At 66.1% G+C, this 98871-nt stretch carries 82 protein-coding genes and 1 riboswitch; of the genes, 41 read left to right on the top strand and 41 right to left on the bottom strand.

The features are described from left to right. Window positions 1-308: 308 nt before the first annotated feature. Window positions 309-3080: a DNA polymerase I gene (gene polA, locus DVT68_RS19250; RefSeq protein WP_114826834.1), complete on the bottom strand. Its 2772-nt coding sequence runs from the start codon at window positions 3078-3080 to the stop codon at window positions 309-311. 162 nt (window positions 3081-3242) lie between these two features. Here polA and DVT68_RS19245 point away from each other — a divergent pair, with 162 nt between their 5' ends. Then, complete coding sequence (locus DVT68_RS19245; RefSeq protein WP_233523567.1) at window positions 3243-3734, top strand: DUF2782 domain-containing protein; 492 nt, start codon at window positions 3243-3245, stop codon at window positions 3732-3734. 36 nt (window positions 3735-3770) lie between these two features. Then, window positions 3771-4202 (top strand): EamA family transporter, encoded by a 432-nt coding sequence (locus DVT68_RS19240; protein WP_114826832.1) that lies wholly within the window; start codon window positions 3771-3773, stop codon window positions 4200-4202. 6 nt (window positions 4203-4208) lie between these two features. On the opposite strand, the gene DVT68_RS19235 is transcribed toward DVT68_RS19240, so the two are convergent. Together DVT68_RS19235 and DVT68_RS19230 are read right to left on the bottom strand one after the other, a co-directional pair. Continuing rightward, window positions 4209-4919: a glutathione S-transferase gene (locus tag DVT68_RS19235; protein WP_114826831.1), complete on the bottom strand. Its 711-nt coding sequence runs from the start codon at window positions 4917-4919 to the stop codon at window positions 4209-4211. Between the two features lie 77 nt (window positions 4920-4996). Further along, complete coding sequence (locus DVT68_RS19230) at window positions 4997-5881, bottom strand: LysR family transcriptional regulator (RefSeq protein WP_114826830.1); 885 nt, start codon at window positions 5879-5881, stop codon at window positions 4997-4999. 222 nt (window positions 5882-6103) lie between these two features. On the opposite strand from DVT68_RS19230, the gene DVT68_RS19225 reads away from it, so the two are divergent. Beyond that, window positions 6104-7105: a bile acid:sodium symporter family protein gene (locus DVT68_RS19225; protein ID WP_114826839.1), complete on the top strand. Its 1002-nt coding sequence runs from the start codon at window positions 6104-6106 to the stop codon at window positions 7103-7105. A 1064-nt stretch (window positions 7106-8169) separates the two neighbouring features. Here the strand turns inward: DVT68_RS19225 and purH are convergent. From purH to DVT68_RS19165, 12 genes are all read right to left on the bottom strand, one after another. Beyond that, on the bottom strand, window positions 8170-9780 hold the full coding sequence (purH, locus tag DVT68_RS19220; RefSeq protein WP_114826829.1) for a bifunctional phosphoribosylaminoimidazolecarboxamide formyltransferase/IMP cyclohydrolase: 1611 nt from the start codon (window positions 9778-9780) through the stop codon (window positions 8170-8172). Window positions 9781-9945: 165 nt separating this feature from the next. Further along, entirely contained in the window at window positions 9946-10233 is a 288-nt protein-coding gene (locus tag DVT68_RS19215; RefSeq protein WP_114826828.1) for a helix-turn-helix domain-containing protein, read from the bottom strand. A gap of 287 nt (window positions 10234-10520) precedes the next feature. After that, complete coding sequence (locus tag DVT68_RS19210) at window positions 10521-11318, bottom strand: zinc-ribbon and DUF3426 domain-containing protein (protein WP_114826827.1); 798 nt, start codon at window positions 11316-11318, stop codon at window positions 10521-10523. An 86-nt stretch (window positions 11319-11404) separates the two neighbouring features. Further along, entirely contained in the window at window positions 11405-12304 is a 900-nt protein-coding gene (gene prmA, locus DVT68_RS19205) for a 50S ribosomal protein L11 methyltransferase (RefSeq protein WP_114826826.1), read from the bottom strand. Between the two features lie 215 nt (window positions 12305-12519). Continuing rightward, window positions 12520-12888: a DUF7716 domain-containing protein gene (locus DVT68_RS19200; RefSeq protein WP_114826825.1), complete on the bottom strand. Its 369-nt coding sequence runs from the start codon at window positions 12886-12888 to the stop codon at window positions 12520-12522. A 46-nt stretch (window positions 12889-12934) separates the two neighbouring features. After that, entirely contained in the window at window positions 12935-14302 is a 1368-nt protein-coding gene (accC, locus tag DVT68_RS19195) for an acetyl-CoA carboxylase biotin carboxylase subunit (protein ID WP_114826824.1), read from the bottom strand. A gap of 21 nt (window positions 14303-14323) precedes the next feature. Beyond that, a complete protein-coding gene (gene accB / locus DVT68_RS19190; protein ID WP_114826823.1) occupies window positions 14324-14782 on the bottom strand; it encodes an acetyl-CoA carboxylase biotin carboxyl carrier protein in 459 nt (152 codons plus the stop codon). Window positions 14783-14851: 69 nt separating this feature from the next. Beyond that, window positions 14852-15307 (bottom strand): type II 3-dehydroquinate dehydratase, encoded by a 456-nt coding sequence (gene aroQ / locus DVT68_RS19185; protein ID WP_114826822.1) that lies wholly within the window; start codon window positions 15305-15307, stop codon window positions 14852-14854. Window positions 15308-15458: 151 nt separating this feature from the next. Next, window positions 15459-16004 carry a TlpA family protein disulfide reductase gene (locus DVT68_RS19180; protein WP_114826821.1) on the bottom strand — a complete coding sequence of 182 codons (546 nt, stop codon included), beginning with the start codon at window positions 16002-16004 and terminating at the stop codon, window positions 15459-15461. After that, a complete protein-coding gene (locus tag DVT68_RS19175; protein ID WP_114826820.1) occupies window positions 16001-18208 on the bottom strand; it encodes a protein-disulfide reductase DsbD family protein in 2208 nt (735 codons plus the stop codon). Before DVT68_RS19175 ends, DVT68_RS19180 begins: the two co-directional genes overlap by 4 nt. Window positions 18209-18309: 101 nt before the next feature. Next, entirely contained in the window at window positions 18310-19221 is a 912-nt protein-coding gene (locus DVT68_RS19170) for a DMT family transporter (RefSeq protein ID WP_114826838.1), read from the bottom strand. Between the two features lie 202 nt (window positions 19222-19423). Further along, a complete protein-coding gene (locus DVT68_RS19165; protein WP_114826819.1) occupies window positions 19424-20113 on the bottom strand; it encodes a glutathione S-transferase N-terminal domain-containing protein in 690 nt (229 codons plus the stop codon). Window positions 20114-20223: 110 nt separating this feature from the next. Between DVT68_RS19165 and pdxR the strand changes: the two genes are divergently transcribed. After that, entirely contained in the window at window positions 20224-21669 is a 1446-nt protein-coding gene (gene pdxR, locus DVT68_RS19160; protein WP_114826818.1) for a MocR-like pyridoxine biosynthesis transcription factor PdxR, read from the top strand. A 40-nt stretch (window positions 21670-21709) separates the two neighbouring features. Here the strand turns inward: pdxR and cutA are convergent, their stop codons facing one another. Together cutA and DVT68_RS19150 are read right to left on the bottom strand one after the other, a co-directional pair. Further along, window positions 21710-22027 carry a divalent-cation tolerance protein CutA gene (gene cutA / locus DVT68_RS19155; protein ID WP_114826817.1) on the bottom strand — a complete coding sequence of 106 codons (318 nt, stop codon included), beginning with the start codon at window positions 22025-22027 and terminating at the stop codon, window positions 21710-21712. Then, on the bottom strand, window positions 22020-22676 hold the full coding sequence (locus DVT68_RS19150; RefSeq protein WP_114826816.1) for a class II aldolase/adducin family protein: 657 nt from the start codon (window positions 22674-22676) through the stop codon (window positions 22020-22022). The genes cutA and DVT68_RS19150 overlap by 8 nt, the downstream gene beginning before the upstream one ends. Before the next feature lie 271 nt (window positions 22677-22947). Between DVT68_RS19150 and groES the strand changes: the two genes are divergently transcribed. The 3 genes from groES to DVT68_RS19135 all read left to right on the top strand — a co-directional run bounded on the left by groES (window position 22948) and on the right by DVT68_RS19135 (window position 25775). Next, window positions 22948-23241, top strand: coding sequence for a co-chaperone GroES (groES, locus tag DVT68_RS19145; RefSeq protein ID WP_019464457.1), 294 nt, complete (start codon window positions 22948-22950; stop codon window positions 23239-23241). A 50-nt stretch (window positions 23242-23291) separates the two neighbouring features. Continuing rightward, window positions 23292-24935, top strand: coding sequence for a chaperonin GroEL (groL, locus tag DVT68_RS19140; protein ID WP_114826815.1), 1644 nt, complete (start codon window positions 23292-23294; stop codon window positions 24933-24935). Window positions 24936-25163: 228 nt separating this feature from the next. Next, window positions 25164-25775, top strand: coding sequence for a histidine phosphatase family protein (locus DVT68_RS19135; protein WP_114826814.1), 612 nt, complete (start codon window positions 25164-25166; stop codon window positions 25773-25775). A gap of 38 nt (window positions 25776-25813) precedes the next feature. Here DVT68_RS19135 and DVT68_RS19130 read toward each other — a convergent pair whose 3' ends face one another. The 3 genes from DVT68_RS19130 to DVT68_RS19120 all read right to left on the bottom strand — a co-directional run bounded on the left by DVT68_RS19130 (window position 25814) and on the right by DVT68_RS19120 (window position 29529). Beyond that, on the bottom strand, window positions 25814-26860 hold the full coding sequence (locus tag DVT68_RS19130) for a sensor domain-containing diguanylate cyclase (RefSeq protein ID WP_233523566.1): 1047 nt from the start codon (window positions 26858-26860) through the stop codon (window positions 25814-25816). 211 nt (window positions 26861-27071) lie between these two features. Further along, window positions 27072-27407 (bottom strand): acid-shock protein, encoded by a 336-nt coding sequence (locus DVT68_RS19125; protein WP_114826812.1) that lies wholly within the window; start codon window positions 27405-27407, stop codon window positions 27072-27074. 229 nt (window positions 27408-27636) lie between these two features. Continuing rightward, entirely contained in the window at window positions 27637-29529 is a 1893-nt protein-coding gene (locus DVT68_RS19120; RefSeq protein ID WP_114826811.1) for an LTA synthase family protein, read from the bottom strand. A gap of 184 nt (window positions 29530-29713) precedes the next feature. On the opposite strand from DVT68_RS19120, the gene glnE reads away from it, so the two are divergent. Next, the gene (gene glnE / locus DVT68_RS19115) at window positions 29714-32566 is read left to right on the top strand and encodes a bifunctional [glutamate--ammonia ligase]-adenylyl-L-tyrosine phosphorylase/[glutamate--ammonia-ligase] adenylyltransferase (RefSeq protein WP_114826810.1); all 2853 of its coding nucleotides are present in this window, start codon (window positions 29714-29716) and stop codon (window positions 32564-32566) included. A gap of 171 nt (window positions 32567-32737) precedes the next feature. Here the strand turns inward: glnE and DVT68_RS19110 are convergent, their stop codons facing one another. Continuing rightward, a complete protein-coding gene (locus DVT68_RS19110) occupies window positions 32738-33703 on the bottom strand; it encodes a mitochondrial fission ELM1 family protein (RefSeq protein WP_114826809.1) in 966 nt (321 codons plus the stop codon). Window positions 33704-33838: 135 nt separating this feature from the next. On the opposite strand from DVT68_RS19110, the gene DVT68_RS19105 reads away from it, so the two are divergent. Next, window positions 33839-34432, top strand: a complete 594-nt coding sequence (locus tag DVT68_RS19105; protein WP_114826808.1) for a malonic semialdehyde reductase — start codon at window positions 33839-33841, stop codon at window positions 34430-34432. Between the two features lie 57 nt (window positions 34433-34489). After that, window positions 34490-35083, top strand: a complete 594-nt coding sequence (locus DVT68_RS19100) for a YceI family protein (RefSeq protein ID WP_114826807.1) — start codon at window positions 34490-34492, stop codon at window positions 35081-35083. Between the two features lie 79 nt (window positions 35084-35162). Here DVT68_RS19100 and DVT68_RS19095 read toward each other — a convergent pair whose 3' ends face one another. Continuing rightward, the gene (locus DVT68_RS19095; protein WP_114826806.1) at window positions 35163-36371 is read right to left on the bottom strand and encodes a Yip1 family protein; all 1209 of its coding nucleotides are present in this window, start codon (window positions 36369-36371) and stop codon (window positions 35163-35165) included. Between the two features lie 209 nt (window positions 36372-36580). Here DVT68_RS19095 and DVT68_RS19090 point away from each other — a divergent pair, with 209 nt between their 5' ends. The 5 genes from DVT68_RS19090 to DVT68_RS19070 all read left to right on the top strand — a co-directional run bounded on the left by DVT68_RS19090 (window position 36581) and on the right by DVT68_RS19070 (window position 42988). Beyond that, a complete protein-coding gene (locus DVT68_RS19090; protein ID WP_199536147.1) occupies window positions 36581-36787 on the top strand; it encodes a zinc-finger domain-containing protein in 207 nt (68 codons plus the stop codon). Between the two features lie 97 nt (window positions 36788-36884). Beyond that, window positions 36885-38012: a glycosyltransferase gene (locus DVT68_RS19085; RefSeq protein ID WP_114826804.1), complete on the top strand. Its 1128-nt coding sequence runs from the start codon at window positions 36885-36887 to the stop codon at window positions 38010-38012. Window positions 38013-38079: 67 nt separating this feature from the next. Further along, window positions 38080-39351, top strand: a complete 1272-nt coding sequence (locus DVT68_RS19080; RefSeq protein WP_114826803.1) for an O-antigen ligase family protein — start codon at window positions 38080-38082, stop codon at window positions 39349-39351. Further along, window positions 39348-40115: a glycosyltransferase family 2 protein gene (locus DVT68_RS19075; RefSeq protein WP_114826802.1), complete on the top strand. Its 768-nt coding sequence runs from the start codon at window positions 39348-39350 to the stop codon at window positions 40113-40115. Before DVT68_RS19080 ends, DVT68_RS19075 begins: the two co-directional genes overlap by 4 nt. A 596-nt stretch (window positions 40116-40711) precedes the next feature. Beyond that, window positions 40712-42988, top strand: a complete 2277-nt coding sequence (locus tag DVT68_RS19070) for a S53 family peptidase (protein WP_158543550.1) — start codon at window positions 40712-40714, stop codon at window positions 42986-42988. 59 nt (window positions 42989-43047) lie between these two features. Here DVT68_RS19070 and DVT68_RS19065 read toward each other — a convergent pair whose 3' ends face one another. Continuing rightward, window positions 43048-43962, bottom strand: coding sequence for a VirK/YbjX family protein (locus tag DVT68_RS19065; RefSeq protein WP_114826800.1), 915 nt, complete (start codon window positions 43960-43962; stop codon window positions 43048-43050). 56 nt (window positions 43963-44018) lie between these two features. Continuing rightward, window positions 44019-44363, bottom strand: a complete 345-nt coding sequence (locus DVT68_RS20590) for a hypothetical protein (protein ID WP_199536146.1) — start codon at window positions 44361-44363, stop codon at window positions 44019-44021. Window positions 44364-44371: 8 nt separating this feature from the next. Here DVT68_RS20590 and DVT68_RS19055 point away from each other — a divergent pair, with 8 nt between their 5' ends. The 3 genes from DVT68_RS19055 (at window position 44372) to DVT68_RS19045 (ending at window position 49965) form a co-directional block, all read left to right on the top strand. Continuing rightward, a complete protein-coding gene (locus DVT68_RS19055; protein WP_114826799.1) occupies window positions 44372-44596 on the top strand; it encodes a hypothetical protein in 225 nt (74 codons plus the stop codon). Window positions 44597-45020: 424 nt separating this feature from the next. Further along, complete coding sequence (locus DVT68_RS19050) at window positions 45021-47279, top strand: S53 family peptidase (protein ID WP_114826798.1); 2259 nt, start codon at window positions 45021-45023, stop codon at window positions 47277-47279. Between the two features lie 424 nt (window positions 47280-47703). Next, window positions 47704-49965, top strand: a complete 2262-nt coding sequence (locus DVT68_RS19045; protein ID WP_114826797.1) for a S53 family peptidase — start codon at window positions 47704-47706, stop codon at window positions 49963-49965. An 89-nt stretch (window positions 49966-50054) separates the two neighbouring features. Here DVT68_RS19045 and lpxL read toward each other — a convergent pair whose 3' ends face one another. Continuing rightward, on the bottom strand, window positions 50055-50972 hold the full coding sequence (lpxL, locus tag DVT68_RS19040; RefSeq protein ID WP_425477538.1) for an LpxL/LpxP family Kdo(2)-lipid IV(A) lauroyl/palmitoleoyl acyltransferase: 918 nt from the start codon (window positions 50970-50972) through the stop codon (window positions 50055-50057). Window positions 50973-51111: 139 nt separating this feature from the next. Between lpxL and waaA the strand changes: the two genes are divergently transcribed. Then, window positions 51112-52377: a lipid IV(A) 3-deoxy-D-manno-octulosonic acid transferase gene (gene waaA / locus DVT68_RS19035; protein ID WP_114826795.1), complete on the top strand. Its 1266-nt coding sequence runs from the start codon at window positions 51112-51114 to the stop codon at window positions 52375-52377. A gap of 82 nt (window positions 52378-52459) precedes the next feature. On the opposite strand, the gene DVT68_RS19030 is transcribed toward waaA, so the two are convergent. The 3 genes from DVT68_RS19030 to DVT68_RS19020 form a co-directional block, all read right to left on the bottom strand. Further along, window positions 52460-53788 (bottom strand): TolC family outer membrane protein, encoded by a 1329-nt coding sequence (locus DVT68_RS19030; protein ID WP_114826794.1) that lies wholly within the window; start codon window positions 53786-53788, stop codon window positions 52460-52462. A 27-nt stretch (window positions 53789-53815) separates the two neighbouring features. Next, complete coding sequence (locus DVT68_RS19025) at window positions 53816-54475, bottom strand: protein-L-isoaspartate O-methyltransferase family protein (protein ID WP_114826793.1); 660 nt, start codon at window positions 54473-54475, stop codon at window positions 53816-53818. Window positions 54476-54638: 163 nt separating this feature from the next. Next, window positions 54639-54974, bottom strand: coding sequence for a hypothetical protein (locus DVT68_RS19020; protein ID WP_114826792.1), 336 nt, complete (start codon window positions 54972-54974; stop codon window positions 54639-54641). Between the two features lie 105 nt (window positions 54975-55079). Between DVT68_RS19020 and DVT68_RS19015 the strand changes: the two genes are divergently transcribed. The 3 genes from DVT68_RS19015 to DVT68_RS20505 all read left to right on the top strand — a co-directional run bounded on the left by DVT68_RS19015 (window position 55080) and on the right by DVT68_RS20505 (window position 58457). Then, on the top strand, window positions 55080-55730 hold the full coding sequence (locus DVT68_RS19015; protein ID WP_114826791.1) for a TetR/AcrR family transcriptional regulator: 651 nt from the start codon (window positions 55080-55082) through the stop codon (window positions 55728-55730). Window positions 55731-55799: 69 nt separating this feature from the next. Beyond that, a riboswitch (TPP riboswitch) is annotated at window positions 55800-55894 on the top strand. A gap of 137 nt (window positions 55895-56031) precedes the next feature. Further along, window positions 56032-57909, top strand: a complete 1878-nt coding sequence (thiC, locus tag DVT68_RS19010; protein ID WP_114826790.1) for a phosphomethylpyrimidine synthase ThiC — start codon at window positions 56032-56034, stop codon at window positions 57907-57909. A gap of 371 nt (window positions 57910-58280) precedes the next feature. Beyond that, window positions 58281-58457: a hypothetical protein gene (locus DVT68_RS20505; protein ID WP_158543548.1), complete on the top strand. Its 177-nt coding sequence runs from the start codon at window positions 58281-58283 to the stop codon at window positions 58455-58457. Window positions 58458-58504: 47 nt separating this feature from the next. On the opposite strand, the gene ppa is transcribed toward DVT68_RS20505, so the two are convergent. From ppa to DVT68_RS18990, 4 genes are all read right to left on the bottom strand, one after another. After that, complete coding sequence (ppa, locus tag DVT68_RS19005; RefSeq protein WP_114826789.1) at window positions 58505-59044, bottom strand: inorganic diphosphatase; 540 nt, start codon at window positions 59042-59044, stop codon at window positions 58505-58507. A 129-nt stretch (window positions 59045-59173) separates the two neighbouring features. Further along, window positions 59174-59920, bottom strand: coding sequence for a 2OG-Fe(II) oxygenase (locus tag DVT68_RS19000; RefSeq protein ID WP_425477539.1), 747 nt, complete (start codon window positions 59918-59920; stop codon window positions 59174-59176). Between the two features lie 520 nt (window positions 59921-60440). After that, the gene (locus DVT68_RS18995; RefSeq protein ID WP_114826837.1) at window positions 60441-62489 is read right to left on the bottom strand and encodes a sodium-translocating pyrophosphatase; all 2049 of its coding nucleotides are present in this window, start codon (window positions 62487-62489) and stop codon (window positions 60441-60443) included. 205 nt (window positions 62490-62694) lie between these two features. Continuing rightward, window positions 62695-63111, bottom strand: coding sequence for an RcnB family protein (locus DVT68_RS18990; RefSeq protein WP_114826787.1), 417 nt, complete (start codon window positions 63109-63111; stop codon window positions 62695-62697). Between the two features lie 164 nt (window positions 63112-63275). On the opposite strand from DVT68_RS18990, the gene DVT68_RS18985 reads away from it, so the two are divergent. Continuing rightward, the gene (locus tag DVT68_RS18985; protein ID WP_158543547.1) at window positions 63276-64043 is read left to right on the top strand and encodes an alpha/beta hydrolase; all 768 of its coding nucleotides are present in this window, start codon (window positions 63276-63278) and stop codon (window positions 64041-64043) included. Between the two features lies 1 nt (window position 64044). Here DVT68_RS18985 and DVT68_RS18980 read toward each other — a convergent pair whose 3' ends face one another. Both DVT68_RS18980 and DVT68_RS18975 read right to left on the bottom strand, forming a co-directional pair. Further along, window positions 64045-65313 (bottom strand): 6-phosphofructokinase, encoded by a 1269-nt coding sequence (locus DVT68_RS18980; protein WP_114826785.1) that lies wholly within the window; start codon window positions 65311-65313, stop codon window positions 64045-64047. Beyond that, on the bottom strand, window positions 65310-65747 hold the full coding sequence (locus DVT68_RS18975) for a VOC family protein (protein ID WP_114826784.1): 438 nt from the start codon (window positions 65745-65747) through the stop codon (window positions 65310-65312). The genes DVT68_RS18980 and DVT68_RS18975 overlap by 4 nt, the downstream gene beginning before the upstream one ends. A 226-nt stretch (window positions 65748-65973) precedes the next feature. On the opposite strand from DVT68_RS18975, the gene DVT68_RS18970 reads away from it, so the two are divergent. The 9 genes from DVT68_RS18970 (at window position 65974) to DVT68_RS18930 (ending at window position 78284) form a co-directional block, all read left to right on the top strand. Next, window positions 65974-66558, top strand: a complete 585-nt coding sequence (locus tag DVT68_RS18970; RefSeq protein WP_114826783.1) for an adenylate kinase — start codon at window positions 65974-65976, stop codon at window positions 66556-66558. Between the two features lie 77 nt (window positions 66559-66635). Then, window positions 66636-67991 (top strand): UDP-N-acetylmuramate:L-alanyl-gamma-D-glutamyl-meso-diaminopimelate ligase, encoded by a 1356-nt coding sequence (gene mpl / locus DVT68_RS18965; RefSeq protein ID WP_114826782.1) that lies wholly within the window; start codon window positions 66636-66638, stop codon window positions 67989-67991. Window positions 67992-68043: 52 nt separating this feature from the next. After that, window positions 68044-68646 (top strand): LON peptidase substrate-binding domain-containing protein, encoded by a 603-nt coding sequence (locus DVT68_RS18960; protein ID WP_114826781.1) that lies wholly within the window; start codon window positions 68044-68046, stop codon window positions 68644-68646. Window positions 68647-68783: 137 nt separating this feature from the next. Next, window positions 68784-69602 (top strand): SDR family oxidoreductase, encoded by an 819-nt coding sequence (locus DVT68_RS18955; protein WP_114826780.1) that lies wholly within the window; start codon window positions 68784-68786, stop codon window positions 69600-69602. Window positions 69603-70047: 445 nt separating this feature from the next. Next, window positions 70048-71376: a putrescine-ornithine antiporter gene (gene potE / locus DVT68_RS18950; protein WP_114826779.1), complete on the top strand. Its 1329-nt coding sequence runs from the start codon at window positions 70048-70050 to the stop codon at window positions 71374-71376. 14 nt (window positions 71377-71390) lie between these two features. Continuing rightward, the gene (locus DVT68_RS18945) at window positions 71391-72362 is read left to right on the top strand and encodes an amino acid ABC transporter substrate-binding protein (protein ID WP_114826778.1); all 972 of its coding nucleotides are present in this window, start codon (window positions 71391-71393) and stop codon (window positions 72360-72362) included. Between the two features lie 144 nt (window positions 72363-72506). Next, window positions 72507-73682 carry an efflux RND transporter periplasmic adaptor subunit gene (locus DVT68_RS18940; protein ID WP_114826777.1) on the top strand — a complete coding sequence of 392 codons (1176 nt, stop codon included), beginning with the start codon at window positions 72507-72509 and terminating at the stop codon, window positions 73680-73682. Continuing rightward, the gene (locus tag DVT68_RS18935; protein ID WP_114826776.1) at window positions 73679-76864 is read left to right on the top strand and encodes an efflux RND transporter permease subunit; all 3186 of its coding nucleotides are present in this window, start codon (window positions 73679-73681) and stop codon (window positions 76862-76864) included. The genes DVT68_RS18940 and DVT68_RS18935 overlap by 4 nt, the downstream gene beginning before the upstream one ends. Before the next feature lies 1 nt (window position 76865). Continuing rightward, window positions 76866-78284 carry an efflux transporter outer membrane subunit gene (locus DVT68_RS18930; RefSeq protein ID WP_114826775.1) on the top strand — a complete coding sequence of 473 codons (1419 nt, stop codon included), beginning with the start codon at window positions 76866-76868 and terminating at the stop codon, window positions 78282-78284. Window positions 78285-78384: 100 nt separating this feature from the next. On the opposite strand, the gene DVT68_RS18925 is transcribed toward DVT68_RS18930, so the two are convergent. Together DVT68_RS18925 and DVT68_RS18920 are read right to left on the bottom strand one after the other, a co-directional pair. Continuing rightward, a complete protein-coding gene (locus DVT68_RS18925; protein WP_114826774.1) occupies window positions 78385-80061 on the bottom strand; it encodes a SulP family inorganic anion transporter in 1677 nt (558 codons plus the stop codon). 212 nt (window positions 80062-80273) lie between these two features. Then, window positions 80274-81113, bottom strand: a complete 840-nt coding sequence (locus DVT68_RS18920) for a hypothetical protein (RefSeq protein WP_114826773.1) — start codon at window positions 81111-81113, stop codon at window positions 80274-80276. Between the two features lie 529 nt (window positions 81114-81642). Between DVT68_RS18920 and DVT68_RS18915 the strand changes: the two genes are divergently transcribed. From DVT68_RS18915 to DVT68_RS18885, 8 genes are all read left to right on the top strand, one after another. Beyond that, the gene (locus tag DVT68_RS18915; RefSeq protein WP_114826772.1) at window positions 81643-83115 is read left to right on the top strand and encodes a DcaP family trimeric outer membrane transporter; all 1473 of its coding nucleotides are present in this window, start codon (window positions 81643-81645) and stop codon (window positions 83113-83115) included. A 75-nt stretch (window positions 83116-83190) separates the two neighbouring features. Beyond that, window positions 83191-85524, top strand: coding sequence for an Orn/Lys/Arg family decarboxylase (locus DVT68_RS18910; protein WP_114826771.1), 2334 nt, complete (start codon window positions 83191-83193; stop codon window positions 85522-85524). 20 nt (window positions 85525-85544) lie between these two features. Further along, window positions 85545-85679, top strand: a complete 135-nt coding sequence (locus DVT68_RS20810) for a hypothetical protein (RefSeq protein WP_267897423.1) — start codon at window positions 85545-85547, stop codon at window positions 85677-85679. 81 nt (window positions 85680-85760) lie between these two features. Then, window positions 85761-88070, top strand: a complete 2310-nt coding sequence (locus tag DVT68_RS18905; protein ID WP_114826770.1) for an Orn/Lys/Arg family decarboxylase — start codon at window positions 85761-85763, stop codon at window positions 88068-88070. 10 nt (window positions 88071-88080) lie between these two features. After that, window positions 88081-89481 carry an amino acid permease gene (locus tag DVT68_RS18900; protein WP_114826769.1) on the top strand — a complete coding sequence of 467 codons (1401 nt, stop codon included), beginning with the start codon at window positions 88081-88083 and terminating at the stop codon, window positions 89479-89481. Window positions 89482-89576: 95 nt separating this feature from the next. Next, the gene (locus DVT68_RS18895; protein WP_147281771.1) at window positions 89577-90173 is read left to right on the top strand and encodes a hypothetical protein; all 597 of its coding nucleotides are present in this window, start codon (window positions 89577-89579) and stop codon (window positions 90171-90173) included. A gap of 324 nt (window positions 90174-90497) precedes the next feature. Further along, window positions 90498-91838, top strand: coding sequence for a sigma-54 dependent transcriptional regulator (locus tag DVT68_RS18890; protein ID WP_114826767.1), 1341 nt, complete (start codon window positions 90498-90500; stop codon window positions 91836-91838). Between the two features lie 842 nt (window positions 91839-92680). Continuing rightward, entirely contained in the window at window positions 92681-93916 is a 1236-nt protein-coding gene (locus DVT68_RS18885; RefSeq protein ID WP_114826766.1) for an acetylornithine transaminase, read from the top strand. Between the two features lie 224 nt (window positions 93917-94140). Here DVT68_RS18885 and DVT68_RS18880 read toward each other — a convergent pair whose 3' ends face one another. The 4 genes from DVT68_RS18880 to thiE all read right to left on the bottom strand — a co-directional run bounded on the left by DVT68_RS18880 (window position 94141) and on the right by thiE (window position 97614). Continuing rightward, the gene (locus tag DVT68_RS18880) at window positions 94141-95013 is read right to left on the bottom strand and encodes an ion transporter (protein ID WP_114826836.1); all 873 of its coding nucleotides are present in this window, start codon (window positions 95011-95013) and stop codon (window positions 94141-94143) included. Window positions 95014-95081: 68 nt separating this feature from the next. Continuing rightward, window positions 95082-95696: an HAD family hydrolase gene (locus tag DVT68_RS18875; protein ID WP_114826765.1), complete on the bottom strand. Its 615-nt coding sequence runs from the start codon at window positions 95694-95696 to the stop codon at window positions 95082-95084. Then, window positions 95693-96979: a glutamate-1-semialdehyde 2,1-aminomutase gene (hemL, locus tag DVT68_RS18870; RefSeq protein ID WP_114826764.1), complete on the bottom strand. Its 1287-nt coding sequence runs from the start codon at window positions 96977-96979 to the stop codon at window positions 95693-95695. The genes DVT68_RS18875 and hemL overlap by 4 nt, the downstream gene beginning before the upstream one ends. An 11-nt stretch (window positions 96980-96990) precedes the next feature. Further along, the gene (thiE, locus tag DVT68_RS18865; RefSeq protein WP_114826763.1) at window positions 96991-97614 is read right to left on the bottom strand and encodes a thiamine phosphate synthase; all 624 of its coding nucleotides are present in this window, start codon (window positions 97612-97614) and stop codon (window positions 96991-96993) included. 93 nt (window positions 97615-97707) lie between these two features. On the opposite strand from thiE, the gene DVT68_RS18860 reads away from it, so the two are divergent. Further along, a complete protein-coding gene (locus DVT68_RS18860) occupies window positions 97708-97905 on the top strand; it encodes a rubredoxin (protein WP_114826835.1) in 198 nt (65 codons plus the stop codon). Between the two features lie 233 nt (window positions 97906-98138). Here the strand turns inward: DVT68_RS18860 and DVT68_RS18855 are convergent, their stop codons facing one another. Further along, window positions 98139-98588, bottom strand: a complete 450-nt coding sequence (locus DVT68_RS18855; protein WP_114826762.1) for a DUF192 domain-containing protein — start codon at window positions 98586-98588, stop codon at window positions 98139-98141. Window positions 98589-98871 lie beyond the last annotated feature (283 nt).

Raw genomic sequence — 98871 nt, 5'->3', positions numbered from 1 at the left:
GGTGCCGTTCTCTTTGGTTACTTTCTCTTGGGCAAGCAAGAGAAAGTGACCCGGCCTCCGGCAGGAGGACGGAAGCCCGCCGCAGGCGAGCCAGATTGGGATGACGTCAAATCAATAACGGAGGGCCAAGCCACTGGATCCCAGCCTCCGCTGGGATGACGTTGAGGAGGGTCAAATGGAGACGGGTAGGCTGCGCTAGGCAGCATGTGCGCTTTGCTGTCCGTCCAGTTCCCGCACGGATGAGGGGCTAGAAGAAACTCGGCATTTCTTGAGCGGCGCGCCCCAGCGGCACCCCATCCCAAGCACCCTCAGTGCGCCTCATCCCAATTCGCCCCCACCCCAGCCTCCACCAACAACGGCACCGACAACGTCGCCGCTCCCGACATGCGCTCGATGACGCCCGCGCGGACCTCGTCCACTGCATCCTTGCGCACCTCGAACACCAGTTCGTCGTGCACCTGCATCAGCATGTGCACGTCGTCGTCGCGTTCGCCCAGCCATGCATGCACGGCGATCATCGCCCGCTTGATGATGTCGGCCGCGGTGCCCTGCATGGGAGCGTTCACCGCGGCGCGTTCGGCGCCGGCGCGCAGGGCCTGGTTGCGTGAGGTCAGGTTCTCCAGGTACAGGCGGCGGCCGAACAGGGTTTCGACATAGCCGTCGCGATGGGCCTGCTGGCGGGTGGTCTCCATGAAGGCGTGCACGCCCGGGTAACGGGCGAAGTAGCGCGCCATGTAGTCGCTGGCTTCGCCTCGGTCCACGCCCAGCTGGCGGGCCAGGCCGAAGGCGCTCATGCCGTACATCAGGCCGAAGTTGATCGCCTTGGCGGCGCGACGCTGGTTGGCCGACACTTCCTCGGGCTTGAGCCCGAACACTTCGGCCGCGGTGGCGCGGTGTACGTCGCCACCCTCATGGAAAGCCTTGAGCAGGCCTTCGTCGCCGGACAGGTGCGCCATGATGCGCAGCTCGATCTGCGAATAGTCGGCCGCCAGCACCACCCAGCCCTCCGGCGCCACGAAGGCCTGGCGAATGCGTCGGCCTTCCTCGGTGCGCACCGGGATGTTCTGCAGGTTCGGATCGGACGAGGACACGCGCCCGGTCGCCACGGCGCCCTGGTGGTAGCTGGTGTGCACGCGGCCGGTGCGCGGATTGACCATCTCGGCCAGCTTGTCGGTGTAGGTGGAGCGCAGCTTGGCCAGGCCGCGATAGTCGAGGATCAGTCGCGGCAGCGGGTGGTCGTCGGCAATCGCTTCCAGCGCCTCCTCGTTGGTGGAGGGCTGACCGGTCGGTGTCTTCAGCTTGGCCGGCAGGCCGAGCTCGTCGAACAGGATGGCCTGCAACTGCTTGGGCGAATCGAGGTTGAACTCGCGGCCAGCGCCTTTCCACGCTTCCTGCTGCAATTCGAGCATGCGCTTGCCAAGCTGCTGGCTCTGCTTGCGCAACTCGCTCACGTCGATAAGCACGCCGCGCTGTTCCATCGACGCCAGCACCGGGATCAGCGGAATCTCGATGTTCTCGTACACTGCGCGAAGCGTCGGCTCGCTCTCGAGTTTCGGCCACAGCGCATGATGCAGGCGCAGGGTGATGTCGGCGTCCTCGGCGGCGTAGCGGCAGGCCGTATCCAGGTCCACCTGCGAGAACGGAATCTGCTTGGCGCCCTTGCCGGCCACCTGCTCGTACTTGATGGTCTCGTAGCCGAGGTACTTCCTGGCCAGCGAATCCATGTCGTGGCGGGTGGCGGTGGCGTTCCACACGTAGGACTCCAGCATGGAGTCGTGCTTGAGGCCCTGCACGGCGATCCCGTAGTGCGACAGGATGTTGATGTCGTACTTGGCATGCTGGCCCATCTTCGGGCGGCTGGCGTCCTCGAAGAACGGCTTTAGCGCGGCCAGCACGTGATCGCGCGAAAGCTGCGCCGGCGCGCCGGGATAGTCGTGGGTCAGCGGCACGTAGCAGGCGTGGCCGGGCTCCACCGACAGGCTGAGGCCCACGATGTCGGCCTGCATGCTGTCGATCGACGTGGTCTCGGTATCGAACGACACCAGTGGGGCCGTGGCGATCTTCGCCAGCCAGCCGTCGAACTGGGCCTGGGTGGTGACCAGCTCGTACTGGCCCGCCATGTCGAGCTTCGGTTCCTCCTGCGGGAGGGCGCCTTGTGCGCGACTGGTCGGCGCCGCATCGTTCGCCGCCGTCGCAAGACCCGGGTCGCGCACAGGGTTCGCTCCAACAGCGGCGTCCGCGGCGTCGAGATCCTTGAGGGCCGCCTTGAATTCGTAGCGCGCGTAGAGCTCGCGCAGCTGTTCCACATGGCGCTCGTGCAGGATCAGCGCGGTGACCGGCTGCTCCAGCGGCACATCGGTCTTGATGGTGACCAGCTCGCGTGACAGCGGCAGCTTCGGCAGCGCTTCGCGCAGGCTCTCGCCGATCTTGCCGCCGATCTTGTCGGCGTTGGCGACCAGCGCATCCAGCGTGCCGTACTCGGCCAGCCACTTGGCGGCGGTCTTGGGGCCGCACTTGGGCACGCCTGGCACGTTGTCGACGGTGTCGCCGGTCAGGCTGAGGTAGTCGACGATCTGGTCGGGCTGCACGCCGAATTTGTCCACCACGCCCGCGCTGTCCATGGTGGTGTTGGTCATGGTGTTGACCAGCGTGATGCCTGGACGCACCAGTTGCGCGAGATCCTTGTCGCCGGTGGAGATCTCCACCTCGATGCCCTGCGCGTGCGCCTGCTTGGCGAGGGTGCCGATCACGTCGTCCGCTTCCACGCCACTCACGCGGAGGATGGGAAAGCCCAGCGCGCTGACGATCGCCAGCATCGGGTCCACCTGCGCGCGCAGGTCGTCGGGCATCGGCGGGCGGTTGGCCTTGTACTGGTCGTACAGCGCGTTGCGGAAAGTCGGCCCTGGCGCGTCGCTGACGAAGGCGACGTAGTCGGGTCGCGCCTTCAGCGTGGCGCGCAGCATGTTGACCACGCCGAACAGTGCGCCGGTGGGCTCGCCCTGCGAATTGCTGAGCGGCGGCAGCGCGTGGAAGGCGCGGTAGAGGTAGGACGAACCGTCGATGAGAATGAGCTTGGCCATGGGGCATTCTCGCATGCGCCTGCCATGCTCGGCCGGCGCGCTCCGTTCAGGCTCGGCGTGCACGCACGAGCGACCGATGCGTTGTCTTGACAGGATACGGCTGCTTCACAAGCGGTGCGGTTTCGCGCTGCTATGCTTCACCGTCAACAGGAGGCCGTCATCATGAAACCCGTCGCGTTGCTTGTAGTGCTTGGTGTAGCGGTCGCATCGAATGCGATGGCGCAGTCGGCCAACCAGTTTCCGCCCGCGCCGCCGCCGCCGGGCATGAACGACCCGGGCGTCAAGGCTGTCGCCCCGCCACCGGCGCCCGCGCCGGCCCCCGCGAACAAGTCCGCGCAGAATTCGGCGGATACCGCCGCCACGCTGAGCCAGCCTTCCACCTCGTCTGCGCAGCCGCGCGACGCCCGTGGCGAAGCGCCGCCGTCGGTGACCGTGCGTACGGAAGGCGACCAGACCGTTCAGGAATACCGCCGCAGCGGCCAGCTCTACATGGTGGTGGTGACGCCCAAGGGCGGTATCCCGCAGACCTATCTGGTCGACCAGAAGGGCGCCTGGACCAACCAGGCCGGCGAACCGGTGAAGCCGGTGATGTACAAGGTGATGGAGTGGGGCAACAGCAAGTCCGCCGCCGACCAGGACAATGGCGGGCACTAAGCCCCATGGCTTGAGCCGGGCGCCCGGGGCCGGGGCGTGAACCTGCGCGACAGCTGGCTGCTGTTCGCGCTGGGGTCGGCGTTCTTCGCCGCGCTCACCGCACTGTTCGGCAAGCTGGGCGTGGCGGGCATCAACTCCAATCTCGCCACCTTCATCCGCACCATCGTCATCCTGCTGGTCACCGCCGGCATCCTCAGCCTGCGCAACGAATGGGCGCGCCCAACGGGCCTGCCCACCAGCAGTTGGGTGTTCCTGGTGCTGTCGGGCATCGCCACCGGCCTGTCGTGGCTGTGCTACTACCGCGCGCTGCAACTGGGGCCGGTCAGCAAGGTGGCGCCGATCGACAAGCTCAGCGTGGCCATCGCCATCGTGCTCGGCGTGCTGTTGCTGGGCGAATCGCTGAGCTGGCCGCTGGTGGTCGGCGGCGGGCTGATCGTGGCGGGAGCCATCGTCATCGCCGTGTTCTGATCGCGGCTACGTTCGATCCAGTTCCGGGTAGTGCCGGAAGATGCCCGCTTCGTTGAACGGAATGCGTCGCGGCGATGCCAGATACGCAGCGATGCGCGGACGCGCGGCCACGCGCTCGGTCAGTGCGCGCAGGCGTGGCGTTCGGCGTCGTAGCGACTTCATGGCCTGCGGGAACGCGTAGTCGAGGCCAGCCATCAGCTGGAACAGCGACAGGTCCACGTAGCAGTGCCGTCGTCCGAGGATGTGGCGGCCATCGCCCTGTTTCAGGATCTGCTCGAAGTAGCCCAGGTATTTCGGGATGCGCTGCGTGCGGAACGAGGCGGCGCGTTTGCGCGCCTCAGGGCGCTGCTCTTCGTAGTACTTCTCCATGGCCACCGGGTGATGCGTGTCGTGGACCTCGGCCACCATGTCGGCGATGGTGAGCTGCAGTTGCATCGCGTGGCACTGGCTGGCGGCGGGCGCCGGCACAAGGCCATGGCGAGGGGCCAGGAAGGCGAGGATATTCGCGGTCTGCGCGATCACTTGTCGCCCCGCGCGCAGGAAGGGCGGGGCGAACGGGCGCGCCCCGGGCTTCTCGCCGCGCAGGAACGGCATCATCACGGCGTCGCCCTGTTCGCGCGCCACGTCGAGGTATGCAGCGCCGGCATCCTCCAGCGCCAGGCGCACGAATTCGCCGCGTCCCTGGATGCCGGTCCAGTAGTAGAGCTCGTAGCGCATGGGACGCCCTCTCGCCTGGAGAGCGCGATCTTGGCCGCCGCCCGTTCAAGGCGACGTGAGCACATCCCTTTCTCCTGCTAGGTCTGCTTGGCGCCCGCGTCGCGCAGGTGCTCCCACACCAGGGACGCCAGTGGCGACAGCGAGCGCTGTCGGCGCTTGAGCAGCACCACGTCGCGGCTCTCCTGTGGCGTGAGCGGTCGAGTCACCAGCGTCGACGGCGGCGGTGACAGCGCCGGGCTGACGCTGACGCCGAGACCGGCCTCCACCATGCGGAAGGCGGTGAGGGTGTGGCCGGTCTGCTGCACCACCTGGGCCTCGATGCCACGGCTGGCCAGCGCGTGGTCGATCAGGCGACGGCTGCCGGAGCTGTAGTCCAGCAGCACCAGCGGCTGGCCCTGCAGTTTGCGCCACGGCACCCGGTCCAGGCGCGCCAGCGCATGGTCGGGACGACACACCAGCACGAACGGGTCGCGCAGGATGCTTTCGCTGTCGAACTCGGCGTTGGCTGGCGGAGCGATCGCCACGCCGAAATCGACTTCACCGCCGAGCACGGCGTCCAGCACCTGCGTCTGCGACTGGTCGTGCAACTGGATCGTGAGTTCGGGATAGCGCCGGGCGCAGTCGGCGATGCATTGCGGCATCAGTCCGGCCGAAAGGGTCGGTACCGAGGCCACGTGCACCTTTCCGCGCCGCCGCTCGCCCTCGGATTGCACGTGGTCGAGCACACCTTCCAGCTCGTCCAGCACGCGACCGATGGCGCCTTCCAGGTAACGGCCGGCCTCGGTCGGTACCACCGCGCGCGTGGTTCGATCAAACAGGCGCACGCCGAGCTCCGCTTCCAGCTCGGCGATGTAGCGGCTCACGGCTGGCTGACTCAGGTGCAGATGGTCGGCCGCGCGCCGGAAATGCTGCTGGCGCGCCACGGCGAGAAACGCACGGAGCTGGCGCAGGCTGATATTCATGCGATTACTGTATCAGTAGATCAGATAAAACAATTTGAATAATCAATGGGGTCGCGATCCAATAGCGGCCGTTGAATGCTGCGTCAGCGCGGCATCGCAGCGATGCATGGACCGGGCATCACTGCCTTTGACGGACTCGAACGCCGCGAGGCTCCCGTGTTGCGGGAATGACTGGGCGTTCGAGGGCTTCGCCGGCCTCCAACCCTTTCACCCATGATCACCATGTTCCTGCGCCGATTCCTTCCCGACCGCTTCACCTGCGCCCTGGTGGTGACGGTGGTGCTGGCCAGCGTGCTGCCCTGTCGTGGCACGGCGGCGAGCGTGTTCAACGTGATCACGGATCTGGCCATCGCGCTGCTGTTCTTCCTGCACGGCGCCAAGCTGTCGCGTGAGGCGGTGGTGGCGGGCATGACGCACTGGCGCCTGCACCTGACCGTACTGGCCAGCACCTTCGTGTTGTTCCCGCTGCTGGGTATCGTGCTGCGTCCGCTGCTGTCCCCGTTGGTCACGCCCGCGCTTTATCTGGGCGTGCTGTTCCTGTGCACCTTGCCCTCGACGGTGCAGTCGTCCATTGCTTTCACCTCGATGGCCCGCGGCAACATCCCTGCTGCGATATGCGCGGCATCAGCCTCCAGCCTGCTGGGCATTTTCATCACGCCGTTGCTGGTGGGCGTGATGCTGCAATCACACGGGCAGGGCGGCATGAGCTGGGATGCGATCGGCGCCATCGTGCTGCAGCTGCTGGCGCCATTCGTGGCCGGCCAGGTGGCGCAGCGCTGGATCGGCGCCTGGGTGCAGCGCAACCGCGCCATGCTGTCCTACGTGGACCAGGGCTCGATCCTGCTGGTGGTCTACACCGCTTTCAGCGCGGCGGTGCTGCAGGGCCTGTGGAAGCAGACGCCGCTGCCGGTGCTGGGCGGCCTGCTGATAGTCAACGCAGTGCTGCTGGCGGTTGCCTTGCTGGTGACGCGCTATGGCGCGCGCGCGCTGGGCTTCAATCGTGAGGACGAGATCACCATCGTGTTCTGCGGCTCCAAGAAGAGCCTGGCCAGTGGCGTGCCGATGGCCAAGGTGCTGTTCGCCGGCCATCCGATGGGCACCATCGTGTTGCCGATCATGCTGTTCCACCAGATTCAGCTGATGACGTGTGCGGTGCTGGCGCGGCGTTATGCGGCGCGGCCGGTGGAGGTGAGGGCGCAGCGCGAGGTGGTGGAGGCGAGTTGATGCGTCGGAGCATTCGGAGTCGTTTTCGAGCTCCCGCTCCCACTTTGTCATCCCTGCGGAAAAAGGATGGAGCGCGAGGTGCGCACATCATCTGGGGGAGGCTACCCATCTCCGTGTGCGTTCCCTCGACGTCATCCCAGCGAAGGCTGGGATCCAGTGACTTTTGCTCTTGATTTGAGGGTGGCGCGATCGGGCTCGCCTGCGGCGGGCTTCCGCTGCCCTGCCGGGCAGCGGGTCACTTTTCTCTGTGTGGCCAGAGAAAAGTAACCAAAAGAGAGGCCACCCCGATGGCGCGCCCCTGCGGGGTCGCGGCCGGGAGGCGGGGTGAATCGACAGGGCATCCTGCCCTGACGATCCACTGGCCGGCGTCCCTGCCGGCCACCCTTCGGGCTGTTCCACCTCCCGCCCGCTCGCGTCATAGGGGAGGGGAGGTCAAAAGCCAAAGCGAGAGCAAAGAGCAAAGAGCAAAGAGCAAAATCGTCTCTGTCGGAGAGCGCCGTGTGCTCGATAGCAGCGGTAGTCGCCTGACTGCGGTCGCGTACAGGTTGCGCCTCTACAGGGAGAAACGAGGGATTTGCGAAGCGATGTGCCGCGCAGCGGCACGAGCCGTCACCCATACCCCTGTGAGGCGGTGAGGGGTGGACGATGAGGCCCGCAGGGGGATCGACAGGGATGTCGATCCCTTTTCGTCCGGGCAGGAGCCCGGTCGAAAAGCCCGGCCGCCCCTCACGGACTGGTCGGGCCGCAGGCGCGGCCAGCGCCGAGTGGGGTGCTCTTTCTTTTGGTTACTTTTCTTTGAGCAAGCAAAGAAAAGTGAGCCGGCCTCCGGCAGGAGGACGGAAGCCCGCCGCAGGCGAGCACGCTCGCGGCGTCGTTACACCGACAGCGAAAAGTCAAGGCACTGGATGACTCGTTGCGCGCGCCCCTTCGGGGCCGCCCTCCGGGCGTTCTCCGCGCTTCGCGCTCCGTCCAGCTTTCTCTGGGATGACGGTGCGGGGCCGTGAAAGCGCGCTCCCTCACAAACAAAAAAACGGGGCCTTTCGGCCCCGTTTTTCGTCGTCGTCTCAGTGGCGGAAATGGCGAATGCCAGTGAACACCATCGCCATGCCGTGCTCGTCGGCGGCAGCAATCACCTCCGCGTCGCGCATCGAACCGCCCGGCTGGATCACCGCGCTGATGCCCGCGGCGGCGGCCGCGTCGATGCCGTCGCGGAACGGGAAGAACGCATCCGATGCCATCACCGAGCCGCGCACTTCCAGCTTCTCGTCGGCGGCCTTGATGCCGGCGATCTTCGCGCTGTACACGCGGCTCATCTGGCCGGCGCCCACGCCGATGGTCTGACGGTTCTTCGCGTAGACGATGGCGTTGCTCTTGACGTACTTGGCCACCTTCCAGGCGAAGATCAGGTCGTCGATCTCGGTCGGCGTCGGCGCGCGCTTGGTGACGATCTTCAGGTCTTCAGCCTTCACCATCGCGCGATCGGCGGTCTGGATCAGCAGGCCCGAGCCCACGCGACGGACATCATTGCCCGGATGTGCCTTGGCCAGGTCGCCATCGGCCGGCGCGGGGATCTCCAGCACGCGCACGTTGGTCTTCTTGGCGAACGCCTTCAGTGCTTCGTCCTCGTAGCCAGGCGCCAGCACCACCTCGACGAACTGGCGCTCGACGATGGCGCGCGCGGTGGCGGCGTCGACCACGCGGTTGAAGGCGATGATGCCGCCGAACGCGGAGGTGGGATCGGTCTGGTAGGCCAGGTCATACGCACGGCCGATGCCATCCAGGCTCACCGCCACGCCGCACGGATTGGCGTGCTTGACGATCACGCAGGCCGGCTTGGTGAAGCTGCGCACGCACTCCCACGCGGCGTCGGAGTCAGCGATGTTGTTGAACGACAGCTCCTTGCCCTGCAGCTGGCGGAAGGTGGCCAGCGTGCCCGGCGCCGGGTACAGGTCGCGGTAGAAGGCGGCCTGCTGGTGCGGGTTCTCGCCGTAGCGCAGATCCATCATCTTCACGAAGCGGCCGTTGGCCTGTTCCGGAAATGCCTCATGGCCGGCGATGGCGTCGAGCTCGTCATTGAGCTTGAGCGCCGAGAGGTAGTCGCTGATCGCGCCGTCATAGTTGGAGACGCGGTTGAACGCGGCCACCGCCAGCTTGAATCTCGTGGCGCGGCTGAGGCCGCCCTGCGATTCGATCTCGCCCAGCGCCTGCGGGTACTGGTCGGGCGAGGTCAGCACGCCGACGTCGTTCCAGTTCTTTGCCGCCGAGCGCAGCATGGCCGGGCCGCCGATATCGATGTTCTCGATCGCGTCTTCCAGCGTGCAGTCGGGGCGGGCCACGGTCTGCTCGAACGGATACAGGTTGAGCACCAGCAGGTCGATCGGCGCGATGCCCAGTTCGGCCATCACCGCATCGTCGGTGCCACGCCGGCCGAGCAGGCCGCCATGCACCTTCGGGTGCAGGGTCTTTACGCGGCCGTCCATGATCTCGGGAAAGCTGGTCAGTTCGCTGACGTCCTTCACCGGGATGCCGGCCTCGCGAAGCGCCTTGGCGCTGCCGCCGGTGGAAAGCAGTTCCACGCCGGCTTTGCTCAGTCGCTGGCCCAGGTCGATCAGGCCGGTCTTGTCCGACACGCTCAGCAGCGCGCGGCGAATGGGAGTGACAGCAGAGGCAGACATGGCGACTTCCAGGACGGGGAAGCCAATCATTATAGCTGGCTGGAGCCGAACCGTCGGTGAGGAGGTCTTTTCGACGGATGGACGGCTAAACGGCGATCGGCATGCGGCTTGCGTGCCGTGATCGCCGGCAGGCGCGGGGCGTCGCCCCTGGATAGGCGGGAATTGTTACAGCAGGCCGTGGGCGGCGAGCTTCTTGCGCAGTGTTGCGCGATTGATGCCGAGCACGGCGGCGGCGCGGCTCTGGTTGCCGTCATGCCAGGCCAGGACTTCGCGCAGCAGTGGGCCTTCGACTTCGCGAATGACAAGCGCGTGCAGACCCTCGTCGCATTCCGTGTCGCCGATATCGGCGAGGTAGCGACGGACGGTCCGACTGACGCATTCACTCAACGCGCTCTGCGACGAAGTCTCCGAAGGAGGCTCGTTGACAGGCAGTCTGACGGCATTCACTGGCATTTCCCCTCACGTTCGACGCAAAGGCTACGTAGGCCCTTGCATTTGTTTATGGCAATACCGCGGGCGGCGGCTCGCATGGAACGCCGGGTGCAGCACAAGACGAAGGCGCGAGTTTACCCTCGCGTGCCGATAATTTTAAGTCCCTGCGACCGTACCCTTTATCTTCTATCGCGCCTTCAGCAAATGTCCTATGGACAAATTTGCCTGAAGCTGGCACGGCCTATGCGTGTCCCGGCATCGCCAAGGCAGGCCGACCCGAGGCGCGGCGAGCTCAGCCAAATGGACGGCTATTCGAACGCGAACTCGAAGGCCACGGCCTTGCCCTCGGGGTCTTCCACCTCGAGCAGCAGGGCGGCGATGCCGTCGGGCGCGATGCCACGCTGCATCACCGCGCCTTCGCCGAGGTATTCGCTGGGGCGGAGGCGACGCATCGCCAGGCGCTTACCGTTGGCGTCGGAGAGGGTGATCACCACGACCGGATAGGGCTGGGCGAACGGCGCGTCATTGCGCAGGCTGGCGGTGATCAGCAGGGCGCCGGGCACCGAAGGGTGGGCCTGCACGTCACGGGCAAGCAGGCTCAGGTGGCTGGTGTCCTGCACCAGCGGCAGCTGGCAGCCGAGGGTGGAGCAGGTCTCGCGCAGCCACGGTCCGACGGTGTCATCGCTGATCAGGGCATCGCGCTTGGCCCAGGCGATCTGGGCGCCCAGCCCGAGCAGCAGCAATGCGCTGGCGGTAATCCAGGGCCAGCGACGCGGGCGGGGTTCGGAGCGCGCGAAGCGCGGCGCGACCACCAGCTTGCTGAAATCCTCGATGTCGTCCCGCGCGTCAGCGGGCGCGGCGGCAATCGCAGGGACGGCAGCCGCTTCAGCGTGCGGCCGGTAGACGGCCAGATCGAGCTGCGGCGGCGGCTCGGGCATGCGTGGCGTGAGGAACTCGAAGGGTTCCGGCGGCAGCTGGTCGCACAGCGAGGCCAGCGCATCGAATTCGCTGCCGCAATGCCCGCACACGACTTGCCCGCGCGCCTGCGCAAGTGTTTCCGTGTTCAGCGAGAACACGGTCATGCATTCGGGACATTGGGCGTACATGCGGTCCGTTGGTGTCGAGCTGTGGCAAGCCTAGTGCACCGGGGAGCACAAATCATCCGCGCCTCGGGGCCAACGTGAATGGGCGCTCAGCCGCGACGTCTGCCGCTGATGCGCACCCAGTCCTCCAGCGTCTCCACGCGCAGATCCTCGAACCACTCGGCGTAGCGCTGCAACAATTCATCCTGCTGGCCTTGCAGGATGCCGGAGATCGCAAACGGCGCGCCGGGCCTGGCGGCCGCGGCGAAGATTGGCGCCAGCTCGCCCAGCGGGCCAGCGAGGATGTTGGCGATAAAGACGTCGGCGGGTTCGGCCTCGAGGTCCTCGGGCAGGAACAGCGCGAGGCGATCGGCGACCTCGTTGCGCTCGGCATTGTCGGCCGAGGCGGTGAGTGCCTGCGGATCATTGTCCACGCCGACGGCGCTGGACGCGCCGAGCTTCAGCGCGGCGATGGCCAGGATGCCGGAGCCGCAACCGAAGTCGGTCACGCTCTTGCCGGCCAGGTCGAGGCTGTCCAGCCACGCCAGGCACAGCGCGGTGGTGGGGTGGGTGCCACTGCCAAAGGCGAGGCCGGGGTCGAGGCGCACGACCACGATGTCGTCGTCTTCCGGTGGCTCGATGTTCCACGGGTAGATCCACAGGCGACGGCCGAACGCCATCGGCTTGAACTGGTCCATCCAGGCCCGTTCCCAGTCCTCGTCAGCCACGTCACGAAACTGCAGGTGGTCCGGTTCCAGCCACGGCAGCAGATCGCCCAGCGCCTCGCTGAGGCCACGGCGATCGGTGTCGGCTTCGAACAGCGCGTTGAGCGTGATGGTCGGCCACAATGGCAGCTCGCCCACGCCCGGTTCGAAGATCGCCTGCTCGTCCGGGGTCTCCGCATCGGCGTCCTGCATGGTGACGGACAGCGCGCCGACGTCGTCGAGTGCTTCTTCCACGCGCGGTTGCTGTTCCGAGCGGATGGTGAGGGTGAGTTCGAGCCAGGGCATGGATGGTTCCTGCGATTCAGGAGCACATTGTCGCCGATGTGGAACGGCGGGTGTGCGATGACGGCACGCGCTTGCCCGGCGCGCGTTCTTTCCGCGAAAGCGGGAATCCAGTGGCTTGCTGCTGCGACCTGGAGGCGGCGGGATGACCCGCTTCGCTCTTGCAAGGCGCCTCCCGCTCCTGGCCCCCTTTGGGGTTTGCGGGAATGGCGAGCGTCTTACGGCGAGGAATCGGGCGACATGCCGAGGAAGGCGTCGTGGCGGCGATAGTGTTCGAGCGCGCGGGCGTAATCGTCGACGCTGGAGGCGGGTGCACGCTTTCGCTGCACGAAAAGCACTTCGGCGAAGTCGCTCGCTTCCAGGAAATGCTGCAGGTGATGCCGCGCGGCGAATGGCGGCATGGCCTCGCCACGGTCGTCGATCAGTGCGTCGTCCTCGTCGGCGACATGCGAGAGATACAGGCGGCAGCCCGGCTCGGTGATCTCGCCGCGGATGTACACCCAGGCGTAGCGATCCCAGCCATCGCCTTCGTCGAAGGCGTCGCGGATCGCGTCGATCGCTTCGCGCAGGGTGATCAGTTCGGACATGGTGATGCCGCATCGGCGGGCCGCAGTTGCGGCCCGCCGGGGTGCTTCAGCCGCCGGTGGCGGCCTTTTCCTTCTGTTCGGCCATGCGCTTTTCCAGGTAGTGGATGTTCTGTCCACCCTGCTGGAAACCGACGTCGGCCATGATGCGCTGCTGCAACGGGATGTTGCACTTCACGCCTTCGATCACCGTCTCGGCCAGCGCCAGGCGCATGCGCGCAATCGCGGTCTCGCGATCCGGGCCGTGCACGATCAGCTTGCCGATCATCGAGTCGTAGTTCGGCGGAATGCGGTAGCCGTCGTACAGGTGGGTGTCCACGCGCACGCCCGGGCCACCCGGCGCCTCGAAACGCTTCACCGTGCCAGGCGAAGGCAGGAAGCTGTCCGGATCCTCGGCATTGATGCGGCACTCGATCGCGTGGCCGTGGATCTGGATGTCCGACTGCTTGATCGACAGCTTCTCTCCGCCGGCGATCAGCAACTGCTCGCGCACCAGGTCGATGCCGGTGATCAGCTCGGTCACCGGATGCTCCACCTGGATGCGGGTGTTCATCTCGATGAAGTAGAAGCGGCCGTCCTCGTAGAGGAACTCGAACGTGCCGGCGCCGCGGTAGCCGATGCGGATGCAGGCATCCACGCACACCTTGCCGATCTGCTCGCGCAGTTCCGGCGTGATGCCCGGCGCGGGGGCTTCTTCCACCACCTTCTGGTGGCGACGCTGCATCGAGCAGTCGCGCTCGCCGAGATGGATGGCGTTGCCCTGGCCGTCGGCCAGCACCTGGATTTCCACGTGGCGCGGATTCTCCAGGAACTTCTCCATGTACACCTGATCGTTGCCGAAGGCCGCCTTGGCCTCCTGCTTGGTCATGGTGATGGCGTTGCCAAGGTGGGCCTCGGTGCGCACCACGCGCATGCCGCGACCACCGCCGCCGCCGGCGGCCTTGATGATCACCGGGTAGCCGATGTCACGCGCAATGCGGCTGTTTTCCTCGACGTTGTCGCCGAGCGGACCGCCCGAGCCCGGCACGCACGGCACGCCGGCGGCCTTCATGGCGCGGATCGCCTCGACCTTGTCGCCCATCAGGCGGATCACGTCAGCAGTCGGGCCGATGAAGATGAAGCCCGACTGCTCCACCTGTTCGGCGAAGTCGGCGCGCTCGGAGAGGAAGCCGTAGCCCGGGTGGATGGCCTGGGCGTCGGTGATCTCGGCTGCCGCGATAATGCGCGGGATGTTGAGATAGCTGTCGGCCGACGGCGCCGGGCCGATGCAGATCGACTCATCGGCGAGCCCGACATGTTTGAGGTTGCGGTCTGCGGTGGAGTGCACCGCCACGGTCTTGATGCCAAGACTGTGGCAGGCGCGCAGCACGCGCAGGGCGATTTCGCCACGGTTGGCGATGACGACTTTTTCGAGCATGGGCATGATCGTCAGCCTGGTTTAGGCGATCACGAACATCGGCTGGTCGAATTCCACCGGCTGGCCGTTCTCGACCAGGATGGCCTGCACGGTGCCGGCCACGTCGGCTTCGATCTGGTTGAACATCTTCATCGCTTCGATGATGCCCAGCGTCTCGCCGGCCTTGACCTGCTGGCCGACCTTCACGAACGCGGCGGCGCCCGGGCTGGACGAGGCGTAGAAGGTACCGACCATCGGCGCCTTGACCACGTGGCCGGCCGGCAGCGCCGGGGTGGCGGGAGCGGCTTCGGCGACCGGGGCGGCTGCGACCGGCGCAGCGGCGACCGGGGCGGCGTGCATCACCGGGGCGGAGGCGACCGTGACGGTGCCCTTGGGCACGCGCGACAGGCGAACGACTTCCTCGCCTTCCTTGATTTCCAGTTCGGCGAGGTTGGATTCCTCGAGCAGGTCAATGAGCTTCTTGATCTTGCGCAGGTCCATGGTTGAAACCTTCTTTTCGTGAGGCCGCCGGGGCGGCCGGATGGGAATAGGGTGGCGGGCGTGCCGGAGTCAGTGCGCCGGGGCGCGGTGGTCCAGGCGGGCCAGGGCGGCATCCAGCGCCAGCCGGTAGCTGTCAGCGCCAAAGCCGCAGATCACGCCGACGGCGATGTCCGAGAGGTACGAGTGCCGGCGGAAGGGCTCGCGCGCATGCACGTTCGACAGGTGCAGCTCGATGAACGGGACCGCCACCCCGGCCAGCGCGTCGCGCAGCGCGATGCTGGTATGGGTGAAGGCGCCGGGATTGATCAGGATGAAGTCGGTGCCGTCCTGTCGCGCCTGGTGGACGCGCTCGATCAGCGCGTGCTCGGCGTTGGACTGCAGCGCCTCCAGCCCGTGGCCCGCGGCCTGCGCGCGCCGGATCAGCATGGCGTCGATATCGGCCAGCGTGTCGCGGCCGTAGACCTCCGGCTCGCGCGTGCCCAGCAGATTGAGATTGGGTCCATGCAGGACCAGGATCTTCGCCACACAACCACCCTGGGTCGGACCGGCACGAGCCGGTGTCGGCGCGGAGTGTGCGCCGCTCTCGGTGTTGTTGTCCAGTTCGGCGCAGTTCGACGATGTTTGAAGGAGAAGTTAACGTTAAACCGTGCGGCGACGTATGGCGACGCAAACCGCGTCAGGGCGCGGCTGGCGCCAGCCAACGGGCCAGCGTTGGTGCGTCCAGCGGGCCCCGCCGGCTTTCCAGCAGCCGGCCGTTTTCATCCAGTAGCACGCTGTAAGGCAGCAGTTCGCCGACGTTCCCCAGGCGCAAGGAGGTGCTGGGGCTATCCAGCCGGCCCAGCCACACCGGGTAGTTGACCGGATGCTGGGTGAGAAAGGCCTGCACCCGCGCCGGGTCATCCATGGCGATGCCGAGGACGATGGCGCCCTTTTCACCGACGTTCGCCTGGGCTTGCACCAGGGCCGGCATTTCCTTGAGGCAGGGGCCGCACCAGGTGGCCCAGAAGTTCAGCAGCACGCGGCGGCCGCGAAACTCGGACAGGCGATGTTCTCTGCCGTCCAACCCGGCCAGGGCCAGATCGGGAACGATCTGGCCGGCTTCCGCCACTTGGACGCCCGGCGGCACGTGCGCGCGGCGGCTGGCGTGCTGAAGCCAGCCGCCGACCGTGGCGGCCAGCACGGCCAGGCCCAGGATGGTCCAGTTACTTCGGCTCAGGCTCATGGGTTGCTGGCCACCGGCGTGCCCGCGGCCTTGGTCAGCGCTTCCTCGACCATGGAGGAGGTCAGCACGGTGGGCAGCATGTGGCCTTCGCCGCCGCCCTTGGGGAACACCACGTAGAGCGGCACGCCAGGCGAGTTGTATTGCTGCAGGAACGCGGCGATGGTCGGGTTCACGTCGGTCCAGTCGCCTTTCATGTAGACCGCGCCGGTCTTTCGCAGCAGCTCGCGGAACGCCTCGGTATCCAGCACGGCATGCTCATTGGCCTTGCAGGTCACGCACCAGTCGGCGGTCATGTCCACGAACACCGGGACGCCGGCCTTGCGCAGCTCGGCCAGCTTTTCAGGGCTGAAAGCGACCACGCCCTCGGCCACCGTCGCGGTCTGCGCCGGCGGCGGAAGCTGCCCGAGCTGGTAGAGCGGCAACGCGGTGAGCACCGCCAGCACGGCGACCGCCAGCTTGCTTGCGACGCCGCGCGTGCGGCTGCGCTCGAACCACCACAGCGTGGCGGCCAGCATCACCGCCGCCACCAGCACCAGTCCGACCGCATCGGCGCCACGCTGATGCGCCAGCACCCACACCAGCCATGCCGCGGTGAGGTACATCGGGAAGGCCAGCACCTGCTTGAGCGTCTCCATCCAGGCCCCGGGCCGCGGCAGCAGGCGCGCCAGGGCGGGTACGAAGGCCACCAGGAGGAACGGCAGCGCCAGGCCCACGCCCAGCATCAGCAGCACCAGCAGCGCATAGAGCATCGGCGCCGCGAAGGCGTAGACCAGGGCGCTGCCCATGAACGGGGCCGTGCACGGGCTGGCGACCACCACCGCGAGCACGCCGGTGAAGAAGTGACCGGCATGGCCCGAGCGCGACGCCAGCGACTGGCCAACGTTGCCCAGCGAGGCGCCGAACTGCACCACGCCCGACATCGACAAGCCCACCGCCACCATCACGCAGGCCAGCACGCCCACCACCAGCGGCTGCTGCAACTGGGCGCCCCAGCCCATGGCCTGGCCGGCCGAGCGCAGCACAAGAATGACGATACCGATCAGGGCGAAGCTGCTCAGCACGCCGGCGCTGTAGGAAAGCGCATGGGCGCGCGCCCTGGCATGGCTTTCGCCGCTCTCCAGCAGGCCCACCGCCTTGATCGCCAGCACCGGCAGCACACAAGGCATCAGGTTCAGCACCAGGCCGCCGGCCAGGGCGAGCAGCAGCGCGGAGAGCAGGCCGATCCGCGGCGACCGGCTGGTCGCCGACGCCGGCGGCGTCTCAGGCGCGGGAGCGGCGGACGGGCCGACGACGGGCGCCGCGCCACCGAGGTCGACGGTCAGCGTGCGGGTCATCACCGGATAGCACAGGCCGCCGTCCTGGCAGCCCTGGAAGCTCGCCTCCAGCGTCACGCTCTGCCGGCCGGTGGTGTCGCCGTGGATCGCCACCGGCAGTTCGACCTGGTCGAAGAACACGGTGGTCTGGCCGAAGTGCGCGTCATCGTGCGCCACCCCGGCCGGCCACGCGGGTTCACCCAGCGTCAGGTCGCCGGCGTCTTTCAGCCGCAGCGTGGTCTGGTCGCGGTAGAGGTAGTAGCCCTTGGGCATGTTCCAGCGCAGCAGCAGGTGCTGGCGGTCCTTGGCCAGGGCCTCGAACTGGAAAGCCTGCTCGGCCGGCAGCGCCGCGCCTTCGCCGGCGCGGCTGGAACCCAGCTTGCCCAGCGCGGCACCCAGCGAGGGGCCGGCCTGGGCCGGGCCCGTGGGCAACGCCAGGTCCAGCTGCTCGGTATGCGGCGGATAGCAGATCTTCGGGTCCACCTCGTGGCAGCCCTGGTATTGCACGGTCAGCTTCAGCCGCGTGGCGCCGCTGGCCAGCGTGTAGGGCACCGTGGCGTCGATACCGTGGTGATAGGTCTCCACGTCGCCCAGGTATTCGTCGTGGTGCTTCTCGCCGTCGGGCAGCTGCGCCTCGCCCAGGGTCACGCCCTCGCCGGCCTTGAACTTCATGCGGCCGCGGTAGAGGTAGTAGTCCGGGGCGATGGTCCAGTGCAGCTTCACCACGCCGGGCGTGGAGGCATCGGCGCTCAGCTTGTAGGCCTCGGTCACCGGCAGCAGGCCGTCGAGGTCGTCCTGGGCCATCGCGGGCGCGATGACCAGCAGGGTCAGGCACAGGCCCAGCAGGGCGGAAAAGCGGGCGGCCAAGCGGCCGGGGCGGATCAGGCGCATTGCGGCTCCAGCAGGAAACGCCCGCGCCAGAGGCACGGGCCAACCATGGATTATGGCCCAGCTGAGAACGCATGGCCGATGCGGCGATGGACCGCGGCGGATCAGCCTTGTTCCGCGGCGGCCTCGTTCAGGGTGGGCGCCGCACGGAAGCGCAGCATGCCGGTGGTCAGCGCCACGCCGAACAGGATCACCACGCAGCCGCCGGCCATCGCCACGGTCACAGGCTCATGCAGGAACAGCAGGCCCCACAGCACGCCGAACACCGGGATCATGTACATCACCGCCATGCTGCGGGACGCGCCCACGCGCGCCATCAGGCCGTAGAACAGCACGTAGGCCAGCGACGTGCAGAGCGCCGCCAGGCCCAGTGCGGCCAGCCAGGAGGCGGCTCCCGGCGTAGTGGCAGGCCACATCCAGACGGTCAGCGGCAGCAGCACGATGGCGGCGGCGAGCTGGCTGCCGGTGGCCACGCTCAGCGGCGTCAGGTCACGCAGCATGCGCTGGCTGAAGTGCGCGCCGAAGGTGTAGCAGACATTGGCGCCCACGCAGGCGGCCATGGCCCAGCCAAGGCTGCCGCCGTCGTGGCTGAAGCCGACCGTGCCCGCCACCAGCCAGACCACGCCGGTGAGGCCGATCACCAGCCCGCTGGCCCGGGTGGCGTCGAGCTTTTCGCCCAGGAACATCCAGCCGGACATCGCCACCAGCAGCGGTGCGATGGCGTCGGAGATCGCGGAAACCCCCGCCGGCAGGCTGCGCGCCGCATAGGAAAACAGGATGAACGGCAGCGCCGAATTGGCCAGGCCCACGATGGCGATCGGGCGCCAGTGCGTGCGCATCTCGATGCGGCGCTGGCGCGACAGCAGCAGCGGCGCCGAGCACAGCGCCGCGCCGATCGCGCGCATGCCGGCCAGCGCCATGCCGCCGAACTCGTCGGCGCCCATGCGCATGAACAGGAACGAGGCGCCCCACAGGGCTCCCAGCAACAGCAATGCGGCGATGTCGGAGGTTTTCATGGTCATCACTCGAGGTGTTTTTGCTCGTCATCCCTGCGGACGCAGGGATCCAGTGCCTTTGGGGCGCGAGGCGAAAGTCGCTGGATGCCAGCTTGACCAGCCCTTCGGCTGTTGAAGAGCGCTTCGCTGGCATGACGAGGTTCAACGATAGGGGCCTGGGGACAGGCTAGGACAGGGTAGTGCCTGAACCTGTCAGCAGTCTTCAGGGCTTGCCCTGGCCGAACAACGTGCGGCGTTCGTCCTCGGTGAGCGCCTGCTTGGGCTGGTAGGCGTTTTCCACACCTTCGTAGGTGCGCAGGGTGGCCGGGCGCTGGGCGATGGCCATGAACCAACGCTCCAGGTGCGGGAAATCGGCCAGGTTCTGCCCGTGCGCCTCATGCGGCACGATCCAGGGATAGCAGGCGACATCGGCAATGGAGAATTCGCTGGCGATGAACTCGCGGTCGGCCAGCCGGCGGTCGAGCACGTCATAAAGGCGCGCCACCTCGCGGGTGTAGCGGTCGATCGCATAGGGAACTTTTTCAGGGGCGTACACGTTGAAATGCCCGATCTGCCCGGCCATCGGGCCAAGCCCGCCCACCTGCCAATACAGCCACTGCAGCACTTCAATGCGCCGGCGCGGGTCGCTTGGCAGCAGTTGCCCGGTCTTCTCGGCCAGGTACTGCAGGATCGCGCCGGACTCGAACACGCTGATCGGGGCGCCGCCGCCGGCCGGGGCATGGTCGACGATCGCCGGAATCTTGTTGTTGGGTGAGATTGCCAGGAAGGCCGGCGCGAACTGCTCGCCCTTGCTCAGGCTGACCGGCGTGATGAAGTGCGGCAGCCCGGTCTCTTCCAGGAACAGGCGGATCTTCAGCCCGTTCGGGGTCGCGGCGAAGTACAGCTCGATCATGACGGCGCTCCTGCCTTGGCGTTGGGTCTAGTGTGGCTTGCTCACTGGTCTTGAAAAAGTGCCAGATCCGGCGGATTGTCTGGTACCAGTTGAGACCTGTGGAGCCCGTCATGGAACCCCTGCTGGCCTTTCCCCTGGACATCCCGCCGCGCGGTCGGCTGCACGCCCTGCATGGCCAGCTGCGCTGCGCCATCCTCGATGGCCGGCTGCGAGCCGGCCAGCCGTTGCCTTCCACACGATCCCTGGCCGAGTCGCTGGGTCTGTCACGCAATACCGTGGTCTCGGCTTATGACCGCCTGCTCAGCGAAGGCTATCTGGCGGCGCGGCACGGCGCGGGTTACCGGGTCGCGGCGGTCGTACCCTCGCGCCACGCGTCCCCGCACGCAACCGGCGGCGATCCGCGCCTGCATCCGCGCTGGCGCGACGTCGCCATGCCCAGGCCGATGAGCGAACTGCCGCCGATGCGCCATGATCTGCGCGCCTGCGTGCCGGACGCTTCGTATTTCCCCTATGAGGTGTGGCGACGCTTGTCGGCGCGGGCGCTGCGCGCCTTGTCGCGCGAGCCGGCGCTGTACGACTCGGCGGTGGGACGCCGTGCGCTGCGTGAGGCCATCGCGGGCCACGTTTCGTTCGCGCGCGCGGTGAGCTGCAGCGCCGAGGACATCGTGGTGACCAACGGGGCCCAGCATGCCTTCGATCTGCTGGCGCGCATTCTGGTGGCGCCCGGGGAAACCGTGCTGGCGATGGAGGATCCAGGCTACGGGCCCGTGCGTCGCCTGTTCGAACTGGCCGGCGCCAGCGTGGCGCCGGTGCCGGTGGACGATGAAGGCCTGGTGGTGGAGCGCATACCGGCGAACGCCCGGGTCATCTACGTGACGCCATCGCACCAGAGCCCGCTGGGCATGGTGATCTCGCCGGCGCGGCGCCACGCCCTGCTGGCCTTCGCGCGCCGCCATGGCGCGGTGGTGATCGAGGACGACTACGACAGTGAGTTCCGCTACGGCGGTCGCCCGCTGGATGCGCTGCAGACGCTGGATCGCGACGGCGTGGTGTTCTACGTCGGCACCTTCTCCAAGAGCCTGTTTCCGGCCCTGCGCCTGGGCTATGTGGTATCGCCGCCATGGGCGCTGGCCGCGCTGGCGCGAGCCCGCCAGCTCAACGACTGGCACGGCGATGTCCTGGCGCAGGACACGCTGGCGCCATTCATCGCCGAGGGCCACCTGGCCCGCCACGTGCGCAAGATGCGGCGCATCTATGGTGAACGCCGCCAGGCGCTGCTGGATGCACTCGCCCGCCACGTCGGAGACGCCCTTGAACCAATACCCGCCGAAGCCGGACTGCATGTGGCGGCGCGGCTGCGCTGGCCGGTCGCGGCCGGCACGGTGGTGGCGGAGGCGGCGCGGCAGGGCCTGCGCATCGAATCGCTCGATGACAACGCCATCGGCGATAGCGCGCCCCATGGCCTGCTGTTCGGCCTGGGTGTCCTGCCTGCGGAAAGCATGGATGAAGCCGTGCGTGTGCTGGGCCGGGTGCTGGAGGCGCACCGTCCCACCTGAACTCCTCATCACCTCTTTGGAAGGCGCTCCCAAAGGGGGCTCAATCCGGGTTTCGCACCCAGTCGAGATAGGCCTCGAGCCCCTGAGCCACCGGCACGGCGATCAACTCGGGCAATTCATAGGGATGCAGCGCCAGCACACGTTCCTTCAGCACGGCGAAGCGCGCCGCGGTGGTCTTGATCATCAGCAGCTCCTCGCCGTCGGTGACCACCTCGCCCTTCCATCGATAGGTGGACTGCACACCGGGCAAGCGGTTGACGCAGGCGGCCAGGTCCTCGCCCACCAGGGCCTCGGCCAGGGCCTTGGCGCTGGCGGCGTCGGGGCAGGTGCAATAGCAGATAAGAACGGGATCAGGCATCGGGCTTGGGCGACATCAGTCCGTACGTGGCGAATTTTTGCAGCACCTGCGTGACTTCACCGTCAGTCAGCAGCGCCGGCGTGCCGATTTGCAGCGCCAGCGCGTACTGGCGGGCAAGCGTCTCCACCTCCACCGCCCGCCACATTGCCTGGGCGAGGCTGTTGCCGACGGCCAGCATGCCGTGGTTGGCCATCAGGCAGGCCAGGCGCCCGTCCAGGGCCTGCAGCACCGCGTCCGACAGCTCCTGGGTGCCATAGGTGTGGTAGTCGGCGCAGCGGATCGAGTCGCCGCCACCCACCGCAATCATGTAGTGCGCCGCGGGAATGGACCGGCGGCACATGGCCAGCGCCGTCGCATAGGGCGGGTGGGCGTGGACCACCGCAGCCGCGTCCGGGCGGGCGGCATAAATGTCGCGGTGGAAGCGCCATTCGCTGGAAGGGCGCAGGCGGTGGGCATAGCGACCCAGCAGGTCCACCTGCACGATGTCGGCCGGGGTCAGCGCCTCGTACGGCATGCCGCTCGGGGTGATCAGAAAACCGTCGGCGTGGCGGGCACTTAGGTTGCCCGAGGTGCCCTGGCTGAGGCCGGTGATGGTCAGCCGCCGGGCCTGGGCGACGATTTCCTCGCGCAAGGTGTGTTGGTCGTTCACGGGTCCTGGGTCCACAGATTCGGCCTGGAGGCATGGTTACCCGTGCCTCCGGCCCTGTCGATAGGCCGGCGTTCGGCGAAATTCCGCTCTTGAAAGCCCGTGGGGGCTCCCCCATTGGAATAGTCAGCCAACGGAGTGGCCCTCTTGCAGGGGGGCTTTGCGTCGTTAGAATTGGCACTCACCTACCGGGAGTGCTAACAACGCGCCAGCAAGGGCGTCGCTCCGGGGTCCCATTTTTGATTCACCCATCCAACCAAGCTGGAGCCCATCCATGAGCAAACTGCGTCCGCTGCACGATCGCGTCATCGTCAAGCGTCTCGAAGAAGAGCGCGTCTCCGCTGGCGGCATCGTCATCCCCGACAGCGCCACCGAAAAGCCGACCCGCGGCAAGGTCATCGCTGCCGGCACCGGCCGCATCCTGGAAGACGGCAAGGTCCGCCCGATGTCGGTCAAGGAAGGCGACACCGTGCTGTTCGGCAAGTACGCCGGCCAGGAAATCAAGATCGACGGCGAAGAGCTGGTCTTCCTCAAGGAAGACGACATCGTCGCGGTGATCGAAGGCTAAGCGCCTCTCCCGCCCCTCTTCCCATACACACGCATTTGAAGGAATAGAACATGGCTGCTAAAGAAGTCCGCTTCAGCGAAGACGTTCGCGCCCGCATGCTCAAGGGTGTGAACACCCTGGCCAACGCCGTGAAGGTCACCCTCGGTCCGAAGGGCCGCAACGTCGTCATCGAAAAGAGCTTCGGCGCCCCGACCGTGACCAAGGACGGCGTGTCCGTGGCCAAGGAAATCGAGCTGGCCGACAAGTACGAGAACATCGGCGCGCAGATCGTCAAGGAAGCCGCTTCCAAGACCTCCGACGTCGCCGGTGACGGCACCACCACCGCCACCGTGCTGGCCCAGGCGTTCATCCAGGAAGGCCTCAAGGCCGTCGCTGCCGGCATGAACCCGATGGACCTCAAGCGCGGCATCGACCAGGCCGTGTCCGCCGCCGTGGCCGAGCTGAAGAAGCTCTCCAACCCGACCGCCGACGACAAGGCGATCGCCCAGGTCGGCACCATCTCCGCCAACTCCGACGCCGCCATCGGCGACATCATCGCCACCGCGATGAAGAAGGTCGGCAAGGAAGGCGTGATCACCGTCGAGGAAGGCTCGGGCCTGGACAACGAACTCGACGTCGTCGAGGGCATGCAGTTCGACCGCGGCTACCTGTCGCCGTACTTCATCAACAACCAGCAGTCGCAGCAGGTTGAACTGGACGACCCGTTCATCCTCATCCACGACAAGAAGGTGTCGAACGTCCGCGAACTGCTGCCGGTGCTCGAGGCCGTCGCCAAGGCCGGCAAGCCGCTGCTGATCGTCGCCGAGGAAGTGGAAGGCGAAGCGCTGGCCACCCTCGTGGTCAACACCATCCGCGGCATCGTCAAGGTCGCCGCGGTGAAGGCTCCGGGCTTCGGCGACCGCCGCAAGGCCATCCTGGAAGACATCGCCATCCTCACCAATGGCCAGGTTGTCTCCGAGGAAGTGGGTCTGCAGCTTGAGAAGGCCACGATCAACGATCTGGGCCGCGCCAAGCGCGTGGTGATCACCAAGGAAAACACCACCATCATCGACGGCGCCGGCGAAGCCGAGCGCATCCAGTCGCGCATCAAGCAGATCAAGGCGCAGATCGAGGAGACCTCCTCCGACTACGACCGCGAGAAGCTGCAGGAGCGCGTGGCCAAGCTGGCTGGCGGCGTGGCCGTCATCAAGGTCGGCGCCGCCACCGAAGTCGAGATGAAGGAAAAGAAGGCCCGCGTCGAAGACGCCCTGCACGCGACCCGTGCGGCCGTTGAAGAAGGCGTGGTCCCGGGCGGCGGCGTCGCCCTGATCCGTTCGCTCAAGGCCATCGACGGCCTGAAGGGCCAGAACGCTGACCAGGACCTGGGCATCGCCATCACCCGTCGCGCCCTGGAAGCCCCGCTGCGCGCCATCGTCGCCAACGCCGGTGACGAGCCGTCCGTGATCCTCAACAAGGTGAAGGAAGGCAACGGCAACTTCGGCTACAACGCTGCCACCGGCGAGTTCGGCGACATGATTGCCTTCGGCATCCTGGACCCGACCAAGGTGACCCGTTCGGCACTGCAGTTCGCCGCCTCGGTGGCCGGCTCGATCATCACGACCGAAGCGGCCGTGACCGAAGTGCCGAAGAAGGAAGAAGGCCATTCGCACGGTGCGCCGGGCGGCATGGGCGGCATGGGTGGCATGGACTTCTAAGTCCACGCCCTCCAGGCATCGCAACATGAGAAAACCCCGCCTCGCGCGGGGTTTTCTTTTTTGGCGCTGACCAAGGTCGCCGTCGCCTGCGGTTGCAGAGCGGTTCGCACGCGTGTTCATTCCATGCGCCCCGCAAGGCCTTAGCCACCGCGCCATTCACGGCGCGAGCAGGGGCATGGCGAGTACGCTTCCAGCCCGCTGATTTCCGATCCCCAACGAGAGGCGCCCATGACGACCTTGCTGCTGATACGCCACGGCGAAGTCACGGGTATCAATCCCCCGACCTTTCGCGGCAGGCAGGACCTTGCCCTGACCGAGAAGGGCTTGCGCCAGGCGGATCTGACGCGCGACTTCGTTCGCCAACATTGGTCGCTCGACAAGATTTTCTGCAGCCCCTTGTCACGTTGCGTGCGAACGGCCAACACGCTGGGCGCGCCGTTCCGGCTGGAAGCCAACCCGCATGCCGGCCTCATCGATATCGATTACGGCGGCTGGGGAGGCATGCACGTGGCCGATGTCGAGCAGCGTTGGCCGCGTGAGGCGCGGCTTTGGAAGGTTGCGCCGCATCGATTCCGAATTCCCGGTGGCGAGTCGATCCAGGAGGTGGCTGCGCGGACTACCGATGCGCTCGCGACCATTCTCGAGTCACATCCCCAGCAGACAGTCGCGGTGGTCACGCACGACAGCGTGATCCGTGTGCTGCTGTGCCATGTCGCAGGGCTGCCGCTGTCCAGCTATTGGCTGTTCCAGCCGTCGCCTTGTGGGGTGAGCGTCGTGCATGTCGAGGACGGATTCACCATGCAGGGCGTCAACAGCACCGGGCATCTGGCGAGCGCCTGAGCAAAACTGCCGGCGTTTCCTCGGCCGATCGCTGGCGCTCAGCGGCGCAGGTCTGAACCGCGCCGTTCCCGCTTGGTCGCATACATCGCCGCGTCGGCCTGGGCGAGCAGCGCTTCCGCGTCGCTCGCGTCGCTGGCGGCAATGATCACGCCGATGCTGGGGCCGGCGTACTCGATGGTCGGTCCGTCCAGGTGGAAACGGCCGGTGGTGGCGGCCAGCAGACGTTGGTGCAGGATGCTGGCGGTATGGGTGGCCTCGGTGCGCGTCGGGCTGGACAGCACCACGAACTCGTCGCCTCCCAGGCGCGCCACGAAATCGCCGCTGCGCAACGCAGATTGGAGCCGTCCACCGATGGCGGTGAGGAAGCGATCGCCGGCGTCATGGCCGTACTCGTCGTTGATGGCCTTGAAGCGGTCGAGATCGACGAACGCCACCATGAGTGCGTGGTCGCCGTGGGCCATGGCGGCGAGCCGCCGGCCCAGCTCTTCCATCAGCGCGCGGCGATTCGGCAGCTGGGTCGTGGCGTCGGTGAGTGCGCTCACCGCGAGGGTGTCGTTGGCGTGCTGCAGCTCCTGCACCAGCCGTTCGCGCTCGATCTGCTGGCCAATCAGCCGCGAAAACATGTGCAGCACCTGCTCGGCGCCGTCGGCCAGCGGCTTGCGCTCGTCACTGGCGGCGCACAGCGTGCCGTACAGCGAGCCATCGTCCATGCGTACCGGCGTGCTGGCGTAGGTGGCGATGCCGAGGGCGCGCGCGGGCGCAGAATCGGCCCAGCACTGGGCGACATCGTCCGTGTAGGGGCGGCCTTCCTCGAGTGCACGCTTGCACAGCGTGCCTTCCCACGGTACCGCCAGTCCTTCGGGAATCTGCAGTTGGCGCGTATTGCGCGCAAACAGGATGTGCTGCACGCCCGCATCCATGTCGATCGTGGTCAGGTAAGTCGATTCCAGCCCGGTCGCCGCCTGCAGCAGTTCCAGCAACGGACGCACCAGTTCTTCCAGCGAACGCGCACGGGTGACCGATTCGGCGAGCAGGCCGACGAAGTCGGAACGGGTCGGGCTTGGGGGCGGCGTCAGCGTGATCACGAGGGCATCCAGCGGCAATGGCATCGTACGGAAGGCCCGTGGGAGCGGGCGTCTGGTGGTCATTTAATCCATGGACGCGGGGGCATGCAACGCGGCCGGGTGGGCGCCGGCAGTTACCATCTTGCCGACAGGCGGAAGCGATTTTCGGGCAGGCATGAAAAAGCCCCGGGAGTTGCCTCCCGGGGCCGTTCGATCGAAGGATCGATGAGGTTTACTGACCGCTGGGCTGCGTGCCTGCCTCGGCCTTGGTGTCGACGCCGGTCTTGGCCTTGTGCGTGGTGTGCTTGGTCGCCTTGTGTGCGGCATGTTCCGTGCTGCTGGCGGCCTTGTCAGCGGTCTTCTCGGTGCTGGCGGCGGTCTTGCCCGCAGCCTTCTCGGTGGTGCTCACGGTCTTGTCGACCGTCTTGCTTGCAGTGTCCTGCGCTGCCGGAGCGGCGCTCGCGCTGACCTCGGCCTTGGCCGCGGGAGCGGTGGTCTGGGCGAACGCGGGAGCGGTCAGGACCGAGGCGGCGGTGACGATCAGAGCGGCAAGCATGGTCTTACGCATACGAGGTAAACCTCCAGTGTGTGGTTGCCGCGGAGGCTTTGCTTCGCGGCTGGGATTGAAGCTAGGCCTGCGCTGCTCTACCGAAGCTGAACGAAACCGGCTCCCTTTAGCGGCCAGACAGATCGCTGAATCCATGCCTTTCGGTCGCGCGAAAACGTCCACTGCACCGCTTGCATTCCGCGGAAAACGGCAGCCAGCCTCGATCCGTTTGGACGTCCATATGGAAGCGCTACTGGCTGGCGCCGACCGGCTCCGCAAGCCTCGCGTCAACGAAGTCGTCGGAAGGCGCGACTTCCGCAGTCTGCGTGTCCGCCTTGGGCAGCAGCGGATCGAGTTTGCCCTTCATGCGCAGCAGCGCGACGTTGGCCATGTCCTCGTCAGCCGACTGGCCGGCGGCGTCCTCGGGTTCCGCCGGCGCGCCGGGCGCGCGCGTGAGCGCAGCCAGCTGCGGAGCCATGACCTGGGTAAGCGCGAAGTAGGCATCGTCGCGGATGCCGGCCTGCTCCAGCAGGCGGCCGGGAAGCATCCAGGAGGCGAGTGCTTCGCGCCCGGAGGATGGCGGGCGGCGCGGATCGACCAGCAGCCAGGCGCCCGCCTGGCTGAGCATGTCCTTGCCGTCGACGAAGCCGGTCACGCGGTAAGTATCGGTGAGCGCCGGGAGATGATCGCCATAGAACAGCAGCAGGGTGGGGCGCTCGCGCCGGGCAAGCAGTGCGGCGAGCCGGCCCAGTTCCTGGTCGGCGCGTTGCATGTGGTAGAGGTAGTTCTGCAGCTCCACGCGGTTGTGGCCGGAGACGCCGTCGGGCACGGCGATGGCGTCGCGTGCGGCCAGGTCGGCGGGCGGCACGTCATAGGGGCCGTGCGCCTCGATGCTGATGGCGAACAGGAATTGCGGCGGACCGGCGTCCTTCAGCTGTGCCAGGATCTCGTCGGTCATGGCGCGGTCGGCCATGTACTGGCCGTCCATGGCGGCGTCGACCGGGAAAGAGGCGCGCGACACGAAGCGATCGAAGCCAAGCGCGCGGAACGCGGTGGTGCGGTTCCAGAAGCCGGGGTCGTTGCCGTGCAGCGCGATGGTCTCGTAGCCTCGGGCGCGCAGCGCGCGCACCAGGCTGGGCACGACCTTGTGGTTCATCTGCAGGTACGGGAACTGCAGGTCGTCGAAGTAGCGCAGCGACAGGCCGGTGAGCACTTCGAACTCGGTGCGGATGGTGCCACCGCCGTAGGTGGGCACGTGCAGCGGCCCGCTCTCGCCCTGGGCGGCGAGCCGATGCAGGTTGGGCGCGAGATCGACGTGCTCGTAGCCGCGCATGATCGACGGGTCGAAAAACGACTCGCTCTGCACCACCACGATGTCCGGCGCCGCAGCGCCGGCGACCGTGCCGTGCATGCGCTCGCGCAGCGCCGGAACCGCGCCTCCGATCCATTGCTGCGCCGCCGCCGCATCCGGCTTCCTGCGGGCCTGGCCCTGGTGCAGGTGGAACATCAGCAGCGAGCTGACCAGGCCGGAGTGCTCGGCGGTGGCCGTGGCCGACCACGGCTCCAGCCACAGGCGGTGGCCGCCGTAGATCCTCGACCACCCGGGCATGCCGGCCAGCAAGGTGCCCAGCAACGCCAGCAACGCCACGCCGGACGCCAGTCGCCGCCCTTGCGTGCGGCGTGCGAACAGCGGCCGCTCCCGGCGCCAGGCGATGACCAATACGGCGAGCGCCATCAGCAATGCCACGTAGGGCCAGGGACTGGCCGGCAGGTAGCTGCCCAGCAACTTCAGGCCGCCGCGCCGCAGCTGGCCGAGCATGCGGAAGTCGGCAGGCATCAACGGCGTGCTGAGGTTGCGCACCTTCAGTGCATTGACCGCATACACCAGCGCCTGCAGCAAAAAGGCCAGGCTGAAGGAAAGCAGCAGCCGGCGGCTGATCACAAGCAGCGACGCGGCCAGCAGCAGGCCGGGCAGTGCATTGGCGAGCAGGAAGGACGGCTGGCTGAACGCCTGCGCCGGACTCACGCCGATGCCGCCGTCGATCAGTCCGGTGGCCAGCACGAACACGGCGGCCAGCAAGGCGCCAAGCCCGAGGCGAAAGACGATGGAGCGCGCACGCGGCGCGGGCGGAGTCGCTGACATGGACACGGCATCCTGCGTATGGCTGTCATGGCTCGGACACGGGACTGTAATGGTCCGGATCTGAACCAATCGTTGAGCGCAGGACTCGTGTCCACGGGTGTCCGCAAACCGTGCGGCGGGCGCCGAGGGGCGTTCAGGCGCCACGTGCTCGGCAAGCTTCGCTGCAGTGCGGCACAATCAGCCGATGACTGTCATCCAAAGGCCTGCGGAATCCCCGGCGCTGCGCGCGCTGATCGACGACCGCTACAGCGAACTCTCCGCCCGCTGCCGTTCCGTGGGTGTGCCACTGCACGACGATGCCGGCGTCGCCGAGCGCATCCGGCGCACCCTGCTGGCCAGCGACTTCGCCTTCGATACCTGGTTCCGCCAGCCGCAACTGCTGGCGCCGCAGGGCCTGGAGCGGCTGCGTTCGGGCAGCGACGCCAGCGTGCGCGCCGAAGGCCTGAGGCTGTCCGCCGACGAAACGGTTTGCCTGGCCGAACTTCGCCGCTTCCGCCATGCAGAGGCGCTGCGGCTGGTGTTCCGTGACGTCAACGGACTGGATGAACTGCCGGAGACGCTATCGGCCACCAGCGTGCTGTACGAGGTGCTGCTGGCGGCGGCGCTGGGTTGGTCCGAGCAGGCGCTCGCCGCGCGCTACGGCCAGAGTCGCAGCCATGAAGGCGCGCTGCAGCGCATGGTGGTGATCGGTTTCGGCAAGCTCGGCGGCAGCGAACTGAATTTTTCCTCCGACATCGACCTGGTGCTGGCCTATCCGCATAGCGGGCAGAGTGATGGCGCCCGTTCGCTCGACAACAGCGAGTACTTCGTCCGCCTCGCGCGACAGCTGGTGCGCCTGCTCAACGAGCCCACGGTCGACGGTATCTGCGCACGCGTCGACTTGCGCCTGCGCCCGTTTGGCAACGCCGGTCGGCTGGCGCTGCCGTTTTCGGCGATGGAGCAGTACTACCAGAGCGAAGGTCGCGACTGGGAGCGCTACGCGTGGATCAAGGCGCGCCCTGTCGCTGGCGACCGCAATGCCGGCAAGGAGCTACAGGAGCTGCTGCGGCCGTTCATCTACCGCAAATATCTGGACTACACCGCGTTTGCGGGATTGCGCGAGATGAAGTCCCTGATCGACGCTGAAGTGGCGCGCAAGGACCTTGCCGACAACCTCAAGCTCGGCCCGGGTGGCATTCGCGAAGTCGAGTTCGTGGTGCAGCTGATGCAGCTGATCCGTGGTGGCCGTGAGCCGAGCCTGCGCGTGCGCGGCCTGTTGCCGGCGTTGACCGCCTGCGAGGCGCGCGGTCATATCAGTGCTGCCCGCGGTCGCGCGCTGCGCGAAGCCTATGTGTTCCTGCGCCGGGTCGAGAACCGCGTGCAGATGCTGCGCGATGCGCAGACCCACGACATTCCGGAGGATCCGCTGAGCCGTGAGCGCATCGCGCTGGGGCTCGGCCATGAATCGTGGGAAGCGTTGTCAGAGGAGCTAGGGCGTCACCGCGCCCATGTCAGCGAGGAGTTTGCCGAGGTGCTGATGCCGCGCGGTGGCCGCACGGCGAGCGCGCCGGTGGCCGATGTCGCGCTGTGGCAACAGGCTTGCCACGAGTCGCTGGATGCCGGCGTGATGGAGTCGTCGGGCTTCACGCCGGGCGCGGAAGTGGCCGATGCACTGCAAAAACTGGCGCAAGCCGGCGCCGTGCGCGCGATGCCACAACGCACGCGAGAGCAGCTCGACCGGCTGATGCCACAGTTGCTGGCGGTGGCGCGCAACAGCGCGGCGCCGGTCCCGTGCCTGCTGCGCCTGTGTCGACTGGTGCAATCGGTGGCGAGGCGTTCGTCGTATCTGGCGCTGCTGGAAGAGCAGCCCGCCGCGCGCCTGCGCCTGGCGCGGCTGTTCGCGGAGAGCGCGTTCCTGGCTGAGCGCGTGATCGCGCAGCCGCTGTTGCTGGACGACGTGCTCGATCCACGCATTGACCAGCTGCCGCTCAAGCGCGCCGACATCAGCGCCGAGATCACCCGCGTGCTGGCCACGCTGGACGAGCGCGAGCCCGAGGCCGAACTCGAACGCCTCAACGAATTCAAGGCGAGCGTCGCGTTCCGTCTGGGCCTGGCCTTCAGCGACGGCCGCGCCGATGCGGTCGCCACCGCGCGTCGACTCGCGGTGCTGGCCGAATCCATCGTGCTGGCGGTGACCGCGCTCGCCGATCGCGACCTGATGGCCCAGCACGGGCGCCTTCCGGGGCAGGGCAGCGGCTTCGCCGTGCTCGGCTATGGCAGCCTTGGCGGCGAAGAGCTGGGCTTCGCCTCCGATCTGGACCTGGTGTTCGTCTACGACGGTATCCATGCGCACGCCATGAGCGACGGCGCGCGCTCGCTCGAAGGCACGCGCTGGTACCAGCGCTTGGTGCAGCGCGTGATGAACTGGCTCACCGTGCTCACGCGCGCCGGTCGCCTCTACGAGGTGGACACGCGCCTGCGTCCCGACGGATCTAAGGGCCTGCTGGTCAGCAGCCTGGAATCGTTCAACGCCTATCAGAAGAGTCGCGCCTGGACCTGGGAACACCAGGCCCTGTTGCGCGCGCGGCCGATCGCAGGTGATGCGGCATTGCACGAGCAACTCTCCCAGGTGCGGCGTGAGGTGCTGGCCGTGCCGCGCGACCGCGCCGCGGTGTTGCTGGAGGTGAGCAACATGCGCCAGCGCTGGCGTGCCGAGCGCGACCGCTCCGACGCCAACCTGTTCGACCTCAAGCAGGGCCTGGGCGGCCTGCTCGACATCGAGTTCGCGTTGCAGGGCCTGGTGCTGGCCCATGCCGCCGCGCATCCGGCGCTGCTCGCCATCACCGCCAACGCCGGACTGATCGAAGCGTGCCGCAATGCTGGACTGCTCGATGGGCGGCAGGCGGGAATATTCGCCGAGGCCCATGCCGAGCTGCTGCACCGCGCGCTGGCTTGCACGCTGGATTTGCGCTCGCGCATTGCGCCACGTGACGACGAGCTCGAACGGTTGAGCGCCAATGTGCAGACGGTGACGGCGGAATTAGGGTTCACGTTCTGACATGAAGCTTAAAGCGGCGTCGTTCGCCCCCTCAGTCGCGGTGTCCCCTCTCCGTCATTCCGGCGAAAGCCGGAATCCAGTGCCTTTGCTCTTCGCTGAACCGTACACACCCAAAGACGCTGGATTCCGGCTTTCGCCGGAATGACGGTATCGCGAGGTGTCAGTCTCGCGCTATCGAGCCACCAGCCGCTCACGCAACATCGCCGCAATAGCCGCCGTCTCGCGCAGCGGCTCGGTCGGCGTCGTCACCACATCCTCGATGTCATGCAGCCGTCCCGCCTCGAGCAACGCCTGATGAAAGCGCGCCAGTTTCTCGGGCAGCGTGCCCAGCACCAGGGTATGCACCGGACAACCCACCGCGCAGGCTTCGGACAACATGTTGACCGAGTCCGGCGTAACCACCAGTCGATCAGCCCAGCCCAGCACGCTCGGATACGGGTTGCCGCCGTCGTCCTGGCTGCCCCACACCAGCCCGGGCGCGCCGGCGAGTCGTTCGCGCAGGCGTTCCAGCAACGGCCGCGGCGTGCGGCGCGATGCGAGCGCGAGCAGGCTGCCTCCTTCGGATTGCTGACGCGCCAGCAATCGGTCGGCCAGGTGCGCGATGTAGTCCTCGTCGAACTGCACGCCGCGGCGTGGTCCACCCAGAAGCACGCCTACGCGCGGACCCGGCAGCCTGGCGAGGCCGGGATCGGCGTCGCGCCCGTCCTGCAACCAGCGATCGTCCACCGGATTGAGCGAGCCCAGCGTCTGCACCACATTGGGACCAACCAGATGGTCGTGGCGCGGGGCGATCACCAGATCCCAATGCGCCGGGTCGATGCGTGGGTCGAGAATCTGCACCGTGTAGCAGCGACCCTCGCTGAGACGCCGCAACAGTCGCGTATACATCGCTGCCTGTCGGCCACAGCCGATGGCGACGGTGGGCCAGGGCGATGCGAATTGCCGACGCTGCGTCTCGGTGAGCGCGAGGCGGGCTCCGGCGGCCAGCCGTGGCGACAGCCATGACCATGGCGCGCGAGGCTCCAGCTGCAGGTGGCGCACCGGCAGCTCCAGCATCTCGGCCAGGGCAAGGGCCTGGCGTTGGTTGCCCGCAGCGGCGTCGGTGATTACCCAGCAGTCGCCTGCGGACTTCGTCATGAAGCCGTCACCGGGGGCATTGTTTCTCCAGACTGCACAGTTCGTTTCATTCGCCCGGGTCCAGTTTGCCCGCGAGCGCGCTTAAACTGGGCGCTCGTTGCGCCGAAGTGGGCGCGCCATGATCAAAGGATACCCATGAGCGAGTTGCTTTCCGAGGCCGCCCTCGACCAGTTGTTCCGCACCGCGCGCACATTCAACGCGTGGCTGCCCAAGGAAGTGAGCGACGCCCAGTTGCACCAGCTCTACGAACTGGCCAAGTTCGGCCCGACCAGCGCCAATTCCTCGCCGACGCGCCTGGTGTTCGTGAAGTCCAAGGAAGCGAAGGACAAGCTCGCCCCGTTCCTGTCGGAGGGCAACCGCGCCAAGACCCTGGCCGCCCCGGTCACCGCCATCGTGGCCACCGACTACGCCTTCTACGAAAAGCTGCCGCAGCTGTTCCCGCATGCCGACGCGCGTAGCTGGTTCGTTGGCAACCAGCCGCTGATCGACACCACCGCGTTCCGCAACGGCACCTTGCAGGGCGCCTACGTGATCATGGCCGCCCGCGCGCTGGGGCTGGATTGCGGCCCGATGTCCGGCTTCGACAATGCCGGCGTGGACGCGACGTTCTTCGCCGGCTCCACGGTCAAGTCCAATTTCCTGGTCAACATCGGTTATGGCGACGCCAGCCGTGACCTGTTCCCGCGCAGCCCGCGCCTTGCGTTCGACGAGGCGTGCCGGATCGCCTGATCGCCCGGCACACGCCCACGTTTCATGCCGTCCCCAACCCTTGTGGAGAAAAGTCAGATGCGTGCACTTCGTTACGTCCTTCTCGCCGGCCTGCTCGGCGCCGCCGTTACCGCCCAGGCCGCCCCGGTTACCTACACCATGGACCCGGGCCACACCTATGTGCTGTTCAGCTGGAACCACTTCGGCTACTCCAACCCGACCGCGAGCCTGAGCCTGGGCGAGGGCACCATCGTGTTCGACGACAAGGATCCGTCCAAGTCGTCGGTGAACGTGACCCTGCCGCTGGCCAACCTCGACACCCATGTGAGCAAGCTCGACGAGCACCTGAAGAAGGCGGACTTCTTCGATGCCGAGAAGTACCCGGACATCACCTTCAAGAGCACCAAGGTCGAAGCGGCCGGCGGCAACAAGTTCAAGGTCACTGGTGATCTCACCGTTCACGGCGTGACCAAGCCGGTGGTGCTCGACGCCACGCTCAACAAGAGCGGCCTGCATCCGATGATGAAGGTGCCGGCCGTGGGCTTCGACGCCACCGCCATGATCAAGCGTTCGGACTTCGGCGTGGGCGCTTACGTGCCGAACGTCAGCGACGAGATCCAGGTGCACATCACCACCGAGGCGTCGGTGCCGAAGACCGAAGCCACCAAGTAAGGCGTTCGCCCTCGCTGGGCAAAAAAAGAAGCCCGCACCAATCCCGGTGCGGGCTTTTTGCTGGGTACTACGCTCGGGATCACTGGTTGCTCACGCCCTCGTTCTTGAGCGTTTCGAGCTTGTCGAGGTCCACGCCGCCCACCACCTGCTTGAGCAGGTCGATGCTGTCGGCGTTGCCGCTGGCTTTGACGGTGTAGCGCTGGGCGACGATCACGCCGTATTCGCCACTCTTGCTCTGGCTGTCCCAGGATTCGTGCACGAGGCGCCCGTTGCTGGTGTAGGTCTTCTGGTAGCCGTGCTCGGTCTGCTGTTCGGAATCGGGGGCGATCGCGCTGGCCATGGCCATCATGCCGCGCATGTTGCCGGTGTCGGCCACTTCCAGCTGCACATCGTGGCCCTGGCCGTCGCCGTAGTCCGCGCGGGCGGTGGTGACCAGCACGCCCATCGAATCATTGCGCTGCGCCGAGAAGTTCTCGCGCTTGAGGCCGGCCAGTGTCTCGGGCAGGAAGGCCTTGATGGCATCCGGGGACAGTGACTGCACCTGGCCGCCGCCGGGCTTCTGCGCGTCGGCGATCTCCTTGCCGGCCTGCTGTGCGCCCTGGCTCATCGCAGCGATCTTGCCCAGCGCCGTGTTGGGATCGACCGCGACTTCGCCGCCGTGGCCGTCGCTGACGCGCAGGCTGGTCATCGAGGCGCCGCCCAGGGTCGCCGTGCCGATCATGGCGGCCACCGTCAGGCCAATGATCCAGCTCAGCACGATGGCGATGATGACGGTCACCGCGGTATAGCCGCCGGCCTTGTCCTGTGGGCAGCGCATGGTGTGGGGCAAGCCGAGGTAGAGCAGGTAGATGCCGTAGATCACGCCGGCGATGGCCACCAGCCAGCCGATCCACGGAAGGATCACGCCGACGCCGCCCACCCATCCGGCGGTCCAGGCGTAGGCGACCGACTTGAGTCCCTGCAAGGGATCCTTCTGGCCGCCAAAAGTCGGGGCCAGCGCGTTGACCACCAGCGCCACCACGTAGGTCGCCAGCAGGGTCAGCAGGTAACGCAGCACCATGCCCAGCAGTCCCATGCCCAGCGGCAGGTGCAGATTCACGCCAACGGCGCCGTAGCCGATCAGGCTGCCCTTGATGAAATGGGCGATCGCCGGCAGCGCCGCCACGATGCAGATGTAACCGCGATACAGACCCGCGACGCTGTCGGGCTCGGCGGCTATCACCGGCCACTCGGTCTGGGGCGTGCTGAGGATCGCCTTGATGCGGCTGAAGATCTTTGCAAAGTCCATGGCAGTCCTTCCGGGCCGGGCTCGAATGCGCACCGGACGCGGTGCGACCGGGAACCTCCCCTGCGCGCGCATTCTCAGGCGGCCTCGCGACCACCCGACATTGGTCGCACGGACTATGTCCTAAGGCGAGGCAAGTTCGCGTGAGTCGTGGCGGCCATGGGCCGGCCTGCTAACATGGTGGATTCGGTATCCAGATGGAGTTTTCCCCCATGTCGCGTTCCCCTGCGGCTGCCCCGCTGATCCCGGCGAATGCCGAAAATCGTTATGAAGTGACGCGCGCGGACCTTCCGCTGTCCTGCCCGATGCCCGGAATGGCCCTGTGGAACTCCCATCCGAAGGTGTATCTGCCGATCGTCGACGATGGCGGCGAGTCCACATGTCCTTATTGTGGCGCGCATTACGTGCTGCGGGACTGAGTTTCAGCCTGACGGTTGCAACTGAAATATTCGTCATCGCCGTTTTAGGCACGATTGCTGCTTGCCTCTAGGGATGAAGGCACCTTTTGAACCCATCATGTCAGCAATCGCCACGCCAGTGAGGTCGTTGACCGTCGTGCAGCTGATCCCTGCCCTGGACGCGGGCGGGGCGGAGCGTTCCGCTCTGGAAATCGGCCGCGCGCTGGTCCAGGCGGGGCATCAGTCCGTCGTGATCTCGGCGGGCGGTCGCATGGTGGCCCAGTTGGAAGCCGAGGGCAGCCGCCACATCACGCTGGATGTTGGTCGCAAGTCCCTAGGCACGCTGATGAAAGTGGGCGCACTGCGGCGCGTGCTGCGTGAGCTCAAGCCGGATATCGTGCACGCCCGCTCGCGCCTGCCTGCCTGGCTGGGCTGGTGGGCGATCAAGGGGCTCAAGCCGGCCCCGCATTTCGTCACGACGGTGCACGGCCGGAACTCACCGGGGCGCTACAGCGCCATCCTGTTGCGCGGCGAGCGGGTCATCGCGGTGTCGCAGACGCTTCGAGACTTCATGCTCAGCCATTACCCGTGGCTGGAGCCGGCCCGCGTGCGGGTGATCCCCCGCGGCATCGACCCGGACGCTTTCCCCTATGGGCATCGCCCCGACGACGGCTGGAACAAGGCGTTCTTCGCCGAATACCCGGCCCTGGCGGGCGCCCCGCTGCTCACGCTGCCCGGTCGGGGCACGCGGTTGAAGGGTCACCACGACGCCGTCGAGCTGCTGGCCGAACTGAAGCGCCGCGGCATCGACGCGCGGCTGCTGCTGCTGGGCGTGATCGAGCCCGGCCGCGAAGCCTACGTGGAAGAGTTGCGCAGCCTGATCCGCGAGCGCGGCCTGGAATCGCAGGTGGTGCTGACGCCGCCGCGTTCGGACATCCGCGACATCTATGCGATCTCCTCGCTGGTGCTGCAGCTGTCCAACAAGCCGGAGTCGTTCGGGCGCACGGTCATCGAGGCCTTGTCGTTGTGCCGCCCGGTGCTGGGCTATGCCCACGGTGGCGTCGGCGAGCTGCTGTCCGAGCTCTATCCGGCCGGCCGCGTGCCGCCGGCCGATCGCGAGCGTCTGGTCGAACGTGCGGCCGAACTGCTGCGCGTGGCGCCGCCGATCCCGATGCTGCAGAGCTATCGCCTCAGCGACATGCAGCAGGCCACCCTGGCCCTGTACGACGAGATCGCCGCCGCCTGAGTCCGCGCGGATCGATGGAGCGGCGACGTCACCTACAATGCGTGCGCCGCGACCACATCCTGTCCGCATGAATTCATTCGTTCCCGCCCTGAAGGCAGCCCTGCGCTCGCCACTGCTGCCATTCTGGCTTGTCATCGCGCTGTTGCCGTTCGGGCGCAGCTCCGAGCTGGGAACCTTCCTGTGCCTGGTCGGCGTGGTGCTGCTGTTCGTAAGACACCCCTCGGCCCTGCGCGAGCATGCCGGCGCCCGTTTGCTGTTGTGGTTGCTGGCCGCTTACGTGGCGGCGGCGCTGATCTCGGCGGTCGACTCAGTGGCGCCCAGCAAGAGCTGGTCGACCGTGGCCGCGCTGCTGCGCTACGTGCCGCTGGGGTTGTACGCCTGCTTTGCGATCCGCCGCGAGGAAAAGCTCGATGCGCTGTACCTCGCCGTCGCCGTGGTGGTGGCCCTGTGGGCCGTGGATGCCTGGGTGCAGGCGGTGACCGGCTGGAGCCTGGGCGGGCGAGCCGAGGCGGAGCGCATCTCCGGCATCTTCGGCGCCACCAACCTCAAGCTGGGCCCCACGCTGTCGGTGCTGTCGCCGTTCGTGCTGTGGACGGCCCACCGTCGATGGGGCCTGCGTGGATTGATGTTGGCCTTCCTGCTGCTGCTGGGGCCGGTGCTGCTGTCGGGCTCGCGTGGCTCGTGGGTGTGCTACGCGCTGGTGACGCTGGGTTTTGCCTGGCGAGTCACCGGATCGCCGTTGCGCTTCCTCGCCGCGACCGGGCTGGGCCTCGCGCTGCTCGTGCTGGCCGGTGGCGTGGCCTGGAAGACCTCGGACCGCTTCCAACTGCGCATGGAGCGCACGCTGCAGGCGCTCCAGGGTTCGGACCAGGGGCTGGACACCGCCTTGAGCGGGCGCCTGGACATCTGGCGCACCAGCCTGTCGATGTTCAAGGCGCACCCGATCAACGGTGTGGGCGTGCGCGCCTTCCGCAACGCTTATCCGGCCTATGCGCCGGCCAATGACCACTTCGTGGTGTCGGATGAGGCCTGCGGGGTGGGCGAGGGCGCCTGCCACGCGCATCAGTGGGTGCTGGAGGTGCTCACCGAGACCGGCACGCTGGGGATGCTGTGCTGGCTGGCGGCGATCGGCGCCGCGCTGGCGGCCTGGCGGCGCGTGGGAGCGACGCCGCGTAGCCGCGCGTTCCCGGTCACGCTCGCGTTGGGCGTGATGCTGTTTCCGCTCAATACGCACCTGGCCTTCTACTCAGCCTGGTGGGGCCTGCTGTTCGCCTGGCTACTCGGCCTGTGGTGCGCGGCGCTGTACGTGCACCCGGCGCAGCGGGGAACCGCGGCATGAAGCGCGAACCACTTTCAGTCGTGGTGATCACCTACAACAACGGTGACACGCTGGATGCCTGCCTGAGCCAGGTCGACTGGGCGGACGAGATCGTGGTGCTGGATTCGGGCTCCAGCGACGACACCGTGGATATCGCACGCCGCCATGGCGCGCGGGTGGCGGTGCATCCGTTCGACGACTACGGCCCCCAGAAGCAGCGGGCCTACGACCTGGCCAGCCACGACTGGATCCTCAATCTCGACGCGGACGAACTCCTCTCGCCAGGCACGCGCGAGGAGATCGAGCGGGCGCTGGTGGGGCCGCGCCATGCCGGTTTCCGCCTGCCGCGGCGCGAGCGCATGTTCTGGACGGTGCAGCACCGCTGGAGCTGGCGCAACGGTCACCTGCGCCTGTTCGACCGTCGGCGTGGCGGGATGAACGACGTCGAGGTGCACTCTGCCGTGGAGGTGCGCGGCAAGGTGAAAACCCTGTGGCGCGCCGACTTCGTCAATGACGGCGACGGCGACATCGCCACCCGGGTCGAAAAGATCAACCGCTACACCTCCGGCATGGTGGCGTACAAGCTGCGCAAGCAGCAGCGCTTCACCGGGTTGCGCATGGTGTTCTACCCACCGGTGTTCTTCCTGCGCCAGTACATCGGCAAGCGTTATTTCCTTAACGGCTGGGCCGGTTTCATCGCGAGCGTCACTGGCGCGTTCTATGCATTTTTAAAGTACGCCAAGCTGCACGAGGCGCGCGAGCGGGATGCGCGGCGCGTGAAGTAGCGTTGCGACGCGATCTTCTTGGACGTTTAGCCGTCCAAGCGAAAATGGTCGCAAGTTGCCTCGGCTGTTCATGGCGCATTTACCAACGTGATGACAGACGGCGTGATTTCTTGTCTTGCCGAAATTTCCTTCTTTTCGACACAACTGCGAGGCAACGCCATTGCGTCGTCAATGGCGCGTCAATTCGCGCATCATGGCGAATGAACTTGCGCAGTCATGGTCATGTTTACAGTGTTGTCGTGGTGTCGCGCCATTGCGCCCTAACGCGATGAATTCCATCGGGTTGCTGCAAGTGGTTCCGTTTATTCGCGCCTGACTGCGCGTAAGCATTGCGATGTCGGTCGTGCAGTTCCTACACTCCGCACGTTTCACTGCTTGTTACAGCGCGCAGGCTTTTGTGGCTGCCTGACGCTTCGGGTGAGGGGTCGATTTATTTCGAGCGGGATCGAGCGTGCCGTTGTGGCGACGGCGCGACGGGGATGTTTTTGCCTGTTGCATCGCGCGAAGGAAAAAGGAGGTCAGGCGGACCAAAGCGGTCGTGGGAATCCATCCAGGGGGATTGCTTGTTTTCATCGGATCTTTCAAGGAGACGTTTCATGAAAATCGAGCACCTGTACCTGTGTGCGGCCATGTCATTGGCCCTCGCAGGGTCGCCGGCCATTGCGGCGGCGCAGAGCAACGCAGCCACTGCCGACCTCAATACGGCCGAGGCGCCCAGGGTGACCCAGACAGTCGACAATCGCGTCGTCTCGTCGCTGCAGCACACCCATCTGGCCCTCGTCGACGGCGCCACGCCGACCCAAAGCGTCGCTGACACCACGCCCATGAACCACATGCACCTGATCCTTCAGCGCAGTGCGCAGCGCCAGTCCGCGCTGGATGCGTTGATCGCCGCCCAGCACGACCCGAGTTCGCCGAAATTCCACCAGTGGGTGACGCCCGAGCAGTTCGGCAAGGCCTTCGGCGTCGCCGACGCCGATGTCACCGCCACGACCAACTGGCTGCGTTCACAGGGCTTTACCGTCAACGGCGTGTACCCGAACAAGCTGCAGATCGACTTCAGCGGCAGTGCCGGCCAGGTGAGGCAGGCATTCCACACGACGTTGCAGCGCTACAAGATCAACAACGACAGCCATATCGCCAACGCCACCGACATCAGCGTGCCGTCGGCGCTGAAAAGCGTGGTGGTGGGCGTCGCTGGTCTCAACGACATCCATCCGCAACCGCAGCACGTGGCGCCGAAGATCGGCCAGTTCAGCGCCTCGACGCAGAAGTTCATGCTCAAGGAGGCCACGGCTTCGGCCTCGGGCGCCAATCCGCAGGCGGTGAACTTCACCAACGGGGCGCGCGGCCTGGTGCCCTATGACGTGAACAAGATGTACGGCACGGATCAGCTGTACGCGGCCGGTCTCACCGGCCACGGCATCACCATCGCCCTGGTCGAGGACAACTCGATGGTGCCGGATGACTGGACCAACTTCGTCAGCCAGTTCAACCTCGGCGGGTATGGCGGCACGTTCACCCAGTTCCAGCCGCAGGCTACCGGCTTCACCAACTGCATCGACCCCAACTCGATCTACGGGCAGGAGGACGACTTCGAGGCACTGCTGGACGCCGAGTACTCCACGGCGATGGCCCCGGGCGCCACCATCTGGCTGGCCAGCTGCGCGGATGAGAATTCCACCAACTTCTTCGGTGGCGTCTTCACGGCTGCAACCAACCTGATCAACGGCCCGAACCGGCCCAACATCATCAGCGCCAGTTATGGCTACGGCGAGGGCTACACCGACGCCGCCAGCAAGACGGCGATTGACCTGATGTGGGCGCAGGCCGATGCGGAAGGCATCTCGGTGTTCGTGTCGAGCGGCGACTCGGGCTCCAACCCGAGCTTCAACGGCTTCTTCATCAACAGCGCGGGCATCGACGCGAATGCCTTCGGCACCTCGCCGAACGACACCGTGGTCGGTGGCACCGACACGGCCGACATTCTCGACGGCACCACCAAGAAGTACTTCAGCTCGAGCTTCAACACGGTCTACGGCTCGGCCTTGTCGTACGTGCCTGAAATTCCGTGGAACCAGTCCTGCGGCAACGAAGTGGCGGCCAAGTCGCTGGGCTATGCGAGTTCGCTGGCGTTCTGCAAGGCCTACGAGAACTTCGATCCGTACGGCTACTACATCACCTCCGAGGCCGGCAGCGGTGGTCCCTCGTCAGTGGACTACAAGCCGGCGTGGCAGCGGCAGGTGCACAACGCCGAGAAGGACCAGTCGCGCGACGTGCCTGACGTGGCGTTGTTCGGCGGTTCCTATGGCGGCTACACCTGGGTGATCGTGTGCTCGTACTACTATCCGTGCACCCCGGGCTTCACCGGCCCGACCGCGCTCATTGGCGGCACGTCGCTGTCCTCGCCGATGTTTGCCGGCATCCAGGCGTTGATTGACCAGGGTCTGGCGGCCAAGGGGCTGCCCGCGAGCCAGGGCAATGCTGCTCCCACGCTGTATGCGTTGGCGGCTGAAGAGTACGGCGGCGCCAAGGGTGGCGTACCGGCCAGCCTGGCGGCGTGCAGCGCCGACAATGGCACGAAGGGCACCGGCAAGTGCGTGTTCCACAACATCACGCGCGGCAGCATCGCGACCCAGTGCGTGCAGCAGTTGCCCTACGTGGTGACGCCCGATTGCTACTTCTACGGGACGTTGCCGCAGGCGATCTATGGACCGATCCAGGTAGGCCTGACGTCCACCAACGTCAGCAAGTACAACGCGACCACCGAGGCGTATGCCGCGCGGCCGGGTTGGAGCTTTGCTTCGGGCCTTGGCTCGGTCAACGCCTACAACCTGCTCAGCGCCTGGAAGGCGTTCGTCAACGTGCAGTAATGGCGCAAGATCGGACATCCCCGGCGCATGCCGGGGATGTCTTCTTTGGCATCAGCCGTTCAGGCGGCCCGGGGAAGGCGCAGCGGCTCCTCCCGCAACGCAGCCAGCAGTTGCGCGCAGGCTTCGCGACGCAACGCCTCGCGTCGACGGAACGCGGAGCGGTGCTTGCTTTCCACCTGCGATTCGTCGCGTTCGCTTTCGGCGGTGGGCAGCTCGAAGAAGCCGTCCGGCTGCAGCACGCCCTGACATTCCTCCCAGAAGCTGTCGTAGTCCGCCTTGATCTTGTCGTCCTCGCCAGCGAACGGATGCGCCAGGTTCGACACGCCGCGCACGCGCATCGCGCCGGTGTAGCTGCCGAAGGCCAGCAGCAGGGAGAACAGGAGGTTTTTCGGGCGCAGGCCATGGCACTGCTTGGTCAGCTCGCGTACCGCCTCGCGCCCCAGCTCCGCTGCAGCGCCCTGCAGGCAGCCCACCAGCAGCGTGCGCCCGTCATCGGCCACGCTGAAGGTCACCGAGGACAACAGCTGCCCCTGCGTGTTGGACAGGCACAGAGCCAGTTCGCCTTCGCGGCTGCGACCCAGTGGCCGGCGCAGTTCCAGCAACAACTGGCCGCCGTCCTTGAGCATGACGGCGCCCAGCTCGCTGCGGCCGCGCAGATACACCGCATCCACGATCGCGCGGGGCAGTTGGCTGAAGGCGTAGCGGTAGTGGCTGCTGATCACCGCCATGCGCTGGGCGCGGCCAAGCCGACGGTTGATGTAGTGGTGGTGCCAGCGCTCATGCAGGCGCGGATCGTGCGCAAGGTATGCGCTCAGGCGCGGGGAACCATACAACTCGCCCAGCCAGGCGGACTGGCGACGCGGCATGCAGGTGCTGCGGGCGACGTACTTGAGGCCGGCGACGAGGCGCTTGGACCACGGGCCACGCCAGTCACCGCGCTGACGCAGTGAGCGTAAGAACAACTGGATGGACATGCGGGGAGTGTCGGGGAGAACACGGCGGGGTATTCAAGCAGACTGTCGTCGTTCTGTCACATACCAAGAAGCCGCAGCGCCGCCCATAGGGCACGTCTTGAAGCGCCTGCACGCCCACGGGGGCGGCTCGGGCGCGGCGGGCGCCTTGTCGTCGATGCATACCTGGTGTTGTTGAACACATGGGTGCTGGGCGGGGCGCCCAGGCGCATCGCATGACCGGCCTTGCCAAGCGGGCGGACGCGGTGGAGTGAAATCGCCAGGGCGCCGGGCTGTCGCGCCAGATGGTGGGTCGTAATGATGGTGTCGCCGTCGTGCAGGTAACTCACCGTGCCGCGGATGTGGACCTTGTCGAACATCGCCTCGGCGTATTCCAGCCGCGCGCGACGCGACCGACTCGACATGGCGCTCGATGTCGCTACGCAGCGTGAAATTCATGACGCGAAATCACATCACACTCACGAAAATGTTCGTCGAAGCGGAGAATGTCCTGCGATCCATGCAACACGCGCGTAGCGCGGAGCTTGGTGACATTCAGATTGCATTTACGAACGTGATGATGACACACGCGATTTCCTGCCTCGACGAAATTTCCTTCTTCACGAGCAACGCAAGCGCTCATGCCATCGCGCTGTGAACGACACGTCAATCCGTCAGTTTCGGCGGATGAAATTGCGTGGCCATGGTCATGGTTGGCCGTTGCACCGGCTTCGTGCAAAGCCACGATAAAGCGATGATTGCGTTGCAATTTCGAGAGTTCAGTCGCTGAAGCGCACATTTTGACAGCGCTGTCATTGCAACGACATTCCCGCCATTCCTACACTCGAAGCCGCTGTGGGGAGTGATCGCGAACAGGCGTCGGTAGCTGCCTTTCGCTTCGTGTGAAGGGACTGTTTATTCCAGTGGATACGTGCGTGCCATCGAGGCGATGGCGCGACGGACGCGTTTTGCCTGTCAACAACGCGAGTCGGAAAGGAGGGCATGGGGGGTCATGCGGTTGCGAGAACCAAGACAGGGGGAACTGGCTTGTTTTCAACCGACACATCTTGGGAGACGTTTTCATGAAGAGCGGGCATTTGTACCTGTGTGGGGCCATGGCTTTGGCCCTCGCGGGGATTCCGGTCGTATCGTCGGCGCAGAGCAACGCAGCGCTTGCAGGCATCAACACGGCCGAAGGGCCGAGAGTGACGAAGACGGTGGACAGCCGCGCGCTATCTGCGCTGCCCCACACTCATCTGGCGGTCGTGGACCGATCGACTCCGACCCAGAGTGTGGACGACGCCACGCCCATGGCCCACCTGCACCTCGTCCTGCAGCGCAGCGCGCAGCGGCAGGCCGCGCTGGAAGCATTGAGCGCCGCGCAGCACGATCCGAAGTCACCAAAGTTCCACCAGTGGGTGACGCCTGATCAGTTCGGCCAGGCCTTTGGCGTGGTCGATGCCGATATTGCCGCCACCACGGCGTGGCTCCGCTCGCAGGGCTTCACGGTGAACAGCGTCTTCCCGAACAAGCTGGAGATCGACTTCAGCGGCAATGCCGGGCAGGTCAAGCGCGCGTTCCATACCACGATGAACCGTTACACGATTGACGGCGCCTCGCACATCGCCAATGCCACCGACATCAGCGTGCCATCGGCGTTGCAGAGTGTCCTGGCTGGCGTGGCCGGTCTCAGCGACATCCATCCGCAGCCGCAGCATGTGGCGATCAAGGTCGGACAGTTCGACGCTGCTACGAAGACTTTCAAGTCGAACAACGCTACGACGTCCGCTGCGAGCGCCAGCCCCATGGCGTCGACTCTCCCCAGTGGGGCGCGCGGCCTGGTGCCCTATGACATGAGCAAGATGTACGGCGCCGATCAGCTGTACGCGGCCGGCATAACTGGCAGCGGCATCAACATCGCCGTGGTCGAGAACGCCGGCATGCAGCCCGGCGACTGGTACAACTTCGTCAGCCAGTTCGGCCTGTTCGGCTATGGCGGCACGTTCCAGGAATTCCAGCCCCAGGCCACCGGGTTCACCACTTGCGAAAATCCGGGCACGGGCTCAGATGCCGGCGAGACCGTCCTCGACGCGGAGTGGGCCACGGGCCTGGCGCCGGGCGCCAACATCTGGGTGGCCACGTGCAATGACACACCGACCTGGCCAGGCGAATTCGTTGCGGCGATCAACCTGATCAATGGCGCCAACCGGCCCAACATCATCAGCATGAGCTACGGCGTCAGCGAGCAGCGCGTGGATCCGGGCAGCAAGGCAGCCATCGATGCGCTGTGGGCGCAGGCCGATGCGGAAGGCATCTCGGTGTTCATATCGAGCGGCGATTCGGGTTCCAACCCGGACTTCAATGGGCAAACCATCATGGGTGAGGGCATTGGCGCGAATGCCTTGGCCACGTCACCCCATGACACCGCGGTTGGCGGCACCGATACTGCCGACATCCTCGATGGCACCACGTCCACTTACTTCAGCCCGACCGTCAATGCGGTATACGGCTCGGCGTTGTCGTACGTGCCGGAAATTCCGTGGAACATGTCGTGCGGCAACGAGGTGGCGGCCAAGGCGCTGGGTTACGCCAGCTCCATCGCCATGTGCACCGCATACGAGCAGCCCGGTTTCCAAGGCGAATACCCCACCGGTATCTCCGAAGCGTCAGGTGGCGGCCCTTCGTCGGTGGATGGCAAGCCGGCATGGCAGACGCTGGTCTACAACACGGCCAATGACCAGTCGCGCGACGTGCCCGATGTGGTCCTGTTCGGTGGCTCCTATGGCGGCTATACCTGGGCCGTCATTTGCACGCAGAACGAACCCTGCTCGCCGAACTTCGTCGCCCCCACCGCGTCCGTGGGTGGCACGTCGCTCTCCGCGCCCATGTTCGCCGGCATCCAGGCGCTGATCGACCAGGGCATGGCCGCCCAGGGCGGCTCGGCCTACCAGGGCAACGCCGCTCCCACGCTGTATGCGCTGGCTGCCCAGGAGTACGGCAGCGCTGATGGAAAGAAGCCGCCGCAGGGCCTGGCTGTCTGCAACGCGGACAGCAGTACCAAGGAGGCCCGCGGCTGCGTGTTCCACAACATCACGCGCGGTGGCATCGCGACGCAGTGCTGGCAGCAGCCGCCGTTCACGGTCACGCCTGACTGCTACGTCTACGCGCAGACGCCGGGTTGGCAGTACCCGTGGGAGTTCGGCCTGACGTCGACCAGCACGACCACGTACAACGCGACCACCGAGGCGTATGCGGCCCGCCCGGGTTGGAGCTTTGCCGCCGGTCTCGGCTCGGTGAACGCCCAGAATCTGCTCTGGGCATGGCAGGCGTACCTCAAGTAAGCCTGGCGATACGGCATCCCCGGCGGTGGCCGGGGATGCACTTCTCCCGACGGCTCACGTGCTTTGGGTGGCCGTCATCAGCCGGATGGATCCGTACACGCAGGGACTGTCTTCGGGACGGGTCTTGAAGCGCTTGTGCATGCATCGCTACCGCACAAGCGCGGCTAACTTGCCGCCGTTGCTGCGCCCACCGCGGATGTAGGGCGCATCGCGAACAGGCGTTGTTGGCTGCCTGTCGCCACGAGTCGAGGGTTGATTTCATTTCAGTGGAAACGCGCGTGCCATCGAGGCGATGGCGCTACAGACGCGCTTTGTCTTTCAACAACGCGAGTCGGAAAGGAGGGCAGGCGGATTCATGCGGTGGCGGTAACCAACACAGGGGGAACTTGCTTGTTTTCAACGGACCTATTCAAGGAGACGTTTCATGAAAAGCGAGCACCTGTACCTGAGCGTGGCCATTTCCCTGGCCCTTGCAGGACTGCCGGCCGTAGCGGCGGCGCAAAACAATGTTGCACTGGCCGATCTCAATACGGCCGAAGCTCCACGAGTGACGCAGACCGTCGACAACCATGCGGTGTCGACACTGCAGCGAACCCATCTGGCGATCGTCGAGCGCTCCACTCCCACCCAGAGCGTGGACGACGCCACGCCCATGAACCACATGCACCTCATCCTGCAGCCCAGTGCGCAGCGGAAGGCGGCGCTGAATGCGCTGATCGCCGCCCAGCATGATCCGAAGTCAGCGAAGTTCCACCAGTGGGTGACGCCCGATCAGTTCGGCCAGACCTTCGGCGTGGCCGACGCCGATATCGCCGCCACCAAGGCCTGGCTCGCTTCGCAGGGCTTCACGGTGAACGGCGTCTATCCGAACAAGCTGCAGATCGACTTCAGTGGCAATGCCGGGCAGGTCAAGCGTGCGTTCCATACGTCGATGAACCGTTACACGATCAACAAGACCACGCACATCGCCAACGCCACCGACATCAGCGTGCCGTCGGCGTTGCAGAGCGTCGTGGTGGGCGTGGCCGGTCTCAACGACATTCATCCGCAGCCGCAACACCAGGCGAAGAAGATCGGGCAGTTCAGCGCCGCCACGCAGAAGTTCAAGCTCAAGGAGGATGCGAATTCCTCTGCGGGCGCCAATCCCATGGCGGTTTACGCCAGTGGGTCGCGTGGCCTCGTGCCCTACGACATGAGCAAGATGTACGGCACCGATCAGCTGTACGCGGCCGGTATCACCGGCAGCGGCATCACGATTGCCCTGGTTGAGGACAACTCGATGCAGCCGTCCGACTGGAGCAATTTCGTGAGCCAGTTCGGGTTGGGCGGCTATGGCGGCACCTTCACACAGTTCCAGCCCCAGGCGACAGGGTTCACCAACTGTATGGATCCGGCCGCCAACTATCCGGAGGACGACGTCGAGGCGCTGCTCGACGCCGAATGGTCCACGGCGATGGCGCCGGGCGCCAACGTCTGGCTGGCCAGTTGCGATGACTCCAACTCCAACAACTTCTTCGGTGGCGTGTTCACCGCGGCGACCAACCTGATCAATGGCGCCAGCCGGCCCAACATCATCAGCGCCAGCTATGGCTTTGGTGAGGGCTTCACGGATGCCGCCAGCAAGACGGCGATCGACGCGATGTGGGCCCAAGCCGATGCGGAAGGCATTTCGGTGTTCGTATCGAGTGGCGACTCCGGTTCCAACCCGAGCTTCAACGGCTACGTGATCTACGGTTCGGGCGTTGACGCAAACTCCCTCGGCACCTCGCCCAACGACACGGTGGTTGGCGGCACGGATACGGCCGACATTCTCGATGGCACCACCTCGTCGTACTTCAGTCCGACCATCAATTCGGTGTACGGCTCGGCGCTGTCATACGTGCCGGAGATTCCGTGGAACATGTCGTGCGGCAACGAAGTGGCGGCCAAGTCGCTGGGCTTCGCCAACACCATTGCCTTCTGCCAGCTCTCCATGAAGCTGGATCCCTACGGCATCTACCTCACCTCCGAGGCGGGCAGCGGCGGTCCTTCATCGGTGGATGCGAAGCCGGCATGGCAGAAGCTGGTCTACAACGCGGCCAATGACCAGTCGCGCGACGTGCCGGATGTGGCCCTGTTCGGCGGCTCCTACGGTGGCTATACCTGGGCGGTCATCTGCACGTACTACGAGCCCTGCACGCCGAACTTCACCGGCAACACTGCGCTCGAGGGTGGCACGTCGCTGTCGGCGCCGATGTTCGCCGGCATCCAGGCGCTGATTGACCAGGGCCTTGCGGCCAAGGGCCTGCCGGCCAACCAGGGCAACGCGGCTCCGGCGCTGTATGCGCTGGCTGCCCAGGAGTTCGGCAACGCGCAGCAAAAGAAGGCGCCAGAAAGCCTGGACGTCTGCAGCGCGGACAGCGACAAGAAGAAGTCGGCTGCGTGCGTGTTCCACAACATCACGCGCGGCAGCATCTCGACGCAGTGCGTGCAGCAGATGCCTTATGTGGCCACGCCTGACTGCTTCTTCTACGGCCAGCTGGCCGATGGGGTCACGGAGGGCCTGACGTCCACCTCCCTGAGCACGTACGACGCGACCACCGAAGCGTATGTGGCGCGCCCGGGCTGGAGCTTTGCCGCCGGCCTTGGCTCGGTGAATGCAGTGAACCTGCTCGGTGCATGGAAGGCCTACCTCAACGTCCAGTAACCCTGGCCATACAGCATCCCCGGCGCCTGCCGGGGATGCTTTTCGCTGACGGCCACCGTGTCCTGGGTAGTCGTCGGCGGCGGGATCGATCAGTAGATGGAGGGACTGCCTTCAGGGCGCGTCTTGAAGCGCTTGTGCACCCACAGGTATTGCTCGGGCGCGGCGCGCACCATGTCTTCGATGCACACGTTGACGCGCGCGGTATCGTTGAGCACGTCGGTGCTGGGGAATGCTTCCAGCGGCGCGCCCAGGCGCATGGCATAGCCCGCGTTGCCGGGCAGGCGGCGGTGGTGGAAGGGGATCACCAGCGCGCCGGACATCCGCGCCAGATGATGGGTCGCGGTGATGGTGGCCGCCGGCACGCCGAAGAACGGCACGAACACGCTGTCCTTGCTGCGCATGTCCTGGTCGGGCGCGTACCACAGCGTGCCGCCGCTGCGCAGATGCTTCACCGTGCCGCGGATGTCGTCCTTGTCGAACATCGCCTCGGCGTAGTCAAGTCGCGCGCGCAGCACCACCCACTCGAACACCGCCGAATCCATCCTCCGGTACATGCCGGAGATGCGGATACGCTGCGAGACCAGCCGCGCACACAATTCCAGGTGGGAGAAGTGGCCGCCCACGAGCAGCACGCCCTTTCCCTGGGCGCGGGCCGCTTCCAGATGTTCCAGGCCCTCGACCTGGACCGGCACATTGGCGATCGCCCGTTCGCTGCCCAACCAGCCTAGAGCGAATTCCACCATCATCATGCCGATGTCGCGCAGATGCGCGTTGGCCAGCGCGGCCTGCTCGGCCTTCGACAGCTCGGGAAAGCACAGCGCGATGTTGGCTTCGGCGATCTGGCGCCGCGGCGAGGGTACGTGCTGCACCAGCCGCCCCAGCAGCCTCCCAAGGCCAAGCAGCCATGGCCGCGGCAGGCGCGCGATCAGCCACACCACGCCAGCGCCGACCCAGGCGGGCCAGTGTTGGGGTGCAAGCAGGGAGCGCGGGAGCGCGGGGCGGGACATGCCAGGCATTGCGCGCATTGTAAGGAACAAGCCAAACCGAGGCGAGCCGCGCCGCGAGCCGCGTTGCCGCACCGGGACCATGCCCCGGGTGCTCGGGCGCGAGCCGATATACTGACGCACCATAACCAAGGGCCTGCCGTTGCGCTTCCTCTATACCCTCGTCGTGTACCTGGTGACGCCGCTGTTCCTGCTGCGGCTGTTTGCGCGTGGCGTGCGCTTTCGCGACTACCGCAAGCGCTGGCGCGAGCGCTTTGGCTTCTTTACCCCGCCCGGGTTCAGCGGCAGCCTGTGGGTGCATGCGGTGTCGGTGGGGGAGGTCAATGCGGCCGAGCCGCTGATCAAGGCGCTGCAACGCGACTACCCCAATGCGCCGATGGTGGTCACCACGGTGACGCCCACGGGATCCGAGCGCGTGCGCCAGTTGTTCGGTGACAGCGTTTTCCACGTCTACCTGCCGTACGACCTGCCGTTTGCGGTGAGGCGCTTCCTGCGACTCGTGCGGCCGCGGCTGGCGGTGATCGTCGAGACCGAGATCTGGCTGAACCTGTACTTCGCATGCCGCAAGCGCGGCATTCCGCTGATGATCGTCAACGCGCGCCTCTCCGAGCGCTCGCTGCGCGGCTACAAGCCGATGGGCAAGCTGGTGGCGCGCGCGCTGGGCTGCGTGCGGCAGATCGCGGCGCAGTCGCGCACCGATGCGGCGCGCTATCGGGTGCTGGGCGCGAGCGCAGAGAAGATCGTCGTCACCGGCAACCTCAAGTTCGATATGCCGGTGCCGTACGACGCCGAGCTCAAGGGTGAGGAGCTGCGCCGGCAGTGGGGGCCGTTGCGACCGGTGTGGATCGCCGGCAGCACGCACGAGGGCGAGGAACTGCCTGTGCTCGAAGCGCACCTGGAGGTGCTCAAGCGCTGGCCGGACGCGCTGCTGCTGATCGCCCCCCGCCATCCGGAGCGCTTCAAGCTGGTGGAGAACTCCGCGCGCAGCCTGGGCTTCACGGTCGGCACGCGCAGCGGCGACCGGGTTCCGTCGGCAGTGCACAAGGTGTTCGTGATCGACGCCATGGGCGAGCTGATGCCGTTCTACGCCGCCTCTGACCTGGCCTTCGTCGGCGGCAGCCTGGTGCCGATCGGCGGGCACAACGTGCTGGAGCCGGCGGCCCTGTCCACGCCGGTGCTGGTGGGGCCGCATACATTCAATTTCGAGGAAATCACCCTCACCCTGATCCAGGAGGGCGGCGCCGTTCGCGTGCACACCGCCGAGGAGCTGGCGCCGGTGGTCTCGCAGTTGCTGCGCGACCAGCCCATGTGCGAGCACATGGGCGCCGCCGCGCGCATCGTGTTCGACAGCGAGCGCGGCGCGGTCCAGCGCGTGATGGGCATGATCGACGCGCTGCTGCAGGAATAGACGTCCATTCGTCGGCGCCATGACGACAAAGGCCGGGACAAGCCCGGCCTTTGCGTCTGTGCATGGTTGGCGGCGCGGCGGCTTACTGCAGCATCGCGTTGACCATCTCCATGTCCTTCAGGTCAATCGAACCTGCCGACTGCTTGAGCTCCAGCTCGTCCAGCACCAACGCGTGGCGCGACTGCGAGTAGCTGCTCTCGGCCTGGGTCAGGGTCTGAATCGCGTTGAGCACGTTCAGCATGGTCTGGGTGCCCACGTCGAAGCCGGCGCGGGTGGCTTCCAGCGCCTTCTGGCCCGATTCCACCGAGGCCTTGTTCGCTTCCACCTGGCTGATGCCCGAGAGCACCGAGCGGTAGAAGTTGAGAGTGTCGCGCACGACCTGGCGGCGGGTGGATTCCAGCGAATCCTGGGCCTCGTCGCGCTGGTAGATCGACTGGCGCACCCTCGACTGGGTGGCGCCGCCCGAGAAGATCGGAATGTTCACCTGCAGGCCGATCGTGGTGCCGTAGGCGCCGTTGCCGCGCACATCGGCGCTGCCCTGTTCCAGCCAGGTGGTGTCCTTGCCGCGCGACACCGAGGCGCTGAGCGTCGGCAGGTGGCCGGCGCGTGCCGAATCGATGCTGTGCTCGGCCGCTTCCACGTTGTACTGGTTGGCCTGGATGGTGGCGTTGGTCTTGAGCGCGGACTGCACCCAGGCGTCCGGATCGGCCGGGTTCGGCGGCGTCAGCGGCAGGTCCTCGCGCAGCTTCTTCAGATCGGTCACCGGCTTGCCGGTGATCTGGGTGAGCGCTTCCTTGGCGTCGTTGAGCGTGTTCTGCGCGGCGATGGTCTGCGCCTTGGCCAGCTCGTAGTAGGACTTCGCCTGATAGACGTCGGTCACCGCCGAGAGGCCCACCTTGAAGCGCTGGTCGGCTTGGTCATAGGCCTCCTTGAAGGCATCCTCGTTGGCCTTGGAGAACACGAGCGCGTCCTGGCTGGTGAGTACGCCGAAATAGGCCGTGGTGACGCGTACGTACAGCGCCTGCAGCGCCGCATCGTAGGTGGCGTCCTGCGACGACGCCTGCGAACGGGCGGCCGACAGGTTGGCCCACTGGCTCAGGTCAACGATGGACTGATCCAGGGTGGCGGACAGCGAACGCGTACGCGAATGCCCCTGACCCTGAATGGTGCCGTTGGCAAGGTTGGCGCCGGTGGACTGCTGCGTCACGCCGAAGCTGCCGTTGAGCTGCGGCAGCATCACCGCACGCGCCTGGGTGACGCCTTCCCCGGTGGCCAGTCGGGTGGCTTGCGCCTGCGACAGCACCGGATCATTGGCGCGGGCTTCTCGGTATGCATCCAGCAAGTCCTCGCTGTGGCCGGCCAGCGGTAGCGCCGACAAGGCCAGGGCGAGGGTCAGAAGCTTCAAGCGCATGGGTTGCCTCTTGTTTGGGGAATGGGGTCAGAAAACGAAGCGACGCGGCGGTTCGGCGTGCTGGAGGTACGGCAGGTCGGTTTCGAACAGCGCCTCTTCGCGGAAACGGCCGTTACCCTCGTGGGTCAGCAGCAGCACCTGCTGCACCGGTGACTCGCCGCGGACCACCAGCAGGCGGCCACCCGGCTTGAGCCAGGAAAGGAAGCGTTGCGGGATCTGGTAGACCGCGCCGGACACCACGATCGCGTCGAACAGGCCGTTCGGCTGCCAGCCGGCCACCGCTTCGCCGGTCTCCAGCTTGACGTTGGCGATGCCGGCCTTGGCCAGGCGCTCGCCCGCCGTCGCAATGAAATCGGCGTGGATGTCCACGCTGGTGACGCCGGCAGACAGCCTGGCCAGGCAAGCGGTGAGGAAGCCCGAGCCCGTGCCGATCTCCAGCACCTGGTCGGTCGGGGTGAGTTCCAGCGCCTGCAGCACGCGGCCCTCGACCACCGGCTTCATCATCACCTCGCCATGGCCGAGCGGCAGGCACAGGTCGGCGAAGGCCAGCTTGCGATGTTCTGTGGCAACGAAGTCCTCGCGGCGCACGCTGCCGAGCACATCAAGTACGCGCGCATCCAGCACCTCCCAGGGGCGCACCTGGTTCTCCACCATGTTGAGTCGCGCCTGTTCGAAGTTCATCGCCATCTTGCTGCGTCCTGTTCGGATCGAAAAAAGGCTAAAAAGGATAAGCGCTTAGCCAGTTTCCGACAATGTGCAAAGCCTGCGGCCTGGTCGAGATACCACGAAGTGCCGGAAGTCATCGCGCTTGGTTGACGGAAGTCATGCGTGGCGCGCTGTCCGCGGACACTCAAGCGCTACGGCGCTGGACTCGCGGAGAAATGGCGAGCATGCCGGCTGGCAGGCGCGCGAATGCATCTTGCATCGCCTGATGCAAGGATGCGTCAAGACGACGGATGCGTTCCCCCGGCGAGGCGGCGCCGCGGCTCATCGCCGCAACCGCCAGCCACGCCAGCCAGCGCGCCAGGCGGCCGCGCTCGGTCGCGTCCAGGCCAGACAGGGCCGCGCGGGTGGCGAAGGCCTGCTGGCGGGCGTCTGCATCGGCTCGCTCGAGCCAGGAGGCGACGGCGCGCTGGGCGAGGCGGTAGGCCGGACTGAGGTTGAGTTCTGCGATAGTGGTGGACATGGGGGAAGCCGTGTATCGTGGCCATGGAAAATAACTAAACCGTCGCGTATACTAAACGCGTGTTATTCGTTTGTGAAGCCAAAAGCCATTCTTGAAGGTGTTGCCATGAGCTCGATCCCGCAGACCAAGCCGCAGGGGCCCGGCCGTCCCAAGGACATGGAAAAGCGTGCGGCGATCCTGGAGGCCGCCAAGGCCCTGTTCATCCGCAATGCCTTCGCGGGCACCAGCATGGACGCCGTCGCGGCCGAGGCGGGCGTGTCCAAGCTCACCGTCTACAGCCACTTCGGTGACAAGGACAACCTGTTCCGCGAAGTCATCCGCGCGCGCATCCAGGACCTGCTGCCGGAAGATACGTACCAGTATGTCGCCGGCGAAGACATCCGCGTGACGCTGGAACGCATCGCCCTGCACCATGTACGCCTGGACTGCGACGTACAGAACGTCGGTACCTTCCGCGCCATCCTCAGCGACTGCCGCCAGGGCAACCCCCGGTACGGCAAGCTGCTGTGGGAGGAGGGTCCCGAGCGTGGCAATGCGCTTATGAAACGCCTGCTGCAACAGGCGGTTGACGAGGGCAAGCTGGACATCGCCAACGTCTCGCGCGCCGCGGGACAGTTCATTTCCCTGATCAAGGGCGAGATGCTCCTGCGCCGCATGTTCGGCTGCGAGGAGTGCGCCCAGTCCTATACCGCGGAGCTGGAGCAGACCGCCCGCGACGGCGTGGACATGTTCCTGCGCGCCTACCTGCCGCGCTGATCCGCGCCCGTCCTGGGCCGCCCTCGGCGGCCATACTCGCGAGTCTCCCCGCTTCGTGGTCAAATAGACGCCCTGAAGCGGGGGTGCCGGCAACAGTCGGCTGAGAGAGTCCCTTCGAACCTGATGCGGCTAGTACCGCTGTAGGGAGCTTCGCCGCACGGGGTCCGATCCGTGTGTGTGGCGCCGTCGCTTCTGTTGCTGGTCTGCGAATCCATTCGCAACACCCCGCACATCCTTGGTGCGGACTCCCCAACAAAAGCCCGTCCCCCCGGGGATATCGCTTCGCCACCGGACTCTGCTGATGAATGCCCTGCCCACCGACCTCGCGCGCGCCGCGCAGGAACTCTCCGAAGCCGTGACGCGCCCGATCCCGGGGTCGCGCAAGATTTACGTGCAGGGCAGCCGTCCTGACCTGAAGGTGCCGCTGCGCGAAGTCTGCCAGGCGCAGACGCCGACCCTGTTCGGCGGCGAATCGAATCCGCCGATCACCGTCTACGACACCTCCGGCCCGTACACCGACCCCGACTACAAGGTGGACCTGGTCACCGGCCTGCCGGCATTGCGCGCCGCCTGGATCGCCGAGCGCGGCGACACCGAGCAGCTGAGCGGCCTGAGTTCCGCCTTCGGCCGCCAGCGCGCGACCGACCCGAAACTCGACGCCTTCCGCTTCACCGCGACCCATGCGCCGCGTCGCGCCAAGGCCGGCGCCAACGTCACCCAGATGCACTACGCGCGCCAAGGCATCATCACGCCGGAGATGGAATACATCGCCATCCGTGAGAACCAGCGCATCGAGGCCCTTCACGGCAGTGCGTTGCTCAACCAGCACGCGGGCCAGTCGTTCGGCGCGGCCCTGCCGAAGCTGATCACGCCGGAATTCGTGCGCGATGAAGTGGCGCGCGGCCGCGCCATCATTCCGGCCAACATCAACCACCCGGAAGCGGAGCCGATGATCATCGGCCGCAACTTCCTCACCAAGATCAACGCGAATATCGGCAACTCCGCCGTGTCCTCGGGCATCGCCGAGGAAGTGGAGAAGCTGGTGTGGTCGATCCGCTGGGGCGGCGACACGGTGATGGATCTTTCCACCGGCAAGCACATCCACGAGACGCGCGAGTGGATCATCCGCAACTCGCCGGTGCCGATCGGCACGGTGCCGATCTACCAGGCGCTGGAGAAGGTCGATGGCGTGGCCGAGAACCTCACCTGGGAGATCTTCCGCGACACGCTGATCGAGCAGGCCGAGCAGGGCGTGGACTACTTCACCATCCACGCCGGCGTGCTGCTGCGCTTCGTGCCGCTGACCGCCAAGCGCGTCACCGGCATCGTCTCGCGCGGCGGCTCGATCATGGCCAAGTGGTGCCTGGCGCACCACAAGGAAAACTTCCTCTACACGCATTTCGAAGAGATCTGCGAGATCATGAAGGCGTACGACGTGTCCTTCAGTCTCGGCGACGGCCTGCGCCCCGGCTGCATTGCCGACGCGAACGACGCTGCGCAGTTCGGTGAGCTGGACACGCTGGGTGAGCTGACCCAGATCGCGTGGAAGCACGACGTGCAGGTGATGATCGAAGGCCCCGGCCATGTGCCCATGCAGCTCATCAAGGAGAACATGGACCGCCAGTTGGAGAAGTGCCACGAGGCGCCGTTCTACACGCTGGGGCCGTTGACCACCGACATCGCGCCGGGCTACGACCACATCACCTCCGCCATCGGCGCGGCGATGATCGGCTGGTTCGGCACCGCCATGCTCTGCTACGTGACGCCGAAGGAGCACCTGGGCCTGCCCAACAAGCAGGACGTGCGCGACGGCATCATCGCCTACAAGATCGCCGCGCACGCGGCGGATCTGGCCAAGGGCCATCCGGGCGCGCAGGTGCGTGACAACGCGCTGTCCAAGGCGCGCTTCGAGTTCCGCTGGGAAGACCAGTTCAACCTCGGTCTTGATCCGGAGAAGGCGCAGGAATTCCACGACGAGACGCTGCCGAAGGACGCGCACAAGAGCGCGCACTTCTGCTCCATGTGCGGTCCGAAGTTCTGCTCGATGAAGATCACCCAGGACGTGCGCGACTACGCGGCCGAGCACGGCACGGGTGAAGAGCAGGCGCTGGAAGAGGGCATGGCGGAGAAGGCGGCGCAGTTCCGTGCGGAAGGCTCCGAGGTCTACCACAAGGCCTGATCCACCGGGCGTTCCGGCGAATCTCTCGCCGGAACGCCATGACTCACCTGTAACAGCGCACTCAGTGCGCGAAAGTCCCGCCAGCTAGTCACCACGTCGCTCGGCAGCCGCCCACTCAGCGCACTGCCAGTCCAATACATGATCCAGCGACCATGGCGGGGGACGTGCCTGCGATGGCTTTTTTCACCTGCGTTTCGCGCACCCACGCTTACGTTCGCTTGGCGCAGCGCCATGACGGAAACGGCGCTTGCGGAGGATTTTGCGATGCAGCCTGACGAGCGGGCGACCTTGGCGGGCCGGTGAAGCACCGAGTCAGCCACTCGGCGCCTGCCGCGTTATGGAAGGCATCTGTCGTCAACGGGAGAGGCATCATGCCGGTGTCGAGCCATGCGGCCCGCGAGGGCCATGTGATCCTGCGTGTCGTGCTGATCGCGCTGTCCATCCTGGTGCTGATGGTGTGCGCGCTGATGTGGTGGTACACCGCGTCCGATACGTACCAGTCGATGGCTGGCGCGCATGCGCCGCCGGTAGTGGAAAGCCAGGCATAAAAAAGGCGCGTCGCCCGCTGGGAGCGACGCGCCCGGATCGGAGTCGATCAGGCCTTCTGGTCGGCCTCGTAACGCTCGATGCCGCCGAGGATCTCGGCCTTCGCCTCGTCGGCGCCGACCCAGCCTTCCACCTTCACCCACTTGCCCTTCTCGAGATCCTTGTAGTGCTCGAAGAAGTGGCCGATGCGCTCCAGCCAGTGGCCGGACACCTGCTTGATGTCCTTGATGTGCGCGTAGCCGGCGAAGATCTTCTCCACCGGCACCACCACCAGCTTCTCGTCGCTGCCGGCTTCGTCGGTCATCTTCAGCATGCCGACCGGATGGCAACGGATCACCGAGCCCGGCACCAGCGGCAGCGGCAGGATCACCAGCGCGTCCAGCGGATCGCCATCGCCGCCCAGCGTGCCCGGCACATAGCCGTAGTTGCACGGGTAGCGCATCGGGGTGGACAGGATGCGGTCGACGAAGATCGCGCCGCTTTCCTTCTCCACCTCGTACTTGACGGGCTCGGCGTCCTTGGGGATTTCGATGATGACGTTGATTTCGTCCGGAACCTTGCGGCCGGCTTTAACGAGATGCAGACCCATGGGGCTTTCCTTGAGAGCGTAGGCAAGAACAAAGACCCGCAAGGATACGGCAAAACGCTGGTGCATCGCAGCAGCGTCCGGCCCACCCCGGGGCCGCAGTTCAGTCTTGGTGGGGGACTGGCGGGGTGCTCAGGTCTGATAGGGCCGTTCGCGCAACCACTTGGTGGCAATCCATTTTTCGCCCTTGAGCACGGGCAGGCCGGCGTGCAACGAGGCCTGGTCGCCGCTGTCGTAGGCGAAATAGACGGCTGAACCACGCATGGCGGTGACGGTCAGTCCGATGGCCGGGAAGCCGGTGCCGCCACCTTCCTCGGGGGTATTGAGGTACATCACCACGCTGGCGATGCGCTGCCCGCCACGCGCGGTGACGGCGCCAAAACCGGGCTGGGTAGGGTCGAACCAGTCGAAATGCGGCTCGTATTCCTGTCCCGGCAGGTAATGCAGGATCTGCAGGCCCTCGCCATGGGTGACCGGGATGTCCAGCAGACGGGAGATCCGCTGCTCGATGCGCTGCACCAGCGGCGTCTCGCCGATCGTGAAGAACATGCCCAGGCTGGTGCGGCGCTGGTCGGTCTGGTGCTGGCCGTCGACATCCACGGTGAGCGAGCGCTGCAGGCGGGGTTGCGCCTCGCCGATCAGCGCATCGCATTCCTCCGGCGTGAGCAACCCCTCGAGCAGGCGGATCACCGGCGCCTCGGTGGCGAGGCTGACGCGTACGGTATGGCCGTCCACCACCTGCTGTGGCGCGGCGGGGTGGCGAGTGCGGCAGGTCTGGGCCGACTGCTTGACCGCCGCCGCGAAGGCCGCCGTCGGCATGTTCAGCACGCGGGCGAGGATCTGCTTGCTCTGTTCGCCGCCGTAGCCGGCATCGCGCATCAATCGAAGCAGGTCGCCCGGGCCGTAACCGGAGCGGGCGGTGGCGAGGATCCATTCGCGCAGTTCGGGACGAATCGTGTGGTCTTTCATGCGGCTCGATCGGTGGACCGGGGGCTTGGCTGCCCATCTTACGCGCGGAGCGGAGGCGCGACATGTGACGTGGGTGGAGGTGGGCTTGGCGCCTCGGCTGGACATGCGGCAACGCGCGCGACCAGAGAGTCACGTTGATGCTGTCATCAGCTCGTGGAGATGGAAGGCGAGGGCGCTTTGCAGCGGGTGTGCGGTGAGTGTGTAAGCGCGCGCTTTAGCTTCCTCTCCCCTTTGGGGAGAGGACTGAGGCGAGGGGTGGGTGCTCGCGAAAAGGTTGCTACAAAGCTCGCTTCGAAGATGGCCAGTCGCAAGATTGGCCCCTCTCCACCGTAAAGGTGGCAATGCCCCAACCCTCTCCCCGGAGGGGAGAGGGGGCGAACGTGCCGGGCGGGTTCGCCCGATCACCGATCGGCGACCGGGCGCGTCGCGGTTACAGCAGAGGTATGAGTAACAAGGCCACGATGTTGATGATCTTGATCAGCGGATTCACCGCCGGACCCGCGGTGTCCTTGTAGGGATCGCCCACGGTGTCACCGGTCACCGCCGCCTTGTGCGCATCGGAGCCCTTGCCGCCGAAGTGATCGTCCTCGATGTACTTCTTGGCGTTGTCCCAGGCGCCGCCGCCGGTGGTCATCGAGATGGCGACGAACAGGCCGGTGACGATGGTGCCGATCAGCACGCCGCCCAGCGCCTGCGCGCCGGCTTCGGCGCCGCCCAGCCACTTGAAGCCGAACACCACCACCACCGGCACCAGCACCGGCAGCAGCGAGGGGATCAGCATCTCGCGGATCGCCGACTTGGTGAGCAGGTCCACCGCACGCGAGTAGTCGGGCTTGGTGGTGCCTTCCATGATGCCGTTGATCTCGCGGAACTGGCGGCGCACTTCCTCCACCACCGCGCCGGCCGAGCGGCCCACCGCTTCCATCGCCATGGCGCCAAACAGGTACGGGATCAGGCCGCCGATCAGCAAGCCGATGATCACGTACGGATTGGACAGGTCGAAGCGGAAGTCGTCGATGCTGAGGTGCTTGGTGAGGTTGTGCGTGTAGTCGGCGAACAGCACCAGCGCAGCCAGGCCGGCCGAGCCGATGGCATAGCCCTTGGTCACCGCCTTGGTGGTGTTGCCCACCGCATCCAGCGGGTCGGTGACGCCACGCACTTCCGGCGGCAGCTCGGCCATCTCGGCGATGCCGCCGGCGTTGTCGGTGATCGGGCCATAGGCGTCCAGCGCCACGATCATGCCGGTCATGCTCAGCATGGCGGTGGCCGCAATGGCGATGCCGTACAGACCGGCCAACTGGTAGGCGGTCCAGATCGCCGCGCATACGGCCAGCACCGGCAGCGCGGTGGATTTCATCGACACGCCGATGCCCGCGATGATGTTGGTGGCGTGGCCGGTGGTCGACGCTTTTGCCACGTGCTGCACCGGCGCATATTCAGTGGCGGTGTAGTACTCGGTGATCACCACCATGGCGCCGGTGAGCACCAGCCCGATCAGCGCGCTGCCATACAAGTGGCCCACGCCGTAGGACGAATCGCCCATCAACTGGCTGGTGATCGGCCAGAAGGCGATCGCGGCCAGCACGGCCGAAACGGCCACGCCGGCGTACAGCGCATTCATGATCTTCGGGCCGCGCGCCTTCACGAAGAAGGTGCCGATCACCGAAGCGACGATCGAGGCGCCGCCGAGCACCAGTGGAAACAGCACGCCGTTGCTGCCGGTCTGCTCAGCCATCACGCCGCCCAGCAGCATGGTGGCGATCAGGGTCACCGCATAGGTCTCGAACAGGTCGGCGGCCATGCCGGCGCAATCGCCCACGTTGTCGCCCACGTTGTCCGCGATCACCGCCGGGTTGCGCGGGTCGTCCTCGGGAATGCCGGCTTCGACCTTGCCCACCAGATCCGCGCCCACGTCGGCGCCCTTGGTGAAGATGCCCCCGCCCAGACGCGCGAAGATGGAGATCAGCGAGGAGCCGAAGGCCAGTCCCACCAGGGCGTGCAGGGCGTGCATGGTCTCGTAGCCCATGCGGCCGAGCACCACGTAGTAGCCGGTGACGCCCATCAGGGCCAGGCCCACCACCAGCATGCCGGTGATGGCGCCGCCGCGGAAGGCGACGTTGAGCGCGCTGGCCAGTCCACCACGCGCCGCCTCGGCGGTGCGCACGTTGGCGCGCACCGAAACGTTCATGCCGATGTAGCCGGTGGCGCCGGACAACACCGCGCCGATCGCGAAGCCGATCGCCGTGCCCCAGTCCAGCGCGAAACCGATGATGAAGAACAACACCACGCCGACGCCGCCGATGGTGGTGTACTGGCGATTGAGATAAGCCTTCGCGCCTTCCTGGATCGCGGAAGCGATCTCCTGCATACGTGCGTTGCCCGGCGATTTTGCCAAGATCCAGCGCACGGACAGCGCGCCGTAAAGAACCGCCAGGACCGCACATGCCAGCACGATCCACAAGCCATACTGCTGCAGCATCGGAGCCTCCCCATGGGTGGAAACCACATCGTCGGGACCCGCCACCGGCACCCCGACACGGCGGCCGCCCTTGCGGGCGGTCATGGGCGAGTATAGGCAGAGCTTGACGACAGTCGTGTTGTGCGACGCAACGGACTGCGGCATGAAGTCACAAAAAAGCGGCGCCTGTTGGCGCCGCCCCTGGAAGCCCCCGGATTTGCGTGGATCAGCGGATGACCATGTCCAGGATGACGTTGTCGCCGATCGAGACCAGCAGATAGTTGTTGTCGGCGCGCACCCAGCGATAGCCATAGGGCGGCGGCGCCAGTCGGTAGTAGCCGTAGTCGTTCACGATGGCCATGGGGCCGTCGTAGCGGTAGCCGCGCGCCCAGCGCGGGTGGTCGTAGTAGACGCGGTCGCTGTAGTAGCGGCGATCCAGATAGGCATGGCGGTCGTGGCCACCGTCGCGGTCATGGCGCCAGCCGTCGCCGTCGCGCCAGCCATCCCGATCGTGACGGCCGTCGCGGTCGCGATGATCGTCGCGGTCGTGCCCCCGGTCGTGATCACCCCACGAGTCGGCCATGGCGGCGCCGCTGCCGGCAAGCAGGGCCAGGGCTACGAGCACGCTGGAAAGGGCTTTCATCGCTTCCTCCTTGGTAAGCCGGCCACGCATCGGTGGCCAGGCGATCGCATCGTAGAAATCTGCGTCTGAACGGCGAGATGGATTTCCTTGCGCCGGCGTGGGAGCTTTCAGCTATGGCTCATGCAGCACATAACCGGCGTTCAGGCCGACGGGCGGGAGGGCGCATGTTCGTACGGACGATGGTGGTGCTCGCGGTGCTGGCCGTGCTCGTCTACGGCGGCATCTGCGCCTCGCTGTACTTCGGCCAGCGGTCGTTGGTCTACCAGCCGGAGCCGAGCTGGCTGGTGCGGCAGCCGCCGGATTTCGAGCTGGTGCGCGATGGCGTGCACCTGCGCGGCTGGGTGATGAATCCGGGCAAGCCGAGGGCGTTGCTGTATTTCGGAGGCAATGCCGAGCGCATCGAAGACTCGCGCGAGGAACTGGCGCGCTGGCTGCCCGACCGCACCATCTACCTGCTGCCCTATCGCGGCTTCGGCGCCAGCGACGGCAAGCCGAGCGAGGCGGCGCTGGTGGGTGATGCGATCGCGCTGTTCGACAAGGTGGCGCCCAGCCACACCGCCGTCGCCGTGCTAGGTCGCAGCCTGGGCAGCGGCGTGGCCGTGCAGTTGGCGGCGCAACGCCCGGTTGAACGGCTTGTGCTGGTTACCCCGTTCGACAGCCTGGTGCGCGTGGCGGCCGGGTACTACCCGTGGGCGCCGGTGAACCTGCTGATGCGCGAGCGCTTCGAATCCTGGCGCCATGCCGCCGCGATCAGCAGCCCGGTGCTGGTGATTCGGGCGGAACATGACGAGGTGATCCCGGCCGCGCGCACCGACGCGCTCATCGCCGCGTTTGGTCAGCGACCGGCGCAGCAAGTGGTGGCCGACGCCGGCCACAACACCATCCAGGACTTCGCGGATTACCGCGTGAGCCTGGAGCGCTTCCTGCATTGATTCAGCGCGCGAAAGGCTCGAGCTTGCGCGCCACAGCGGTGTTCTTGAGCGCCACGTACTGCGGCAGCCCGTTCTTGCTGTACGGCAGCGGCGCCTCGCCCTGGATCAGCGGCGCCAGGTAACGGCGCGCCGCGGCGGTGATGCCGAAGCCGTCGCGGGTGAGGAAACTGGCGGGCATCTTCTTTTCGCGATTGGCGATCTTGGCCAGTGGCGCCGGATCAATCTTCCAGCGATACGGTGCATCGCTGGTGCGCACGATCACCGGCATCACCGCATTCATGCCGGCCAGTGCGTACTCGACGGCGGCCTTGCCCACGGCATAGGCCTGGTCGGCGTCGGTCTTCGATGCGAGGTGCCGCGCCGAGCGCTGCAGGTAGTCGGGCAGGGCCCAGTGGTACTTGTAGCCGAGCTTCTCCTTCACCAGCGCGGCCAGCACGGGCGCCACGCCGCCGAGCTGGCTATGGCCGAACGCGTCGCGCGTGCCGGCTTCCGCCAGGAACTGGCCTTCGGCATTGCGGATGCCCTCGGAGGCGACCACCGTGCACCAGCCGACGCGTTCCACCGTCGCCTTCACCTTGGCCAGGAACGCAGCCTCGTCGAACACGCGCTCAGGAAACAGGATGAGGTGAGGCGGCGCATCCGCGCCTTCGCCGGCGAGGCCGGCGGCCGCGGCGATCCAGCCGGCATGGCGGCCCATCACTTCCACGATGAATACCTTGGTGGAGGTGTCGGCCATCGACGCGACGTCCAGGCTCGCCTCCAGCGTGGAGACCGCGGTGTACTTGGCCACCGAACCGAAGCCCGGGCAGCAGTCGGTGACGGCCAGGTCGTTGTCCACCGTCTTGGGCACGCCGATGCAGCGGATGTCGTAGCCCATCGCCTTGCCCAGCTGCGAAATCTTCAGCGCCGTGTCGGCCGAATCGTTGCCGCCGTTGTAGAGGAACCAGCGGATGTCGTGCGCGCGAAACACATCGATCAGGCGCTCGTATTCGGCGCGGTTCGCGTCGAGCGATTTCAGCTTGTAGCGGCAGGACCCGAACGCGCCGCCCGGGGTGTGGCGCAGCGCCGCGATGGCGGCCTTGGTTTCCTTGGAGGTATCGATCAAGTCCTCGCGCAGGGCGCCGAGGATGCCGTTGCGCGCCGCAAACACCGGCACGCCCTTGGCGCGGGCCGCTTCGATCACCCCCGCCGCGGTGGCGTTGATCACGGCGGTGACGCCGCCGGACTGGGCATAGAGAAGACGGCCGTGGGGCTTGGTATTCGACTTCATGGGTTTCCGTCCGGGAGGGCGAGGTTGCCGTGTTCATCAAACACGAAGTACGGATTGAATGTGAACTCCCACAGGTGTTCGTCCGGATCGGCAAGGTAACCCGAGTAGCCACCCCAGAACGCCTCCTGCGGCGGCTTCACCGCGCGTGCGCCTGCAGCGAGGGCTTGCGCGAACCACTCGTCGACTTCCGCGCGGGAGCTTGCGTTGCGCGCCAGGGTGACAGCGGCGAAGCCGGTCGGCGTGTCTTTGGTCAGCGCATCCTCGGCCAGCGCTGAGCGGCTGTAGAGCGCCAGCACCGTGCTGCCGCCCTTGAGAAAGACGATGTTCTCGTTGCTGGCGGGCGAGGTCTCCCAGCCGAGGGCCTGGTAGAAGCGCCACGACCGCGCCAGGTCGCTGACGCCGAGCGTGACGATATGGATCCGTGGAGCTGTCATGGTCAATTCCCTCCGCCGCAGCATTTCCGGAGCTTAGTCCAGCCTCGCCGGGCACGCTTCATGACTGTCCTGTGTCAGTGCGAACCCGTTTTACAACAACGGGTTGGCGCTGCCTTGGCGACCCCGTCGTTTGACGACGACGGCCGCAGAAGCTAAGTTGGACGCCAATTTTCCTGCATTCCACGGGCCCGCAGCGTGCGGTGGCCCGGGGACACCTTGGAGCACTATGCGACTCGTCCTACTTGGTCCGCCCGGTTCGGGCAAAGGCACCCAGGCCACGCGCCTGAAGACGGAACTCAGCGTGCCGCACATTTCGACCGGCGACATGCTGCGCGCCGCGGTCGCCGCCGGTACTCCCACCGGCCTGAAGGCCAAGGCCGTGATGGATGCGGGCAAGCTGGTATCCGACGACATCCTGCTGGCCATGCTGGAAGAGCGTCTGTCGCAGGACGACGTCAAGAATGGCTTCATCCTCGACGGCTACCCGCGCAACCTGGCCCAGGCCGACGCCATGGACCACCTGCTGGCCAAGATCGGCCAGCCGCTGGATGCAGTGGTCAAGCTCGAGGTGCCGAACGAGGCGATCATCGCCCGCTGCGAGATCCGCTTCGCCGCCGAGCACCGCAAGGACGATGACCCGGTGGTGGTGCGCGACCGCCTGAAGGTTTACGCCGAGCAAACGGCGCCGGTGGCCGATTTCTTCGCCCGCCGCGGCAAGCTGCAGGTGGTCGACGGCGTGGGCGAGCTCGACGAGGTCACCGCCCGCGTGAAGCGCGCGCTGGCCGCCGAGTCGGCCGCCGCCAACGGTTGATCTTCCGGGCCGCCGCAAGGCGGCCCGATGGTTTCAGGGGCGCGGTCGCGCGCCCGGCTTCAACGAACAGGTCTAGCATGCGTCTGCATATCCTCGGCATCTGCGGCACCTTCATGGGCGGCGTCGCCGCATTGGCGCGCGAGCTCGGGCTCACCGTCGAAGGTTCCGACGCCAACGTCTATCCCCCGATGAGCACCCAGCTGGAGTCGCTCGGTATTCGCCTGATGGACGGCTACCAGGCCGGCCATCTGCAGCCGGCGCCGGACCTGGTGGTGGTCGGCAACGCGATGACGCGCGGCAACCCCGCCGTGGAGTACATGCTCAACGAGCAGTTGCGCTACGTCTCCGGGCCGCAGTGGCTGGGCGACACGTTGCTGCCCGGCCGCGAAGTGCTGGCGGTGGCGGGCACGCACGGCAAGACCACGACAACGAGCCTGCTGGCGCACTTGCTGGAAAGCGCGGGCATGGCGCCTGGCTTCCTGATCGGCGGCGTGCCGGGCAATTTCGATGTGTCCGCCCGCGTGGGTAGCGGCAAGCCGTTCGTGCTGGAAGCGGATGAATACGACAGCGCGTTCTTCGACAAGCGCTCGAAGTTCGTGCACTACCGTCCGCGCATCGCCATCCTCAACAACCTCGAATACGACCACGCAGACATCTTCCCCGACGTGGCGGCGATCCAGCGGCAGTTCCATCACCTGGTGCGCACGGTGCCGGGCAATGGACGGCTGATCGTCAATGCCCACGACCACCATCTGGCCGAAGTGCTGGCGATGGGTTGCTGGACGCCGGTGGAAACCTTTGGCATCGGCCAGGCCGACTGGCAGGCCGAATTGCTGGCCGCCGATGGCTCGGCCTTCGTCGTGCATCGCGCTGGCGAACGGATCGGCGAGATCCACTGGTCGCTGCTGGGCATGCACAGCGTGATGAATGCGCTGGCCGCGTTGGCGGCCGCGACGGCGGCGGGCGCGGATCCGCGTGCGCTGCTGCCGGCCTTCGCCAGCTTCCAGGGCGTGAAGCGCCGCATGGAAGTGGTGGGCGAAGTGGACGGCGTGCATGTGTATGACGACTTCGCGCACCATCCCACCGCGATCGCCACCACCCTGGCCGGACTGCGCGCCAAGGTGGGCCGCTCGCGTATCGTGGTGGCGCTGGAGCCGCGTTCCAATTCGATGCGCCTGGGCGCCCACGCCGAAGCGCTGGCGCCATCCTTGGCGGATGCCGACGCGGTGGTGTTCCTGCATCGCCCTGAATTGGCGTGGGACGCCAGCCGCGTCACCGATGCGCTCGGGGGCCGTGGCAGCACGGCGTCCAGCGTGGATGCGCTGATCGCCGCGCTGCGTTCGCAGGTGCGTTCGGGCGACCATGTGGTGTTCATGTCGAACGGCGGCTTCGAAGGGGCGCCGCGTCGCTTCGCGGCGGCCCTCAAGGCCTGACCTGATCGGATGGCTGGAGCAGGGCCGGTGAACAGGCCCTAGACTTGTCCGCATGGCCGCGCCATCCCCCTATCTCGACCTGCCGCTGTTTCCGCTTGGCACGGTGCTGTATCCCGGTGGCCAGCTGCCGCTGCGCATCTTCGAGCGGCGCTACCTGGACATGGTGAGCGAATGCGCGCGTACCGGTTCGCCCTTCGGCGTGTGCCTGATCCTGAAAGGACAGGAGGCGGGCGAGCCGGCGACGCCAGCGGCGGTGGGCACGCTTGCTCGCATCGTCGATTTCCACAATCGCGAGGACGGGCTGCTCGGCATCCTCACTGAAGGCGGCGCCCGCTTTCGTGTGGCCCGCACGCGCGTGCGTTCGGACGGACTGGTGCGTGGTGACGTTGAAACGTGGCCGGACGAACCGGCGCAGGAAGTGCCGGTGGAATTCGCCCTGCTGCCGTCGATCCTGGAGCGGCTGATCGAGAATCTTGCGCCGCACTGGAAGCACGCGCCGCGCCGCCTGTACGAGGATGCCGGCTGGGTGGGCTTTCGCCTAGCTGAACTGCTGCCGCTTGACGCCGAGGAGCATCAGCGCTTGCTCGAGCTCACCGACCCGTTGCGCCGGCTGGCGGAACTGCGCGACATCCTTCCACGCTTCCAGCGCGGCTGAGTCGTATACCTCAAGGCGAGAGCGCTCCCGTTGCGGCGCCTCATCGCCACATCACCCGAGCGCTGATCGTCGGCCAGGCTTTCCGGGCGCCGGGCGCACTCCTACACTGGGCGCTCTTCGACCACCGCGGACCATCCATGAGCAGCCTCGCAGGCAAAACCCTGTTCATCTCCGGCGCCTCGCGCGGCATCGGCCTGGCCATCGCACTACGCGCGGCGCGTGATGGCGCCAACATCGTCATCGCGGCCAAGAGCAGCGTGCCCAACCCTCGCTTGCCCGGGACGATCCACACGGCAGCGGCGGAGATCGAGGCCGCCGGCGGCAAGGCCTTGCCGATAAAGTGCGACATCCGCGAGGAAGACGAGGTGCAGGCCGCGGTGGCCGCCACCGTCGAGGCCTTCGGCGGCATCGACATCCTGGTCAACAACGCCAGCGCGATCTGGCTGGCCGGCGCCCTCGACACGCCGATGAAGCGCTTCGACCTGATGCAGCAGGTGAATGCGCGCGGCAGCTTCCTGTGCGCGCAGGCGTGCCTGCCGCATCTGCTGAAGTCATCCAATCCGCACATCCTCACCCTGGCGCCGCCGCCGTCGCTCGATCCCAAGTGGTGGGCGCCGCATACCGGCTATACGTTGGCCAAGATGGGCATGAGCTTCGTGACCCTCGGCCTCGCCGGCGAGTTCGGTCCGCAGGGTGTGGCGGTCAACGCGCTGTGGCCGCGCACCATCATCGCCACCGATGCGCTCAACATGATCCCGGGCGTGCCGATCGAACGCTGCCGCCAGCCGACCATCGTGGCCGACGCCGCACACGCGGTGCTCACGCGTCCGTCGAACGGCTTTGCCGGCAACTTCCTCATTGACGAAGAAGTGCTGCAGCAGGCGGGTATCACTGATTTCTCCGCTTATGCCGTGAATCCGGCGAAGTCGCCGCTGCCGGACCTGTTTCTCGACTGAAGCACGCTGCCTCGCCACCCCGCGCGCGACGCGCACCGGGTGGCGAGGTCTTTCCTCCCAGGCGCCGCCCAGGGCGCCACCATATCGGTCGGGGCAATCCCGATCCGCTACGACAACGGCGGCGATGCCGGCAGACGTCGGCTGAATCTTGCGGTGAGGCGACGCGCGTCGTCGCAAGCTGCGCGCCGCATCGCAACTTCGGAACGCATCATCGCGCGCCGCAAAAGCGCCGGCGCGGCGCGGCGCGGTCGTGTGAGCGCTGTGAATTTTGCGGAAGCAGCACCTTCACCAGTGATGTTTCACGCGCCGTTGATCGGAGCGGTATCAGGCTCAAGTGAGCATCAAATCAGAGCGTTCAAGGGGTTTCAGTGGCCGTAGCTGACTGTGGGTTGCGCGAGTTCGTGTGACCCGCGGCGCGTGCCTCAACAATGCACGGGAGAGGATCATGGCAGGCACGAAGAAGATGAGCATGATCCAGTTGACCGTGCTGGTGGCGGTCAACATGATGGGCTCGGGCATCATCATGCTTCCGGCGAACATGGCCCAGGTCGGCGCCATTTCGCTGCTGTCCTGGTTGGTTACCGCGGTGGGCTCCATGGCGATCGCCTACGGATTCGCCCAGGCCGGCCTGCTCAATCAGCGCACCGGCGGCATGGCGGCCTACGCCGAGGACGCCTACGGCAAAAGCGGTTACTTCCTTACCTTCTTCCTGTACTTCCTGTCGCTGGCCATCGGCAATGTCGCCATCGCGATTTCGGCCGTGGGTTATCTCGCCGCTTTCTTCCCGGCGATGTCGGCGACGCCGATCGCCACCTGCATCAGCGTGATCGGCCTGATCTGGCTGACCACGCTGGCCAACCTCGGTGGGCCGCGTATCACCGGGCGCATTGGTTCGATCACGGTGTGGGGCGTGATCATCCCGGTGGCTGGCTTGTCCATCATCGGCTGGTTCTGGTTCAAGGGCGCCACCTTTTCAGCGGCCTGGAACCCGCAGGGCCTTTCCCTCTTCAAGGGAATTGATTCCAGCATTGCACTCACGTTGTGGGCATTTCTCGGCATGGAGTCGGCGGCGCAGAACTCCGACGCGGTCGAGAACCCCAAGCGGGATGTGCCGATGGCCTGCATGCTCGGCACGTTGGGCGCCGCAGTCGTTTATGTGCTCTCCACCACGGTGATCCAGGGCATCGTGCCGAACAAGGAGCTGGCCGAGTCGACCGGCCCGTTCGCACTGGCTTACTCGCAGATGTTCAGTCCGGCCGTCGGCAACGTCATCCGCGCGCTGGCGATCCTGGCGTGTCTTGGCTCGCTGCTCGGCTGGCAGTTCACCATCTCGCAGACCGCAAAGACCGCGGCGGAAGACCGCCTGTTTCCCACCTTCTTCGCCAAGGTCAACAACATGTCGGCGCCGGTGGCCGGCATGATCGTGATGGGCATCGTGCAGACCCTGCTGGCGTTCTCCACCATTTCGCCCAGCCTGAGCAAGCAGTTCTCGGTGCTGGTCAACCTGGCGGTGGTCACCAATGTGATTCCCTACATCATCTCGCTGTCGGCGCTGATGATCATGATGAAGCGGGCCAACGTTCCCCTGCCCACCTATCGGCTCAATACCTTCGTGGTCGTGGTGGCGATGCTCTATAGCACTTACGCCATCTACGCTTCCGGCAAGGACGCGGTGCTGGGCGCCACGATCGTGATGGCGCTCACCTTCCTCATCTACGGCTTCCTCGCGCCACGCTTCCCGTCACCGGTCGCCGCGCAGCCAGCGCGCGGTTAGACGGAGCCGCGGTCATGAACCTCATGGAGAAGAACATGCCACGCTTCAGTCGGATATCGAGTCGCATCAGTTCCCTCTGCGGCGTGATGCTGGTCTTGCTGACGCTGTGCGCGCCAGCGCTGCACGCGCAGGCCGCCGAGACGCCAGGCGCCACGCTTGATCGTGTGCGAACCACCGGCAAGCTCACGCTCGGCTATTACGAGAGCGCTCGGCCCTATACCTTCAAGGGAAGCTCCGGCGAGCCCGACGGCTACGCCATTGCGCTGTGTCGCCAGATTGCTGCGGCGGTCGGTGAGGAACTTCACCTGCCCAATCTCGCCATCCAGTTCGTCGAGGTGGGGCCCGATGACCGCTTCAACGCGGTGAAGGAAGGCCGGGTGGACCTGCTGTGTGGCCCTTCGGTGCCGACGCTGCGCAACCGCACCGACGTGAGCTTTTCGATCCCGATCCTCGAAAGCGGCACCGGCGTGCTGATGCGCAGGGACGGCCCGGCTGCCCTGCGTGACCTGCTGGAGACCGGCCAAACCGCGTCCGGGCCGATATGGCGCGGTTCGCCGATGGTGGCGGTACTGCAGCGGCGCACCTTTGCCGTGGTGCAAAGCTCGCTGGCCGAAAAGCTGGTGAACGAGCGTCGCGACGAGTTGAGGGTCAACAGCGCCGTTTCGTCCGTGCCTAACCTGGAGACCGGCGTGCAGCAGGTGGTGGATCGCCGGGCCGATGCATTCTTCGCAGAACGCAATGTGCTGCTCGACCTGCTGCGGAACAATCCGGCTGGGTCGAACCTCATGGTGCTTGATCGCCAGTTCGATCATGAACCGATGACCTTCGCGCTGGCGCGGGACGATTCCGATTTCCGACTGCTCGTCGACAAGGTGCTGAGTGACCTGTATCGCAGCGGCAAGATCGACGCGATCTACGAAAAATATTTCGGCGCACCCGATGCGTCGATGAAACAGTGGTTCCGCCGGACCGCGGTTCCCGAGTGAGTGGAGTGAATTGATGCAGGGTGGCGACGCCATGCCATCAGGGCATGGCGTCGCCGTTGGAGCGCCGGATCGCCGCATGGCGAAGCCGGTTCGCGCGGGGCGCCATGACGATGCAAATGAGCGGGGGCGAACGTGGAACGGAGAATGCGCCTGTTGGGTTTGGTCTGCGGCGTCGCGCTTGCAGCGCTGTCCGCCTGCAAGAGTGAGCAGGGTGGGGAGCAGGCAAAGCAAGCCCTGCCGGTAGGCATCATCACGGTTGGCAAGGCGGAAGTTCCGGTCGTCTACGAATTCGTCGGCCAGACGCAAAGCTCGCAGGAGGTGGAAATCCGCGCCCGTGTGAACGGCTTCCTGGAGAAGCGCGTCTACACGGAAGGCGCGCTCGTTCATGCTGGCGACGTGCTGTTCCGCATGGACGCCAAGCCCTTCGAGGCGCTGCTGGAAGCCGCGCAGGCCGAACTCAAGCAGCAACAGGCGCGGCTTGAAACTGCCCAGGCCAATCTCAACCGCGTCCGCCCGCTGGCCGCCAAGAATGCGCTGAGCCAGAAGGACCTCGACGATTCGATAGGACAGGAAAAGGAAGCGGCCGCGGCCGTCGAGCAGGCACGCGCCGACGTGATCAACGCGCAGCTCAACCTCGGCTACACCACGGTCGTTTCGCCGGTCACCGGCCTGTCCAGCTTCGCCAAGAAGCAGGATGGTACTTACATCGATGCGGCCAACAGCCTGCTCACCTACGTGGCCAAGCTCGACCCGATGTGGGTCAAGTTCAGCCTTTCCGAAAACGAATTGCTGAAATTCCGCGCCGATGTGAAGTCGGGCGCGCTGAAGTCACCCGGCGAGGGCGCCTTCGACGTGAAGATCGTGCTCGCCGACGGCAGCACCTTCCCGGAGTCGGGCCACATCAACTTCTCCGATGCCTCGCTGGATTCGGCGACCGGCACCTACCTGGTGCGCGCCGAGTTCGCCAACCCGGGCGGCGTGCTGCGCCCCGGACAGTTCGTGCGGGTCAAGCTGTACGGAGCGAAGCTGACCAGCGCCATGGCGGTGCCGCAGGTGGCGGTCCAGCAGGGTGATCGCGGCGCTTACGTGTGGACCGTCGACAAGGACGGCAAGGCGCAGCAGCGGGTGGTGGAGACCGGCGAATGGAACGGCAACGACTGGGTCATCCGCGCCGGCCTGCGCCCGGGTGACAAGGTGGTGGTGGAGAACCTGGTGAAGCTGCAACCTGGCATCCCGGTCGCGCCGCATCCGTTCACGCCGCCGCCCGCGGGAGCCGCCACCAGTGCCACGCCGCCTGCGTCGCCGGAGAGTGCGCAATGAGCATGTCGCACTTCTTCATCGACAGGCCGATTTTTTCGGCGGTCATATCGATCATCCTGGTGGTGGCGGGCCTGGTGGCCATGCTCAGCCTGCCGATCGCCCAATTTCCGGACATCGCACCGCCGCAGGTGACCGTAACCACCACATACCCCGGAGCCAGCGCGGACGTGGTGGCGCAGAACGTCGCTGCGCCGATCGAGCAGCAGGTGAACGGCGCCGACAACATGATGTACATGAACTCGTCGAGCTCCTCGACGGGCAACCTGACCCTCACTGTCTACTTCAATATCGGCACGGACCCGTCGCTGGCGCAGGTGGACGTGCAGAACCGCGTGAACCTGGCGTTGCCGACCCTGCCCTCCGAGGTCGCCGCGCAGGGTGTGTCGGTGCAGAAGCGTTCGTCGGCCTTCATGATCGTGGTCGCGGTCTATTCGCCGGACAACTCGCTGGACCTGTCCTACGTCGCCAACTACACCAACGTGTACGTGCTCGATGCGATCAAGCGCATTTCCGGCGCCAACCAGTCCCAGATCTTCGGCACCGCCGACTATGCGATGCGCATCTGGCTCAGGCCGGACCGTATGGCCAAGCTGGGCATCACCGTGGCCGACGTGCAGAACTCCATCGCCAGCCAGAACCAGCAGTTCTCGGCCGGACGCATCGGCCAGGCGCCGACGCCGGGGCCGGTGCTGCAGACGTTTCCGATCGCCACCAAGGGGCGCATGACCGAGCCCGCGGAGTTCGAGAACATCATCCTCAAGGGTGGCACCAACGAGGCCGGCGCCCTGGTGCGACTGAAGGACGTAGGCCGCGCCGAGCTCGCCTCCAAGGATTACTCGCTGCGCGGCCGCTACAAAGGCAAGACCGCCACCCTGCTCGCCGTCTATCAGCAGCCCGGCGCCAACGCACTGGATGTGGCCAAGCAGGTGCGCGCCACCATGGCCGAGCTGAAGAAGAGCTTCCCGCCCGGCCTGGACTACGAGATCGCGCTGGACACCACCGAGTTCGTGCAGGACTCGATCAACGAGGTGCTGCACACCCTGTTCGAGGCGGTGGTGCTGGTGATCATCGTGGTGTACCTGTTCCTGCAGAGCTTCCGCGCCACCCTGGTGCCGATTCTGGCGGTGCCGGTATCCATCATCGGCGCCTTCATCGGCATGGCCGCATTCCACTTCTCGATCAACATGCTGACCCTGTTCGGCATGGTGCTGGCGATCGGCATCGTGGTGGACGATGCGATCGTGGTGATCGAGAACGTCGAGCGAAACATGACCGAGTTCCACCTGCCTCCCAAGGAGGCGGCGAAACGAGCCATGGACGAGGTCAGCGGCCCGGTGGTGGCCATCGTGCTGGTGCTGCTGGCGGTGTTCGTTCCGGTCGCCTTCCTGTCCGGCATCACCGGCCAGCTCTACAAGCAGTTCGCGGTGACCATCGCGATCTCGGTGGTGCTGTCGGGCGTGGTGGCGCTGACCCTGTCTCCGGCGCTGGCGGCCTTGCTGCTCAAGCCCGGTTCGCACAAGAAGAACCGGTTCTTCACCTGGTTCAACAAGACGTTCGACAAGATCACCGAGGATTATGGCCGCGGCGCGCAGCTGGCGATCAAGCGCGTGATGGCCTCGCTGCTGCTGATTGCCGGCATGCTGGTGATCACGGTGGGCCTGTTCCGGCACATTCCCACCTCCTTCCTGCCGGTGGAGGACCAGGGCTATCTGTTCGGCGCGATAATCATGCCTGACGCCGCCAGCCTCGACCGCACCGGCGATGTGAGCAGGCGCGCGTCGGACTGGTTCGAGAAACAGCCTGGCGTGAAGTCCGTGGCCGAGGTCATCGGCTACAGCCTGATCGACTCACAGAACAAGGCCAATTCCGGCACGTTGTTCATCACTCTGAAGAGCTTCGGTGAGCGTGGCGAGGGGCAGACAGCGGCCGACCTCATACGCGAAGGCAGCAAGGAGTTCGCCAAATTCACCGATGGCGTGGTGGTCCCGGTGAACCCCCCGTCCATCCCGGGCTTGGGCACCACCGGTGGCTTCGAGTTCTGGCTGCAGAGCACCGGCAACGGCAGCTACCAGCAGTTGGAGAGCAGGGTGCGCGCGTTCATCGCCAAGGCCAGGCAGCGTCCCGAGTTGCGCGGGGTGAATTCGACCATCAATACCCACTCGCGGCAGTTGCTGGTGGATGTGGATCGCGAGCGCTCCGAATCCCAGGGCGTGGCGGTGAGCGACGTCTACTCGGCGTTGCAGGTGATGTTTGGCTCGCTCTACATCAGTCAGTTCCCCAAGAGCGCGCGCCTGTTCCAGGTGATCATCCAGGCCGAGCCAAGCTATCGCATGACGCCCGACGACCTGCAGAACCTGTACGTGCGCAACAAGCTCGGCGACATGGTGCCGATCAAGTCGGTGGTAACGACCCGCTACGTGCCGGGCGCGGACATCGTCAATCGCTTCAATAATTTCCCCGCCGCCAAGATCGTCGGCGATGCCGCGCCGGGCTACAGCTCGGGCCAGGCCATCGCCGCCATGGAGCAGGTCGCCCAGGAAGTGATGGGCAGCGACAACAAGTACGAATGGAGCGGCCAGGCCTACGAAGAGAAGAAGGCCGGATCGACCGCCGCCGCGGTGTTCGCCTTCGCCATCCTGATGGTGTTCCTGATCCTTGCCGCGCAGTACGAGAAGTGGTCGCTGCCGCTGGGCGTGATCATGGCCGTGCCGTTCGCGTTGTTCGGCGCGCTGGTCGGCATCCTCATACGTGGCATGGAGAACGACGTCTACTTCCAGATCGGCCTGACCGTGCTGATCGCACTCGCCGCCAAGAACGCGATCCTGATCTTCGAGTTCGCGGTCGAAATGCGCGAGAAGGAGAACATGGGCCCGATGGAGGCTGCGCTGCACGCCGCCAAGCTGCGCCTGCGCCCGATCATCATGACCTCGCTGGCCTTCATCCTCGGCTGCGTGCCGCTGGCCATCGCCAGTGGCGCCTCGTCGGCGAGTCGTCGCTCGCTCGGCACCGGCGTGATCTTCGGCATGCTGGGCGCCACGGTGATTGCGGTGTTCTTCATCCCGATGTTCTTCTGGGGCCTGGAAGCGCTTTCCGAGCGAAAGCGCGGCGGCAAGCAGGACAGCAAGGATGCGGCGCCGAATCCTCCCGAGGGCGGTCACACCTCGCCGGAACAGGGGACGTGACATGCGACGCGCGAACCTACGCTTGTTGCCCCTCGCCAGCGCGGTTGTCCTCGCTGCCTGCGCCGTCGGGCCGAACTACGAGAGGCCGAAGGTGGACGTTCCCGCCGGTTATCGCTTTGCGGACGCGCAAGCGGTGCAGGTGGCCAATGCGACGTGGTGGCAGGAATTCAACGATCCCGTGCTGAACGACCTGGTCAAGCAGGCGGTGGCCGAGAACAAGGACCTGGCCATCGCCGCCGCGCGGGTGGACGAGTACTACGGTCGCCTGATGAGCACCAGCTCGGCGCTGTTTCCGCAGGTGGGGCTGAACCTTGGCGCGGGTCGTGCGCGCACGGCGGCCACGCCGTTGACGCCGAACTTCGTGTCCTCGCAAGTGCAGATCAATGCGCTGGCCTCCTGGGAGATTGATCTGTTCGGGCGCCTGCGGCGGCTGCGCGAGTCAGCCAAGGCAGACCTGATGTCGACCGAGTACGCCCAAGAGGCGACGCTGGTGTCGCTGGAGGCGGCGGTCGCCACCGGCTACATCAGCCTGCGCGATCTGGACCAGCGCCTGGTGATAGCGCAGGCCACGGTGGCCAGCCGACTGGATGCATTGAAGCTGTTCCAGGAGCGCTTTCAGGGTGGGGTGGTGTCGCAGGTGCAGGTCTCGCAGGCGGAGTCGGAGTACGCCGTGGTGCGTACCCAGATGTCGCAGATCGAACAGCAGATCGCCCAGCAGGAGAACGCGCTGTCGCTGCTGCTCGGCAAGAATCCGGGACCGATTCCTCGTGGCAAGCCGATCGACCAGATCACCCTGCCGGCGATTCCGGCGGGGCTGCCGTCCGACCTGCTCAACCAGCGGCCGGATCTTCGCGAAGCGGAGGAGGCATTGGTCTCGGCCAACGCGCAGATCGGCGCCGCACGTGCGCAGTACTTCCCTACCATCACGCTGACCGGCCTGCTGGGCCGGTCGAGCACGGGCCTTGAGTCATTGTGGAAAGGACCGGCCAAGACCTGGTCGTACGCCGGCATGGTGTCCCAGCCGATCTTCACCGGCGGCGCGATTTCCGGTTCGGTGCATGAGGCGGAGGCAAGGCAGCAGGAGGCGCTGCTTGGCTACGAGGGCGCCATCCAGAGTGCGTTCGCGGACGTGGAGAACGCACTGGTCGGCGAGCAGCGGGCCAAGGAGCAACTGGGCTCGACTGACGAGCAGGTGAAGGCGCTCGGCCAATACGCTGTTCTTGCCAGGGATCTGTATGAGGGCGGCTACACCAGCTATCTGGAAGTGCTGGATTCCGAGCGCAACCTGTTCAGTGCGCAGCTCACCCAGTCGAGCCTGCAGGCCCAGCAGCTGATCGAAGTGGTGAGCGTCTACAAGGCGCTGGGATACGGCTGGACCAACGACAAGGCCAGCCTGGCCGATGGTAGTCATCACGAGTGATGGCACGGCCTGGCCGTGAAGGCCGGCGTTGCCTCGCATCGCGCAGTTGATGGCCCTCCATCGGTTGGAGACGGGGGAGTGAGATACGCCACGCCACCGTCTACGAAGCGCCGCGCTGAGCAGCGAAGGCCTGCCAGGCCGCGAAGGCCTGGTCGAGCGTCGTGAAGATCCGCTCTGCCCCGATGGCGGCCGCCAGTTTGGATCTCTGAACTGTCTCGAGCGCCGTGGGGTTGAGCCCCGCCAGCCACAGCTCGATCTTCGATTCACGCAACTGCGCCTGGGCCTCGGTCAGCGCCACCAGCGCCGTGTACTCGATGTCGAACACGGCGCTCATCTCGAGCACCACGACCCTGGGCGCGGCCTTCTGGATCAAGGGCCGGATCTTCTGCTCCAACTGGCTGGTGTTGCCAAAGAACAGCCGCCCCTCCGGCTTGAGCACGAGCAGGCCGGCATCGGCTTCCGCCGCGTCGTCGCCTGTGACCGGGCGGAATACGTTGCCTCCGGCTTCCCGCCTGAGCACATACAGCGGTGGGTTGAGCGCCTGGTAGGAGAGCGACAGTAGGGACATCACGATGGCGACCAGGATGCCCTTGAGTGTGCCCAGGAAGATCACGCCCAGCAGGGCGATCACCGCCCAGCGAAATTCGACGTGGCGGACGCCGCGAATCGCGGCGAACTCGGCCGGCCGGAACAGGCCGACTGAATAGACGATCACGATGGCCGCCAGCGTGGCGTACGGCATCAGCGAGATCAGTGGAGCCAGGAAAAGCATGCAGCCAAGCGCCACCAGCGACGTGACCAGGCCGGCCAGTTGCGTATGCGCGCCCACCAACCGGTTCACGGCGGTCTGCGTGGCGCCGCCACCGGCCGGCATGCTGCCGAACACGGCGCCGACCGCATTGCCAAGGCCGGTGGCCCACAGCTCCACGTTCGGTTCGGGCAGTGGCTCGCCAGGGCCGACAAAGGCACGCCCCGCGGCGATCGATTCGGTGAAACTCATCAGCGCTATGCCGGCAGCCGCCGGCCACAAGGCGCCCAGCATCGACGTATCCGGCATCACTATCGAGGGAAGGCCTGTGGGTACGTGCCCCACGACATGCACGCCGCGAGCCTCGAGGTGCAGCAGCGGGACGCAGGCGATCCCGGCCGCGACCGCCACCAGTGGAGCGGGCGCCTTGGGCACGAAGCGTTCCATGCCAAGCAGAATCAGCAAGGTACCCACGCCGATGACGACGGTGGCCAGCGAGGCATGGGGAATGGCCTCGACGATGGCCAGCGCGTCACGCAGGGCGCCGCTCTTGGCAATGTGGATGCCAAGAAGCTTGGGCAACTGGTCGAGCACGATGACGATCGCGATGCCCGCCTTGAAGCCGGTCAGCACGGGCGCGGAAATGAAGTTCGCCACCACTCCCAGGCGGAACACGCTGGCCACGATCAGGATGCCCCCCGTGAGCAGGGTGAGCGTGGCGGTGGCCCGGGCCAGGGTGGCGGGGTCGCCGTTGGGGGCAACCGTGCCCAGCGCCGCCACGGCGAGGATGGCAAGGGTGGCGCTGGTGCTGACGCTCAGGGGCCGGGAGGTCCCGAAGAAAGCATAGATCAGCATCGGCACGAAGGCCGTGTACAGACCCACTTCGATGGGCAAGCCGGCGACGCCGGCATAGGCGAGCGCCTTGGGCAACACCACCGCCGATGCGGTGATGCCCGCCATGCAATCCCCCTTAAGCCAGTCCTTGCGGTAGCCACGGGTCCATGCCAACAACGGAAAGCCTGGGGTCATGGGCGTTGTTCTCCCTGGCGACGTTGGGGCCGATGCGGTGTTGCGCCCCTGTCGGGGCCGCAACATCCCGCCTGCTGTTCCGGTGAGGCAGGCCTACCGAAGAGGCGCCCGGCGACGAATTGCCTCCGCCCGTCCCCATCGCCGCATCCATGTGCATCTGGGTGGTTCGCGGTCGCGTGCGGCAACAGGCGACCTTGTGCGAGCCGGCAGCCCTAGAACCGATATTTGACCAGCAGCTGTCCACCGCGGAACCGGAAAGTCGCGTTGCCGTTGAACCGGCTTCCTGTCACGTCGGCATTGATCCGGTTGAACATGAACTGCGGGACGATCGCCCAGTTGCCGAAGGGATAGAACTCTGCGCCGAGGCGGGCGTTATAGAGCGTCGCATCGACGTTGCCGATATTCGCCTTGAAGGCGCCGGCGTCGACGACGAGGCGCGCCCAGGGGGCCATTTGCCATCGGTAGGCAACACCGATCGACGGATTGGGCAAGTCTGTGGAGGCCTTTGCCGTGGCGGATCGCGATCCGGAATTCGTGCCGTTTGGCCCCGATGCAAAAGCAGTGCCTGACAGCTTCAGGTCAAAACTGTAGTTCTGAAGGCCACCCGTGACACCGAAAGCCGCTTGATCGCCGATCCATGCCCAGTAGCGATAGGTCAGGTTGATGGCGTCAACCGTAGTCTTCGAGTGAAGGTCCGTGCCGACTTCGAGTGTCTGGTTGTTGAAGACCAGGTCACGATCAAGCGTCTTATCGTGGGAGACCTCGAAGTGGTAGTAGCTGAGCTCGAATTCGTGCCGGTCCCACGGCCGCCAGCTCGCGGCGATGTAAGGCAGCCATTGCGTGCCGCCTTCCCCAAGGTCACGGGAGAAATCGAGCCGCGTGCCGGAGTTCTTGGTGTTGCCGTCGGCTCGGATGCTTCCGGAAAAATTGTTCGCAAACATGCCGACCGTAATCGACGCGTTGTCGAGCATGGGGTGATCGTCCGCCATGGCAGGCATCGACACAGTGAGCAGGACGCAGGCGAGACCGGGAATGACGCGTGGCAAGTACATGCTGTTCCCCCTTGTGAGGTGACATCCACTGCACGTTTTTTACGTAGTCGAAGACGTCGTGGTGCACTCCGGCATGCAGGGAGTTTCCGGTCGTCTGGTGGTTCCCCGGCGCCATCGAAGCCTTCAGGCGTAAATCGATCGACCCGCTGCCATCGTGGTAATCACAACACACGATGGCAGGCATTTCTCAGGCGCGAAGAATTGCGACAGAGAACTGCGCATCGCGTATCGACAATCCACTTTCATCGCAGTCTCGTGAAGGCCACGTGTCCGACTACGCAGCGTTTTCGTGATGCTCGTGAAGGGCGTGTGAGACGCCTGAAATACAGTAGAAATTCCGTTGACAAGCTCGCATGACGGGGCGTACATGTGGTGCCCATTCGGTGGTCGCCGAATATGAGAGTGCGCGAGCACTGGCGACGGCAAGACCGACATGTGGCACCGCAGTAGACGTCCGGTCAGGGGCTCCCGGCGCGTTGTGTTCGCAAGGCAATACAAACGCAGGAAAGCCTTCCATCGGGGGTGTCCCATGTGCGGAACTCGCATCAACCGGATGGGCCGTCGCATCGTCGGCGTGGCCCTGTCGATACTGCTGGCTTGCTTCGTCTTGACGCCGACGGCATTCGCCCAGTCGAGCGAAACCGACGAACTCAAGGCCCAGCTGCAGAAGATGCGCGAGCAGATGCAGGCGCAGCAGCAGGTGATGGACAAGATGCAACAGCGCCTGGACGAGCTCGAGACCAAGCAGCGAACGCAGCCCCAGCCGCAACCGACGTCGCAGGCCGCGGCGACCGCCTCGCTGGCGACGCCGGCCAGCGCGCCGCATCCTTCCACGCCGCCGCCGTACCGTCCGCCGTCGGCGCCGGCTGGCGTCGCCGAGCCGCTGCCGGAGGGCTATATCCGCCTGGGTGACACCGGCAACCTGCTCAAGGTGGACCTGGTGGCCCAGCTCGACACCATGTTCGATACCACCTACATGGGGGCCAAGGATCTGTTCGTGCCCTCGTCCATTCCGGCGAGCGGGCAGCCCTTCTACGGCACTGGCTGGCGTTCGAACCTGAGCGCCAAGCAAAGTATTTTCCGCATGGACTTCCAGCGTGACACCGACTACGGCACGTTGAAGGTGGTCTACAAGAACAACTTCTTCGGCAGCGGCAGCGGCGACATGCCGTACAACCTGCAGACGTTCTACGGCAAGCTGGAGAACGCCGCGTTCACGTTGTTGGCCGGCTACAACATTTCCGCCTTCACCGACATCGACGTATTCCCCAATACGCTGGACTACGAAGGTCCGAACTCGTTCACCTTCAAGTACACCCCGCAGATCCTGTTCTCGCCGGTGCTTTTCACTTCGGGCGAAAGCAAGCTGACCTTGCCGATGTCACTGGAAAAACCGAACGCCGACATCACCGTGGGTAATACAGGCTTCAATACCTATTCGCGGCGTCCCGATATCACCCTCGGCCTGCGCTGGGAGGCGCCCGACTGGCATGTGCAGTGGGCCAACCTGCTGCGTGACCTTCGCGTGGAGGCTCCCAATGGCCAGTCGCGCGGCAGCACCGGTTGGGCCACCCAGCTGACCGCAACCACCAAGCTGTTTGAACACGACAGCATCCAGGGGTGGGGAAGCTATGGCAGGGGCTACGCCAATTTCCTGCAGGACATCTCCGGCCTTGGGCTCGACGCCGCGTTTGATACCGATGGCAACCTGCATGGCATCAAGGCGCGCGGTTTCGGCGCCGGCTACACGCATGCATGGCTGGAGAACCTGACCTCGAGCGCCGCGTTCGGTTACCTGCGCATCAGTCCGGGCTCCAATCTGCTGATCGCCGACACGCAGCCCAAGAGCACGAAGTTTGCCTCCGTCAACCTCGCCTGGCAGTTCAGTGAGCGGGCGATGTTCGGTGTGGAGTACCTGTGGGGACAGAACATTCTTCTCACCGATGCGCGCGGGCAAGGCCAACGCATCCAGACGACGCTGCGCTACGACCTCAATCCCTGAGCCTCGCGTCGAATGGCGTCGCCGCTACCACACGGATGTCGGCGCCGGCACGAAATACCAAAGGAGTAGCACCGCATGTCGATGAATCATCCCTGGGTGCTGTATGTGACCAGTGACGTGCCCCACGCGGGCTCGGCCTATTTCCTGGCCCTCAGTCGGCTCGCCAAGGCAGTGCAGGAAAGCGACATCGAGGTGGTGCGGGCACTGAACTGCGAGGACGCCGTGGCGCTGGCGCGCGGTACCGCCTCGTACTCCGCGGTGGCCATCGACTGGGGCCTGGGGGACAGCACGGCGATGAGCGAAAAATCGGTGGCGGAGATCATCCGCGCCATCCGCGACAAGTCGCTGCGCGTGCCGATCTTCCTGCTGACCCGAAGCATACAGACGCCTGATATTCCGCTGAGCCTGATCCGCGAGGTGCGCGAGTACGTCAATGTGGGCAGCGAGACGCCCGAGTTCTTCGCGCGTCGCCTGAAGTTTGCCATCGACGATTACCACGGCGGCTTGTTGCCGCCGTACTTCAAGGCGCTGAAGAAGCTGACCGAGGAAGGAACCTATCAGTGGGACGCCCCCGGCCACATGGGCGGCGCGGCGTATCTGAAGCACCCGGCGGGCGCGGAGTTCCACGAATTCTTCGGCGAAAACATCATGCGGGCCGACATCGGCATTTCCAATGCCGAGCTGGGCTCCTGGCTCGACATCGAAGGACCGCCGGCGGATTCGCAGCGCATGGCTGCCCGCGTCTTTGGCGCCGACTGGACCTTCTACGTGCTGGCCGGCTCGTCGGCCTCCAACCGCATCGTCGCGCAGGCCACGGTAGGTCAGGATGAGATCGTCGTGGCGGACCGCAATTGCCACAAGTCGCTGAACCATGCGATGACCCTGGCCGGCGCGCGCCCGGTGTATTTCCAGCCAAGCAGGAATGGCTACGGGATGATCGGCCTGATTCCGCCCAAGCGCTTCACGCGGGCGCACATCAAGCAGCTGATCGACGAGTCGCCGCTGAGCAAGGGCGCCAGGACGCAGGCGCCGGTCTACGCGGTGGTGACCAATCCCACCTACGACGGCTTGCTCTACAACGTGGACAAGGTGGCCGAGCTGCTCTCGGCCAGCGTGGACCGCGTGCATTTCGATGAAGCGTGGTACGCATACGGCAAGTTCCACCCGCTATACCAGCATCGCTACGCCATGGGCGTGCCGCGCGACATGAAGGATCGCCCGACCATCGTGGCGGTGCAGTCGACGCACAAGATGTTGCCCGCCTTCTCGATGGCGTCGTACATCCACGTGAGCAACGCGAAGCGCGGCGAGATTTCGTGGTCTCCGATCAAGGAGGCCTTCATGATGCACGGCACGACCTCGCCGTTCTATCCGCTGATCGCGTCGCTCGACATCGCCTCGGCGATGATGGACGAACCGACCGGGCCGGCGCTGCTGCGCGAGACGGTGGATTATGCGGTGGCATTTCGCCGCGCGGTGGCCCTGGTGGGGCAGCGCTTTGCGGACGAGGGCGAGTGGTTCTTCTCGATCTTCCAGCCCACGCGCGTCCCCTACAAGGGCAAGAAGACGCCGTTTCACGAGCTTCCGCTGGAGTTCCTGTCCAACTCCACCGACTGCTGGACGCTCAAGTCTGGCGACGATTGGCACGGACTTCCCGACGAGGTCGTCAAGGACGACTTCTGCATGCTCGACCCAACCAAGGTGACCATCCTGTGCCCGGGCACCGACGCCAAGGGCAAGCTGGCCAAACGTGGCATGCCCGGCGCCGTACTGGCGAAGTTCCTGGATGCACGACGGCAGGAAATCGCGCGCACCGGCGACTACACGGTGCTGGTGCTGTTCTCGGTCGGCACCACCCAGGGCAAGTGGGGCACGCTGCTGGAAACCCTGCTTTCCTTCAAGCGCCTGTATGACCGCAAGGCGAGCCTGGACGAGGCCCTGCCGGACCTGGTGCAGGCCTATCCCGAGCGCTATCGCGGCATGACGCTGCCCCAGCTATGCGACGAGATGCATGTGGCGATGACCGAGCTGGACCTGCAGGCCATGGCCAACCAGGCCGGCGAAGTGCTGTCCGAGCAGGTCTATACCCCTGCACAGGCCTATCAGTACCTGATCCACGACCGCACCGAGGAAGTGCGCGTGGCCGAGCTGCCAGGGCGCGTGGCGGCGCTGATGATCGTGCCGTATCCGCCCGGCATTCCGGTGCTGATGCCGGGTGAGCGGGTCGACGCCAAGGGCGGTCCGATCGTGCACTTTCTGGAAGCAGTCGAGGCCTATGGACGCCGCTTTCCCGGATTCGGGCGCGAGGTGCAGAACGTGCACGCGGACGCCAACGGGGACCTGTGGGCTCGCGTGCTCGTGGAGGAGGGGGCCCCAGCCAAGCGCGCCAAGGGCGCCAAGAAGCGCTGAGGCGAGGAGCAAAAGCGCCCATGACTCAGTCCACCGAGATTGGCGTCATGGCGGCCACCTTGCTGCGAGCGATCCAGCTTCGTCGTTGGTCGGCGACGGTCAGCCAGCGCGCCGTCGCCGTTCGCGAGGACGAACGTCGCGCGGTGACACGGTGACATCGACGGAGCCAACGAACGCTTGCTTGCCACATTGAACGTCGGCCGCGGGCCGCGCAGTCGTCTACCGGGAGTATCACCATGCTCGAACGCCGTAACCAACGTCAGAAACTCCGCGTGCTGCTGGTTCACCATCAGGCCAACACGGACAGTGCGGCCGGACGGGCCAGTCGTGTGCTCGCCAACGAGTTCACCGATCGCAATATCGACACGATCGTGGTTTCGACCGCGGATGACGCGCGGGCCACCATCATGTCCGACGCGTCGATCAACGCCTTACTGCTGGACTGGTCGCTGCCCGACGACACCGGCAGCGAGCATGGCAACGCCGCGGCGATCAGCCTGATCCACATGGTGCGGTCGCGCAACGAACAACTGCCGATCTTCCTGATGAGCGAACAGGAAAAGGCGCGCACGCTGACCATCGAGCTCATCCAGGCGATCAACGAGCTGGTATGGCTGGCGCAGGATTCCGCCACGTTCGTTGCGGGTCGCGTCCACGCGGCCATGCGCCTTTACGTGGCAGGGTTGTTCGGGCCGCTGACCACGGCGCTGGCCAGCTTCAACCAGGTGCATGAGTATTCCTGGCATACGCCGGGCCACACCGGCGGCACCGCGTTCCTGAAGCATCCGACTGGGCGGGCGTTCTACGACTTTTACGGCGAGCACGTGTTTCGCACCGACCTGTCCATCAGCGTCGGCGAGCTGGGTTCGCTGCTGGATCACACCGGGCCGATCGGCGAAAGCGAGAAGTACATCGCGCGCATCTTCGGCTCGCACCGCAGCTACACCGTCACCAACGGCTCCTCCACGTCCAACCGCATCATCTTCATGGCCTGCGTGGGGCGCGACCAGGTCGTGCTGTGCGACCGCAATTGCCACAAGTCGATCGAGCATGGCCTGACCATGACCGGCGGCATTCCCCATTACCTGGTGCCGTCGCGAAACCGTTATGGCCTGATCGGCCCGATCTACCCCGAACGCTTCAGGGAGAAGGATGTCAGGAGCGCCGTGGCGGGCAACCCGCTCTCGAAGAACCTTGCCGACCAGCAGCCGGTATTCGTGGTCGTGACCAATTCGACCTACGACGGCCTGTGCTACCACAGCGGGAGGGTGCTGCAGGAGGTTGGCGGCTGGGTCGACCGCGTGCACTTCGACGAGGCGTGGTACGGCTACGCGCGCTTCAATCCACTGTATGCCGGGCGACTGGCCATGCACGGCCCGGCTTCATCGCACGACCCGAAAGGGCCGACCGTATTCACCACGCACTCGACGCACAAGTTGCTGGCCGCGTTCTCGCAGGCCTCGTACATCCATGTGCGCGATGGTCGCAGCCCCATTCCGCACGCGCGCTTCAACGAGTCGTTCATGATGCACGGCTCGACCTCGCCGTTCTATCCGATCATTGCTTCCAACGAAGTGGCGGCGTCGATGATGGATGGGGTCGGCGGCGTGGCGCTCACTCGCGAGAGCATCGACGAGGCGGTCAGCTTCCGCCAGTTGGTTGGCCGCCTGCGTCGCGATTTCGCGAAGAAGGGGGAATGGTTCTTCCGCACCTGGAATGCGGATCTGGTGCGTGATCCAAAGAGCGGCGAAAAGCTGCCTTTCGAGGAGGCGCCGGCCGCGTTGCTGGCCACCGACCCGGAAGCGTGGGTGCTGCATCCGGGCGACACCTGGCATGGCTTCGAGGGACTCGAAGACGGCTATTGCATGCTCGACCCGATCAAGGTGTCGGTGCTCACGCCCGGCATCGAGGACGACGGCTCACTCGGCTCGCGTGGTTTTCCGGCGAGCCTGCTCACGGCCTATCTGGACGCGCGCGGCATCGAGGTGGAGAAGACCACCGATTTCGCCGTGCTGTTCCTGTTCTCCATCGGCATCACCAAGGCGAAGTGGAGCACCCTGCTGACGGCCATGCTCGACTTCAAGCGCGACTACGATGCCGACAAGCCGCTGGATCGCGTGATGCCCAACCTGGTGGCCGAACACCCGGAGCGCTACACAGGCATGGGCCTGCGCGCCCTCGGCGACCAGATGTTCGACGAGCTGAAGCGCAGCGGCCAGATCGGCCATCTGCAGCGCGCCTTCTCCAATATGCCCGAGGTGCGGCTGTCGCCGGCTGAGGCCTACCAGCGCCTGGTGCGTGGGCAGATCGAGCGGGTGTCACTGGCGAACCTGGCGGGCCGCACGCTGGCCACCAGCATTGTGCCGTATCCGCCCGGCATTCCGATGGTGATGCCGGGCGAGGTGGCGGGCGCCGCCGACGGTCCCTACATCGGCTACCTCAACGCGCTGCGCAACTGGGACGCCACGTTCCCTGGCTTCGGCCACGACACGCATGGCGTCGAGGCAGAAGACGGCGAGTACTACGTGCAGTGCCTGACCTCCTAGGAACCTGGCGATGAGCGCACCAACGGGGAAGAAGATGGGCTTGCTTGGCGCCTCCTCGCTGGTGGTCGCCAACATGGTCGGCACGGGCCTGTTCCTGTTGCCGACCAGCCTGGCCCAGGTGGGCAGTATTTCGATCTTTGGCTGGATTGCAGCCGCCATCGGCGCCAGCGCCCTGGGCCTGGTGTTTGCGCACCTTGGCATGGTCTGCCCCAAGGCGGGCGGACCTTACGCCTACGCGCGCGACTACCTCGGTCCGTTCGCAGCGTTCCAGACCAATTTTCTCTACTGGGGCGCCAACGTGATCGGCAACGTGGCCATCGCGGTGTCGATCACCGGCTACCTCAGCTCCTTCATCCCGGTGCTGCACAACCCCTGGATGGCGAACGCGTGCACCGCGACGGTGATCTGGCTGTTCATCTGGTTCAACACGCGCGATGCGCAACTGCTGGGACGCTTCACCACGATCAGCACGATTGCCGGCATCCTGCCCATCGCCCTGGTCGGCGTGTTCGGCTGGTTCTGGTTCGATCCGCAGGTGTTCCGCGAGGGATGGAACCCGGACCATGTGTCGACGGTGTCCGCCGTGCAACGTTCCGCCTCGATCGCGCTGTGGGCCTTCATGGGCGTGGAGAGTGCAGCGGTATCCGCAGGCGTGATCGAAAACCCCACGCGCAACGTGCCGCTGGCCACCATCATCGGCCTGCTGGTCTCCACGGTGATCTACATCGCGTGCAGCACTGTGCTGATGGGCATGCTGCCGAACGCCGACCTGCGCGTGTCGGGCGCCCCGTTCGCGGAGGCGGCCGGCAAGATGCTTGGGACAGGAGGCGAACTGGTCATTTCGCTGGCCGCGATCCTCAAGGCCGCCGGTTCGCTGGTGGGCTGGATCCTGATCGTGGCGCAGTCGGCAGGAGCGGCCGCGGAGGATGGCATGTTCCCGCGGCGCTTCTCGGTCACCAACCGGCACGGCATGCCGGCACAGAACCTGGTGATCACCGGCGTGCTGATGACCCTGCTGCTGATGACTTCGACCTCGCCCAACGTGGCCACGCAGTTCAGCGCCATCACCGACGCGACCATCATCCTGATGGTGCTGCCGTACACCTACTCGGTCGTGGCGATGTGGCGTTTCAACCGCACCATCGAGATGTCGACCGGCCGGCGCAACTTCTTCGTGGCCATCGGTCTGGTGGCCTGCCTGTACTGCATCGCGGTGGTGCTGGGCCAGTCACCACTGCTCAACATGAAGGCGCTGATCGTGATGCTGGGCTCCGCGCCGCTGTTTGCCCTGATCGCCCTGCAGCGGCGATCCCCGGAGGTTGTTGAGCCCCCCGTCCCGGTCGCGGTCGTGGGCGGGGTCGGAGATTTCGCCGCCGGGCATCACGGGCAGACCACACCGACACAGTTATGAGTGGGTGTCGGGCCGCCCGTCCATCAACTTCCCAAGGCAGTGGGCGGTCCGGTCCACCGCCCCAGTCAGCACCCACTTCACCAAGGAGCAGTCTCATGAGTAAACCTCAGTTTGCCCGTCGACTCGTGTGGTTCGGCATGCTGGCCCTGTTGGCCCCGGTCCTGGCGCTCGCCATGGGGCAAGACATCAAGCCGCAGTCACTGGGCAGCGACCAGGCCACGGTCACCGCCACCGTGGTCAGCGTGAACCAGACCACCCGCGAAATCACTTTGCGTGGGCCGGACGGCAACGAGGACACCGTGGTGGCGGGAGCCGACGTGAAGAACCTCGATCAGCTCAAGGCCGGCGATCAGGTGAACGCAAAATTCGAGCGCTCGATGGCGCTGGAAATCCTGCCGGCTGGCAGCGCGCAGGCTGGTGTGGAATACAAGGGCGGCCAGAGCTCGGCGGAGAAGGGCGCCACGCCAGGTGGAACGGCCCGCCAGTCGGTGACGGTGACCGCCAGGCTCACCGCGATTGATCTGCAGAACCACACCGTCACCCTCACCGGATCAGACGGCAAGCCTCACGTGATCTCCGTGGAAGATCCCGGCCGCCAGGCGCAGATGAGCAAGCTGAAGATTGGCGATATGGTGCGCATCACCTACACCGAGGCGCTGGCCATTACGGTCACGCCCAAGGGCAAGGGCTGATCGTGCTGCGGCCGGCCCCCGTCGCGATGGGAGCCGGCCCTGACCTCCCCGGCGGCCCAATACCTTCCGGGCCGGACTTCATCCCATTCCTTAGGCCATTGGTGTTAGCCCGTGCGGCGGCCCCGGGCTTCCGTCTGAGGCATCTGGCCCATTTGTCGGGTAACGGTCATGCGTAGAGTTGTATATTGTGTGATGCATATCACATTTCTGCAGCGGTCGCGGGTTAGCTTGACGCGACTGGCGTGGTAACCGGGGGGTGGCCAGCTTGTTTGGCTACGACCGGCCGAAACCTGTGACCCTTATCAGGGGAAAGGGGAGGGAGCCATGGCTGTGTTGAGGGAGGAAGCCAGACGCTGTGTCGTCTGGTTTGGGCAGCCTGCCAGCGAGGAACGGGCCAGCTTGGCCAGGGCGGGATGGATCATCCGCGTGGCCGATGCCAGCACGCCTGGTGGTGTGGGCATGCGCAACAACGACACGGTGGTGGCGCTGGCCGACCTGCGGCGAGGCGACCCTGCTTCCGCGCGCGCGATGGCCGAACTGATGGGAGACCATCCCTGGCTGCCGTGGGTAGCGCTGATCTCGCCCGACATGCCTGTGCACGAGCCGCTGGTCGATCGCGTGCTCGAGGCGAGCATCGAGTACTTCAGCACGCCCGTGGACTTCGACCGCCTGGTCGAGACGCTGGGGCGCATCGGCGGCGGCCAGCCGCCGGCCGCGGGGCCGGGCGACATCGGCGTGACCGGCCGCAGCGCCGCCATCAGCGCGGTGGTGGCCAGCATCCGCAAGTACGCGCCGGTGGAATTGCCGGTGCTGATCACTGGCGAAACCGGCACCGGCAAGGAGGTGGCTGCGCGGGCCTTGCACGGCCTGTCAGTGCGCGCCGAACGGCCGTTCGCGGCAATCAATTGCGGCGCGCTCCCGCCCAACCTGGTGCAGTCCGAATTGTTCGGCCACGAGCGCGGCGCCTTCACGGGCGCCAACGTGCGCCGCATCGGCCATTTCGAAACCGCCGCCGGTGGCACCGTGTTCCTGGATGAAGTGGGTGACCTGCCGCTGGATGCGCAGACCAGCGTGTTGCGCTTCCTGCAGGAAGGCACGTTGGAACGCGTGGGCAGCAGCCAGCTGATCAAGCTCGACGTGCGCGTGCTCGCGGCTACCCATGTCGATCTGGAGAAGGCGGTGGAGCAGGGGCGCTTCCGCGAGGATCTCTACTATCGGCTCAACGTGCTGCGGCTGCGCATGCCGGCCCTGCGCGAACGCGAGGACGATGTGCTGCTGCTGGCCCAGCGTTTCCTCGATGCCTTCCGCGAGCAGCACGCCAGCCGTGCGCGTGGCTTCAGTGCGGGCGCCCGTCGCGCGATGCTGGAGTTTGCCTGGCCCGGCAATGTGCGCGAGTTGCTGAACCGCGTGCAGCGCGCGGCTGTGGTGGCCGAGGATTCGCTGATCAGCGTGGAGGATCTGGACCTGTCCGACGTGCTGACCCGCCAGACCGCGCGCTCAAGCCTGGGAAGCACGCGCGTGGCCGCCGAACGCGACGCGGTGATTGCCTGCCTGCGCGAGAGCCGTTTCAACGTGAGCGAATGCGCCCGCCGGCTCAAGGTGTCGCGGGTGACCATCTACCGCTTGTGCAAGAAGCACCAGCTCGCGCTCGACGAGCTGCGCTGATTTGATTCCATGGGGTATGCCGCCTTCGGTCGGATGGCCGAGGCGCTTCTGCGCGTGGGCGTCGCCCCAATCGGCAGGGTGAGTGGCGGATGCTCGCCAATTCATGGCTGGTTGGGCGCCGACCCAGCCACGTTGCCGCGAGCACCCGCCGCTCACCCCGTCAGGGTTGACGGTCATGGTCGCCACGCCGATCCGGAGAGGAAGGCCCCCGACCCGCAGGGGTCGGGTCGGGGGCTTCCATTGGTGCCCCGGCCACAGGGGTTGCCGGGTTACCGCCCGCGTCTCCGCCTCTCGACGGAATCCTGCTTGAACTGTTGATCCACTCGACCGTGAGTGCCGGAAGTGGAGATTCCCGTTGCCAGCTGCGATGGCCGCTCCGACGTTGCCCTGGACCACCCAAGGGCGTTGCCTATCCGCCGCCGTGGATATCCCTGCCACGGTGTTCGGTGCGTATCGCAGCTGGCCTTTCCCCCTTCCCGCCTGTACGAGACAGTTAGAGCAATCGCCGTGCCAAGTGCCGTCGATGGCGCAGTGACGCGGGTTTTGCCGCCTCTGCCCTCACGTGGCCTGCGTCTTGGCGTGTTGGCGGCGTTACAGCCATCGTGCCCTCAACCGCGCCAAAAGGCCGCCAGGCCCCGCCGTTGTGCGGTTTCCAGGCAGTTGTAACGCGCCGGACACAGCGCACAGTCCAGGTTGACAACCCGCACGCCGCAGGCGACGCGCCGTGCAATCAGGGGGACGAGGGCTTACGATGCGTGGTGCGCCGCACCAGTCGGCGTTCCCCAGTCCCTTTCCCGAACCCGCTTAGGCGCCCCCCGCTCGGGGAGGCCCGGAGTCATGACATGCACGCGCAAGACCCTTCCGCCCAGTCCCTGATCGATCTCGGCAAGCGCTACTGGCTGCCGGTCTATCGACCGCGCGATGTGGTGCTGGACCACGGCAAGGGCGCGCGCGTGTGGGACACCCAGGGACGCGACTATGTGGATCTCGGCGCCGGCATCGCGGTGAACGCGCTGGGCCACCAGGATCCCGATCTGCTCGACGCACTGGTGACCCAGGCGCACAAGCTGTGGCACACGAGCAACGTGTTCTACAGCGAGCCGCCGTTGCATCTGGCCGAAGAGCTGGTGGCGGCCTCGGGCTTCGCCGAGCGCGTGTTCCTGTGCAATTCCGGCACCGAGGCCAACGAGGCCGCGATCAAGCTGGTGCGCAAATGGGCGACCGCCCAGGGGCGCGAAGCCAACAAGCGCGTGATCGTCACCTTCCGTGGTTCCTTCCACGGCCGCACGCTGGCCGCCGTCACCGCGACTGCGCAGCCGAAATACCAGGAAGGCTACGAGCCGCTGCCGGGCGGCTTTCGCTACCTCGATTTCAATGACGTCGCCCAGCTTGAGGCCGCTTTCGCCCACGGCGACGTGGCCGCCGTGATGCTCGAGCCGGTGCAGGGCGAAGGTGGCGTGCTGCCGGCTGCGCCGGGTTTCCTGCAGCGTGTGCGCGAGTTGTGCGACCAGCATGACGCGCTGCTGGTGCTCGACGAAATCCAGTGCGGCATGGGACGCACCGGCACGCTGTTCGCCTATGTGCAGGACAACGTCAAGCCAGACATCGTCACCCTGGCAAAGGCGCTGGGCTGCGGCTTCCCGATCGGCGCCATGCTGGCCGGCCCCCGCGTGGCCGAGACCATGCAATTTGGCGCGCACGGCACCACCTTCGGTGGCAATCCGCTGGCCGCCTCGGTGGCGCGCGTGGCGCTGCGCAAGCTGTCCTCGCCGGAACTGTTGGCCAATGTGGCGCGCCAGTCGAAGGCGCTGCAGCAGAGCCTTGCCCGCATCAACGCCTCGCTCGACCTGTTCGAGGAAGTGCGCGGTCGAGGCCTCATGCTCGGCGCCGTGTTGAAGGACGCGCACAAGGGCAAGGCAGGCACGATCCTCGATTTCGCCGCCGCCCATGGCCTTCTGCTGTTGCAGGCTGGCCCCGACGTGCTGCGTTTCGTGCCCGCCCTCAACATCACCGACGAGGACCTGGCCGAAGGCCTCGCGCGTCTGGAAGCCGCGCTGCGCGCTTACCTTGCCGCCTGAGAGGCAGACGCAACGAAAGGAATCTCGACAGCGCCCCTGTCTGCTCGTCATCCCTGCGAAAGCAGGGATCCAGCGCCTTTGCTTTGAGTGTCGCGAAAGACGTTTGATGACGCGTCGCGCCCGCTACTTCGGAGCCACCTCCGGGGTTACGCGCGATTCGCTGCCATCCTGGCCTTGCACTGGCAACGACGACCTGCGTCCCGCCGCCTGTAGCAACGGCGAGGTCACCCGCCGCCCCCGTCTTCCCTCAGCGACGCCCCGCAACCCCGGCAATAACGCGCGTCGGGCTGGTGCCCGCCCAACTGGCAGTGCCCGCAGGCGGGCGCCTGCCGGGCCTGCCGTATGCCGCTGGCCAGCTCCGCCGCAAAGATGCCGGTGGGCACCGCAATGATGCTGTAGCCCAGCAGCATGATCACCGAAGTGACCATCTGTCCCAGCGTGGTGTGCGGCGTGATGTCGCCAAAGCCCACCGTGGTCATCGTCACCACCGCCCAATACATCGAGCGCGGGATGCTGGTGTAGCCGTCCTCCGGCCCTTCGATCAGGTACATCAGCGCGCCGAAGATCAGCACCAGGGTGAGGATGGTGCTGAAGAACACGAAGATCTTGGGCTTGGCGCGCAGGAACGTCGCCCACATCAGGTCCGCTTCGCCCACGTAACGGGTCATCTTCAGCACCCGGAAGATGCGCAGGATGCGCAGCGCGCGTATCACCATCAGGTGCTGGCCACCGCTGACCAGCAGGGTCAGGTAGGTCGGCAGCACCGCGATCAGGTCGACGATGCCAAAGAAGCTGAGCGCGTAGCGGCGCGGCTTTGCGACCACCAGCAGGCGCGCCACGTATTCCAGTGTGAAGGCGATGGTGAACACCCATTCGAGCAGGGTGAACACGTGACCGAGGCGGGCGTGCAGATCCTCGACCGTGTCCAGCACCGCGACCAGGATGCTGGAGAGGATCGCCACGATCAGCACCAGATCGAACAGGCGCCCGGGCGCGTCGTCATGGCCGAAGATGATGTGGAACCAGCGCGCCCGCCATCCGCTTTGGGTCGCGGCTTCGATGGCGCTGTCCGAGAGTATTCGCGGCTGCTCGCTCATGCGTCGGGGCTCCACACGCGATGTGATCAGCATAACGCCGTGGCGGTTCCCCCGGAGCTTTCAGGTTTTCAGGGCAGGCCGAAGCCGGCGAGCGCGCTGCGGAGGCCGTCGAAGTTGCTGTAGTGGTGGGCGTGGAGGCCCGCCTGTCTGGCGCCCACCACGTTCGCGGCGTTGTCGTCGACGAACAGGGTGGAGCTCGCCGGCATGGAGAGCCGATCGAGACAATCCCTGTAGACGCGTGGTTCGGGCTTGCGTCCACCGAATTGCGCGGAAGCGAAGGCGCGACCCTCGAATAGCGGAAACAGTGCCGGCGCAATGCGCGGCAGTTGTTGCGCCAGAAGCACGCCGTTGTTGGTCAGTAGCGCCACGGTCAGGCGTGTCCCCAGCGCCTGGGCGAGGGCCAATACGTCTGGTCGGATGCGGGTGGCTTCGCGCCGCGCCGTCGTCCAGGCAGCGACGCTTACCGTGCGGCCCAGATGCGCGCTGAGCGCATCGAGATAGGCCACGGCATCGAGAGCGCCGCTGTCGGCGGCGTCCTCGATGCCCGACTCGTAGATCGCCTCGCGTACCGCGGCCGGCGTGCTGCCGATGGCCAGAGCCAGTCGGCTGACACGCACGGCGCGGTCATAGTCGGCCAGCACCTCGTCCAGATCGAACAGGACGCAGCGCAGCGCCGTGCTCATCCGGCGCGGGCGGCTCGCATGGCGCCGCGGGCGGCTTCCAGCGTATCGGCGATGTCCTGCTCGCTGTGCGCACTCGAGACGAAGCCGGCTTCGAACGCCGACGGCGCGAGGTACACGCCACGCTCCAGCATGCCGTGGAAGAAGCGGTTGAACAGCGCCGTGTCCGCCGCCGTGGCCTGCGCGTAGCTCGCCACCTTCTCGCGCGTGAAGAACAGGCCGAACATGCCGCCCACGCGGTTCGTGCTGAACGGAATGCCTTCACCATCGGCGACCGCCTGCAGGCCATCCGTCAGCAGGCGCGTGCGCGCGGCGAGCTGATCGTAGAAGCCCGGCGCCTGGATCAGCTCCAGCATGGCCAGGCCCGCGGCCATCGCCACCGGATTGCCCGACAGCGTGCCCGCCTGGTAGATCGGGCCGGACGGAGCAATCTGCTGCATGAGGTCGCGACGACCGCCGTAGGCGCCTACCGGCATGCCGCCGCCGATGATCTTGCCGAAGGTGGTGAGGTCTGGCGTCACGCCGTAATAGGCCTGCGCGCCGCCCAGCGCGACGCGGAAGCCGGTCATCACCTCGTCGAAGATCAGCAGCGCGCCATGTTTGGTGCACAGCTCGCGCAGCCCCTGCAGGTAGCCGTCCTTCGGCGGGATGCAGTTCATGTTGCCGGCCACCGGCTCGATGATCAGGCCGGCGATGTCACGGCCGTGCTCGTCGAACAGGCGCGTGGCCGCATCGAGGTCGTTGTATGCGACGGTCAGCGTGAGGTCGGCGTTGGCCTTGGGCACGCCCGGCGAGGTCGGCACGCCGAAGGTCAGCGCGCCCGAGCCTGCTTTCACCAGGAAGCTGTCGCCGTGGCCGTGGTAGCAGCCTTCGAACTTCACGATCAGGTTGCGCCCGGTGGCGCCGCGCGCCAGCCGGATCGCGGACATGGTCGCCTCGGTGCCCGAGTTGACCATGCGCACCATGTCGATCGACGGGATCAGCCGGGTGATGGTCTCGGCCATCGTCACTTCGGCCGGGCAGGGCGTGCCATAGGACAAGCCGTTCTTCACCGCGCGCTCCACCGCCTCGCGCACGTGCGGGTGGTTGTGGCCCACGATCATCGGGCCCCACGAGCCCACGTAGTCAATGTAGCGCTTGCCTTCCACGTCCCACAGGTAGGCGCCATCGGCGCGTGCGGTGAAGAACGGCTCGCCGCCCACGGACTTGAAGGCGCGCACCGGCGAATTCACGCCGCCGGGCATCAGCTGCTGCGCGCGTTGGAACAGGTCGTGGTTCGTGGTCATGCGGGGAAGTCTCAATGCGAAGTGAAGAGTTGGGCGAAGCGCGTCGCGGCGCCGCGTACGTCCGGGTCGCCAAATACGGCCGAGATGACGGCCAGATAGTCGGCGCCGGCGTCGATCAGGGATCCGCCATTGTCCGGCGTGATGCCGCCGATCGCCACCCGAGGCAATCCCAGCGCGGCGGTCTGTCGCAGCAGCTCGAATGAAGCGCGTCGGGCGTGCGGCTTGGTGGGCGAGGGGAAAAACGCGCCGAAGGCCAGGTAGTCGGCGCCCGCGGCCGCCATCTGGCGGGCGCGCTCGGCCGAGTCATAGCAGGACACCCCGATGATGGCGTCCGGGCCCAGCACGGCGCGGGCGGCGGCGACGTCGCCGTCGTCTTCGCCGAGGTGGACCCCGGCCGCGCCCACCGACAGCGCCAGCGCGACGTCGTCATTGACGATCATGGGCACCCCGCGCGCCGCGCAAAGGGCCCGGATCGACCGGGCTTCGGTCAGGCGGCGGGCAGGGTCGGTGGTCTTGTCGCGGTACTGCAGCAGGCGGGCGCCCCCGGCCAGCGCCTGCGCCACCACTTCCAGCAGGTTCGGGCGCGGGCCGTCGGTGATCACATAGAGGCCGCGGCCTTTGAGTCGTTCGTGCATCAGATCATCCTGAAATTGAAGGCCATACGCTTTCGCATCGGCGGGGGAGTTGCGAGAATGCCCCACTTATTCTCCATATCAAGCAGTCCAGCGATGAATCAGAGCACTAACCCAACCGTCGCCCTTCGCAAATGGATGTGTGTCGTCTGCGGCTTCATCTATGACGAAGCGCTGGGCCTGCCCGACGAGGGCATCGAACCCGGTACGCGCTGGGCCGACATTCCCGACACCTGGACCTGCCCGGACTGCGGCGCGACCAAAGACGACTTCGAGATGATCGAAATCGACTGAACCGCCCCGCGTTGCCCGCAAACGGCCCGATTCCGTCATCGTGCGGACCGGGCCGTTTGCTTTAGTAGCTCCTGCACGCCGGCAGCAAAGACGCGCAACCGGCGCAGGAGCAGCACCATGCAGCAGTTCATTCCGTTTGAAGACGACTGGGACGCCCTGGAGAACCTGCGTCCCGATATGCTCGTCCCCTATCACGTCGGCGTTCCCTGCCGACATGACCTGGCGGCTCCGGATCACTGCACCGGGCCGACCGTCCCCTCGATCGTCAACTCGTCGCCCACCATTGCGCCGATCTTCGCCGCCATACCGGCCGGCAGCTCCAGCACGTAGCGCGCCGGCAGATCGCTGGGATAGCTCGGGCAGGGGTCCGCTTTGCACGGCGGCACGTTCGCCTGCACCGACACCAGGCGGCGGTTGCCGTCGAAATACAGGATGTCCAGCGGGATGAGCGTGTTCTTCATCCAGAACCAGCGCTGGTCGTCCTTGGGAAACACGAACAGCATGCTGTGATCGGCCGCCAGCTCGGTGCGCATCATCAGGCCGTGCTCGCGCGCCGCATCATTAGTGGCGAACTCCGTAGTGAAGTGATGTCCGTGCAGCTGCACGCCGGGCGCATCGTGCGCGGCGGCCGCGAAAACCGTGGCGGGAAGGACAAACAGCAGGGGCGCGAGCAGGCGTTTCATTGTTGTGTAGGCTCGGTTGGGACAGGTGCCCGCGAGTGTAGCGGCGGGCGTCGTTGTCATCGGAGTGAAAAAAATTCGTGTAGACCCCTTCCCAGATCGGAAAGGCCGGGCTATTATTTCGCTCCTGCCCCGACGAGAAGCTCTTCCTCGAAGGGTCCAGACCAAAACCCGGTTCGAAAATAAATTTTCGAAAAGAGTTGACGGACTGGAAAGATGATGTAAGATGAGCGGCTCACTCGGAACGAAATGTTCCAACGCTGAAACGGAAACGGTCAGCAAGTGA

Origin of the sequence: Dyella solisilvae (genome assembly GCF_003351225.1) — a bacterium.
In the GTDB taxonomy this organism is placed as follows: Bacteria; Pseudomonadota; Gammaproteobacteria; order Xanthomonadales; family Rhodanobacteraceae; genus Dyella; species Dyella solisilvae.
Note: the sequence above shows the minus strand (reverse complement) of the source record. Positions and strands in the feature narration are given on the sequence as shown.

What these genes read in the sequence shown, in the direction of transcription:
- DVT68_RS19000 (WP_425477539.1), bottom strand. Translation starts at nt 59,920, where the DNA reads ATGCGCGATGCCGGCTACGGCGGCGAACAGAGCAAGCAGATCCTCGCC.
- DVT68_RS19065 (WP_114826800.1), bottom strand. Translation starts at nt 43,962, where the DNA reads ATGTCCATCCAGTTGTTCTTACGCTCACTGCGTCAGCGCGGTGACTGG.
- DVT68_RS19045 (WP_114826797.1), top strand. Translation starts at nt 47,704, where the DNA reads ATGAAAAGCGAGCACCTGTACCTGAGCGTGGCCATTTCCCTGGCCCTT.
- DVT68_RS18855 (WP_114826762.1), bottom strand. Translation starts at nt 98,588, where the DNA reads ATGAAACGCCTGCTCGCGCCCCTGCTGTTTGTCCTTCCCGCCACGGTT.
- DVT68_RS19180 (WP_114826821.1), bottom strand. Translation starts at nt 16,004, where the DNA reads ATGAGCCTGAGCCGAAGTAACTGGACCATCCTGGGCCTGGCCGTGCTG.
- groES (WP_019464457.1), top strand. Translation starts at nt 22,948, where the DNA reads ATGAGCAAACTGCGTCCGCTGCACGATCGCGTCATCGTCAAGCGTCTC.
- DVT68_RS19200 (WP_114826825.1), bottom strand. Translation starts at nt 12,888, where the DNA reads ATGTCCGAACTGATCACCCTGCGCGAAGCGATCGACGCGATCCGCGAC.
- DVT68_RS18925 (WP_114826774.1), bottom strand. Translation starts at nt 80,061, where the DNA reads ATGACCCCAGGCTTTCCGTTGTTGGCATGGACCCGTGGCTACCGCAAG.
- DVT68_RS19215 (WP_114826828.1), bottom strand. Translation starts at nt 10,233, where the DNA reads ATGCCAGTGAATGCCGTCAGACTGCCTGTCAACGAGCCTCCTTCGGAG.
- accC (WP_114826824.1), bottom strand. Translation starts at nt 14,302, where the DNA reads ATGCTCGAAAAAGTCGTCATCGCCAACCGTGGCGAAATCGCCCTGCGC.
- groL (WP_114826815.1), top strand. Translation starts at nt 23,292, where the DNA reads ATGGCTGCTAAAGAAGTCCGCTTCAGCGAAGACGTTCGCGCCCGCATG.
- DVT68_RS18935 (WP_114826776.1), top strand. Translation starts at nt 73,679, where the DNA reads ATGAGCATGTCGCACTTCTTCATCGACAGGCCGATTTTTTCGGCGGTC.
- DVT68_RS18985 (WP_158543547.1), top strand. Translation starts at nt 63,276, where the DNA reads ATGTTCGTACGGACGATGGTGGTGCTCGCGGTGCTGGCCGTGCTCGTC.
- glnE (WP_114826810.1), top strand. Translation starts at nt 29,714, where the DNA reads ATGACTGTCATCCAAAGGCCTGCGGAATCCCCGGCGCTGCGCGCGCTG.
- DVT68_RS18990 (WP_114826787.1), bottom strand. Translation starts at nt 63,111, where the DNA reads ATGAAAGCCCTTTCCAGCGTGCTCGTAGCCCTGGCCCTGCTTGCCGGC.
- DVT68_RS19210 (WP_114826827.1), bottom strand. Translation starts at nt 11,318, where the DNA reads ATGTACGCCCAATGTCCCGAATGCATGACCGTGTTCTCGCTGAACACG.
- DVT68_RS19230 (WP_114826830.1), bottom strand. Translation starts at nt 5,881, where the DNA reads ATGAATATCAGCCTGCGCCAGCTCCGTGCGTTTCTCGCCGTGGCGCGC.
- DVT68_RS20810 (WP_267897423.1), top strand. Translation starts at nt 85,545, where the DNA reads ATGACTCAGTCCACCGAGATTGGCGTCATGGCGGCCACCTTGCTGCGA.
- DVT68_RS19120 (WP_114826811.1), bottom strand. Translation starts at nt 29,529, where the DNA reads ATGTCAGCGACTCCGCCCGCGCCGCGTGCGCGCTCCATCGTCTTTCGC.
- DVT68_RS20590 (WP_199536146.1), bottom strand. Translation starts at nt 44,363, where the DNA reads ATGTCGAGTCGGTCGCGTCGCGCGCGGCTGGAATACGCCGAGGCGATG.
- pdxR (WP_114826818.1), top strand. Translation starts at nt 20,224, where the DNA reads ATGGAACCCCTGCTGGCCTTTCCCCTGGACATCCCGCCGCGCGGTCGG.
- DVT68_RS19125 (WP_114826812.1), bottom strand. Translation starts at nt 27,407, where the DNA reads ATGCGTAAGACCATGCTTGCCGCTCTGATCGTCACCGCCGCCTCGGTC.
- ppa (WP_114826789.1), bottom strand. Translation starts at nt 59,044, where the DNA reads ATGGGTCTGCATCTCGTTAAAGCCGGCCGCAAGGTTCCGGACGAAATC.
- purH (WP_114826829.1), bottom strand. Translation starts at nt 9,780, where the DNA reads ATGTCTGCCTCTGCTGTCACTCCCATTCGCCGCGCGCTGCTGAGCGTG.
- DVT68_RS18890 (WP_114826767.1), top strand. Translation starts at nt 90,498, where the DNA reads ATGGCTGTGTTGAGGGAGGAAGCCAGACGCTGTGTCGTCTGGTTTGGG.
- DVT68_RS18995 (WP_114826837.1), bottom strand. Translation starts at nt 62,489, where the DNA reads ATGCTGCAGCAGTATGGCTTGTGGATCGTGCTGGCATGTGCGGTCCTG.
- DVT68_RS18905 (WP_114826770.1), top strand. Translation starts at nt 85,761, where the DNA reads ATGCTCGAACGCCGTAACCAACGTCAGAAACTCCGCGTGCTGCTGGTT.
- DVT68_RS19170 (WP_114826838.1), bottom strand. Translation starts at nt 19,221, where the DNA reads ATGAAAACCTCCGACATCGCCGCATTGCTGTTGCTGGGAGCCCTGTGG.
- DVT68_RS19245 (WP_233523567.1), top strand. Translation starts at nt 3,243, where the DNA reads ATGAAACCCGTCGCGTTGCTTGTAGTGCTTGGTGTAGCGGTCGCATCG.
- thiC (WP_114826790.1), top strand. Translation starts at nt 56,032, where the DNA reads ATGAATGCCCTGCCCACCGACCTCGCGCGCGCCGCGCAGGAACTCTCC.
- DVT68_RS18895 (WP_147281771.1), top strand. Translation starts at nt 89,577, where the DNA reads ATGAGTAAACCTCAGTTTGCCCGTCGACTCGTGTGGTTCGGCATGCTG.
- DVT68_RS18940 (WP_114826777.1), top strand. Translation starts at nt 72,507, where the DNA reads ATGCGCCTGTTGGGTTTGGTCTGCGGCGTCGCGCTTGCAGCGCTGTCC.
- DVT68_RS19085 (WP_114826804.1), top strand. Translation starts at nt 36,885, where the DNA reads ATGTCAGCAATCGCCACGCCAGTGAGGTCGTTGACCGTCGTGCAGCTG.
- DVT68_RS18885 (WP_114826766.1), top strand. Translation starts at nt 92,681, where the DNA reads ATGCACGCGCAAGACCCTTCCGCCCAGTCCCTGATCGATCTCGGCAAG.
- DVT68_RS19020 (WP_114826792.1), bottom strand. Translation starts at nt 54,974, where the DNA reads ATGTCCACCACTATCGCAGAACTCAACCTCAGTCCGGCCTACCGCCTC.
- DVT68_RS18875 (WP_114826765.1), bottom strand. Translation starts at nt 95,696, where the DNA reads ATGAGCACGGCGCTGCGCTGCGTCCTGTTCGATCTGGACGAGGTGCTG.
- cutA (WP_114826817.1), bottom strand. Translation starts at nt 22,027, where the DNA reads ATGCCTGATCCCGTTCTTATCTGCTATTGCACCTGCCCCGACGCCGCC.
- DVT68_RS19110 (WP_114826809.1), bottom strand. Translation starts at nt 33,703, where the DNA reads ATGACGAAGTCCGCAGGCGACTGCTGGGTAATCACCGACGCCGCTGCG.
- potE (WP_114826779.1), top strand. Translation starts at nt 70,048, where the DNA reads ATGGCAGGCACGAAGAAGATGAGCATGATCCAGTTGACCGTGCTGGTG.
- DVT68_RS19105 (WP_114826808.1), top strand. Translation starts at nt 33,839, where the DNA reads ATGAGCGAGTTGCTTTCCGAGGCCGCCCTCGACCAGTTGTTCCGCACC.
- prmA (WP_114826826.1), bottom strand. Translation starts at nt 12,304, where the DNA reads ATGCCCTGGCTCGAACTCACCCTCACCATCCGCTCGGAACAGCAACCG.
- lpxL (WP_425477538.1), bottom strand. Translation starts at nt 50,972, where the DNA reads ATGTCCCGCCCCGCGCTCCCGCGCTCCCTGCTTGCACCCCAACACTGG.
- DVT68_RS18955 (WP_114826780.1), top strand. Translation starts at nt 68,784, where the DNA reads ATGAGCAGCCTCGCAGGCAAAACCCTGTTCATCTCCGGCGCCTCGCGC.
- DVT68_RS19175 (WP_114826820.1), bottom strand. Translation starts at nt 18,208, where the DNA reads ATGCGCCTGATCCGCCCCGGCCGCTTGGCCGCCCGCTTTTCCGCCCTG.
- DVT68_RS19050 (WP_114826798.1), top strand. Translation starts at nt 45,021, where the DNA reads ATGAAGAGCGGGCATTTGTACCTGTGTGGGGCCATGGCTTTGGCCCTC.
- DVT68_RS19015 (WP_114826791.1), top strand. Translation starts at nt 55,080, where the DNA reads ATGAGCTCGATCCCGCAGACCAAGCCGCAGGGGCCCGGCCGTCCCAAG.
- DVT68_RS18910 (WP_114826771.1), top strand. Translation starts at nt 83,191, where the DNA reads ATGTCGATGAATCATCCCTGGGTGCTGTATGTGACCAGTGACGTGCCC.
- DVT68_RS20505 (WP_158543548.1), top strand. Translation starts at nt 58,281, where the DNA reads ATGCCGGTGTCGAGCCATGCGGCCCGCGAGGGCCATGTGATCCTGCGT.
- DVT68_RS18945 (WP_114826778.1), top strand. Translation starts at nt 71,391, where the DNA reads ATGAACCTCATGGAGAAGAACATGCCACGCTTCAGTCGGATATCGAGT.
- polA (WP_114826834.1), bottom strand. Translation starts at nt 3,080, where the DNA reads ATGGCCAAGCTCATTCTCATCGACGGTTCGTCCTACCTCTACCGCGCC.
- DVT68_RS18880 (WP_114826836.1), bottom strand. Translation starts at nt 95,013, where the DNA reads ATGAGCGAGCAGCCGCGAATACTCTCGGACAGCGCCATCGAAGCCGCG.
- hemL (WP_114826764.1), bottom strand. Translation starts at nt 96,979, where the DNA reads ATGACCACGAACCACGACCTGTTCCAACGCGCGCAGCAGCTGATGCCC.
- DVT68_RS19165 (WP_114826819.1), bottom strand. Translation starts at nt 20,113, where the DNA reads ATGATCGAGCTGTACTTCGCCGCGACCCCGAACGGGCTGAAGATCCGC.
- DVT68_RS18930 (WP_114826775.1), top strand. Translation starts at nt 76,866, where the DNA reads ATGCGACGCGCGAACCTACGCTTGTTGCCCCTCGCCAGCGCGGTTGTC.
- DVT68_RS19225 (WP_114826839.1), top strand. Translation starts at nt 6,104, where the DNA reads ATGTTCCTGCGCCGATTCCTTCCCGACCGCTTCACCTGCGCCCTGGTG.
- DVT68_RS18860 (WP_114826835.1), top strand. Translation starts at nt 97,708, where the DNA reads ATGAATCAGAGCACTAACCCAACCGTCGCCCTTCGCAAATGGATGTGT.
- DVT68_RS19080 (WP_114826803.1), top strand. Translation starts at nt 38,080, where the DNA reads ATGAATTCATTCGTTCCCGCCCTGAAGGCAGCCCTGCGCTCGCCACTG.
- DVT68_RS19100 (WP_114826807.1), top strand. Translation starts at nt 34,490, where the DNA reads ATGCGTGCACTTCGTTACGTCCTTCTCGCCGGCCTGCTCGGCGCCGCC.
- thiE (WP_114826763.1), bottom strand. Translation starts at nt 97,614, where the DNA reads ATGCACGAACGACTCAAAGGCCGCGGCCTCTATGTGATCACCGACGGC.
- DVT68_RS19135 (WP_114826814.1), top strand. Translation starts at nt 25,164, where the DNA reads ATGACGACCTTGCTGCTGATACGCCACGGCGAAGTCACGGGTATCAAT.
- DVT68_RS18915 (WP_114826772.1), top strand. Translation starts at nt 81,643, where the DNA reads ATGTGCGGAACTCGCATCAACCGGATGGGCCGTCGCATCGTCGGCGTG.
- DVT68_RS19095 (WP_114826806.1), bottom strand. Translation starts at nt 36,371, where the DNA reads ATGGACTTTGCAAAGATCTTCAGCCGCATCAAGGCGATCCTCAGCACG.
- DVT68_RS19055 (WP_114826799.1), top strand. Translation starts at nt 44,372, where the DNA reads ATGTCGCTACGCAGCGTGAAATTCATGACGCGAAATCACATCACACTC.
- DVT68_RS18920 (WP_114826773.1), bottom strand. Translation starts at nt 81,113, where the DNA reads ATGTACTTGCCACGCGTCATTCCCGGTCTCGCCTGCGTCCTGCTCACT.
- DVT68_RS18900 (WP_114826769.1), top strand. Translation starts at nt 88,081, where the DNA reads ATGAGCGCACCAACGGGGAAGAAGATGGGCTTGCTTGGCGCCTCCTCG.
- DVT68_RS19075 (WP_114826802.1), top strand. Translation starts at nt 39,348, where the DNA reads ATGAAGCGCGAACCACTTTCAGTCGTGGTGATCACCTACAACAACGGT.
- DVT68_RS19090 (WP_199536147.1), top strand. Translation starts at nt 36,581, where the DNA reads ATGTCGCGTTCCCCTGCGGCTGCCCCGCTGATCCCGGCGAATGCCGAA.
- DVT68_RS19235 (WP_114826831.1), bottom strand. Translation starts at nt 4,919, where the DNA reads ATGCGCTACGAGCTCTACTACTGGACCGGCATCCAGGGACGCGGCGAA.
- DVT68_RS19025 (WP_114826793.1), bottom strand. Translation starts at nt 54,475, where the DNA reads ATGGCGATGAACTTCGAACAGGCGCGACTCAACATGGTGGAGAACCAG.
- DVT68_RS18960 (WP_114826781.1), top strand. Translation starts at nt 68,044, where the DNA reads ATGGCCGCGCCATCCCCCTATCTCGACCTGCCGCTGTTTCCGCTTGGC.
- DVT68_RS19070 (WP_158543550.1), top strand. Translation starts at nt 40,712, where the DNA reads ATGAAAATCGAGCACCTGTACCTGTGTGCGGCCATGTCATTGGCCCTC.
- DVT68_RS19030 (WP_114826794.1), bottom strand. Translation starts at nt 53,788, where the DNA reads ATGCGCTTGAAGCTTCTGACCCTCGCCCTGGCCTTGTCGGCGCTACCG.
- mpl (WP_114826782.1), top strand. Translation starts at nt 66,636, where the DNA reads ATGCGTCTGCATATCCTCGGCATCTGCGGCACCTTCATGGGCGGCGTC.
- accB (WP_114826823.1), bottom strand. Translation starts at nt 14,782, where the DNA reads ATGGACCTGCGCAAGATCAAGAAGCTCATTGACCTGCTCGAGGAATCC.
- DVT68_RS18980 (WP_114826785.1), bottom strand. Translation starts at nt 65,313, where the DNA reads ATGAAGTCGAATACCAAGCCCCACGGCCGTCTTCTCTATGCCCAGTCC.
- DVT68_RS18975 (WP_114826784.1), bottom strand. Translation starts at nt 65,747, where the DNA reads ATGACAGCTCCACGGATCCATATCGTCACGCTCGGCGTCAGCGACCTG.
- DVT68_RS18970 (WP_114826783.1), top strand. Translation starts at nt 65,974, where the DNA reads ATGCGACTCGTCCTACTTGGTCCGCCCGGTTCGGGCAAAGGCACCCAG.